Origin of the sequence: Corynebacterium sp. CCM 9203, from assembly GCF_041357675.1 — a bacterium.
GTDB lineage: Bacteria > Actinomycetota > Actinomycetes > Mycobacteriales > Mycobacteriaceae > Corynebacterium.
The window spans coordinates 518851-632813 of the sequence record NZ_JAUERY010000002.1 but is presented as its reverse complement, the minus strand read 5'-3'; the positions used below and the strand labels follow the sequence as shown (position 1 = coordinate 632813).

At 63.2% G+C, this 113963-nt stretch carries 107 protein-coding genes, 6 tRNA genes and 1 pseudogene (2 of these 114 only partly in view); 58 read left to right on the top strand and 56 right to left on the bottom strand.

The window, feature by feature from the left end; all coding sequences use genetic code 11:
* Nucleotides 1–305: the 5' end (the start) of a DNA gyrase subunit A gene (gene gyrA / locus QWU44_RS06290; RefSeq protein ID WP_370914818.1), read on the bottom strand. 2347 nt of this gene lie to the left of the window's left edge; only the first 305 of its 2652 coding nucleotides appear in the window; the start codon lies at nucleotides 303–305; its stop codon lies off the left edge, out of view.
* Nucleotides 306–458: 153 nt separating this feature from the next.
* Between gyrA and QWU44_RS06285 the strand changes: the two genes are divergently transcribed.
* Both QWU44_RS06285 and QWU44_RS06280 read left to right on the top strand, forming a co-directional pair.
* Complete coding sequence (locus QWU44_RS06285; protein ID WP_370914817.1) at nucleotides 459–668, top strand: CopG family transcriptional regulator; 210 nt, start codon at nucleotides 459–461, stop codon at nucleotides 666–668.
* Nucleotides 665–949, top strand: coding sequence for a TetR family transcriptional regulator (locus tag QWU44_RS06280; RefSeq protein ID WP_370914816.1), 285 nt, complete (start codon nucleotides 665–667; stop codon nucleotides 947–949). The genes QWU44_RS06285 and QWU44_RS06280 overlap by 4 nt, the downstream gene beginning before the upstream one ends.
* Nucleotides 950–1045: 96 nt before the next feature.
* On the opposite strand, the gene QWU44_RS06275 is transcribed toward QWU44_RS06280, so the two are convergent.
* A complete protein-coding gene (locus QWU44_RS06275; RefSeq protein WP_370914815.1) occupies nucleotides 1046–1942 on the bottom strand; it encodes a hypothetical protein in 897 nt (298 codons plus the stop codon).
* 207 nt (nucleotides 1943–2149) lie between these two features.
* Here QWU44_RS06275 and QWU44_RS06270 point away from each other — a divergent pair, with 207 nt between their 5' ends.
* Both QWU44_RS06270 and QWU44_RS06265 read left to right on the top strand, forming a co-directional pair.
* Nucleotides 2150–2674, top strand: a complete 525-nt coding sequence (locus QWU44_RS06270; protein WP_370914814.1) for a peptidylprolyl isomerase — start codon at nucleotides 2150–2152, stop codon at nucleotides 2672–2674.
* Nucleotides 2675–2877: 203 nt separating this feature from the next.
* Nucleotides 2878–3579, top strand: coding sequence for a rhomboid family intramembrane serine protease (locus QWU44_RS06265; protein WP_370914813.1), 702 nt, complete (start codon nucleotides 2878–2880; stop codon nucleotides 3577–3579).
* 489 nt (nucleotides 3580–4068) lie between these two features.
* Here QWU44_RS06265 and crgA read toward each other — a convergent pair whose 3' ends face one another.
* The 8 genes from crgA to QWU44_RS06225 all read right to left on the bottom strand — a co-directional run bounded on the left by crgA (nucleotide 4069) and on the right by QWU44_RS06225 (nucleotide 14019).
* Nucleotides 4069–4335 carry a cell division protein CrgA gene (gene crgA / locus QWU44_RS06260; RefSeq protein WP_370914812.1) on the bottom strand — a complete coding sequence of 89 codons (267 nt, stop codon included), beginning with the start codon at nucleotides 4333–4335 and terminating at the stop codon, nucleotides 4069–4071.
* 188 nt (nucleotides 4336–4523) lie between these two features.
* A complete protein-coding gene (gene pknB / locus QWU44_RS06255) occupies nucleotides 4524–6557 on the bottom strand; it encodes a Stk1 family PASTA domain-containing Ser/Thr kinase (protein ID WP_370914922.1) in 2034 nt (677 codons plus the stop codon).
* Between the two features lie 2 nt (nucleotides 6558–6559).
* Nucleotides 6560–8122: a protein kinase gene (locus QWU44_RS06250; protein ID WP_370914811.1), complete on the bottom strand. Its 1563-nt coding sequence runs from the start codon at nucleotides 8120–8122 to the stop codon at nucleotides 6560–6562.
* A 20-nt stretch (nucleotides 8123–8142) separates the two neighbouring features.
* On the bottom strand, nucleotides 8143–9594 hold the full coding sequence (locus QWU44_RS06245; RefSeq protein ID WP_370914921.1) for a peptidoglycan D,D-transpeptidase FtsI family protein: 1452 nt from the start codon (nucleotides 9592–9594) through the stop codon (nucleotides 8143–8145).
* Nucleotides 9595–9597: 3 nt separating this feature from the next.
* The gene (locus QWU44_RS06240) at nucleotides 9598–10983 is read right to left on the bottom strand and encodes an FtsW/RodA/SpoVE family cell cycle protein (RefSeq protein WP_370914810.1); all 1386 of its coding nucleotides are present in this window, start codon (nucleotides 10981–10983) and stop codon (nucleotides 9598–9600) included.
* Nucleotides 10984–12534: a PP2C family serine/threonine-protein phosphatase gene (locus QWU44_RS06235; protein ID WP_370914809.1), complete on the bottom strand. Its 1551-nt coding sequence runs from the start codon at nucleotides 12532–12534 to the stop codon at nucleotides 10984–10986.
* The gene (locus tag QWU44_RS06230; protein WP_370914808.1) at nucleotides 12531–12995 is read right to left on the bottom strand and encodes an FHA domain-containing protein; all 465 of its coding nucleotides are present in this window, start codon (nucleotides 12993–12995) and stop codon (nucleotides 12531–12533) included. The genes QWU44_RS06235 and QWU44_RS06230 overlap by 4 nt, the downstream gene beginning before the upstream one ends.
* Before the next feature lie 70 nt (nucleotides 12996–13065).
* Nucleotides 13066–14019 (bottom strand): DUF3662 and FHA domain-containing protein, encoded by a 954-nt coding sequence (locus QWU44_RS06225; RefSeq protein WP_370914807.1) that lies wholly within the window; start codon nucleotides 14017–14019, stop codon nucleotides 13066–13068.
* 341 nt (nucleotides 14020–14360) lie between these two features.
* Here QWU44_RS06225 and QWU44_RS06220 point away from each other — a divergent pair.
* Nucleotides 14361–14443: transfer RNA gene (locus tag QWU44_RS06220), tRNA-Leu, on the top strand.
* Between the two features lie 71 nt (nucleotides 14444–14514).
* On the top strand, nucleotides 14515–14862 hold the full coding sequence (locus tag QWU44_RS06215; protein WP_370914806.1) for a hypothetical protein: 348 nt from the start codon (nucleotides 14515–14517) through the stop codon (nucleotides 14860–14862).
* Here the strand turns inward: QWU44_RS06215 and QWU44_RS06210 are convergent.
* The 4 genes from QWU44_RS06210 to QWU44_RS06195 form a co-directional block, all read right to left on the bottom strand.
* Nucleotides 14838–15671: a MerR family transcriptional regulator gene (locus QWU44_RS06210; RefSeq protein WP_370914805.1), complete on the bottom strand. Its 834-nt coding sequence runs from the start codon at nucleotides 15669–15671 to the stop codon at nucleotides 14838–14840. The two genes, QWU44_RS06215 and QWU44_RS06210, sit on opposite strands and share 25 nt — an antisense overlap.
* Before the next feature lie 105 nt (nucleotides 15672–15776).
* Nucleotides 15777–16841: an alpha/beta hydrolase gene (locus QWU44_RS06205; protein ID WP_370914804.1), complete on the bottom strand. Its 1065-nt coding sequence runs from the start codon at nucleotides 16839–16841 to the stop codon at nucleotides 15777–15779.
* A 37-nt stretch (nucleotides 16842–16878) separates the two neighbouring features.
* Entirely contained in the window at nucleotides 16879–18132 is a 1254-nt protein-coding gene (locus tag QWU44_RS06200; RefSeq protein WP_370914803.1) for a deoxyribodipyrimidine photo-lyase, read from the bottom strand.
* Nucleotides 18119–19618: a succinic semialdehyde dehydrogenase gene (locus QWU44_RS06195; RefSeq protein ID WP_370914802.1), complete on the bottom strand. Its 1500-nt coding sequence runs from the start codon at nucleotides 19616–19618 to the stop codon at nucleotides 18119–18121. Before QWU44_RS06195 ends, QWU44_RS06200 begins: the two co-directional genes overlap by 14 nt.
* Before the next feature lie 12 nt (nucleotides 19619–19630).
* Here QWU44_RS06195 and QWU44_RS06190 point away from each other — a divergent pair, with 12 nt between their 5' ends.
* From QWU44_RS06190 to QWU44_RS06175, 4 genes are all read left to right on the top strand, one after another.
* Nucleotides 19631–20398 (top strand): SDR family oxidoreductase, encoded by a 768-nt coding sequence (locus QWU44_RS06190; protein ID WP_370914801.1) that lies wholly within the window; start codon nucleotides 19631–19633, stop codon nucleotides 20396–20398.
* Complete coding sequence (locus tag QWU44_RS06185; protein WP_370914800.1) at nucleotides 20395–21330, top strand: Sir2 family NAD-dependent protein deacetylase; 936 nt, start codon at nucleotides 20395–20397, stop codon at nucleotides 21328–21330. Before QWU44_RS06190 ends, QWU44_RS06185 begins: the two co-directional genes overlap by 4 nt.
* 110 nt (nucleotides 21331–21440) lie before the next feature.
* On the top strand, nucleotides 21441–22229 hold the full coding sequence (locus tag QWU44_RS06180) for an endonuclease/exonuclease/phosphatase family protein (protein WP_370914799.1): 789 nt from the start codon (nucleotides 21441–21443) through the stop codon (nucleotides 22227–22229).
* 448 nt (nucleotides 22230–22677) lie between these two features.
* Nucleotides 22678–23832 (top strand): hypothetical protein, encoded by a 1155-nt coding sequence (locus tag QWU44_RS06175; protein WP_370914798.1) that lies wholly within the window; start codon nucleotides 22678–22680, stop codon nucleotides 23830–23832.
* On the opposite strand, the gene QWU44_RS06170 is transcribed toward QWU44_RS06175, so the two are convergent.
* Genes QWU44_RS06170 through QWU44_RS06155 form a run of 4 tightly spaced genes read right to left on the bottom strand, consistent with a single transcriptional unit; the run spans nucleotide 23777 to nucleotide 27845 of the window.
* Complete coding sequence (locus QWU44_RS06170) at nucleotides 23777–25144, bottom strand: hypothetical protein (protein ID WP_370914797.1); 1368 nt, start codon at nucleotides 25142–25144, stop codon at nucleotides 23777–23779. The genes QWU44_RS06175 and QWU44_RS06170 overlap by 56 nt on opposite strands.
* Nucleotides 25141–25824, bottom strand: a complete 684-nt coding sequence (locus tag QWU44_RS06165) for an ATP-binding cassette domain-containing protein (RefSeq protein WP_370914796.1) — start codon at nucleotides 25822–25824, stop codon at nucleotides 25141–25143. Before QWU44_RS06165 ends, QWU44_RS06170 begins: the two co-directional genes overlap by 4 nt.
* Before the next feature lie 51 nt (nucleotides 25825–25875).
* Nucleotides 25876–26508, bottom strand: coding sequence for a response regulator (locus QWU44_RS06160; RefSeq protein ID WP_370914795.1), 633 nt, complete (start codon nucleotides 26506–26508; stop codon nucleotides 25876–25878).
* Nucleotides 26505–27845: a sensor histidine kinase gene (locus QWU44_RS06155; protein WP_370914794.1), complete on the bottom strand. Its 1341-nt coding sequence runs from the start codon at nucleotides 27843–27845 to the stop codon at nucleotides 26505–26507. Before QWU44_RS06155 ends, QWU44_RS06160 begins: the two co-directional genes overlap by 4 nt.
* A 249-nt stretch (nucleotides 27846–28094) precedes the next feature.
* Here QWU44_RS06155 and amn point away from each other — a divergent pair, with 249 nt between their 5' ends.
* Nucleotides 28095–29534, top strand: a complete 1440-nt coding sequence (gene amn, locus QWU44_RS06150; RefSeq protein ID WP_370914793.1) for an AMP nucleosidase — start codon at nucleotides 28095–28097, stop codon at nucleotides 29532–29534.
* On the opposite strand, the gene QWU44_RS06145 is transcribed toward amn, so the two are convergent.
* Together QWU44_RS06145 and QWU44_RS06140 are read right to left on the bottom strand one after the other, a co-directional pair.
* On the bottom strand, nucleotides 29535–29867 hold the full coding sequence (locus tag QWU44_RS06145) for a hypothetical protein (RefSeq protein ID WP_370914792.1): 333 nt from the start codon (nucleotides 29865–29867) through the stop codon (nucleotides 29535–29537).
* A gap of 41 nt (nucleotides 29868–29908) precedes the next feature.
* Nucleotides 29909–30145, bottom strand: coding sequence for a hypothetical protein (locus tag QWU44_RS06140; RefSeq protein ID WP_370914791.1), 237 nt, complete (start codon nucleotides 30143–30145; stop codon nucleotides 29909–29911).
* Between the two features lie 70 nt (nucleotides 30146–30215).
* Here QWU44_RS06140 and QWU44_RS06135 point away from each other — a divergent pair, with 70 nt between their 5' ends.
* The gene (locus QWU44_RS06135; RefSeq protein ID WP_370914790.1) at nucleotides 30216–31967 is read left to right on the top strand and encodes a gamma-glutamyltransferase family protein; all 1752 of its coding nucleotides are present in this window, start codon (nucleotides 30216–30218) and stop codon (nucleotides 31965–31967) included.
* Between the two features lie 369 nt (nucleotides 31968–32336).
* Here QWU44_RS06135 and QWU44_RS06130 read toward each other — a convergent pair whose 3' ends face one another.
* The 3 genes and pseudogenes from QWU44_RS06130 to QWU44_RS06120 all read right to left on the bottom strand — a co-directional run bounded on the left by QWU44_RS06130 (nucleotide 32337) and on the right by QWU44_RS06120 (nucleotide 34216).
* Nucleotides 32337–33122 carry a glycosyltransferase gene (locus QWU44_RS06130; RefSeq protein ID WP_370914789.1) on the bottom strand — a complete coding sequence of 262 codons (786 nt, stop codon included), beginning with the start codon at nucleotides 33120–33122 and terminating at the stop codon, nucleotides 32337–32339.
* A gap of 40 nt (nucleotides 33123–33162) precedes the next feature.
* A pseudogene (locus QWU44_RS06125) lies at nucleotides 33163–33737 on the bottom strand (DNA-3-methyladenine glycosylase).
* Nucleotides 33734–34216 (bottom strand): MarR family winged helix-turn-helix transcriptional regulator, encoded by a 483-nt coding sequence (locus QWU44_RS06120; RefSeq protein WP_198735193.1) that lies wholly within the window; start codon nucleotides 34214–34216, stop codon nucleotides 33734–33736. The pseudogene QWU44_RS06125 and the gene QWU44_RS06120 overlap by 4 nt, the downstream one beginning before the upstream one ends.
* Before the next feature lie 104 nt (nucleotides 34217–34320).
* Between QWU44_RS06120 and QWU44_RS06115 the strand changes: the two genes are divergently transcribed.
* The 4 genes from QWU44_RS06115 to QWU44_RS06100 all read left to right on the top strand — a co-directional run bounded on the left by QWU44_RS06115 (nucleotide 34321) and on the right by QWU44_RS06100 (nucleotide 37037).
* Nucleotides 34321–34902 (top strand): nitroreductase family protein, encoded by a 582-nt coding sequence (locus QWU44_RS06115; protein ID WP_370914788.1) that lies wholly within the window; start codon nucleotides 34321–34323, stop codon nucleotides 34900–34902.
* 13 nt (nucleotides 34903–34915) lie between these two features.
* The gene (locus QWU44_RS06110; protein ID WP_370914787.1) at nucleotides 34916–35782 is read left to right on the top strand and encodes an EamA family transporter; all 867 of its coding nucleotides are present in this window, start codon (nucleotides 34916–34918) and stop codon (nucleotides 35780–35782) included.
* 146 nt (nucleotides 35783–35928) lie between these two features.
* A complete protein-coding gene (locus QWU44_RS06105) occupies nucleotides 35929–36504 on the top strand; it encodes an HAD family hydrolase (RefSeq protein WP_370914786.1) in 576 nt (191 codons plus the stop codon).
* On the top strand, nucleotides 36492–37037 hold the full coding sequence (locus QWU44_RS06100; protein ID WP_370914785.1) for a gamma carbonic anhydrase family protein: 546 nt from the start codon (nucleotides 36492–36494) through the stop codon (nucleotides 37035–37037). Before QWU44_RS06105 ends, QWU44_RS06100 begins: the two co-directional genes overlap by 13 nt.
* On the opposite strand, the gene QWU44_RS06095 is transcribed toward QWU44_RS06100, so the two are convergent.
* The 3 genes from QWU44_RS06095 to QWU44_RS06085 all read right to left on the bottom strand — a co-directional run bounded on the left by QWU44_RS06095 (nucleotide 37028) and on the right by QWU44_RS06085 (nucleotide 40397).
* Nucleotides 37028–38107 (bottom strand): hypothetical protein, encoded by a 1080-nt coding sequence (locus tag QWU44_RS06095; protein ID WP_370914784.1) that lies wholly within the window; start codon nucleotides 38105–38107, stop codon nucleotides 37028–37030. The two genes, QWU44_RS06100 and QWU44_RS06095, sit on opposite strands and share 10 nt — an antisense overlap.
* A gap of 77 nt (nucleotides 38108–38184) precedes the next feature.
* Nucleotides 38185–39639, bottom strand: coding sequence for a phytoene desaturase family protein (locus QWU44_RS06090; protein WP_370914783.1), 1455 nt, complete (start codon nucleotides 39637–39639; stop codon nucleotides 38185–38187).
* Nucleotides 39636–40397: an NAD-dependent deacylase gene (locus tag QWU44_RS06085; protein ID WP_370914782.1), complete on the bottom strand. Its 762-nt coding sequence runs from the start codon at nucleotides 40395–40397 to the stop codon at nucleotides 39636–39638. Before QWU44_RS06085 ends, QWU44_RS06090 begins: the two co-directional genes overlap by 4 nt.
* A 71-nt stretch (nucleotides 40398–40468) precedes the next feature.
* Here QWU44_RS06085 and QWU44_RS06080 point away from each other — a divergent pair, with 71 nt between their 5' ends.
* From QWU44_RS06080 to QWU44_RS06045, 8 genes are all read left to right on the top strand, one after another.
* On the top strand, nucleotides 40469–41542 hold the full coding sequence (locus QWU44_RS06080; protein WP_370914781.1) for a TIGR00730 family Rossman fold protein: 1074 nt from the start codon (nucleotides 40469–40471) through the stop codon (nucleotides 41540–41542).
* A gap of 29 nt (nucleotides 41543–41571) precedes the next feature.
* Nucleotides 41572–43248: a DUF885 domain-containing protein gene (locus tag QWU44_RS06075; protein WP_370914780.1), complete on the top strand. Its 1677-nt coding sequence runs from the start codon at nucleotides 41572–41574 to the stop codon at nucleotides 43246–43248.
* Nucleotides 43245–44096, top strand: a complete 852-nt coding sequence (locus tag QWU44_RS06070) for an SDR family NAD(P)-dependent oxidoreductase (RefSeq protein WP_370914779.1) — start codon at nucleotides 43245–43247, stop codon at nucleotides 44094–44096. Before QWU44_RS06075 ends, QWU44_RS06070 begins: the two co-directional genes overlap by 4 nt.
* Nucleotides 44097–44416: 320 nt before the next feature.
* A complete protein-coding gene (locus QWU44_RS06065; protein WP_370914778.1) occupies nucleotides 44417–45220 on the top strand; it encodes a GNAT family N-acetyltransferase in 804 nt (267 codons plus the stop codon).
* A 94-nt stretch (nucleotides 45221–45314) separates the two neighbouring features.
* A complete protein-coding gene (locus QWU44_RS06060; RefSeq protein ID WP_370914777.1) occupies nucleotides 45315–45461 on the top strand; it encodes a hypothetical protein in 147 nt (48 codons plus the stop codon).
* Nucleotides 45458–45865 carry a hypothetical protein gene (locus QWU44_RS06055; RefSeq protein ID WP_370914776.1) on the top strand — a complete coding sequence of 136 codons (408 nt, stop codon included), beginning with the start codon at nucleotides 45458–45460 and terminating at the stop codon, nucleotides 45863–45865. The genes QWU44_RS06060 and QWU44_RS06055 overlap by 4 nt, the downstream gene beginning before the upstream one ends.
* 606 nt (nucleotides 45866–46471) lie before the next feature.
* Nucleotides 46472–46921 carry a hypothetical protein gene (locus QWU44_RS06050; protein WP_370914775.1) on the top strand — a complete coding sequence of 150 codons (450 nt, stop codon included), beginning with the start codon at nucleotides 46472–46474 and terminating at the stop codon, nucleotides 46919–46921.
* Nucleotides 46922–46944: 23 nt separating this feature from the next.
* The gene (locus QWU44_RS06045) at nucleotides 46945–47121 is read left to right on the top strand and encodes a hypothetical protein (RefSeq protein WP_370914774.1); all 177 of its coding nucleotides are present in this window, start codon (nucleotides 46945–46947) and stop codon (nucleotides 47119–47121) included.
* 841 nt (nucleotides 47122–47962) lie between these two features.
* On the opposite strand, the gene QWU44_RS06040 is transcribed toward QWU44_RS06045, so the two are convergent.
* On the bottom strand, nucleotides 47963–48262 hold the full coding sequence (locus QWU44_RS06040; RefSeq protein WP_370914773.1) for a hypothetical protein: 300 nt from the start codon (nucleotides 48260–48262) through the stop codon (nucleotides 47963–47965).
* A 327-nt stretch (nucleotides 48263–48589) separates the two neighbouring features.
* Here QWU44_RS06040 and QWU44_RS06035 point away from each other — a divergent pair, with 327 nt between their 5' ends.
* Nucleotides 48590–49183 (top strand): recombinase family protein, encoded by a 594-nt coding sequence (locus QWU44_RS06035; protein ID WP_370914772.1) that lies wholly within the window; start codon nucleotides 48590–48592, stop codon nucleotides 49181–49183.
* 76 nt (nucleotides 49184–49259) lie between these two features.
* On the opposite strand, the gene QWU44_RS06030 is transcribed toward QWU44_RS06035, so the two are convergent.
* The 3 genes from QWU44_RS06030 to QWU44_RS06020 form a co-directional block, all read right to left on the bottom strand.
* Nucleotides 49260–49772, bottom strand: coding sequence for a hypothetical protein (locus QWU44_RS06030; RefSeq protein WP_370914771.1), 513 nt, complete (start codon nucleotides 49770–49772; stop codon nucleotides 49260–49262).
* Between the two features lie 10 nt (nucleotides 49773–49782).
* Nucleotides 49783–51399, bottom strand: a complete 1617-nt coding sequence (locus QWU44_RS06025; RefSeq protein ID WP_370914770.1) for an LGFP repeat-containing protein — start codon at nucleotides 51397–51399, stop codon at nucleotides 49783–49785.
* 153 nt (nucleotides 51400–51552) lie between these two features.
* On the bottom strand, nucleotides 51553–52614 hold the full coding sequence (locus QWU44_RS06020; protein WP_370914769.1) for an AbrB family transcriptional regulator: 1062 nt from the start codon (nucleotides 52612–52614) through the stop codon (nucleotides 51553–51555).
* Nucleotides 52615–52761: 147 nt separating this feature from the next.
* On the opposite strand from QWU44_RS06020, the gene QWU44_RS06015 reads away from it, so the two are divergent.
* A complete protein-coding gene (locus tag QWU44_RS06015; RefSeq protein ID WP_370914920.1) occupies nucleotides 52762–53538 on the top strand; it encodes a TSUP family transporter in 777 nt (258 codons plus the stop codon).
* On the top strand, nucleotides 53538–54086 hold the full coding sequence (locus QWU44_RS06010) for a phosphatase PAP2 family protein (protein WP_370914768.1): 549 nt from the start codon (nucleotides 53538–53540) through the stop codon (nucleotides 54084–54086). Before QWU44_RS06015 ends, QWU44_RS06010 begins: the two co-directional genes overlap by 1 nt.
* Nucleotides 54087–54135: 49 nt before the next feature.
* Here QWU44_RS06010 and hrpB read toward each other — a convergent pair whose 3' ends face one another.
* Nucleotides 54136–56562, bottom strand: coding sequence for an ATP-dependent helicase HrpB (gene hrpB / locus QWU44_RS06005; protein ID WP_370914767.1), 2427 nt, complete (start codon nucleotides 56560–56562; stop codon nucleotides 54136–54138).
* Between the two features lie 39 nt (nucleotides 56563–56601).
* On the opposite strand from hrpB, the gene QWU44_RS06000 reads away from it, so the two are divergent.
* From QWU44_RS06000 to QWU44_RS05965, 8 genes are all read left to right on the top strand, one after another.
* The gene (locus QWU44_RS06000) at nucleotides 56602–57279 is read left to right on the top strand and encodes an alpha-ketoglutarate-dependent dioxygenase AlkB (protein ID WP_370914766.1); all 678 of its coding nucleotides are present in this window, start codon (nucleotides 56602–56604) and stop codon (nucleotides 57277–57279) included.
* 95 nt (nucleotides 57280–57374) lie between these two features.
* On the top strand, nucleotides 57375–57977 hold the full coding sequence (locus tag QWU44_RS05995) for a DNA-3-methyladenine glycosylase I (protein ID WP_370914765.1): 603 nt from the start codon (nucleotides 57375–57377) through the stop codon (nucleotides 57975–57977).
* A gap of 255 nt (nucleotides 57978–58232) precedes the next feature.
* Nucleotides 58233–58952, top strand: coding sequence for an SDR family oxidoreductase (locus QWU44_RS05990; protein ID WP_370914764.1), 720 nt, complete (start codon nucleotides 58233–58235; stop codon nucleotides 58950–58952).
* 42 nt (nucleotides 58953–58994) lie between these two features.
* The gene (locus QWU44_RS05985) at nucleotides 58995–59657 is read left to right on the top strand and encodes a LysE family translocator (protein ID WP_370914763.1); all 663 of its coding nucleotides are present in this window, start codon (nucleotides 58995–58997) and stop codon (nucleotides 59655–59657) included.
* Between the two features lie 41 nt (nucleotides 59658–59698).
* On the top strand, nucleotides 59699–59977 hold the full coding sequence (locus QWU44_RS05980) for a heavy metal-binding domain-containing protein (protein ID WP_198735146.1): 279 nt from the start codon (nucleotides 59699–59701) through the stop codon (nucleotides 59975–59977).
* Between the two features lie 72 nt (nucleotides 59978–60049).
* Entirely contained in the window at nucleotides 60050–60367 is a 318-nt protein-coding gene (locus QWU44_RS05975; protein WP_370914762.1) for a YbjQ family protein, read from the top strand.
* Nucleotides 60368–60425: 58 nt separating this feature from the next.
* Nucleotides 60426–60719, top strand: a complete 294-nt coding sequence (locus QWU44_RS05970) for an RNA-binding S4 domain-containing protein (RefSeq protein WP_198735144.1) — start codon at nucleotides 60426–60428, stop codon at nucleotides 60717–60719.
* Nucleotides 60719–61540 carry a VOC family protein gene (locus QWU44_RS05965; RefSeq protein ID WP_370914761.1) on the top strand — a complete coding sequence of 274 codons (822 nt, stop codon included), beginning with the start codon at nucleotides 60719–60721 and terminating at the stop codon, nucleotides 61538–61540. The genes QWU44_RS05970 and QWU44_RS05965 overlap by 1 nt, the downstream gene beginning before the upstream one ends.
* 520 nt (nucleotides 61541–62060) lie before the next feature.
* Here the strand turns inward: QWU44_RS05965 and QWU44_RS05960 are convergent.
* The gene (locus QWU44_RS05960; RefSeq protein WP_370914760.1) at nucleotides 62061–62954 is read right to left on the bottom strand and encodes an alpha/beta hydrolase fold domain-containing protein; all 894 of its coding nucleotides are present in this window, start codon (nucleotides 62952–62954) and stop codon (nucleotides 62061–62063) included.
* A gap of 34 nt (nucleotides 62955–62988) precedes the next feature.
* Here QWU44_RS05960 and QWU44_RS05955 point away from each other — a divergent pair, with 34 nt between their 5' ends.
* Both QWU44_RS05955 and QWU44_RS05950 read left to right on the top strand, forming a co-directional pair.
* Nucleotides 62989–63468 carry a methylated-DNA--[protein]-cysteine S-methyltransferase gene (locus QWU44_RS05955; protein ID WP_267173319.1) on the top strand — a complete coding sequence of 160 codons (480 nt, stop codon included), beginning with the start codon at nucleotides 62989–62991 and terminating at the stop codon, nucleotides 63466–63468.
* A gap of 278 nt (nucleotides 63469–63746) precedes the next feature.
* Nucleotides 63747–66551, top strand: coding sequence for an exo-alpha-sialidase (locus QWU44_RS05950; RefSeq protein ID WP_370914759.1), 2805 nt, complete (start codon nucleotides 63747–63749; stop codon nucleotides 66549–66551).
* A gap of 118 nt (nucleotides 66552–66669) precedes the next feature.
* Here QWU44_RS05950 and QWU44_RS05945 read toward each other — a convergent pair whose 3' ends face one another.
* The 5 genes from QWU44_RS05945 to QWU44_RS05925 all read right to left on the bottom strand — a co-directional run bounded on the left by QWU44_RS05945 (nucleotide 66670) and on the right by QWU44_RS05925 (nucleotide 73160).
* A complete protein-coding gene (locus QWU44_RS05945; RefSeq protein ID WP_370914758.1) occupies nucleotides 66670–69363 on the bottom strand; it encodes an FtsX-like permease family protein in 2694 nt (897 codons plus the stop codon).
* Entirely contained in the window at nucleotides 69360–70061 is a 702-nt protein-coding gene (locus QWU44_RS05940; RefSeq protein WP_370914757.1) for an ABC transporter ATP-binding protein, read from the bottom strand. The genes QWU44_RS05945 and QWU44_RS05940 overlap by 4 nt, the downstream gene beginning before the upstream one ends.
* Complete coding sequence (locus QWU44_RS05935) at nucleotides 70058–70588, bottom strand: PadR family transcriptional regulator (protein WP_370914756.1); 531 nt, start codon at nucleotides 70586–70588, stop codon at nucleotides 70058–70060. The genes QWU44_RS05940 and QWU44_RS05935 overlap by 4 nt, the downstream gene beginning before the upstream one ends.
* Before the next feature lie 112 nt (nucleotides 70589–70700).
* Complete coding sequence (locus QWU44_RS05930) at nucleotides 70701–70958, bottom strand: hypothetical protein (RefSeq protein ID WP_370914755.1); 258 nt, start codon at nucleotides 70956–70958, stop codon at nucleotides 70701–70703.
* A gap of 270 nt (nucleotides 70959–71228) precedes the next feature.
* Nucleotides 71229–73160 (bottom strand): M13 family metallopeptidase, encoded by a 1932-nt coding sequence (locus QWU44_RS05925; RefSeq protein WP_370914754.1) that lies wholly within the window; start codon nucleotides 73158–73160, stop codon nucleotides 71229–71231.
* A 148-nt stretch (nucleotides 73161–73308) separates the two neighbouring features.
* On the opposite strand from QWU44_RS05925, the gene QWU44_RS05920 reads away from it, so the two are divergent.
* From QWU44_RS05920 to QWU44_RS05910, 3 genes are all read left to right on the top strand, one after another.
* Nucleotides 73309–73884 (top strand): hypothetical protein, encoded by a 576-nt coding sequence (locus QWU44_RS05920; RefSeq protein WP_370914753.1) that lies wholly within the window; start codon nucleotides 73309–73311, stop codon nucleotides 73882–73884.
* Complete coding sequence (locus QWU44_RS05915) at nucleotides 73881–74828, top strand: PrsW family intramembrane metalloprotease (RefSeq protein WP_370914752.1); 948 nt, start codon at nucleotides 73881–73883, stop codon at nucleotides 74826–74828. The genes QWU44_RS05920 and QWU44_RS05915 overlap by 4 nt, the downstream gene beginning before the upstream one ends.
* Nucleotides 74829–74908: 80 nt before the next feature.
* Nucleotides 74909–76024, top strand: coding sequence for a glycoside hydrolase family 25 protein (locus QWU44_RS05910; protein ID WP_370914751.1), 1116 nt, complete (start codon nucleotides 74909–74911; stop codon nucleotides 76022–76024).
* Nucleotides 76025–76301: 277 nt separating this feature from the next.
* Here the strand turns inward: QWU44_RS05910 and QWU44_RS05905 are convergent, their stop codons facing one another.
* From QWU44_RS05905 to QWU44_RS05885, 5 genes are all read right to left on the bottom strand, one after another.
* On the bottom strand, nucleotides 76302–79718 hold the full coding sequence (locus QWU44_RS05905) for an arabinosyltransferase domain-containing protein (RefSeq protein ID WP_370914750.1): 3417 nt from the start codon (nucleotides 79716–79718) through the stop codon (nucleotides 76302–76304).
* Entirely contained in the window at nucleotides 79715–81871 is a 2157-nt protein-coding gene (locus QWU44_RS05900) for a galactan 5-O-arabinofuranosyltransferase (RefSeq protein ID WP_370914749.1), read from the bottom strand. The genes QWU44_RS05905 and QWU44_RS05900 overlap by 4 nt, the downstream gene beginning before the upstream one ends.
* Nucleotides 81872–81943: 72 nt before the next feature.
* Nucleotides 81944–82705, bottom strand: coding sequence for a decaprenylphospho-beta-D-erythro-pentofuranosid-2-ulose 2-reductase (locus tag QWU44_RS05895; RefSeq protein ID WP_370914748.1), 762 nt, complete (start codon nucleotides 82703–82705; stop codon nucleotides 81944–81946).
* Between the two features lie 42 nt (nucleotides 82706–82747).
* Entirely contained in the window at nucleotides 82748–84214 is a 1467-nt protein-coding gene (locus QWU44_RS05890; RefSeq protein WP_370914747.1) for an FAD-binding protein, read from the bottom strand.
* A 142-nt stretch (nucleotides 84215–84356) separates the two neighbouring features.
* The gene (locus QWU44_RS05885) at nucleotides 84357–84596 is read right to left on the bottom strand and encodes a hypothetical protein (protein WP_370914746.1); all 240 of its coding nucleotides are present in this window, start codon (nucleotides 84594–84596) and stop codon (nucleotides 84357–84359) included.
* A gap of 66 nt (nucleotides 84597–84662) precedes the next feature.
* On the opposite strand from QWU44_RS05885, the gene QWU44_RS05880 reads away from it, so the two are divergent.
* The 4 genes from QWU44_RS05880 to QWU44_RS05865 all read left to right on the top strand — a co-directional run bounded on the left by QWU44_RS05880 (nucleotide 84663) and on the right by QWU44_RS05865 (nucleotide 87402).
* On the top strand, nucleotides 84663–85124 hold the full coding sequence (locus tag QWU44_RS05880) for a hypothetical protein (RefSeq protein WP_370914745.1): 462 nt from the start codon (nucleotides 84663–84665) through the stop codon (nucleotides 85122–85124).
* A gap of 44 nt (nucleotides 85125–85168) precedes the next feature.
* On the top strand, nucleotides 85169–85783 hold the full coding sequence (locus tag QWU44_RS05875; RefSeq protein ID WP_370914744.1) for a hypothetical protein: 615 nt from the start codon (nucleotides 85169–85171) through the stop codon (nucleotides 85781–85783).
* A 77-nt stretch (nucleotides 85784–85860) separates the two neighbouring features.
* Nucleotides 85861–86793 (top strand): hypothetical protein, encoded by a 933-nt coding sequence (locus QWU44_RS05870; protein ID WP_370914743.1) that lies wholly within the window; start codon nucleotides 85861–85863, stop codon nucleotides 86791–86793.
* A 138-nt stretch (nucleotides 86794–86931) separates the two neighbouring features.
* Nucleotides 86932–87402, top strand: coding sequence for a GtrA family protein (locus tag QWU44_RS05865; protein ID WP_370914919.1), 471 nt, complete (start codon nucleotides 86932–86934; stop codon nucleotides 87400–87402).
* 73 nt (nucleotides 87403–87475) lie between these two features.
* Here QWU44_RS05865 and QWU44_RS05860 read toward each other — a convergent pair whose 3' ends face one another.
* On the bottom strand, nucleotides 87476–88393 hold the full coding sequence (locus tag QWU44_RS05860; protein ID WP_370914742.1) for a glycosyltransferase: 918 nt from the start codon (nucleotides 88391–88393) through the stop codon (nucleotides 87476–87478).
* A 599-nt stretch (nucleotides 88394–88992) separates the two neighbouring features.
* Here QWU44_RS05860 and QWU44_RS05855 point away from each other — a divergent pair.
* The gene (locus tag QWU44_RS05855) at nucleotides 88993–89457 is read left to right on the top strand and encodes an NYN domain-containing protein (protein ID WP_370914741.1); all 465 of its coding nucleotides are present in this window, start codon (nucleotides 88993–88995) and stop codon (nucleotides 89455–89457) included.
* A 76-nt stretch (nucleotides 89458–89533) separates the two neighbouring features.
* Here the strand turns inward: QWU44_RS05855 and QWU44_RS05850 are convergent, their stop codons facing one another.
* The 7 genes from QWU44_RS05850 to QWU44_RS05820 all read right to left on the bottom strand — a co-directional run bounded on the left by QWU44_RS05850 (nucleotide 89534) and on the right by QWU44_RS05820 (nucleotide 97890).
* Nucleotides 89534–90241: an N-acetylmannosamine-6-phosphate 2-epimerase gene (locus QWU44_RS05850; RefSeq protein WP_370914918.1), complete on the bottom strand. Its 708-nt coding sequence runs from the start codon at nucleotides 90239–90241 to the stop codon at nucleotides 89534–89536.
* Nucleotides 90242–90263: 22 nt separating this feature from the next.
* Nucleotides 90264–91199, bottom strand: a complete 936-nt coding sequence (locus tag QWU44_RS05845) for an ROK family protein (protein ID WP_370914740.1) — start codon at nucleotides 91197–91199, stop codon at nucleotides 90264–90266.
* A 43-nt stretch (nucleotides 91200–91242) separates the two neighbouring features.
* A complete protein-coding gene (locus QWU44_RS05840; RefSeq protein ID WP_370914739.1) occupies nucleotides 91243–92205 on the bottom strand; it encodes a dihydrodipicolinate synthase family protein in 963 nt (320 codons plus the stop codon).
* A 48-nt stretch (nucleotides 92206–92253) separates the two neighbouring features.
* Nucleotides 92254–93237, bottom strand: a complete 984-nt coding sequence (locus QWU44_RS05835; RefSeq protein ID WP_370914738.1) for an ABC transporter ATP-binding protein — start codon at nucleotides 93235–93237, stop codon at nucleotides 92254–92256.
* 8 nt (nucleotides 93238–93245) lie between these two features.
* Nucleotides 93246–95219 carry a dipeptide/oligopeptide/nickel ABC transporter permease/ATP-binding protein gene (locus QWU44_RS05830; RefSeq protein ID WP_370914737.1) on the bottom strand — a complete coding sequence of 658 codons (1974 nt, stop codon included), beginning with the start codon at nucleotides 95217–95219 and terminating at the stop codon, nucleotides 93246–93248.
* Nucleotide 95220: 1 nt separating this feature from the next.
* Nucleotides 95221–96177 carry an ABC transporter permease gene (locus QWU44_RS05825; RefSeq protein WP_370914736.1) on the bottom strand — a complete coding sequence of 319 codons (957 nt, stop codon included), beginning with the start codon at nucleotides 96175–96177 and terminating at the stop codon, nucleotides 95221–95223.
* A gap of 135 nt (nucleotides 96178–96312) precedes the next feature.
* The gene (locus QWU44_RS05820; protein WP_370914735.1) at nucleotides 96313–97890 is read right to left on the bottom strand and encodes an ABC transporter substrate-binding protein; all 1578 of its coding nucleotides are present in this window, start codon (nucleotides 97888–97890) and stop codon (nucleotides 96313–96315) included.
* 322 nt (nucleotides 97891–98212) lie between these two features.
* Here QWU44_RS05820 and QWU44_RS05815 point away from each other — a divergent pair, with 322 nt between their 5' ends.
* On the top strand, nucleotides 98213–98983 hold the full coding sequence (locus tag QWU44_RS05815; protein ID WP_370914734.1) for a FadR/GntR family transcriptional regulator: 771 nt from the start codon (nucleotides 98213–98215) through the stop codon (nucleotides 98981–98983).
* Between the two features lie 23 nt (nucleotides 98984–99006).
* Here the strand turns inward: QWU44_RS05815 and QWU44_RS05810 are convergent, their stop codons facing one another.
* Both QWU44_RS05810 and QWU44_RS05805 read right to left on the bottom strand, forming a co-directional pair.
* A complete protein-coding gene (locus tag QWU44_RS05810) occupies nucleotides 99007–99816 on the bottom strand; it encodes an ABC transporter ATP-binding protein (RefSeq protein WP_370914733.1) in 810 nt (269 codons plus the stop codon).
* Between the two features lie 14 nt (nucleotides 99817–99830).
* Entirely contained in the window at nucleotides 99831–100700 is an 870-nt protein-coding gene (locus tag QWU44_RS05805; RefSeq protein ID WP_370914917.1) for an ABC transporter permease, read from the bottom strand.
* Nucleotides 100701–100814: 114 nt separating this feature from the next.
* Here QWU44_RS05805 and QWU44_RS05800 point away from each other — a divergent pair, with 114 nt between their 5' ends.
* A complete protein-coding gene (locus QWU44_RS05800; RefSeq protein ID WP_370914732.1) occupies nucleotides 100815–102071 on the top strand; it encodes an aminotransferase class V-fold PLP-dependent enzyme in 1257 nt (418 codons plus the stop codon).
* Nucleotides 102072–102073: 2 nt separating this feature from the next.
* Here QWU44_RS05800 and QWU44_RS05795 read toward each other — a convergent pair whose 3' ends face one another.
* Nucleotides 102074–103033, bottom strand: a complete 960-nt coding sequence (locus tag QWU44_RS05795) for an NAD(P)H-quinone oxidoreductase (RefSeq protein ID WP_370914731.1) — start codon at nucleotides 103031–103033, stop codon at nucleotides 102074–102076.
* A gap of 161 nt (nucleotides 103034–103194) precedes the next feature.
* Between QWU44_RS05795 and QWU44_RS05790 the strand changes: the two genes are divergently transcribed.
* Nucleotides 103195–104112 (top strand): alpha/beta fold hydrolase, encoded by a 918-nt coding sequence (locus QWU44_RS05790; RefSeq protein ID WP_370914730.1) that lies wholly within the window; start codon nucleotides 103195–103197, stop codon nucleotides 104110–104112.
* A gap of 153 nt (nucleotides 104113–104265) precedes the next feature.
* Nucleotides 104266–104355, top strand: a tRNA-Ser gene (locus QWU44_RS05785).
* Nucleotides 104356–104560: 205 nt separating this feature from the next.
* Here QWU44_RS05785 and QWU44_RS05780 read toward each other — a convergent pair.
* Both QWU44_RS05780 and hisC read right to left on the bottom strand, forming a co-directional pair.
* Complete coding sequence (locus QWU44_RS05780) at nucleotides 104561–106309, bottom strand: DUF5635 domain-containing protein (protein ID WP_370914729.1); 1749 nt, start codon at nucleotides 106307–106309, stop codon at nucleotides 104561–104563.
* Between the two features lie 191 nt (nucleotides 106310–106500).
* A complete protein-coding gene (hisC, locus tag QWU44_RS05775) occupies nucleotides 106501–107523 on the bottom strand; it encodes a histidinol-phosphate transaminase (RefSeq protein ID WP_370914728.1) in 1023 nt (340 codons plus the stop codon).
* Between the two features lie 127 nt (nucleotides 107524–107650).
* Between hisC and QWU44_RS05770 the strand changes: the two genes are divergently transcribed.
* The 3 genes from QWU44_RS05770 (at nucleotide 107651) to QWU44_RS05760 (ending at nucleotide 108075) form a co-directional block, all read left to right on the top strand.
* Nucleotides 107651–107742: transfer RNA gene (locus QWU44_RS05770), tRNA-Ser, on the top strand.
* A 22-nt stretch (nucleotides 107743–107764) separates the two neighbouring features.
* Nucleotides 107765–107837 (top strand) — tRNA-Arg (locus QWU44_RS05765).
* 165 nt (nucleotides 107838–108002) lie between these two features.
* Nucleotides 108003–108075 (top strand) — tRNA-Arg (locus QWU44_RS05760).
* A gap of 57 nt (nucleotides 108076–108132) precedes the next feature.
* Here QWU44_RS05760 and QWU44_RS05755 read toward each other — a convergent pair.
* A complete protein-coding gene (locus QWU44_RS05755; RefSeq protein WP_370914727.1) occupies nucleotides 108133–109146 on the bottom strand; it encodes a prephenate dehydrogenase in 1014 nt (337 codons plus the stop codon).
* 37 nt (nucleotides 109147–109183) lie between these two features.
* Here QWU44_RS05755 and QWU44_RS05750 point away from each other — a divergent pair, with 37 nt between their 5' ends.
* The 6 genes from QWU44_RS05750 to tgt all read left to right on the top strand — a co-directional run.
* A complete protein-coding gene (locus QWU44_RS05750; RefSeq protein WP_370914726.1) occupies nucleotides 109184–109720 on the top strand; it encodes a tRNA adenosine deaminase-associated protein in 537 nt (178 codons plus the stop codon).
* A gap of 14 nt (nucleotides 109721–109734) precedes the next feature.
* On the top strand, nucleotides 109735–110262 hold the full coding sequence (locus tag QWU44_RS05745; RefSeq protein WP_370914725.1) for a nucleoside deaminase: 528 nt from the start codon (nucleotides 109735–109737) through the stop codon (nucleotides 110260–110262).
* Between the two features lie 194 nt (nucleotides 110263–110456).
* Nucleotides 110457–110654 (top strand): CsbD family protein, encoded by a 198-nt coding sequence (locus QWU44_RS05740; RefSeq protein ID WP_370914724.1) that lies wholly within the window; start codon nucleotides 110457–110459, stop codon nucleotides 110652–110654.
* 65 nt (nucleotides 110655–110719) lie between these two features.
* Nucleotides 110720–110810 (top strand) — tRNA-Ser (locus tag QWU44_RS05735).
* A gap of 177 nt (nucleotides 110811–110987) precedes the next feature.
* The gene (locus QWU44_RS05730; protein WP_370914723.1) at nucleotides 110988–113450 is read left to right on the top strand and encodes an MMPL family transporter; all 2463 of its coding nucleotides are present in this window, start codon (nucleotides 110988–110990) and stop codon (nucleotides 113448–113450) included.
* 36 nt (nucleotides 113451–113486) lie between these two features.
* Nucleotides 113487–113963 carry the beginning of a tRNA guanosine(34) transglycosylase Tgt gene (tgt, locus tag QWU44_RS05725; protein WP_370914722.1) on the top strand. It continues 768 nt past the right edge of the window, so the window shows 477 of its 1245 coding nt (coding positions 1–477); its start codon is at nucleotides 113487–113489; its stop codon lies off the right edge, out of view.

The window sequence follows — 113963 nt, the reverse complement described above, 5'->3', positions numbered from 1 at the left end:
CGGACCAGGGTGTCGTAGATCGCGGAGTCACCGTGCGGATGGTAGTTACCCATGGTTTCCGCGACGGGCTTCGCGGACTTTACGTAGGAACGGTCGGGGCGGAAGCCGCTGTCGTACATCGCGTACAGCAGTCGTCGGTGCACGGGCTTCAGACCGTCGCGCACCTCGGGCAGTGCACGGCCGACGATGACCGACATCGCGTAGTCGATGTAACTGCGTTGCATCTCCTCGCCGATGTCGATTGGATTGATCCTGTCGAAGAGGAGCTCGCCGCCGTCGTTGCCGCCGGAGTTGTCGTCGCTCACGGGTCACCTAATTTCCGTCTAGCAGGTTAATGGAGATCTTGATCTCGACCATTCTAACCCGCTGAAATCCGGAAACGGGCTCTCAGTGCCTTACAGAGCGAAGAAAAGCAGAACCTTGGTATCAATCAGGTATCAAAGGCGTAGTCTCGGATCATGGCCATGACACTTCGCCTCACCGACGCCCAGGACCGGGCACTCACACTCCTCGCCCAGGCACAGGGCACCAGCAAACAGGAAGCCGCGACGCGGGCGATTGTCGCGACGGCCGCCCGCGTACTCGCGGACGCAGAAGTCGCTGAACTGGCGCGGACCGTCGTCAATGGTTACGCGGAAAATGAGCGACGCCTACGGCACGGACGATGACCCCCGGACCCGCCGTCCGCCCGATCACTCCGGAGCAGCTTCTGATCATTGCCGATGAGGTGATTGCTATACACCGGGTCCATGTCCGCGACTACGCACTACTCGCCGGGGCTGCAGCCGTGACCGCAGCCGCATATGGAGGGGTTCGCGTCCATCAGGATGTGCGCTCCGCCGCAGATGCCCTATCAGAGGCCATCATCCGGCTTGCACCCCTTGATGACGCCAATGACGTCCTGGCAGATGCCGCAGCCGAAGTGTTAAGGCGGGTAAATGCCCGTTGAAACACATCATCGTTAGGGCATGAAAAACAGCACCGGATATCCCATTATGAGATATCCGATGCTGTTTGCTTCGGTCACGGAAAATTACTTGTGGCCCTACTTTTTGTCGTCGGCCGCACGCTTCACGTCGTCGGCCGCATTCTTTACGGCGTCCTTGGTGTCGTCTGCGGCGTCATTTACGGCGTCCTTGGTGTCGTCTGCGATGTCTTCGGCTTTGTCCGTCACAGCCTCAGCGATGTCCTTGGTCTTCTCAGAGGTTTTGTCGATGATGCTGTCCTCACCGGTGGAGTCACCCCGGCCGAGAAGTTCATCGGCCTTCGCCCGGGCTTCCGCGAGACGCTCGCTCGCTCGCGCCCTGGCGGAAGCGGCGGCATCAGCTGCTCTGTCTGCGAGGTGATCTGCCTTGTCAGCTAGATCCGCGGTGACTGCGGTGTCGGATCCTGCGGCGTGGTCCCGTACGTTGGGTGGGTTGGTTCCTGGTGTGTCTGCGCGGCCACGCAACCAGTAGATAATTCCGGCGACGGTGGAAACCAGGAGCGCGAGGAGTGTCAGATTCGCGAGTCGACCGCGGCCGCCACCACCAGTGCAGAGGTTACCCAGGAAGTTCGTGCGCTCCGCTTTCTTCTCGGCCTTCCTGCGGGCCTTTTCTGCGGCTTTCCGGGCCTTCTTCATTGTCCTGCCACCTTTCTTCTCAACGTCCTCGGTGAGCTGAGCGCCTTTTTCCTCGGCCTGCTCACGGAGCTGTTCGAGGCGGTGCCGAGCCTCCCGGAGCAGCGCACCCGCCTGTACCTGGGATTCCTCGGTCAGGGAACCTGCCTTGGTGGCGAATTCGTCGCGGACCTGGCTTATCGCCTTGCGGCGATCCGCGTAGTCGTTCGCTCGGGCGACGAGATCGTCATAGCTGTTGACCTTGTGCTGGGAACGGAAATCGCGGGCAGAGCCAAAGGCCTGTCGACCGAGTTTGTACGCCATCCGAATGGTTGTGGGGTTCACGTGTTTCTCCTTGGTTGAGACGTTCAGTGACCCAGTCGAGTACACCGGAGACGAAGGAGGCGGGGGTGAACCGCCACCGTACGACCGGAAGTACTCGTCGGGCTGTGGTGTATCCAGCGTAACCTGCTATGCCCCTGTGGGGGCATCACGGATGCTGGTATGGGTGGGAATCGGCATCGGAGTCGCTGGTTGACTAGCATGGGACACATGACAAACAAGACCGCGACCGCGATCCTCCACACCAACCGTGGTGACATCACCATTGATCTCTTCGGAAATCATGCACCGAACACCGTCGAGAACTTTGTTGGTCTCGCGCAGGGCACGAGTGAATACCGGGCGAATAATGCAAGTGGTTCTACCACCGGTCCCTTCTACGATGGCTCAGTGTTCCACCGTGTGATCGATCAGTTCATGATCCAGGGTGGAGACCCGACGGGAACCGGGCGTGGTGGTCCGGGCTACCAGTTCGCCGATGAGTTCCACCCTGAGCTTTCGTTTGACCGTCCTTATCTGCTGGCCATGGCGAACGCGGGTCCGGGTACGAACGGTTCCCAGTTCTTCATCACCGTTGCACCGACTCCGCATCTCAACAACCGGCACACCATTTTCGGTGAGGTCACCGACGAGGAGTCGAAGAAGGTTGTCGATGCCATTGCAAGTACCGCGACTGACCGCATGGACCGGCCCACGGAGCCTGTCGTCATCGAGAGCGTCGAGATCACCGACTGATCCGGAGGCCCGTGGCGTGTCAGTTCCCCGACACAGCTCCGATGCCTGAAATACAAGACCCCGCACACCGTTACGGGTCGCAGAGCCAACGTGATGTGGTTCAGCGAACGTTGGGTGCGGGGTCTTTTGTCATGTTCACAGATAACTCATCGTCGTCACCGGTCTGAACGTCTGGTCCGGTGACGTGATAGTCGGAGGTTTCCATGTCCAGTCCCACTCCACCCGCACAGATGATCCGGAATCTCTACCGGCAGGCACCCGTGACCGCCTCGACTGTGGGGTTGATTGTTTTCGTGTTTCTGGTCACCGCGGTGCAGTCCCGCTCATTCACCGGAAATCTTGACCACAGTGGGCTGGGCGATGCCTGGGTATTGTATCTCCCGCTGATGGATGACTCTGTCTTTGGTCCGCTTCGCGCACTCGGTTCGGCTCTACTTCATCTGGGGATCGGGCACATGGTGGTGAATGTATTTCTCCTGTACCTGATCGGTAGAGAGACTGAGTCGATGTTCGGGTCACCGTTGATGCTCGGAATCCTTGTTACCGGTGCGCTCGGGGCTTCGGCGACGGTTGTCTGGTTGAGCCCGGATTCGCCGACGGTGGGGGCCTCCGGTGCGGTGTATGCGTTGATGGCAGTCTTCGTTGCCATTGCGTATTCGCGGCAGGATGCTCAGGTGAGTGCAGCGCTGGTGCTGATAGGTGTGAATCTCGTTTACACGTTGATGACCCCGGGAGTCTCTCTGTGGGGTCACCTCGGGGGCCTCGGCACCGGGGTGTTGCTTTCCCTCGTTCTGTTCGGTACTCGGAGTCCGAGTGGACGATGGGTTGGCGTTGGTCTGCTCCTCGGATCCGGGATCGTAGCCGTTCTGTCATGTGTGGTGGTGTTTTCCACAGGTTTCCCGTGACAGCTTCTCCGTGATCCACTATCTGTTGATAACCCCCGGCCTGTTTGTCCACCATGGCCGGGGGTTTCTGTGTGTTTTTCACCGGCAGCAGAGATTCCACAGGACTTATCCACACTGTGGATAATGACAGTTTTGTAATTCACCGTGTCTCTGAACGCTATTCGAGGCTGTGTACTGGAATTTTTCCATTTTAAGCGAAAATATGTGCGATCAATAAAAGTGGTGCACAGGTTTATCCACAGGGTGTGGAATTCTGTGGCTGAGTCGTGAAGTGAGATTATTCCACAGTTTAATCCACAGCCTGTGGATAACTTGTTCAACATTGTGTGAAGAGGTTATCCACAAATTACCTGTGTGTAACCCACCAGCCCTGTGGATAACTTTGTGTGGGATTGGTGCTCCGAAGGATGTATGTGATGTGAAAAAGCCGTATCCCGGCACAGCGATCCAGATGCTGTGCCGGGATACGGCGTGTGAGGGCGGGTACGGTCAGCGCCAGCCCATGGTCATCAACAGACCCAGGATGAACAGTGAAAAGCCAATGAGATAGTTCCATGGGCCCAGCTCCAGCATGAGCGGAATCTGGGTACCGGCGAGGTAATTCACCACAAGCCACGCGAGTCCCGCCAACATGAGGCCGAACATGATGATCTTGTACCACAAGGGGGTGCCACTGGCGTTGATTTTCACCGGGACACGGTTCGAGCTACCACCAGAGATGGGGGTGGTGCTCTTGTTGATCTTTGACTTCGGCATGGTTACCTCTACAGATTGGCGTGATGTGTATTCGACGGACACCCCGGGTCGTGAGCACCGATCTACCGGGCCACGGATCCGGATACACGCCACCGGAAGATAGCCGGTGTCGACGGGGTGCCGAACATAGATGACAATCTACCAGCCCCGACACCGACACCACCGTTCCTCGGGGTGATACTGGGAGATCAGGGGCGCAGAACCTTCAACAGGTCGAACTGCTTGACCCTGATACTCACCAGCGCATCTTTCCCAGTCAATTCACCGGGCAGCGGGGTCTGACCCGCGATCTGCCCTGATTCGATCAGTGCGCCTGTCTGCACGGGTTGCTGGAGCAGTGATGTATCTGGGGAGGTCCAGCCAGCGGCCCGGAGGGCAGCGAGTGCCTGATTCACGTCCATGCCGGTGAGATCAGGAATACGGAACATCGAACCGTCGGAAACTTGGACGGTCACGGGTGTACCACGGGGGACTTCGGTACCGCTCCGGAGGACAGCGGTGACATGGCCGACGGGTAGGTCGGAGGGAACTGATTGCACGACCGGCACGAGTTTCATGTTCTCCAGTTGCTGGCGTACCGCTTCGACGGGTTGCCCACTGAGATCTGGAAGTGCCACGAGTTCCGGACCCGTCGAGACGGTGATCGTCACCTTCGACTTCTTGGGAACTTCCTCGTTCGCGCGTGGTTCCTGTTCCACGACCTTCCCTTCCGGGACCGTGTCCGAGGATACCTCCCGGACGACGGGTTCGAGAGCCAGCTCAGCTTTCACCAGTGCCCGTTCCGCTTCCTCGGTATTCAGATCGGTGAGATCGGGGACACGGGTTACTTCGGTTCCCGAGGAAATTAGAAGTGTCACGGTGGACCCGGGTTGTACGGTGGACCCGGAACCGGGGTTCGTAGCCAGTGCGATGTCCTTGGGTACGTCGGGTGAAGGTTGGCGGGTCACCGTGACCCGGAGATCAAGCTGCTCCAGACCGGTGCGTGCAGCGGCCATGGTTTTACCTGAAACATCGGGAACCGTAACGGTTCCGTCGGCGTTGATGCCGACAGCACTGCGGGAACCTCCACCAGGTCCGTTGTCGCCGATCAATGTATTGAGACCGAAGAAGGCTGCTCCGGCGACCACCACCAATCCCAGTGCGGCACCGACCCAGATACCGCGACTGCGTGAACGCCGGGGCTCGGTGTGTTGGGGTTCCTCGCTTCGGCGACGACGTCCCCCGTACTCCGGTACACGGGTGGACCCGGTGGGTGGTACCACTGGTGGGATGGCTGATCCGGGGTTGCCGGGATATGCCGTTGTGGCATCCGCTGCTCCGGTCCGGTCGGGTTTCTCCTGTTGGGCCGGGCGCATATGGCTCCGCGCGGCGTTGGATACGGCGTTGCGTCCCAGCCGGGTCAAGTCCGCGGCGAGTTCCGCTGCGGACTGGTATCTGTCGGCGGGGTGCTTCGCCATCGTCAGCAGCACCACTGCATCGACATTCAGTGCAGCCGTGGGAGTGAGGTCCGGGATGTAGGAGGAGGGCGGTTCCGGATCCTCGTGGACGTGGTTGAAGGCCACCGCGAAGGGGGAGTCTCCCTCGAACGGCGGGCGCCCGGTTACCGTCTCATAGAGGACACATCCCAGTGCGTAGACATCACTGCGGGCATCGGCAGATTTTCCTCGGGCCTGTTCGGGGGAGAGGTACTGGGCTGTTCCGATCACCGCGGAGGTCTGCGTCATCGCAGACGTCGCGTCATCGACTGCTCTGGCGATACCGAAGTCCATTACCTTCACGGAACCTGTGTTCGTGATCATGATGTTCGCCGGTTTGACATCCCGGTGCACGATACCGGCGTCGTGGGAGAACTGAAGTGCCTCGCAGACGGGAACCAGTGTCCGTGCGGCTTCTGCGGGGCTCATGGGTCCGTCGCTCTGCACGATTTCACGGAGGGTCCGGCCGTGGACACGCTCCATCACGATGTACGGAATTTTGATTCCGTTCAGTTCGGTTTCCCCGGTGTCGAGAACGGAGACGATTGACGGATGATTGAGCCGGCCTGCGTTCTGGGCTTCACGGCGAAACCTCTCACGGAAGTTGACGTCCCGTGCGAGCTCCGCGCGCATCATTTTGACGGCTACCTCACGCCCCAGGAGAGTGTCCTTCGCCGCGTACACGTCTGACATGCCGCCGGTCCCGATGACCTCACCGAGTTCATAGCGCTCTCCGAGCACATGCACACTCACTGGGTCTCCTCTCCGGAATTTTCCGTGTCGGTAATTGTTCTGGTCGGTGCCTCTATGGCGGACACACCACGCATGGGGGTGGTACGTTCGGTGGTCCGGTCGCCCACGTTAGCGGCTTCCGGGACGGAAGCGTCGGTGGCGGTGTCCGGTATCGGTGGCACCACTGGGGCCGGAGTGGTTTCCCGGGTGGTTTCCCGGGATGTTGGAGGAATCTCTGATGTGGTTTCACGTGGTTGCGGTGCCGGTGTGGGTTCTGGGGCGGGCGCCGGGGCGGGCACCGTGGTTGTCGTCACCTCGGTGACGACGGACGGTTCCGGAGACTGCGTGACTGCCGGGCGGGATGGCGTTGTCTGGCCGGTCACGCCCTCTATGGTGATGATTCCGGTGGAGACGAGAAGCCATACCACTGCGGCCAATGCGCCGATGAGCAGCACCAGGAGAAAGACGATGATACCGCCGCCGCCACCGCGGGCCGGTGTGGTTTGCTGCACCGGGATGCTCTGCCGCACCGGCTGGTTGTGGTGTACGACCGGTCGCACCGGCATGGGTGGAGGACCGGATTCCACCGCGGGTTGGATCGTCGTCGGGTTGGTGACCTGTCCGAGAATACGGGTGGATTCCGTTGGTGTGGGTGCGGGTGCCCTGCGGTCCATTGCGGCCGAACGGGGTTGTGGTGGGCGTCCACCCATCCGCACCGTGTGAACAGCCAGAGCCATCTCGTTGCCGTCGGCGAATCGTCGGCCGGGGTCCTTGCGTAGCGAGATTCCGATGAGTTCCCGGGTTTGGGCGGATACGGACGCCGATATCTGGGGTGGTGCCTGGTTAATGTGTGCGATGGCGACCGAGACCGAGGAGTCTCCGGAGAAGGGTCTTCTTCCCGAGAGCATCTCGTAGCCGACGACGCCGAGGGAATAGACGTCGGATGCACTGGTCACGGACTTTCCCTGCGCCTGTTCGGGAGAGACGTACTGTGCGGTACCGACGACCATCCCGGTTCGGGTAAGGGGCACTGCTGCTGCGGCTTTCGCGATACCGAAGTCGGTGATCTTAACCCGGCCTTCCTCGGTGATGAGGATGTTGCCGGGTTTGATGTCCCGGTGGACGAGCCGCATCTGGTGGATCACGGACAGCCCGTGGGCGGCCTGCTCCAGAACGTCCAGGGCCAGGGATTCGTCGAGGTGTCCCTTTCTGGCGATGAGATCTGCGAGGGATTCGCCGCGGACGTACTCCATGACGATGAAGCAGAAGGTGTGTCCGGCGGGATCGGGGACTTCACGGTAGTCGAAGGTGCGCACGACATTGGTGGAGTTGATCCGCTCTGCAGCGGCTGCTTCATTCCGGAAACGATCCAGGAACTCACGGTTGTCGGAGAATTCGGGACGCAGGATTTTCACGGCGACGTCGCGGTCGTTGCGGACATCGGTAGCCAGCCATACGGTCGACATGCCACCGTGACCGATGATCCACTGCAGCCTGTAATCGGTGCCGATCAGACGCTGGAGACGATCGGCACCCTGGTTGTCCCCGGAGGGTTGTCTGGGGTCACTGGTGTTGGACATGGGAGTCACAGTTTCCTTTCCTAGCGTCCCGACCGGAGCACGGCATCGATGACGGCCCTGCCGATCGGTGCGGCCACGGATCCACCGGTGGCCGCCTGTCCGCGATCTCCACCATTCTTGACCAGTACGGCGACGGCGACATCGGCGTTCTCGGAAGGACCGAAGGCGATGTACCAGGCGTGTGGATTGGAATTCCGGGAATCCTCGCCGTGTTCCGCTGTTCCCGTTTTCGAGGCGATGTCGGCGCCACTGTACCCCGCAGTGTTGCGTTCACTGGCGCGCATCATCTCCGTGAGTTGGTCGGCGACTTCGGGGCTGAGTGCGCGGTTCAGCTCCCGGGCGTCGGTACTGCGCAGTGTTCGGAGATCTGGGCCGAGAACCCTGGAGACGAGGTACGGGTTCATCCGTGTTCCGCGATTGGCAACGGTCGCGGCGACGACGGCATTCTCGAGCACCGTCATCGTCACGTCGCGTTGACCAATGGATGACTGCCCGACGGCCGCGGGATCCGGCAGGGAACCGACGGTGCCGGGAACCGTGGGCAGACCGAGATCGTAGGAGTCGGTGACACCGAACTTCTTGGCCTGCTCACGGAGTGCATCCGCGCCGACCTGTACACCGAGTTCGACGAATGCGGTGTTACAGGAGAGGGCGAATGCAGTGGCCAGTGACGCGGTCTCGCCGGAACCGCAGGCTTGTCCGCCGTAGTTCTCCAGGGTTGTTTCGGTCCCCGGTAGCGTGGTCTGCGGTGCGGCGGTGAACTGTGTTTCGGGTGTCACATCGCCGGAGAGCCCCGCGGCGGCGGTGATGACCTTGAAGGTCGAGCCGGGCGGAAGTGCGTCCTGGGTCGCATGATTGAGCAGCGGTGCGCCCGGATCGGCGGTCAGCTCGTTCCAGGCGGACACGGCGGTGGTGGAATCCGCGAGCGCCGTAGGGTTGAAACTCGGTGTGGACGCCATGGCGAGGATCTCGCCGGTACTCGGACGGATTGCGACGACCGCTCCCTCGTAACCCCGGTCCGCGAGACCTGAGTAGGCGGCCTGCTGTGCCTCGGGGTTCAGGGTGAGTTCCAGGCTCGCGCCGGACTGGGTCCGGCCGAGCAGAGTATCCATCCAGCGGGAGGCGAACAGTGACGCGTCGGTGCCGTTGAGGATGTCGTTGTACCCGAGTTCAAGGCCCGCTGCCCCGTAGATCTCGGATAGGTAGCCCTCAACCGGTCCGTAGACGACGGGGTCGGTGACGTATTCACGGTGGTAGTGCCCCTGCTCGTCCGCGATTGAACGTGCGAGGACGAGTCCCCCCGTAGAAATTTGGCCGCGGGGGATCGACTGCGTCTTGTAGTACTGACGTTTGTTCAGCGCGTTGTGTGCGTAGGCGTCCTCGCTGAACACCTGGACCCGGGTGAGGTTCGCGATGAGGATGATGATGAGGACCATCGTGAACACGGCGGTTGTGCGGATCGAACGGTTGATCATCTAACGCTGAACCTCCTGGCGGAGCCCAGGTACGGGCACTGCCGTGGTCGATGGTGTTGTTGCCCGAACCGTGGGGCGACGGGCGGTGTCCGAGATACGTAACAGGAGTGCCAGCAGAATGTAGTTGGCTATCAGCGAGGAGCCGCCGTGTGAGATGAACGGCGTTGTGAGTCCGGTCATCGGCATGAGAGCGGAGTTACCCGCAGTGACGACGAAGACCTGGATTGCCAGGGTGAGGGACAGTCCTGCGGCGACGAGCTTCCCGTAGGAGTCACGGACGAGCATTGCGGTACGCATACCTCGGATGATGAGGACGGCGAACAGCAGCAGAATCGCGGTGATACCCACGAGCCCGAGTTCCTCGGCGATCGCGGCGAGAATGAAGTCGGTGTGAGCGACCGGAACCTCATCGGGGTATCCCCGGCCGAGCCCGGTGCCGGTGATCCCGCCCCAACTCATTCCGAAGAGCGCCTGAGACAGTTGGTAGCCCGTGCCGTCATAGTTGGCCAGCGGGTCGAGGAAGTTGTTTACACGGGACTGGATCTTCGCTGAGATCATGTAGACCCCGTAGCCGCCGATCGCGACCAGCAGACCGCCGATCAACAGCCATGAGGTCCGCCCTGTCGCGAGGTACAGCATACCGAGGACTGTGCTGAACAGCAGTAGCGCAGGCCCGAAATCGTTTTCTCCCGCCATGATGACGAGCGCGATGGCCCATACGAAGAGGATCGGTCCGAGATCCCGCAGTCGGGGAAAATCGAGTCCGAGGATACGGGCACCGGCGACATTCAGACGGGCCCTCTTGTTCACCAGGAGTTGCGCGAAGAACAGAAGCAGAAGGATCTTCGAGAACTCACCGGGCTGCACGGAGAATGGCCCCAGAGAGATCCAGATCTTGGCATCACTTCCGGCAGACCCCGGCCACACCATGGGGAGTGCCAGGAGAACCAGTCCCAGGATTCCCAGTAGATAGGAATAGCGGGTGAACACGCGATGGCTACGGATGATCAGCAGCACCGCGAACATCATCGCAAGGGCGATCATCGTCCACTGGAGTTGACCGGGGGCGAGATACGCTTCCGCGATAGTGCCGTCCCGCTGCGTGATCAGTAAGGGATCGAGTCGGTGGATCATCAGAATCCCCAGACCGTTGAGAAGTGCCACCACCGGCAGCATGATGCAGTCCGCGTAGGGCAGCAGCCAACAGAGGATCAGGTGCACGATGAGGAACACCACGGAGAACTGGGCCACCGGGATGAGAGCGGTAGCGGGATCATCCCCCTCCGCGAGGGCCAGCGATGCCCGTGCGATGAGAATCACTAGGGCTGCGAGCAGGATCAACCAGCGCTCGGTGCGCCGCATCTTGAGTTTCTCGAGTATGCCCATCTAGGAATTCACCTTCCGGCAGTTGACCCCCGGTGTACTGAGATCCCCGGGGCTGTGCCGGGGTGCGGCCGTCGGGGTCGGGGATCCCGATTCCCCGGTGTCGGTTTCTGCGGCACTGTCATCCTCGGACCCGTCGGGATCCGCGGCAGTGGCCGCCTGATTCTCGGTCGCGCCGGAACCGGGTTCGGTGGAACCACCGGATTCCCGGGTCACGCAGAGTGGTAGGGCATCGTCGGCGAGGCGCTGCAGTTGCTGCAGGATCTCATCGTAGGAACCGGAGGGTAGGGAACTCACGGAGTCCCGTCGTGATTCCGGGAGATCATTCAGGCTGAACGCGGTGCATCTGTCGGCCACTGACGGACCGACGACGGTGACACTGTCATCGGCATCCAGGCAGACGATCTGATAGGTGTCGTGCAGGGGACGACCGAGAACGGAGAGATTGATCCCCCGTTCAATGACGATATTGCCTCCGTCATTCGAGTTGGGATCTTCCGGGGTGACGGCGACGTAGTACGTGGAGCTCACCTGGTTCCAGCCCCACCAACCACCACCGATTAACGCGACGATCAGGAGAAAAACGGGGATGATCCACCGGAGACTCCGAGAGCCACGGGTATCGGTGACGGGTTGTTGAGTTGACTGATCTGGCCCCGTGACCTGTGGCGTCGTCTGGCCGGAAGGAGAGATGTCTTGTGGTTGCCGTGCATTCATCAGCGCAGCTCGCCCGGCTGCAGTATCGGGTCGTGGGCTTTCCGGGTCGACGGTGTTCAAGGCACCTGCGACAACTGGGGTGACCGGTAGCGCAGCCCGGGCTTCCGCGGTGGCGAGCGTATCCACGTCGACGATGTCCGCGACGATCACCGTGACGTTGTCCGGGCCACCTGAGCGGAGCGCGAGATCAACCAGACGACGTGCCGCTTCCGTCGGTGTGCCGACCCGGAGAGCTTCCTCGATGGTGGAATGAGTGACCGGATCGGACAGACCATCGGAGCACAGCAGGAAACGATCCCCGGGATGGGTGTCGATCAGTTCGAGCCGGGGTTCAACGGGACGCCCGGTGTAGGCCTTCAGAATGAGGGAACGCTGTGGATGCGTGGAGATATCCTCCGGGTCGAGTTTTCCTTCCTCGACCAGAGACTGCACGAAGGTGTCGTCGGTGGTGATCTGTGTCAGTTTCCCCTCCCGCAAGCGGTATCCGCGGGAATCCCCGACATGGCACAGGGCCATTTGCCGATCGGCAAAGAGCAACGCGGTGAGCGTTGTGCCCATTCCCTCCGTCTGTGGATTCTGCCGTACCTCGGCAGCGATGGAGCGGTTGCCGTCATCTGCGAGAGATCCCAATATCGCGAGCACATCGTTGTCGCCGGGATCAGCGTCCAGGGGCCGGAGGTGGTTGATCATCAGCTGGGAGGCGATCTCACCCGCGGCGTGGCCACCCATACCATCCGCGAGCGCCAGCAGGTGTGGACCCGCGTAAGCGGAATCCTCGTTGTTGCCCCGTACGAGTCCACGATCGGATGCGGTGGCGTAGTTCAGTCTCCAGGTCACGGTACGAGCCTCACGGTGGTGGTTCCCAGGTCAATGTCGGTGTCGGTACCCACACGCTCTGGTTGTTCAATGGGGATACCTGCGACGAAGGTTCCATTCCGCGAGGCCAGATCCTCGATGAACCACTCGTCAGAGTGCCTGAACAGTCGGGCATGTTGGCGCGTCGTCGAATCATCACCGACAACGAACGTACAGTTCGGATCTCTGCCGATGAGAATCTCGTTGAGCCCCGCCAACTCGATCCAGGTTCCCTCGGACGGGCCTCCGACGGCCATCAGGCGCTGCGGGGTCGTGGAACGTGCGAGTGGCAGGCCGCCACCCGTCGAACGTTTGCCGCGTCCGACTGTTCCCCCCGTGGTGGAATGAACGTCGCTACGCAGTGCGCGCAGCGCCATGAACACGAAAAACCACAGGAGTACGAGCAAGCCCATCCGCAGGGCGAGCAGAACTACCGATTCCATATCTTCTTCTCCTGGCGGGTGATGCAGCAGTGGATGGGGGAAATCTGGGCCGTGGGGTGTTGGAACGTGGTCAGCCGCCGGTGATCCGAACTTCAATATAGGAGTGTCCCACTTTAATCACGTCACCGTCGGCAAGGAGCCAGTTCTCTATGGTCATGTCGTTGACAGTGGTCCCGTTGGTGGAGTGAAGATCAACCAGCACGGCATCCCGGCCATCCCACATCACTTCCGCGTGTCGGCGTGAGACTCCCATGTCAGGTAACCGGAAATCGACGTCGGTACCACGACCTATGATGTTCGACCCCTCCTGGACCAGGTAGGTCCGCGAGGAACCGTCCTGCAGCAGCAGGGACACCAGAGGGGCATGCTGCACCGGACCTCCTCCAGTGGGAAGATATTCAGTGGTGCCCGCACTATCCACGACCCGCCGACGCGCCACCGTTGGTGAAGGAGTCGGAGAAACCGGAGGGACGGGTTCTGGGCCGTAACCGGAAGCGGCTGGGCGGGGTGTGACCGGAGTGCCGAGCCCGGGGGATTCCGGGTTCCCGGAGAGCCCCTGTACCTGTTCCCTGACCACGGGAAGCTGATCCCCATCGGTGCCGGTGTCCGAATCTCCGTCGATAAAGGCCGTGGCCTCACTGGGATGTGGGTCGATGCTACTTCGGCTACCGAGCTGACCGGTACGCAGGTTCGTATCTTTTCTCACCTGGACGATGACCGGACCGAGTGTGACGAACCCCTGATTCCGACACCATCTGCTCATCCGGGAAGCAGCATCCCTGGGCAGACCCGGATGCGTGGAACGAAGATTGTCGAAGTCCTTCCCACTAACGGAAACTAGATAGACGTTCGGAGCTTCTATCCAGTCTCCGTCACCCCTGGAGAGGTTGTCCTCCGCCTGTTGGATGATCAGGTCATCTATTTCTCCGGGAACGACTTTTCCGCCGAACACGAAGGCGAAGCCGTTGTCCAGACCACGTTGGAGTGAACTGTCCAACTTGGCGATACGGTCCATCACCGACATCGTTTCTCACCTTCCTTCACGTATCGGCCATCCCGGTACCAACATCAACTGGCAATCGGGATGGCGGAGGCTGTGCAACGGGTCCACCATGAACGAAATGGGTGGTGTCTCCGCGGCAGCTCGTTGCCCCACCGGGAGTGTCGAGTGCCGTGGACGGACCAGTCTGCACAATACTTTGGCCCAGTATAGGTGTCTCATGGTCCGGTACAGTAGAACGACCGTTGGTGAAGAAGGGGATGAGGTCCGGGGGGTGGTTCGGAAACCTTATTCTGAACAGGTAATTTGTCCTTGATGAATGTTCGCGTGCTATATTTCTAGGAGTCGCGCAGCGGCCATCACTCGGGCGAGTGGCGGAATGGCAGACGCGCTGGCTTCAGGTGCCAGTGTCCTTAGGGACGTGGGGGTTCAAGTCCCCCTTCGCCCACAAATGAGAGAACCCCGACCTCTGGTCGGGGTTCTCTCATGTTTTCGATAGCCAGGATAAAGCGCGAAGACGTGGACGGGATCTCGCCCACCGTCCGTCCGGCAGCGGTGGCACTACCTGCCCTTGAACCTGACGTGTCGAATAGTCACCCCGGTGGCCATCCAAACTCACCGGCGTGGCTACTCGGGCACGCGGCCCGCATTGTGTCCGATGATCAGGAGGGGCTCACCGGTTATCTCATCGCCGCGTGCTCCGCTGCGGCGCGGTACGCCGGGAGCCTGCGGAACGGGCAGTGGGCGGAGATCGTCGACGATTCCTACGACCCACCCGTCACGCGGGCCACCCGTCTCGTCAGCATCCTCGATGACGCCGCCCAGCACGTCGGCCAGGTGGCTTACGTCGCCGGCATGTCATCCTGAATCAGGGGGAACACGACGTCGGTGACCCAGTTGTCGGGGTTCGGGTCCTGTGCGGGTGACACCCGGTAGAGGTTGATCATCGGCCCTGCCTCCAGACCGTGCTCGACGAGGTAGGCGCCGATCTGTGCGGTGACTGTGCTCATCCGCTCATAGGATCCGTGGAGCGTCGCGGTGACGATGTCCCGCTCCGGCAGCGCCCGGTGAACCAACGGGGGCTCCGGCTGGCACGGCTCGGTGACCTGAACGAAGATCTCCACGTCCGTCTCCGATTCCCGGAACTCGGCATCGTGGTACACCGCCCCCGCGATACCGCCCAGAGCACAGGGCGTGGCCTGCTCGATGGTCAGTGTCCGGAGACGTTCCCACAGGCCGTGCTCGTCGTTGTAGGTGGGGAGCACCTCACGCAGACTGACGACATCCGTAGCGGGGAACACGGTCCGGGTCACCGCCACGGGCGTGACCGTTTCCCGGAGATTCAGATCGGCGAGTGCCCGCAACTGCTCCTGAGCCGTCGCCATGTCCTGCATGATCGCGGTTCGACGTTCCTCGGTGAGTGTCGACAGCACAACTGAGTCTCCTCTGGATTCCAGGATTGTTCTGATATCACGGACCGGGAATCCGGCGTCGCGCAGCCGGGTGACGAGGAGTGCCTGGGGGATCTGGTCCGAGGAGTAGAAGCGGTATCCCGTCGCGGGATCAGTCATCGCCGGGGTGAGGACACCGTGCATGCCGTAGTGCCGGAGCATTCGCACACTGATGCCGGTGAGCTGGGAGAAAACACCTATTCTGAGGCCGTGGTAGTGGTTCATGGTTTCCAGTCAACAGTCTGACACAGTGGCAGGGTCAAGCTCCCCGGCATGTGAAAACCCCGCACACTGACCTGCAGTGGCGGGGGTTTCGAGACACCGCTGGGATCAGCCGACGGCGCTGAGAATTCGACCGTGATTATTCTGAATGACGCGGACCCAGGGTGCCCAGGTGTGGATCCCGTCGCCCTGCTGGTGCTCCACGTTGAGACCCTGTGCGCGGGCCTTCGTGACGAAGCTGATACTGGAGAGGTTGATGAAGAACTCACCCAGGATCGACAGCGGGATGTTCGCTGGCGGCGGGAACCCGTCCGCAGGGTGCTTGAGTCCGTTGCCGGAGTAGACGATGGTGTCGACGTTCCGCAGCCCCTGGATGTTCGCCACCGGGTCGAGCTTGTTCATGTTGGAGCTGAACGCCGGTGAGGAACCGAAAAGCTCCCACACCTGGCCACCACCGAACGAGGAACCCGCGGAACCGACCGCCGCGATCATCGGAATGTGCGTCGCCGCAGCGGGATCGATGAAACCGGACAGTGCGATAGCCTGCTTGAACTGGTCAGAGTGCCGGGACGCGAGCGTCAACGTCGGCAGCGCCCCCATCGAGATTCCCGCGATGGAGTTCCGGTTCGGACTCACCCCGAAATGGTGCTGCAACCAGCCGGGAAGTTCAGCGGTGAGGAACGTCTCCCACTGCGCCCACTGCAGTGGCGGCACCTGGCCGATCTCCGAACTGTAGCCGGAGGACAACGGCTGACCCGCCTGCGCCCAGTCCGCGTAGAACTGGCCTCGGCCCCCGACGGGCATCACGATGGTGACATTGTCCCCCAGGAACTGGTTCATCACGTCGGTGCGGGCCCAGTCATTGCTGTCCCGGGGGGCCTCCAAGCCGTCAAGCAGGTAGAGGCCACCGTTACCGCCATACGCTGCGGGCTGAACCAGGACAGCCATGTCCCGACCGTTGGCGGGTGAGGGAACCCAGCACTTCTGGATCCAGTGCCCGTGCCCATCCCACTCGCATCCGGGCCGCAGCCAGTCGCGGTTACCCGCGGCGTGCGCCGGGGGAGCGGTCAGGGTGAGGATGACCGCCAGCGCGGTGAGAACCGCCGCAACCACCGAAGAAAGACGAAGAAGTCCGGTGGTATTACCAGCGGAACGGGTGTGAAGTGCACTCATGGGAATAAACCTAGGCGATCAGCGACCGTGACGCACCTTAAAGCACTCCGGAAGCCCCCTTGGTTTCCTCGTACCGTGCCAGTGCGTCGCGTCGCTCCTCCGCATGATCGACGATCGGTGCCGGATATTCAGGGGGCAGATTCCGTATCGCGTGGATGTCACCGGCCGGAACACCCCGCAACTCCGGTACCCAGCGGGTGATGTAGCAGGCATCCGGATCGAACTTCCTACCCTGCGTCATCGGATTGAACACCCGGAAGTAGGGGGATGCGTCCGTACCCGTCCCCGCACACCACTGCCACGAATGCTGGTTGCTAGCCACATCAAAATCCACCAGGTGCCGGCGAAAGTGCTCCGCACCTGACTGCCACGGCAAGTGGAGGTCCTTCGTCAGGAAACTGGCCACCAGCATCCGCACCCGGTTGTGCATCCAGCCCGTCGCCGCAAGCTGACGCATCCCGGCATCCACGATTGGGAAGCCTGTGAGTCCCCGGGCCCACAGGTCGAACTCCGTGCCCGCCTCGTTCCACCGGAAACCCGCGAACCGTGGATTGACGTCACTGTGCGCCGTTTCGGGCCGGTGGTAGAGAAAATCAGCGTAGAACTCACGGAATGCCAGCTCCCGCGCGAACGCCTCCTTATCCACCTCCGGCGCATCTGCCCTGGCCAGCGTCGCCAGCAGACTCCGCGGATGCAGGGCACCCACGGCCAGCCACCCCGAGATCCGGGACGTGCCGTCGATCGCCGGGATGTCCCGGTTCTCCGCGTAACCGCCCAACCGATCCCGCAGGAACTCACACCAGTCCCGCCACGCCCGTGTCACCGGCAGCCCACGGTCACCGGGGAGAGCGCCCACCGGATCATCGGCGCCGTAATCACACCACGCCCGGTAGAACGGCGTGAACACCTTGTAGTGCCCGCCCTGCCCCGTGCGCAGAATCCCCGGATCGACGGCGTACGCCGACCCGGCGGCCTCCATCACACCGGGACCCAGGGCGTCCGAGACCACCCGGTCACGGGCCAGACCCGACGGCGTGAAATCGGCGCTAACCCACACCTTCGCCGGGTTCAACCCCGGAATGATCTCGCGCGGATCGCCGTCGAACACCTCCACCATGCGGTGCGCACGGACCTCATCCAACGCGGCGTTGACAAGCGCCTGCTGAAATCCGTTCGCCGCAGGCTCCCGCACCACGACGACCCGCGCACCGGGGCCACCGGCCGCCAGCGCCGGATGATCGTGCAGGCGCAGATCCCGGCGCAGCCAGACAACCTGGTCAGCGCAGAACACGCTTGCCCCAGCGCAGAGCCGTCGACATCACGTCCGCGAACAACTCCCGGTCGACACCGGGCGGACCCGACACCGGCACCAGGTGCTGCGTCGCGACGGTGCGGGTCTCCGTGTACTTCGTCAACCCCACCGCCCCGTGCCGTCGACCCAGCCCCGAAGCCCGCCAGCCACCCATCGGGGCGGACACCGACCCCCACGCCGCGGCGAAACCCTCATTCACGTTCACGGTGCCCGCATGCAGCCGCGAGGCGATCCGGCGGCCCGTTGACGGCTTCGCCCACACACTCGCATTCAGCCCGTAGATGGTCTCGTTGGCCCGCTCCACCGCCTCGTCGACACTAGTGACCGTCTCCAGGAACACCACCGGGCCGAACACCTCCCCGTCATACAACTCCGCGTCCGGCGGCACATCCGTCAACACCGTCGGCGCGTAGAACGTCGGCCCCAGCTCCGGCAACGGATGGCCGCCGGCGAGCACCCGCGCGCCCTTCGACACCGCATCATCGACCACTGACCGCACCCGCTCCAGGTGCTCCTCGGAGATCAGGCAACCCATGTCGACGTCCCAGCCGGGACCCGCCCCGACCGACATCGCCGACACCTCCGCCAGGAATCGGGCCGTGAAGTCACCGGCGACTTCCTCATGCACGTAGATCCGCTCCACGGAGATGCACAACTGGCCCGTGTTCGCGAAGCACGCCTGACGTGCGCCACGCGCCGCGCGCGCTAGATCCGCGTCCGGGGCGACGATCAACGGATTCTTGCCGCCCAACTCCGCCGAATAACCGATCAACCGCTCACCGGCCTTCGCACCCAGGATCCGGCCCGTCGCCGTGGAACCCGTGAACATCAGGTAGTCACACTCGTCGGCGATCGCCCCGCCGACCTCCTCCCCAGGCCCGGGGAGGACCTGGAACAGCTCCGTCGGCAGACCCGCAGCAGACAACAACTCTGAGGCCTTCAATGCCGTCAACGGCGTCGCCGAATCCGGCTTCACCACCACCGCGTTACCCGCCAAGAGAGCAGGAACCGCGTCCGACACAGCCATCGACAACGGATAATTCCACGGGGAGATCACCCCCACCACACCGACCGGCTCCCGCTCCACGACGGTCCGGGTCAGCACCGGCAACGCCCCCTTCACCCGCTGCGGCGCCAAGAGACCGGCCGCCGCGAACGCATAGTGCCGCGCGGTCACCGCCACGTCGAGTACCTCATCGAACGCACTGGCCCGGTTCTTGCCCGTTTCCGCCTGTATCAGATCCAACAACTCGTCCCGGTGCGACAGCACCAGATCATGGAACCGCAACATGATCGCCTTCCGGTCCGACACCGGCGTCGCGGCCCAGACCGGCTGAGCCCGCCTCGCAACGGCGAACGCCGAACGGACATCCGCTCGCGTGTGGCCCATCACCCGACCTACCATCCGACCATCCACCGGACAAGTAATCGTGATGGCAGCGGCAGTCGTGGAAGAATCAGTCATACACTCCAACCTATGGGAAACATCTTCATCTCGGGCGGCGCCCAGGGAATCGGGGCAGCCGTCGCCAGCCGCTTCCTCCGCGAGGGCTGGACCGTCGGCGTCTACGACATCTCCATCGACGGCCCCGACATCAGTAAAGAACAGGGCGGCACCATGATCAGCGGCCACCTCGACGTCACCGATCCGGACAGTTGGGACACCGCACTAGCCGAATTCACCGCCCACACCGGCGGGCAACTCGACGTCCTCGACAACAACGCCGGCATCATCGCCGACGGACACCTCGCCGAGATGAACCCCGGGCACATCGCCGCACAGATCAACGTCAACTGCCTCGGCGTCACACTCGGCGCACATGCCGCCCACCCCTACCTCGCGGCGACGCCCGGCTCCCACCTCGTCAACATGGCCTCCGCGTCCGCGATCTACGGCCAGCCCGACATCAGCGTCTACTCCGCCACCAAGTTTTATGTCGCCGGTCTCACCGAGGCATTGAACCTCGAATGGCACGCCGACGGAATCCGCGTCGTCGACCTGTGGCCCCTCTGGGCGAAAACCAGCCTCGCCACCGTCAACGCCGGATCCGTCCGCCGCCTCGGCGTCAACATCACACCCGAAGCCATCGCCGACGTCCTCTGGGACGCCGTACATCCCACCAGCCGCCTCAGTCGCGCAAAAGTCCACTACAACGTGTCCACCGCCGACCGCATCATGCACACCGCCCGCGAACTCACCCCACACTGGATGGGCAAGATCATCACCAGGCTGGTCGCCGGTTGACCCCCTTCACCCCGGACATCGCCCGCATCCACGACTCCGCACTCCGCTCCATCTCCCGCGTCATCAGGGAAACCGCACAACCAACCCCACCCGACGACGCACTGTCCGCCACCGCCGACGCACTGCGTCGCGGTGGTGTCCTCGTGCTCACCGGCGCCGGGGTGTCCACCGACTCCGGCATCCCCGACTACCGCGGCCCCGCCGGGTCCCTCACCCGCGGCCGACCCATGACCTACCAGGAGTTCCGCCACGACCCCGAAGCACTCCACCGCTACTGGGCCCGCAGCTTCATTGGCTGGCGCCACATGGCCGGTGCGAGACCCAACCGCACCCACCACACCCTCGTCGAACTCGAACGCGCCGGGCTCATCACGGGAATCATCACCCAGAACGTCGACGGCCTCCACACCGCCGCCGGATCCCGCACCGTCATCGGACTACACGGCGATCTCTCTGTCGTCACCTGCCTCCACTGCGGCAACCGCGAACCCCGCCACGACCTCGACCGCCGCCTCGACGCGGCGAACCCCGGCTACCTCGAACGTGCCCTGGCCACAGGCACAGGAAACGTGCGACCCGACGGCGACATCGACCTCACCCCCGACGTCGTCACGCACTTCCGGCTTGTCGGCTGCACCACCTGCGGCTCCACACTCCTCAAACCCGACGTCGTCTACTTCGGCGAACCCGTCCCCACCAGTCGGCGGGACGCCGTCGGCAGGCTCCTCCGCGACTCGCGCATCCTCATCGTCATGGGCAGCTCACTCGCCGTCATGAGTGGATACCGCATCGCACTCGACGCCTGCCGCGCCGGGCTTCCCCTCATCGTCATCAACGGTGGCCCGGGGCGCGCCGACAGCCGCGCCGACGTACTGTGGCGCACCAGCGTCGCCGACGCCTCCGACCGAATCCTCGACGCCCTGGAACTGTGATGTGAATCCTGTCCCTATGCATCTTCATCGCGGCCCTGGCCTGGGCGCTTCTTCCCGGGAACACAGCCACCACGTGGCCTCTCATCGCCCACTTCACCGCATTTCCGGTCGTGGTCGGTGCGGGGCTGGGGCTCATCGGTGTCGCCGGTGTGCTACTGCGGCGTTTCCGGCCTCTGCTCGCCGCCGGTGTAGTTCTCGTCATCGCCGGTGCGGGCAGCTTCCTGCCCGTCCAACAGCCCGCCGTTAGTGACGCGGACGACGGCGGGCTCATTGTCCTCGAGTGGAACACCGGAGACTCCGTCACCCCGGAGGCCCTCGCCACCCTCATTCGAGACGTCGACCCCGACATCGCCGTCCTCCCCGAGTACTCCGGTGCGGCTCCCGCCGGGTACCGGTCCTTCGTTAGCAGCGAGATGCCCGTCACCGTCCTGGTCGCGGAAGAACTCGGGGACTACCGAGCCGTTGAGGTCCCCGGATCATCCGAGGTCACGTTTGGTACCGTGCACGTCTCCACCGGGCGCCCCGGGGAGCGGACACCGGACGTCATCGGCCTCCACACCGCACCACCACTACCCGGACTCATGGGCCGGTGGCACGATGACCTGGAAACCATCGTGTCCCTCGCCGAGACGCACCCCGATGCGCTGATCATCGGGGACCTCAATGCCGTGCCTCGTCATGGCGTGTTAGCACGTACCGACACGCACGCCGACGCGGCGGCCGCCGCTCCGCTTCTCGGTCGTGGAACCTGGCCCACCGCCCTCCCCGGCTGGGCGAGATCGCCGATCGACCACATCCTCATCCCCCACGGATGGAGCGTCGTCGACGGAGGTGTGCGTGTCCTCGACACCGGGGGATCCGACCACGCCCCGGTCGTCGCGCACATTCGCCGGGGATAGAACCGGAGAAGCAGGGGGCTGGGTGCCGCGCCCTGTCCCCGGATGTGTGCCTCTCGTGCTCGTTGACTGGGTAGCCCCCGGACAAATGGTGGCCGAGGTGTGGTCGACAATGTTGCTACTGCGTGCGAACACCTCCGTTCCAGAGTGCTGACATGGAGAAACAGTCGTGACTATTGCGTGCTGACACGTAGTAACGAGGCGCCTGCCCTGCAGGGACAAACCGGGATCATTCCGGGCGGCACTCTTCCCGATCTGGTCGCCCAGCGCGCTACCACGTGCGAACATCGCCCCGCGCGGCCCTTCACCTGCGAGAACCGCATTCGTCACTGCGTGTTAACACGCATTAACGATGCTGTCCCCGACTCGCTTGATCCGCCCACGACCCGCGGCCTGTCCGACGTTCCGCCCGCTCCGGAACCGATCGTCCGGTCCCACGGTCTGACGGGGCATGACCACCCGAACGGAAACGACAACTCCCGGTGAAGCATCGGCAGTGCCCGGGTCTGCCCCGCCGTTGATCGACACGCGTCCGCTCTGGGGCGCGGCCCGGGCCCGGGTCTACGCGTCGGCCCGGAAGCACGATCTGATGTGTGCGACCCGCGGGATCTATCTTCGGTCGGACACGGTCGATGGGTCGGATGAGGCGAAGTGGCGGGCGTACGCGGTCGCTCTTCTGCACCGCTATCCGAAGGCGGTCGCGATGGCGGAGACCGCGGCGTCGCTCCACGGGTTTCCGCTGGCGGATGCGGCACGGGAGCCGAGTCTGCAGTATCCGCGCCGGACCACGTTCCCGTCGTGCGGGCGGGTCCGGTTCCGGTCGGCGCCGACGGTGGCGCGGGCTGATCGTGTCCGTGTGGAGACGGTGTGGGGGCCGGTGTGGGTGACGTCGCCGCTGCAGACGGCGATCGATGTCGCCCGGTACGGGAGCGTGGAGGATGCGCTGGTGGTGTTCGATCATTGTCTGCGGGAGCGGGTGTTCACGCTTGACGACGTCGTATCCCGCCTTTTGGCTCTGGGGCCGGTGCATCGTCTCGCCCGGGTGGTCCGGGTTTTGGTGGTGGTGAATGGGGCGTCGGAGAGTCCGCGGGAGACGTTGGTCCGGTACCGGTTGTGGGTTCTGGGTTTTCCGTTGCCGCTGGTGCAGGCGACGGTTCGGGATCGGGGTGGCGTGTTCGTCGCGCGCACCGATTTCTGTTTCCCCGACCACGGGGTGGTGGTGGAGTATGACGGGCGGCCGAAGTACGGGGTGGTTGATGAGCCGGGGGAGTTCGACGGGCTGAGTGGTGATGATCTGGTGGGGGCGCGGGTCGCGAAGACGCTGCGGACGCGGGATGCGTTGATGGGGGAGCAGCGTCGCCAGCGTCGTCTGGAGGCTCTGGGTTTCCGGGTGGTGCGGGTGAATTGGGAGACGTTCCGGGGTGGGGAGTGGACGGATCACCTGCGTCGGTTGCTGGAGCTTGAGGCGCCCGCTGTTGCGTGCCGTGGTGTGCCCGCGTGGCGGCATCCGAAGGTGGTGGTGGATGCCGCGCGGGGGTCGGTGGCGTCTCTTATCGTGCGGCTGCTCGGCGTAACTCCCGGTGTGCCGATGCGGTGGACACAGTGAGCAGTAGGGTGCTGAGGGCCAGTGCCACGGGGAGGCGGGCACCGGTGGCCGTCAACGGCCAGGCGGGCATCGCAGGCAGCCAGAGTGGTGTTTCGGCCAGTACTGATCCGCCGAGTGTGACGGACAGGACCGTGAGGAACACGGTCGCGGCGATCACCGCGCCTGTCCCGGTTCGGACGCAGAGGGCGAGAGCTGCCGTGACCATGACGGCCCCGACAACTACCAGCAGTCCGATCATTCGCAGGATCTCCGGCAGTGGTGTTCCGCGCAGTGCGAGGATGGCGCCGGTCCCGAGTCCCACGGCAGCCACCAGCACGTCGAGCCAGACGATGACACCGGGGATCACCCGCCGTGTCCGGCAGACGGTGATCCGCCATGCGGGCTGCAGCGCGGACCAGGTGACCACGGCCCCGACACCACACCCCAGGGGCAGGATCAGGTGTACCGCGAGGTCCGCGGTCCATGATCCGGCGACGGCGATCAGCGCCAGCGCCGCGAGAGTGAGGGGGGTGAGTGCGGTGCGGAGCAGCGCGTGGCTCAGTGCCGCGCCTGTCGACGCCCGTCCCTTCCGCAGGTCTGCGGCGGGTTCGGCGTCCCAGGTTCCGGTGTGTGATGTGGCCACTGCGGTTGATCTGTCGGGCCGGGTGTGGGGTGTCCCGATGAGGACGTACGCGGTGGCGGTGAGGGCCGCGAACACCAGGCAGAGAACCGTGGCGGTGGCCGGGGATTCCGTGGCGAGCGGATCACCCGGGTGGAGCGGGACGGCATTGGAGCGGACACCGAGGACCGGCAGCATGAGTCGTACCGCCCACGTTGGTGGAAGGAGGATCCACAGCGGATGTTCCGCGGTCAGTGTGCCCGCGACCTGCCACACCACCGCGACCAGGAGGGCCGGGATCAGGCCGACCCATCGGCTGATCACGCCGAACATCGCGACGAGACCGGCGCCGCCGATCCAGGCGTACACCCAGGCCACCGGGAGTAGGAGAGTGCCGAAATCGCAGGCGAGCATGGCCGCCAGGATGATCAGCAGGACGATGAGGCGAGCACCCCGGACCAGGCGCGGTGACACTGGCCGGATCCCGGTCCCGCCCTCCCGGCAGGTCTTCTCCCGCTTCTCCGGAAGACCGGACAGCAGCGCCATGAGCGGTGCCGCCATGCCGGTGACGTAGAGTGCCTGCCAGGCGCCACGGCCGGCATCCGAGTAGCTGGTGAGAAGTCCCAGCCCGGCGAGCGCGAAACCGAGGAGCGGAAAGTAGGCGACGGTCGTGTTCTTCGTTCGGACGAGTTCCGCCCGGATCACGCGGATCATCGGATCGCCGTGAGGTCGAGGAACCGGGACTCTAGTTCGCCGGCCGGCGCGAAGGCGCCCAGCGGGCCGGAGTATGCGGCCCGCCCGTCGTGGAGCACGGTGATGTCGTCGGCGGTGAGGGCGATCTCGCCGAGCTGGTGTGAGCTGATCAACACGGTCCCACCGGCGTCGACGTAGCCACGCAGGAGTCCCCGCAGCGCGACGGTGCCCTCCGGATCGAGGCCGTTCTGCGGTTCGTCGAGGAGCAGGATCCGCGGCCCACCAAGCAGAGCGACGGCCAACGCCAGGCGGGATCTCATGCCGGTGGAGAAACTACGCACCTTCTTCCGACTCGTACCGGTCAGGCCCACGACCCCGAGAACCCGGTCGATCTCGGCGTCGTCGAGGCCGAGGAGCAGAGTGTGGACGCGGAGGTTGTCCCGCGCACTCAGGTGCGGGTACAGCGCCGGTCCGTTGACCGAGGCACCCACTGACGCCCGATCGACCTCCACCGTGCCGCCGGCCCGGTCCTCGAGTCCGAGGATGATCCGGAAACACGTGGATTTGCCCGCACCGTTCCGGCCGACCAGCGCGTGGATCCGGCCCCGGTCGACGGTCATGGTGAATCTGTCCAGAACCTGCTGGTTCCGGTAGCTGATGGAGATGTCGCGACACTCGATTGCCGATTCGTGGTTGCTCATGACACCAGTGAAACGTCGACTGGCCGTCGGCACATCCGTCGCGCGGGGGAATTAGAGGTGCAGCTCGTGGTCCCTGGCCCACAGTGCGAGTCCCACCCGGTCCCGGGTCCCCGTCTTCGCCAGCAGGCGGGAGATGTACGTCTTCACCGTTGCTTCCCCGATGTGTAGGTCGGCGGCGATCTCGGCGTTGGTGCGGGCCCAGGCGATTCCCGCCAGGACGTCCCGCTCGCGGTCCGTCAACGGCTCCGCGGGTGGGGTGGGTGTGTGTCCGCGGAACACCCGCAGCACATAGTCCGTGACTCCCGGGGACAGCACCGACGCTCCGGCGTCCACGCGTCGTACGGCGTCGATCAGCGCTTCCGGCCCACAGTCCTTCAGGAGGAAACCGTGCACACCCGTGGTCAGGGCGTCGCGGACCAGCTCGTGCGCATCGAATGTCGTCAGCATCAGCACCCGGACGCCCGGGTGTCGGGCGAGGATCTCGCGCGCCACACCGATCCCGTCGACACGCGGCATCTGGATGTCCAGAACCGCGACATCGACCCGGTGTGCGGCGACCGCCTCCAGGGCCTCCGCGCCGTCGGCGGCGGTGGCGACGACCTTGATGTCCGGCTGGGTCGACAGGGTCATCTCCAGCGCCTCAACCACCAGCGGCTGATCGTCCGCGAGCAGCACCCGGATCACGGCGCCACCACCGGGAAGCTGGCCACCATCTGCGCGTGCGCCGGATCGGACACATCCACATCCAGGGTCCCGCCGAGGTGCTCCACCCGCTCGCGCACACCGGTCAACCCGGCGCCGGAATGCCGCGTCCGCCGCGGAATCGGGCCGCCGACACGACTGTCCACCACCACGTGTACCTCATCGGTGACCTCCACGGTGAGCGTCACGGTGCTGCCCGGGCCCTGGTGGCGCAGCACGTTCGTCAGCGCCTCCTGCACCACCCGGCGCAGCGTCAGGCGGACAACCTGCGAGTCCGAGACCTCCCCCTCCGGCAACGATGCCTCAACCGTGAGCCCGGCGGACCTGAATTCCCCGACCATGTCCCGGATCCCGGCCATGCCCGTCACCGACGTCGGCGGGGAATCGTCACGCAACGTCCCCACGATCCCGCGCACCTCCTCGAGGGCCTCCGAGCTGACCTTCTGGATCGTCGACAGGATCTCCGCCCGCCTGTCCGTCGCCCCACCGCCGAGCATCACACCCGCCCCGGCCTGCATGTTGATCAGCGTCAGGCTGTGCGCCAGCACATCATGGATCTCCCTCGCGACACCCGCACGCTCCCGCTCGCGCGCCGCCTCCTGCTCCGCCACCAGGTGCCGCTCCGCGGTCCGCGCGCTGCGGGCCGAGACGAACACCAGGCCCAGAACCAGCCACTGAAGCGCGATCCAGCTCGCCGCCTGCACGCCGGTGGCGCGTTCGAAATGATCGGGTGTCCACCACCACAGCAGCGGGGAGAAGAAACACCAGATGGCCTGAATGGCGGTGAAAACACCGGGGACGAGTAGATCGGAGCGGTACCGGGCCGTCGAGTACACCACCATCGGCACCGCAACCAGGAACGGGCTGATTCCCAGGTTCGCCGGCAGCGCCGTGAGCCAGTTCACCGTCCACGCCACGGTCAGGATCGTCAGCGCGATCGCCGCCGGGACGACCCGGCTACGCCACACCGCGAACGCGGGGACGAAGAGAACCGCGAGCGGTACTTCAACCAGTGTGGACGGAGCGGGGGTGTCGGACAGGGCGACGATCAGGTGGAACACCGCCAGCGCGGCCGCCAGCGCAGCGAACACCAGGTCAAGAAGCCGGAGCCGGTTGCCGGTGGTGTCGGCGAGCTCCGGTCGGTGGGTAGATGGTGCCGGTGTGGTCCCCATGGCCGAAAGTCTAGGCGCGCCGGTGTGGGCAGTGATCTGCACGGTGCGGCGCGTCGGCGGGGTATGAGCGGTGTTCGGGCCGTCGGAAATGTCGTCGGTACGTGCGAACCCGGCGGAAGAACGGAGAAAACCCAGGCCGGTGTTCATCACTCGTGCGTGTTAACACGCACCGACGACAACCGGGGCTGGCTGTTCGCCGCAGGGCCCGCGTGTCGTCACCACGTGCAAACGTGTCGATGATGGAGGGAAACGCCTGCTCACTCGTTTCGTCGGTGGGTGTTGACACGCACCGACGACATGAAGGCGGCCCTAGGCCGGAGAGGCTACCGGGGGACACACAGCGTGGTTACTCTGGGCGGCATGGAGACACGGTCAACGGACACGCCCACCGGATGGATGACGCATGACTCGGTCGAAGCGGCAGTCGACGACCTGATCAGGCGCTACGACGATGCTGTGGAACTCGCTTGCGAGGTTCTGAACTCCGGGGACGGAGGTGACAGAGCGGCCGGGTCGGCCGACTACAGCCGTTACACCGGCGTCGTCTACCCCAAGCTCATCGTCGAGGTGAAGTCCTGGCGCCCCATCGACCGCACCGAACCCTTCGGCTACGTCGACCGGGCGGGACGCTACGCCGCGACCATCTCCCGCCCCCGGCTCATGCGGCGTTATCTGACGGAGCAGTTGGATCGTCTGACCACCAACTATCCGTGCACAATTTCCACCGGCCCGTCGGAGGTGCGTATCCCGCCGGAGTACCTCTCCCTTCCCGCCGACTGCCCACCACCGCCGCGTGTCCACGATGACGCGGGGGTCATCCCGCGACCGAGCCTCGACGACGTGCACGATGGGATCATCGACGGGTCCTGGGACGTGTTCCAGGATTCCGAGATGCCGTTGTTCCATTTCTCACCGCAGCGTTTCGACATCGCCTGTGAACGCATCGAGCACTACACCGGCATCCGGGTCGAGGGTGTGCAGAAGTACATCCTGTTCACGAACTACGCCATGCACACCACCGAGTTCGTCCGATACGCACTGTCGGAGCTGGCGAACCCCGAATCCCGCTACACGGAGCTCCGCCTCAACGACGGTCGCGTACTCCGGCGCGGGGAGGTTGACGGCGTGGAACTGCAGACACTGCTCGGGCTGTCGTCACGCCAGATGCCGCGCTACGATCTCGCGGCCGAGGACAACACCGGAGTGACGATCATCAACATCGGGGTGGGGCCGTCCAACGCCAAGACGATCACCGACTGCCTGGCGGTTCTCCGGCCCGAGTGCTGGATCATGATCGGCCACTGCGCGGGTCTCGACGGTCGCATGCGCATCGGCGACCTCATTCTCGGCAACGCCTACCAGCGCCGGGATCACATCCTCGACGACCGGATCGGCCTCGACATCCCGATTCCCGCCGTGCCCGAGGTGCAGCGCGCGCTGGAGAAGTCGGTGAACGCGGTCTACGGCGACAATCAGTCACTCATGCGCACCGGTACGGTCATGTCGACCGACGACCGGAACTGGGAATGGCACACGCCGCGGGATCTGTGGCGGATCCTGCGTGGCTCCACGGCGGTGGCCGTCGACATGGAGTCAGCGACCCTTGCCGCCAACGGATACCGCTACCGGATTCCCTACGGCACGCTGCTCAGCGTCTCCGATCTCCCGCTGCACAATGTGCCCAAGCTGCCCGCCGGTGCCCAGGCGTTCTACTCCTCATCGAAGGAGGCGCACCTCATCTGCGCGATGCGCGCCATGGAGAAACTCGCCGCCAAGCCCGAGAAACTGCACACCAGGAAACTGCGCCGCACGATCGGGGAAGTGCCGATGCGCTGATCAGCGCAGGTTGACCCCGGAGGAACCGAACAGGCCCTGTGTGACCTCGTACAGAGCACCACTGGCGACCAGGCCGAGCATGGAGGTCTGCGCCCAGGCGGGTGTGCGTCCATCGGTGGGTGGGAAGAAGATGTCGCGGATGATCGTCTCGTAGTTCGACGAGGTGTACGAGCTCAGCTCCGAAGCGGCGGTGTCGAGGATCTCCCGGGAGTCCCGGTGTTCGGGACTGCCTGGTTCCGGCGTGGGCCAGGGAGTGGCGCTGGCTGGTGCGGTGAGACCGAGAAGGAGGACTCCCGCAGTGGCGGCGGAAACGATGATTCGGCGAAGGGACATCGGTAACTCCTCAAATAGGGAACCGGATTATGGGTTCGTTTCTACCGGAGAACGACCCCGGAGGAGCCGAAGATACCCCCGGTGAGGAGGAAGAAGATCGTCCCGAGGACAGCCTGAATCTGTGCCTCCGGGCTTCCCGGGGCTGGTGCATGGCTGGAGGGAGCACTGATCTGGGAGGACAGTGCCGCGAGTGGATTGGCGGTGGCTGGAGCTGCGACTGCGGTGCTGATCGTGCAGGCGGCGATGGCGGCGGCGAGGGTACGGCGTAGCTTCATCATGTTCCTTTGGTCGCTGGTTGGATTCGTTGATAATAACAGTCTGGTAAATGGCGGAAGATACAATCCCGCTATGCCCTCACGCTCTTCGTGCTCTGCCTCCGGTGGACGTGACGCGACGACCAGTCCGGAGATCTCGACCGGTTACCGCGACGGAATGGTGGAGGTTCTCACTGATTCCTATGCGGTGTCGACGGCGAATTGTTACGCCACGGACGCCGCGGTGGGGGTACTGGCGGATGGTGGTTCAGCTCTTGATGCCGCTGTCGCCGCCCAATTCATGCTCGGCCTCACCGAACCGCAGTCCTCCGGCATCGGTGGTGGCTGCTACCTGCTGCACTTCGATGCAGCAAGTGGGAAGGTCACGGCGTTCGACGGTCGGGAGACCGCACCCGCTGCGGCAACCGGGACCTATTTGACCAGAATCGGTGCCGACGATCCCCGGCCCCCGGTACCGGATGCCCTGCGTTCGGGGCGCTCCATCGGTATCCCGGGTGCCGTTGCCGCACTCGAACTGGCACACCGGAAATTCGGGCGTACGGACTGGGCGGAGTTGATCGCCCCGGCGATTACGCGAGCAAGGAAGGGTTTCCCGATCAGTCACCGCCTCTGGGCGTCGATCGATGACGCCAAGGTCGACCTCTCCCGCTGCCCCGACGCTGCCCGCTACTTCCTCGATGACGCGGGCCAAGCGAAAACGGAGGGGACCGTACTCACCAATCCCGACTATGCACGAACGTGTGCGTTCATCGCGGAACACGGGGCAGAGGCGCTGCACACCGGGGAGCTCGCGGAGGCGATCGTGGAGCGGGTGGGACGGGCGTCGACAAGCGTGACACCAGGACTCATGACCCTCGCCGACCTTGCCGAATACCGGGCGATCGAATGTGAGCCACTGTGGTCGACGTACCGGGGGTTGCGTCTCGCCGGGATGCCGCCATCCTCTTCCGGTGGTATCACGGTTGCCGCAATCCTCGGGATGCTCGAACACTACGATCTCGCGGGCCTACGCCCCGACGGGGTGCCCCAGCCAGACCTCGTCCATCTCATCAGTGAGGTCGAGCGACTGGCCTACGCGGACCGGGACACGTTCATCGCCGACGGATATCCACTACCCGACATGCTTGATCGTGACTACCTGAGGGAACGCGCCGCACTCATCGACCCGGACCGGACCATGGGCACCGCTGAACCCGGTCTCCCCACGAACGGGCTCGCCGCCGGACGAGATCTGCCCGAGTACGGGACCAGCCAGGTCAGTGTCATCGACGCCGCAGGCAACGCCGTCAGCCTCACCACGAGTATCGAGATCGGATTCGGGTCCTTCCACATGGTGCGCGGGTTCCTCCTGAACAACACTCTGACCGACTTCTCCGCCGAACCCGCTGACATCCACGGGCGTCCCGTGGCGAACCGCGTGGAACCCGGCAAACGGCCGCGCTCATCGATGGCGCCGACCCTCGTGTTCGACGGCCCCGATCTACGCGCCGTGGTCGGGGCGCCGGGTGGCGCGGTGATCATTCAGTACGTGGTGAAGATCCTCATCGCCCTCATCGACTGGGGCTTCGATGCCCAGCAGGCGGTGGATGCCCCGAACTTCGGGGCGCGGAACACCCGCGTCACGGGTGTTGGTGGTGAACATCCCCTGATCGGCTCGGCGGAGGACGGTACGGCCCGGGCGCTTGTCGACGACCTGGTGACCCGAGGCCACCGCGTGCAGCTCGCCGACCAACCGAGCGGTGCCGCCGTGCTTGCAGTACGACCCGACGGGCGGATCAGTGGTGGGGCTGATCCGCGACGTGAAGGGACCGTCGGCGGAGAGTAATCCCTCCTGGCCGGAGGTAGGCGTTTTCTCACTGGTGCGTGTTAACACGTACTGGCAACGGGTCCATCCAGGGTTTTTCGGCTGTGCGGGTCGTCTTTGCACGTGGTGACGAAGATCCTGGATCACGGGCTGGGTGCGGGGTGGTGGCACTGCCGGTAGTGGACCTGTAGATCGTCAGTGCGTGTTAACACGCACTGGTGGAGCAGGCGACCTGGGTTTTCCTGTCTGCGCGATGATGTTTGCACGCAGTGACGACGCATGGAGGCCCCTAGAACCGGGGTGTGCCACGTCAGTGGTGGGACAGTGGTTAGTTCGGGTGCCCCATCCAGGGCGGGGTTTGTCGACGTCCGCCCGGTTCGTCAAGGGCATTCAGCGCCCGAACAACCTCCGCCAGAACCCTTTCCGGGGCAGGCCCTGCTCGTCGAGGGTGTCGCGGACTCTCCGACTCGCGGCCCGCCTGTCTGCGCGGCTCGGCTCGGGGCCGGTGCTGATGTCGATGCGCTGCCAGGTCAGGGGGGTGGGTAGGTTGCGGACCCGGGCGCCCGCCCCGATCATGCGGACCCACAGATCCCGGTCGGCTTCGTGGCCGCCACCACGGTATCCACCGGCGTTGCGCATGGTGGCGGTACGGGCCATGGCGGTGCCTTCGATGACTGGGCTGCGTCGTTCGAGGCGCCGGGTGGCTTCTGTGTGTGAGCTGGGCATTGTCCGGACGGAGAGGTCGGCGCCGAGGAGACTGACGGAGTCGGTGGCGTCGGTGGTGTGGTCGAGTTCCATGACGGCGGTGCCGAGGATGTCGACGCGTCGTTGATGGAAGGTGTCGAGTTGGCGGCGGAGTCGGTCGGGGTGGGGGATGTCGCCGGGGTTGATGCGTGCGGTGTATTCGGTGGTGACGTGGGCGAGGCCGGTGTTGAGTGCGGCGGCGGGGTCAGGTTCGTCGGCGACGGTGTAGAGGATGCCCATGCTATGTGCTTCGGGGGAGGTGAGTTGCTTCTCGACGCTGGGGTGGAGGCGGGCGTCTGCGGCGACGATGATGTGGGTGGGGCGCAGGGACTGCTTGGTGAGGCTGGCGAGTGTGGTGCTGATCAGGTCGGCGGGCGTGGTGGTGGATACGCCCATGAGCACGGTGACGGCTTCGGGTTGCAGTTGCTCCATGCCCGGATACTAACGTGGATCGTGTGGTATTCGATGTAGGTCAGTGTCGCGCGCGTCCGCGGGGGTTGGTGACGGTGGGGTCGCCGGGGATGTAGAAGCGTAGGGGCACGTCGGTGTTGCGGGTGATGCCGATCCGGGGGCCGGTTGTCCAGTGTGGCTCGTGGACGCGGTCTTTCAGGACGAAGCTGTCGATCCCGGAGCTGGAGACGGGGGAGTGGTTGTGGTCGATGTGGAGAGCGAGTACCCGGCCGAGGTTGCCGGGTCCCTGGGCGAGGCGGGTGTCGGGGATCGTCGGGCCGCGCCGGGCACGCGCGGTGTCTTGGCCGTCGATGACCTCGCCGGCGCGGAGGAGTATTCCGCCGCTGCCACCGGGTGGGTGGCAGACGATGTTGCCGGCCCGGTGGATGCCGTAGGAGATGTATACGTACATGCGGCCGGGTGGGCCGAACATTGCGGCGTTGCGCGGTGTCTTCCCGCAGCGGGCGTGGGAGGCTGCATCCTGTTCTCCCAGGTAGGCTTCTACTTCGGTGAGTCGGATGGTGACGCCTGCGTGGTGAGGGTGCAGCCGAGGAGCAGTGGGGCGACGTGGTCGGCGGGCTGTGCGAAGTCGATCATTCGGTGTGGGCCGCGAGTGCTTTGCGGAGCAGGTGGACAAGTGTTGCCTGTTCGTCGTCGGTGAGTCCGGCGAGGGTGTCGCGGCAGGTGTCTAGGTGGGTGGGGAGGACGGTGTCGACGAGTTTGCGTCCGGTGTCGGTGAGTGTGATGCGGACGCAGCGGCGGTTGTCGGGGTCGGTGCAGCGGGTGAGTAGGCCAGCGGTTTCGAGTTTGTCGATGCGGTTGGTCATCGCCGAGCCGGAGATCATGGAGTTGGTGCAGAGTTCACCGGCCGTGAGTGCTCGATCAGTGCGGCGGAGTGTGGCGAGGACGTCGAACTGCCATCGTTCGAGGTTGAACTGGGTGAGGTTGTCGGTGACACGGTCGCTGACGGCCCGGGCGAGGCGTTGGAGTCGGGCAGGAAGTTGCATCGGTGCGGGGTCGAGGTCGGGGCGGGTGGTGCGCCATTGGTCGATGATTTGGTCGATGTGGTCGGCCATTGCCATCCCCTTACTGTTTGACGCCGAAGTGTTTGACATGAATCTTACATGAGGTTAGTCTGGCGTCGAACACTTCGATATCGAATAATTAACTAGGAGTCACCATGTCCCGTACCGTCGCCGAGGCCATCGCCACCCGCCGAGCCGTCCGAAACTACCTTCCCGATGACATCTCAGTGGAGGTTCTCGACCGCGTCGTCCACCAGGCCCTCGAAGCCCCGAGTGCGTTCAACGCCCAGACGCGTGATCTCGTCGTCATCCGGGACCCGGAGATTCGGCAGGCGCTCGTCGACGCCTCCGGTCAGCGCCAGTTCATCAACGCTCCGGTTGTCCTTGTGGCTGTTGGGCGTGTCGAGGTCTTGCCGGAGGATGCCGAGGAGATCCTCTCCGGTCAGGCGCGCGCCATGGTTAAGAAGTTCAACAGTCTCAAGACCCCGCAGGAACTGCGGGAGGCAGCGCTGCGGGATGCGATGCTCGTCGCCGGGTTTGCACTCGTCGCCGCCGCCGGTGAAGGTTTGGCCACCAGCCCGACAACAGGGTGGGATGAGGAGAAGGTGAAGGAGGCCATCGGTATCGGCGGTCGGGACGACCGGGTCATCGCGCTGGTCATCGCCATGGGATACGGTGCGGACGCTCCCGAGCATCCGGGTCGTCACGCCTCGCGTCGGGTCAACGAACGGTACTAGAAGATAACTGGTTATGAATCTCCTCCTCACGGCCATCACCCCGTTTACCTGGGGAACCACCTATATCGTCACCACCGAACTGCTCCCGGACGACCGTCCAATCCTCGCGGGTGTGATGCGTGCCCTGCCCGCCGGTCTGATTCTGCTCGCCTGGTTCCGAGTGCTGCCGAAGGGCATCTGGTGGATCAAAGCCATCGTGCTCGGCGTGGTGAACATTGGGGCGTTCTTCGCCCTCCTCTTCCTCACGGCCTATCTGCTGCCCGGTGGAATCGCTGCGGTGCTGACCAGCGCTGCGCCGCTGGTGGTGATGGGCCTGAGCCCCGTGTTGTTGGGGTCGAAGGTGTACAAGGCGCAGATCGGGGCCGGACTCGTGGCGGTCGCGGGGGTTGCGGCGCTCGTGGTCTCCCCGGGGACGGCACTGAACATGGAGGGGGTTCTTGCCGCGGGGGCGGCCACGGTGTGCACAGGCACGGGTCTGGTGCTGGCTAAGCGGTGGGGTCGGCCAGAGGGGGTGCCGCAGTTGGCGGTGACGGGTTGGCAGCTCACGTTCGGTGGCCTGGCCCTGACCCCTCTGTTGTTGTTCGAGGGCCTGCCCGATCATCTGACGGGAACCAATATCGCCGGTTACATGTATCTGACGGTCGTCGGTGCGCTCATCGCCTACGGGCTCTGGTTCCGGGGACTGGCGCTTCTCGACGCCGTGAGTGTTTCCCTGCTCAGTGTGATCAGTCCGCTGACCGCGACGGTGCTGGGGGTGCTGTTCAACGGAGAACGCTTCACGGTTGTACAGGGTGTGGGATCGGTGGCGGTTGTCGGTGCGGTCATCGTTGCGCAGGTTGTCGGGGCACGGGCCCGGAAACGGGAAGCGGTGGCTGCGTGAAGGTGGCGGGTGGGTAACTAGGCAAGTTATCTAGTTGCATAGTGGTTGTTGAGGTCTGTTGCAGGAGCGGGGTCTGATTGTGCCCACTACCGAGAACCCGAATAGCCCGAAGCGCGCCTACCGTTTGCGGCGGTAGATTGGCGTGCGTGCAGACGTATCTCTTTGATCTCTATGGTGTCCTGTTGACCACGCAGACCGATGCCCACTTGCGTGCCATCGAGGATGCTGTGGGTACGGATGACCGACTGTGGCCGGTGTACTGGGAGTTGCGGGGGCCGCTTGATGCGGGTGAGTTGACGCCGGAGGAGTACTGGGAGCGGATCCGGGTGACGCTCGAGTTGCCGCCGTTCGACGTTGACGCGGTGGTGGAGGCAGACATTGCCAGTTGGTTGGACGAGGACGCCGACGCGGTGGCGTATGTGGGGGAGCTGATCGACGCTGGGCACCGGGTTGGCCTGCTGAGCAACATCCCGACGTTTCTCGCGGAACGGGTCCGTGCGCGGCACACGTGGCTGGAGCGTTTCGATGCGGTGACGATGTCCTGTGACATCGGTGTCGCGAAGCCCGATCCCGGTGCGTACCGGGCGGCGTGCGTTGCGCTCGGTGTGGAGCCGGGCGAGGTCCTGTTCTTTGACGACAATCCGGTGAATGTGGCGGCCGCCCGGGAGTTCGGGATGCGGGCGGTGGAGGTCACGGGCAGACTGGTGGAATGGAACCACTGATTCTTCCGTTCAACGGCGTCGCGCCGCGTATCCACGCCTCGGCGTTCATCGCGCCGAACGCCACCATTATCGGAGATGTGGTGATCGGCCCTGATTCGTCGGTGTTCTACGGTTGTGTGCTGCGTGGTGACGTCAATGCGATCCGGATCGGTGCACGGACGAATATCCAGGACAACTGTGTCATGCACGTCGACGCGGATGCGCCGTGCACCCTGGGTGATGATGTGACCGCAGGTCACATGGCTCTTTTGCATGGTACGACGGTGGGGGATGGGACGCTGGTGGGGATGAAGGCTGCCTTGTTGTCGCGTTCGCGGGTGGGTGCGGGGTCGCTTGTCGCGGCCGGTGCCGTTGTGCTCGAGGGCCAGGAGATCCCGGACCGGTCGCTGGCAGCCGGTGTCCCGGCGAAGGTCCGCCGGGAGCTGTCGGAGGAGCAGTCCAGGTCCTTCATCCCGCACGCGGGCCGCTACATCGACATTGCGCGCGGGCAGTCGGATCAGCGGCTGCATCTCGATGAGGTGCGTTACCTCTGAGCATGGCTGGCGAGTGTGGTGCGGACCGCGGTCGGGTCGGAGAGCAACCGGTCGAGTGCCACTGCTCGCGCCGCTGCACGGGACAGGGTCACGGTGTCGGGAATGATCCGAATCGCCACATTTTTGTTGACGGAGGGGTTGACCGTTGCTGCGAGTTCCCGGTATCCACCCGGGTCGATCGTGAAACCTGGGCCCGCGAGTACGACGGTTCCGGAACCGGTGTCCCGGGTGAGCCGTGCGACGGTCTTGCCGAGGTCGTGCGCCCGGGTGTCGAGAAGCGAGCGGAGTTCCTGAGGCTGGGGTGATGTTGACGGGAGCAGTCCTTTGTAGCCGAGACTTCCGTCGGCGGTGGTTATTCCCGCTGCGGCGAGTCGGTGGGCGAGAGCTTTCGCGCCGAGCGTGTAGTCGACGGGGTGGGTGCGTACTCCACTGTCGTCGGCAACTGCCACTGTGAGTCCGTGATCGAGATGAATGATGAGGATGGGATCGGCGGTGGTTTCCGTGGTGTGGAGTTCCGCCGCGGCGAGTGCGGCGGTGAGTTCCCCGATGGTGACCGGTACGCCGAACTCGGCGGTGAGACGTTCGCCGAGGGTTCCGTCCTCCGGGGACTCGGTGGCGACACCGATGTCTGCGAGGGGGAATGTCATCCCGGACAGTAGTCGGTGGATACCTGCGATGAGATGTTCAGTGGTGTCCTCGGGGTCCTGGCCTGCACACACCGCGGTCTCCCGGAGTACTCGTCCACGGGTGTCGAAGAAACTCAGGAGGGTTCCGCCGTCGATACCTGTCGTTATTCCGATATGGACCCACGGGGAGGGTGCCATTTCCAGGGGGATGCGCGGACGCCCGGGGCCAGTCGCCTGTACGAGGTCAGGACGTTCACGGATGAGTCCTGCTCCGATGAGACTCGTGACGGCGCGGGTCACTGTGGGTTGGGAGAGTCCGGTCGCGGAGACGAGGTCGCCGCGGATCAGTAGTCGGCCACGCATCATATGGTGCAGGCAGCGTGCCGTCGGTATGGTTGGGCGACGGAATACCGGGGTGTGCGTTGATACAGCCAGACCACTCATGGGCGCGAGTCTATAAAAGACAGACTGAACTGTCTAATAAACCCCCTTTTTCACCGGACTAATATAGACAGATTAGTCTATATTAGTCCGGTCCATTGCGCCGCTCGTCGGGCGGCAGCGACACCGGCCATCCCGTGCACCCCACCTCCAGGGGGTGTGGACGCGGACCCGAGGAAAACCCCCGCGACACCGGTGTCGTAGGGACGGCGGAGAACCGGACGTGCGATCATCTGCCGTGGCGAATTCGCACCCCCCGCGACATCTCCACCCACGTAGTTAGGGTTGTACAACTCCAGATCCGAGACATTCCGCGTCGACACACCGACTATCCGATCCCGCACACCGGGGGCGTGATCCGCGATCCGGGAGATCACCGCCTCTGTGGCGTCACCCCGATAGCCGGAGGGGACGTGCGCGTACGCCCACACGGGGTGTAACCATTCACCGTCCACCCGCACCGACCGCGACGGGTCGGCCCGATACTGCTGACCGATCAGCACGAAGGGACGTTCCACCGCACGACCCGCAGCGGTGGCCCATTCGGCGGCGGCGATCTCCGCAGCGGTCCCGCCCAGATGCAGGGTTCCAGCGCGATGAGCATCCGGATTGATCCACGGCACCCCGCCGCGCACGGCGAGATCCACCCGAAACGCCGCAGCTCCGTGTCGAAAACGCCGGTAACGTCGGCGCCTCCGGACGGGTTGCAACCCGGCAAGCAGGCCAGCGGCCCGGGCCGGAGTCGTCGTCAACACCACGACGTCGCCCGCAGAGGCTCCCCGATAACCGAACTCTGCCAGATCACCCAACCGGCGCACCGTCACGCCCTTGTGCACCGTGCCGTGAAATTCCCGCACATAGTCGGCTAGTGCCTCCGTCAACCTTCCTGAACCACCGGCAACCACCGGCCAGCCCCAGGTTTGTGCCGTCATCCCCATCATCAGGCCGACTGCGGAGGTCAACGGTCGGTCTATCCGGCTGAATGCGTGCGCGGACAAACCGGCGAACAACGCCGCCGCCCGGGTCTCTCCGCCGAGAAACCCACCGATTACCGTGGCCGGGGGAACCGCCCGCGCACCGAACCGCGGACCCATCACCGTGTGCCTTCCGAGCGCCCGTGGCAGGGGGGTCAACGTCAGATCAGCGATAGCGTCCGCGTGCCGCACCAGCGGGGCGAACAGCCTCCGCCACCGACGGCCCTCTCGCCCGCCGAGTCCCGCGACCGTCGCCTCCAAGCTCCGGTGCAGGACCACGGCATCCCCACCCGACAATGGATGTACCAACGGGACCTCGGGATGAACCAGCTTTACATCCAGCTCAAGGGTGTGGAAGAACGGTGAGGCGGCGAGTAGTGGGTGCACCGCCGCACAATCATCGTGGATCATGCCTGGGACAAGCCGCTCGGAGCTCCGGCAACCGCCACCGATCTCGGCGGCACCCTCCAGCACCGTCACCCGGAATCCCGCGCGCGCCAGCTCGATCGCGGCGGCCAACCCGTTCGGGCCAGACCCGACCACGAACGCCCTCGCACTCACGGGATTCCCCGGGTACGGACGGCGTCGACGAGCAACGGTAGGCCCCGCGCCGCGGTCGTCAACCAACTCACATCGGCGAACCGGGTCAGCTCCGTCGGTGCCGGGGTGATCTCCAGGACCGGGACATCCGCCTCCACCGCCAGCAGCGGCAGCGACGCCGCCGGCTGCACCACGCCCGACGTACCGACGATCACCACCAGATCGGCACCCGCCATCGCGTCAGCGGCGCGCTCCCACTCCGCGGCGGGTAACGCCTCCCCGAACCACACGACCCCCGGCCGCACCACCGCACCGCACCGCGGGCAGGCGGGCGGCGTCATCCGCGGCTCACGCACCGCGGGAAAACCATCGACCTCGAACGGGGCCGCGCACTCCGTGCACCGGAACTCGAAGAGGCTGCCGTGAAGGTGCACGACGTTCTCACTTCCGGCCCGCTCGTGCAGGTCATCGATGTTCTGCGTCACCACCGTCACCGTTCGCAGTCGGCCCCATTCCGCGACCGCCCGGTGCCCGGCATTCGGCTCCGCCGCCCGTGCCAGATGTGCCCGCCACAGATACCAGGACCACATTGGCTCCGGATCCCGACGCCATGCGTCGATGCTGGCCATCGCCTCCGGATCGATCCGCTCCCACAGGCCGGACTCGTCGTTGCGGTACGTATCCAGGCCCGACTCCGCACTCACCCCCGCTCCCGTGAACACCACGACACGAGCGGCGTCACGCGCCAGCGTCACTGCTGCATCCTCGGGACCATTCACAGCCCCAGCGTACGACCGTGATCGAAGCGTGCACAAGGATACCCAGGCTCCACTGCTGCTAGTCTGAGCGCATGACTGCACACGCCTCCAACAGTCCTGTGACTCTGCGGCCCATGACCGTCGACGACCACTCTCTCCGTGAGTGGGCGACGATCCACAATATCGGTGCGGAGGCGGACACCACCGACGAACGACTATCCCCGTACCTGCAGTTCACCCCCCAACGAGGCGACATCGGCATGGTCGCTGAGATGCCCGATCCGGTCACCGGGGAACGGCGCACTGCGGGTGTCGTCTGGGCCGCCTTCATCCGCTCCCACGGCTACGTCGCGCCGGAGATACCCGAACTCTCCGTCAGCGTTGACGATGACTTCCAGGGAGCCGGTATCGGTACCACCCTTATCAGCGCTGTCGTCGAACACGGCCGCAATGTCGGTTGGCCCGGTATCTCCCTCTACGTCGAGCACGACAATCCCGCGCGGCGTCTTTACGCACGCCTCGGCTTCGAGTCCCTCGCTTGTGACAACTGCCCCGGAACGATGGTCATGCACCTCACTCCGCCGATCCATCGGGCCGCCGTCTACTGCGGCTCGGCCCCCGGTGCCCGTACCGAGTACGCTCACGCAGCCAAGACCATCGGACGTGCTCTCGCGGAACGGGATATCGACCTCGTGTACGGCGGTGGTGATGTCGGACTCATGGGGGTTGTCGCGGACGCTGTTATCGAGGCGGGGGGAAAGGCCATCGGTGTGATGCCCCGTTCCCTCGTCGAACTGGAGATCGCGCACGCCGGACTCTCATCACTTGAAGTAGTCGAGACGATGGCTGAACGAAAAACCCGCATGGAGGAACTCGCCGACGCGTTCATCGTCCTGCCTGGCGGTGCCGGAACCCTTGAGGAACTGTTCCAGGTGTTTACCCGCCAGCAGCTCGTCCCGGGTACCGGCCCCATCGTCTTGTTCAATGCTGATGACTACTGGAGCCCACTTGTTAACGCCCTGGAGCGGATGTCCACTGAAGGTTTCATCGAACACCGTTATCTCGACTCGCTCATCGTCACCGATGATCCCGATGAACTCTTCGGGAGACTCGCGGAATGGCGTGCCCCCGGTACCAAGTGGGAGAACCGCGAGCTCTGCGGCTGACCAGTCCGGCGTCGCTACACTGGAATGGTATGAGCTCAGAGAACTTCCGGCCCCCATCCCGTCTCGACCTCGCCTGCGAGACTTTCGTCCATGATCTCGCTGCGTTGTCCCCGCTGTCCGCGACGGAATGGGGGTTCACCGAATATAACGGTGAGATGGAGGACTTCTCCCCTGAGCACCACGACGCCATCGCCGAACGCTCCCGACGGATGCTCCACGAGGTCAACATCCTCGAGAAGACCGCCGCCGGTGACGGGGATGTCGACTTCGACGATATAGACCGCGTCACCGCCGCCGTCCTGCGAGACCGCCTCGGTCTGCGGCTCGAACTCTACGAGGCAGGCGAGGACATACGCCAGCTTGACAACATTGCGTCCCCGGTCCAGAGGATCCGCGATACCTTCAGCATCATGCCGATTGACAGCCCTGATGCTCGTGCGGCCGTCATTTCCCGGCTCGGTCACGTCCCCCGCGCGCTCGACGGTCACCGCGCCTCCCTCCTGTTCGCAGCAGAGCGTGGGCACGTTGCCGCCCGCCGCCAGGTCAAACAGGTCATCACCCAGTGCGAGGACCTCGCCGGCCCCGATTCCGCGCTCAACGGCATCGGGATCGACACCAACCAGGCGGAGCTCGTCCGTGCCCGTGACGCCTTCGGGGTCATGGCGACCTGGTTGCGCGACACTCTCCTGCCGCAGGCCTCCGTCGAGGATGGCGTCGGGCGTGAGCGCTACGAGCGTTTCTCCCGCGAATTCGTCGGTACCACCGTCGACCTCGACGAAGCCTACGAATGGGGACTGACCCGACTCGCCGAGGTCATCGCCGAGCAGGAGGCCATCGCTGTCGAGTGCTTCGGCGAGGGCACCACCGTCGAGGAGGCGATGGGCCGCTTCAACGCCGACGAACGCTACCGGCTTGACGGCGTCGACGCACTGAAGGAATGGATGCAGGCCACCGCGGACCAGGCGATCACTGATCTCCACGGAACCGCCTTCACCATTCCCGAACCGGTGCGCACCATCGAATGCTGCATCGACCCCGCCGGGACAGGCGGCATCTTCTACACCCCGCCCAGCAGCGACTTCACCCGACCCGGGCGCATGTGGTGGTCCGTACCCAGGGGCGAGACGGTGTTCCACACCTGGCAGGAACTCACCACCGTCTTCCATGAGGGTGTGCCCGGCCACCACCTCCAGATCGGTCAGACCCTCTGTGAATCCGACAACCTCAACCTCTGGCGCCGCGTCGCCTGCTGGAACTCCGGGCACGGCGAGGGCTGGGCGCTCTACGCCGAACAACTCATGGCCGACCTCGGCCACCACGAAGACCCCGCCACCCGCATGGGGCTCCTCGACGGTCAGCGGCTGCGGGCCGCCCGCGTCGTCCTCGACATCGGCGTCCACCTCGGCAAAACCAACCCCGACGGCGGGACATGGGACGCCGAGTACGCGGCGTCGTTCCTGCGCGCCAACTCCGCCATGGCGGGCCCCAACCTCGACTTCGAGCTCAACCGCTACCTCGGCTGGCCCGGCCAGGCCCCGTCCTACGCCCTCGGCCAGCGCCTCTGGCAGCAGCTCCGCGACGAGGCCCTCGACCGTGGCATGACCCTCCCGCAGTTCCACGCCGAAGCCCTCGCTCTCGGCTCGATACCCATGGGTATCCTGCGCGACTGCGTGCTCGACGCTCTCGACGGGGGCGTGAACCGATGAGCCGACCTCCCCTCGTCGAGGTACCCCGCACCATCGTTGTCACCGGAGCCAGTGATGGCATCGGGGCGGCCGCCGCCCGGAAACTAGCCGATCTCGGGCACCGCGTCATCGTCGTAGGCCGGAACCCTGCCAAGACCCGGTTCGTCGCCACCGCGATCGGTGCGCCCCACTTCACCGCTGATTTCTCATCCCTGGACGAGGTCCGTGAACTCGCCGACGGAATCAGCCGGATCGCTCCGCGCATCGACGTTCTGGCGAACAACGCGGGCGGAGTCTTCGGACCGGAGCGCACGGTCACCGGGAACGGCAACGAACTCACCCTCCAGGTCAACCACCTGGCGCCGTTCCTGCTCACCGAACTGCTCGCCGACAACCTCGCCGCCGGACTCGGGTACGTCGTCGGGACAGCCTCGATCGCCGCGAAGTACTACGGAAAACTCGACGTGAACGATCTCGACAACGCCGACGGGCCCTGGGACCCGATGAAGGCCTACGGCGACTCGAAGATGATGAACATCATCCACGCCCGTGAACTGTCCCGCCGCCACGCCGACCGGGGCATCTACGGCGTCTCCTTCCACCCCGGCGTCATCGCCTCGAACTTCGGCTCCGGGACCGGGGGACGCCTCGAGTTCTTCTACACCAACCCGCTGATCCGCATGGCGTTGAGCAGCTCCGACAAGGGGGCCGATCGCCTCGTCCGGTTGGCCACCGGAACCGTCGGCGTCGACTTCATCCCCGGTGGGTACTACATCGGAAAGAAGAAGGGACCGGACTATCCCGGCAGTTGCGATCAGGAGATCGCCCGGCGACTCTGGGAGGAATCCGCCCACCGCGTCGGGCTGTGACCGGGGTTGAGACTGGACACATCCCGGGCAAACGCCCGCCGGATGGATCCACAGGGTCTCCGTCGGGGCCCGTCGTGGCGGCGGCCGGACGGGATCCAGGAGGGGACCACGGACCACAACTGATGGAACATTGCGACGACTTCGGACGAACGGCGTTCCCGTGGTCAGGTTCGTGGCATCGCTTCCGCGCCCATCTCATGCGTCACTGTGCCGTGCTCAACTGTGCACCGGGACAGAGTGAACTGGAACGGGTATTTCAACACCGGCGTGGGGCATGGAACCGCCAATCGCCGTCAATGATGGTGCTAGGCTCACGCCCCATGACAAGGGATGAGATGCTCGAACTCTACGACAATCAACTTCGTACCGAAGCTGAAGTCGCGGACGCGCCGGAGGTCACCAGGATAGGCCCTCTGTGGGTGGCCACGTATGTGCATCGCCACGCTTTCATCACCTACCGCTCCATCCCGCCGGAGGTGGATTTACCCGCATTGATTGAACTCGTCCGAGAGCATTTCACCGCCGACGGGCGCGTGGACAGTGTCGAGTGGAAAACACGGGAGCACGATGATCTGGAGGGGCTCGAGAATCTGCTGACATCAGGTGGCTTTCAGAAAAAGGAGCCTGAAACGGTGATGGCGGGACCCGCTGATGCGGTGATTGAGGCCGCGGGCCCACTCCCGGATGGATACAGTCTGGTCCAGGTGGGTTCCCCCACCGATATCCAGGGGGCCGAGTCGTTGGTCCAGCGTGTTTTCGGCGCGCCTGTCGAAGAGGCGCAACGCCTCACCGACCAACTGGTGTCGCGCTCTGTCAGTGATCCGGGCAGCTTTGAACTGTGGGTGGTGCGTGAACCTGGGGGCGGAACCGTGTGTACCGGGCGAACCGAGTTTGTGGCCGGTACTGAATTTGCCGGCCTGTGGGGTGGTGCCTGTGATGAGGGACATCGGGGTCGAGGTCTGTACCGCGCGCTCACCGCAGCACGGGCCTCCTCCGCGCAGCGCCGGGGTTACCGATATCTGCAGGCTGACTGCACGGAGGATTCACGTCCGATTCTGGAGAGGGCCGGGTTGATGAAGATCACGACAACCACTCCCTTCGTCTGGGAACGGAATAGTGACTGAAATACCCACTGTCCGGTCAGTGATTTGGTGATGGGGCCCGGCATAAGGACTTCCGTCACCGCCCCGCGATGAGACGGCGTTCCGGCACGCGCTGGTGACCGCGCATCGGTTGCGCACCGAGGGCAAACCGCTGAAGGACAGTTTGATCATTGATGCCTACGAGCGTGCCTACAAGGTTGCTCAGGCGGTTGGTGGGGATGGCCGTGAGGGGGCTCTATGCCTCCGGTGCGTGACCTCATGACGATGGCATGCCGTGTGCGGGGATACGTCGTGTCGGGTAAGACCTCCGCGAGTAAGGGGCAGTTCTCCACTCAGCGGCAGACCAGTGCAGGGCGTAAGGCGTTGGCGACGATGGGCCGCAGAGGGGCTGAAACGACCAATAAGCGGCGCTGGGCTGACCGGAGTCGCCCGGATGCGCAGGCGGCGCTACAGCCCCTGAAAAAAGCCAATCAGAAGCGGCAGTGGAAAGGCGGTGCGCTCGAAGGACAGGTGCGCACGATGATCCTGCAGTGGCGTGTGGACCTTGACCGGGACCCCTCCACTAAGGAGATCGCGGCCGAGTTCGGGGTGCGTGAACGGCGGGTTAGACAGATTCGGCAGACCCTTGGGATGCAAGCTAGGCGCGGGGGTCTGAAGCGGAAATAAAACGGCAACGCCGTCAGCGGTATACGGTTCCCCCTCCGCTTTAGCGGAGGTTCTTTAGACCTAGACCCCCAGATGCCTAGTGGGGCATGTGCGTGGCTTTTCCGGCGGGGCGGGCGTGGTTACGGATAGGGCGTGGTTTGTGGGGGCTGTGCCCCATTAGCGCAACAACATAACAGTGTTGTTCTGTTGGTGTTGGTGTTGGTGTGGGTCTGGTGTGCGCGCTGTAGCTGTTTTCTAGTGCGTGACAGTGGTGGTTGTGAGGGGGCTACGCCTACGGGGTACCCCGTGTCGGCGATTGAGCGTGAGGACGGTATTACAGCGTTCGTTCTACACTCTCACCAGTGCCAGTGTGGCTGTCGCGTGACTGTGTGCCTGGGGGTAGCAGATTGCGAGGGGGTATCTTTATATACCCCCATTTAGCTAATCCTGTTGACGAAAAATTTTTGTCTGGTATAGATTGCCATAAGGGGATAGTCTTCCCATTTGGACAGTTTGGTTAGTAATGCACGTATTCCCCCTGTGCATATTGTGAGATATTGATCCTTACCAGTAGGGGCAAGGAGAGATTTCAATGAGATTTACCCGGAAATCGTAGCGTCTTCCCTGATGCTCGTTCTGCCATTGGCGTTCGTTACCGCGCCAAACGCGGTTGCTGAGCCTCAGTCGGTTACAGGTGTGAATGCTTCGGACACGCTGCCTTTCGTTTCTGAACAGGATGCAGCCGACTACCTGCATCTCATCGAGTCCATCCCGGACGAAGTCATCACGCAGGGTGATGAAGCGGTCGCCGAATGGCTTGCAGTGCGAATTGCTGCCATGCCGCGAGCAAGCTTCTGGGGGTGTGCCTGGGCGCTTGCTACTGTTGCAATTCCGGCAGCTAAGATCCTGAAAATGAGGAAAGCAATCAAGGCGCTGGGCGGTGCTCGGAAGGCGGCGCAACGACTGGGTGAGCTCGGCTGGAGCGTCGAGGCTGCGCGCCATGCCGGTGGCGCGGTTTGGACTTTGGTCGAAGTTATTTCTGGTGTCGCTGGTGTCAGGTCCCAATGCTTTGAGTAAAGAAGAATTCAGGAAGGAGATTTGTGAACCGTCTTTCTAAAAACCAGAAATTTTATCTGTTTCTTGCCTTCATGCTTGTCGTGGCCATAATTGAAGCAGTATTATGGTTTTCCGGATACCGGCTTGTGGCCGGTACGGTCGGCGCAGTGATGATCACGTATCTTCTGTGGGATGTTGGTAAGGAACAAAAATCGTCGTAAAAGGTAAGGCCCCCAGGTTTTGATTTTCCTGGGGGCCTTACTCATTCTGTGTAGGTGTAGTAGCGGGTGTGATGATAGGGGTATTATTCCGTACTTCGTGCAACTGCTGAGCACACCTGGTGGTTGTTGCATTAGACGATCAGCACCGAAAATCTTGCTAACCAGGAGATTATCGCCGACCCAACGTACTCGAGCTTTGTGTCAAACCTTGAGGATGCTGCAGATGGCGGTGATGCTGTCGCGGCTGAGAACCTTAAGGCACTCTCGGAGCTAACTGTTGAAGAAAAGCAACGTCTTGCCGAGTACCTTAAAGGGGGATTTGAATCTGAGTTTGACAATTCCGTTTCAGAAGAACAGGGGGATGTGAGGGTCACGACGTCCCGGGAGCGTTCTAGCTGGGGGACGTCTACCAAATACATCAGTGTCCGCACCTACGTCACCTTCATCAATGTCAAAGTTATGGAGACGCAAGTGACTGGGATTTACGAGGTCGGTAATGGTCGAGTTAATCGCGTTCTCGCCCATACGTGTAATGTCACTCGGAACTATGATCTCTTTTCTCAGGTCACTACCGAGAAGACCGGTTCGTATGTCTCTGGTAACCAGGCCAGTTTCCTGTGTAATGTGACTGTTAAGCGTGGTGCCCCCACTCCCTGGGGTCCGATCTCCTGGAGTACACGCAGTGCAACGCAATTTGCAGTCGGCAATAGTCGCGGTCATGTTGTCAATTCCGGCGGATGTAATAGGCTACCGCACCTTCTCTAGCTACGTTTCTATGCAGTGTCTAGGTAAAACCACTTCGGTTTTACCTAGACACTGCTCTTTTTGATGTGAATGCCGCTTAATTACGGTGTATATTTCTTCTGCTGAGCGCCTGTTTTTGTGGTTCACGGTCTCGCCAGAGCAGATACCCTATGGGGCCTGCAACTGGAATATAAAGCACGATGAGTCCAAAGATGATTGTGTGCTTCAGGTCTCGGCGATCGCGAAGGAGAATTACAAAAACTATGAGGTGCATGGCGATGATAATTAGTGCTAAAACAGCCATGATTCCATCGTTCACTGAATATACTAGTGGTGATGCCCTGTCTAAGTGCATGCTGGTGTACCTCCTGATTATGGTGAAGGGGGTGCTAATCATCCATAGTAGTGACATGCACTTATGTATGTGTGGCGATTGTGAAAGTAGATGCACCAACCACTGCTGAGGATGACGACCGATCTTCACTCCCGGACTTTTCCTGCTGGTCATTGGGGGTAGTGATTGGTCTGGCGCTGTGGCTGACCTGATCGACGGGGTGCGGCTGTGGTGGCCGTGCGTTTGACGATCTTCTGACGCACGCTCCGTAGCCGCGTGGGAATCGGTGGCCACGCCAGCACCGATACGTGCATTAGTCTATTGCGCTAATGTATTGCCCCTACCCCCCTTATCGGCAATCACGGGGCGTTCTTAGGAGACTGTCAAAGTATGTTGATCGGCTACGCGCGTTGCTCCACCGACAAGCAGGATCTGCGAGCACAGAAGCAGCAATTGCGGGATCTCGGGATCGAGGATGCGCGGATATACGTCGATCACGGATATACGGGCCGTAACCGTGAGCGGCCGGGGCTGAAAGAAGCGATCGCCGCGACCCGGGCGGGGGACACCCTTGTGGTGACGAAGCTAGATCGGTTGGCGCGGTCGGTGGCCGACGCCGCCGAGATCGCCCGCGAGCTTCAAGACCGGGAGGCCCGGCTACAGATGGGCACGACGGTCTATGATCCGGGTGATCCCTTCGGCCGGATGTTTTTCAATCTCACCGCGACGTTCGCGGAGTTTGAGGCCGACCTGATCAGTCAGCGGACCCGGGAAGGGCTTGCGATCGCCCGGGAGAAAGGTCGCCTCCGGGGGCGGTCGAGCAAGTTCACTGCCGCACAGCAGCGGCACATCGGCGCGCTCATCGACGGCGGCGAGCACACGCAGGCCGAGATCGCAGCACTGATGGGTGTCGCCCCCTCCACTATCAGCAGGTTTGCGAAGAAGTGGCGAGCGACGGGGAATGGCGGTAACCCGGCCGGGTAACGACCGATAACAGTCCTTTCGGTATCTATCGACTTTTCTATGGAGTGTGTTGAGCTCAAACTGTGTCTGTTGGAGATCACTTGGGGGAATCGGACTTTACGGTTGCCCGTGCAATTAGTCCAAATACCGCGGATACAAGGATCGCTCCCATGAAGCTGAAGATAACACCGACTCCCTCTTGGGCACCAACTCCAAAAGAAACCCCGAATGACATTACCGTGGATAGGCCCGATGCCAGTAGGAGAGAGAAAAGGATTGCTTCGCCATTTCTGGATGCCCTATATTTGGAAAGTGATGCTGAACAGATTGCAAGCGTTATCCCACAAGCTATAACTTGCCAAATAGACACTTCGGCCGGAGGCCGTATTTGGAATGTGTCGCTGATGGAGTGATAATCATTCCATGAAAGCCATAGTGCGGCAGTGATAATTCCAAGGAGGTAGGATGTGAATGCTGGGCCTATAATGCTTCGTAATTCACTTCTTTTCTCCCGTTTTTTCATTTCCCTGGCAATGATTGCTATTCCGATTGCTGTTGGAAGTATCACAAACCATGTTGTGCCGAAAAGAAACTGGATAGGTTGAAACAAACTTCAACTCCTAGAGATTATCGAGATGGGTGCCAGTCACGGCCAGCCAGTAGGCGTCGCGGAAGTCTCGGCAATTGTAGTGTCTTGGGTCTACTGCTGTGTAGACGTTGCTGCATACTTTTTCCATGTCTTGGTAGAGGCGCTCATTGCAGTCCCAATAACCTTGGCCATTTCGGTCAGCTCTGTCCATGCATATGTCATGTCGCGCGCATGCTCCACTGAATTCAGCATTTTGACCAATTGCTGGGTATTGGTTTGGGGAGTGTGTGCAGTAATCATGGCGTCCGTAGTGTTCCCACGATTTAGCTTCATCAATACACCCCCAGTAGTCGTAGTTGAAGGGGATGCTTACGCCGCCATAATGTTTTTGGCTAGAGTCTGGGAGTGGGCACCGACTTAATGCTCGTTTGAGCCTGGTATTTTCTTCTCGGTATCCGTAAGGATTATCCTTGGGGACGTGGATACCGTTTGCTTCTAGAAGCTCGATTACCAGGTTATTAACCTCTTTCCCGATTACAGAGCTATCCCCGGATTCTGCTATAAGGCGCCTGGTATCCATTTTCTTCTTAGAGAAGCTTTGTTTTGTTAAGATGGGGGCTTCGGTGTCTTGTGTCGGGGAGTCAGTGGGGTAGCCCCATTCGGAGTTTTCGTATCCGCGTGCGGACCAGATCAGCAGGGGAAGCCCCATAATCTCGTGGGCTCCAAAGCTGGGGTGAGAATAGATCATTCCGCCAAAGAAACGGTTAAATTTACCTACACCATCGGGTGTTTTTGTTTGGTCCCCAGTGGGATATTGGAGCGGTCCGTGTTCGCCTCCTAGCTCTTGCCAGCGGTCGTAGATTTCTCCACTGATTGAAGCTAGTCCCTGCAATGAACCATAGATGTGCGACCTCTGGAAGTCTTGCTTTCTTCCTGTGCCGTCAGGGAGCCCGTATTCATCGCTAGTTGGGTAGCCCATGTCGCCAGCTTCCCAACCATTCCTCGCCCAAACAACCGAGAAGTGGGTTGTGACTGAATGCGCGCCGGTTTCCGGATGCCAGTAGATGAACCCATTGATGAATTCATTGCGTCGCCCCACTCCATCGGGAACCCCTAGCTCATCTGACTTTGGCCACGTCAAGAAGCTGCTGGGGCCGCCAAGGGAATCATATTTCTCTCGAATGCCTCCACAAACCTTGTAGGGGCTTGGCCAGTAGGTTCGGCAGTTCACCGGTTCTGACCGTTTTACTCGCCTGCCGTGCTGCATCGAGAGCTTCTCGGATGCTTCTTGCATCTCGGCTCTGTCTGCTTCTTCTTTTGTGAAGCCACCGGGGATGGACTCTCGGTCTGACCTCATCTCGCCGGGCCGTAGCTCCGGGTTCGGGTTGTCCGTAGGGTGCCACCCCTCTCCCGAGCTGTTTGATATTTCGTTCTTATCGAATCCAGGTTCGGTTGGTTTGAGGTTGTCTGCACGGGGCTGGACCGATAGCTCAGCGCCGTTCTCTTCGGTAAAAGAAAAATGTGAGGGGGCAGCATTGGACTGCGGCAACAAGGTTATTGACAGTAAAGGTGTGCCAAGGATCGTGCTGAAGCGTCCTGGTTTTTTGCATGGTTCTAGACTCCTCTGTACGCATCGATTGTCGTGCATGGGTGGAGCTAGCTGTCTTGCAGCGTAGCAGTTTTATGCTTCTCACGGCAGAGTTTCGCGAACGCCGGCCATCACCGGTTCGCCCGGCGGATCCGCCGGGCTGTTGTTTCGACCAGCGGCGGTCATACGGTGCTGGCCTATCGTCCAGCCTGTTCAGTCCCGGTGGCGGACGCGTGCGATCCGGTGCAGTACCTGCGGCATCCAGCCCGCGAGGATCAGTACGCCGATCAGTCGGATGATCTGGACCGCGGCGACGGCGGGCCCGGAGTCGGCCTCGTCGGCGATGATGAGGACGGTCTCGAGTCCGCCGGGGCTGGTCGCTAGGTACGCGTCGAGGTAGGGGATGTCGAGCCACCAGGTCAGTAGTAGAGCGGTGGCGGCGCAGCCGGCGATGAGGGCGGTGATGAACAGCAGTGTGGCGGGCAGGGTCCGGGCGAAGGATTTCAGCGCTGGGACGGATAGTGCCCCGCCGGCCATCCAGCCGATTGCCATGAACGCGACTGCGGTGACGGCTCCGGGGAGGGCGAGGGTGAGGCGGTCGTCGAGAAGCGTGTGGGCGAGGACGGTGAGCAGCATCGGCCCGAGTATCGATGGTGCGGGTATGTGCAGCCGGGTCCCCACGGGCTGCCCCACAGCCATGATGATGAGGAGGATGAGCAGGCCGATCCGGGAGAAGTCTGTGGTCGTGTCGGCCGTGGGGTGGGTGTCGAAGCCGATGAGCATCGCGGCGAGCGGCAGGGAGAGCATCACGGCCAGCAGTCGGAGGTACTGGGTGAGGGTGACGTAGCGGTAGTCGGCGCCCATGTCCCGAGCGAGGAACGGCATGACGGAGGCGCCACCGGCGAGCATGGAGAGCACACCCGTCGAGCGGCTGATCTCCCGGTGCGTGTGGTGCAGGAGCAGACCGCCGGTGACACCGATCCCGATGGTCGCGGCGGACACGACGAGCCCGGGGATGAGATAATTCACCAGTTGGGTAGCGGGCGTGGCCGTGAGCGGTGCCGCGGCGAGGATGGCGATCACCGCGCGGGCCGCCCGGGACGCGGGGCCGGAGAGATTGATGCTGCGGCCGGTGGCGACGGCTGCTGTGGCGGCGACGAGGATCGAGGCGATCACCCAGCCCGCGGGCAGACCGATGCTGGTGAACACCCACCCGAGGATCAGCGTCGACGGTACGACGGCAAGCCACCGGCGGTCGATGCGCGGGGCGTGCACGGGCTCTCCTCTCCGCCGGTCATCGGGTTTCCACCGTCCATTGTGCCCATCGTTGAACCGTACGGATTGGATCCGGGTACATTTGACATCCAGCCCTGATGGGTGACCGCAGTCACCTTTCCGGATCCCTTGAGAAAGCTGGTGACCATGGATCTCGCCCTGCCCGCGTGGCTCATCCTGATCGCGGGCGCTGGTGTCGCCGGCTGGATCGACGCGGTGATCGGTGGTGGCGGGTTGATCCTGATCCCGCTGATCCTCGCCGTGGCCCCCGGGCTGGCCCCGGTGACGGCGCTGGCGTCGAACAAGTTGGCGGCGGTGTCGGGGACGGCGTCGGCGGCGTTCTCACTGTGCCGGAAGGTCGGTGTGGACCGGTCCCTTGTGATCCGGTTCGTGCCGGTGGCCGCCGTGTGCTCCGCGGGCGGTGCGCTCGCGGCGAGTGCGATCGACAAGTCCCTCATGCGGCCGATCGTGATCGTGCTGATGGTCGCGGTGGGTGTGTTCGTGGCGCTCCGCCCGAGCTTCGGCACCGGTATCGCACGCGAGGCGCCGAAAGGCGTACGGCGTCTGATCGCGGTCGGCGCAGTGGCGCTGATCGCCGGCTACGACGGCATCTTCGGGCCGGGCACCGGCATGTTCCTCATCATGGTGTTCACGGGTGTGCTGAGCCAGAACTTCCTCACGTCCGCCGCCCTGGCGAAGGTCGTCAACACGGCGACGAACGTCGGGGCGCTTGTCGTGTTCGCCGTGGGCGGTCACATCTGGTGGATCCTCGGCCTGGTGCTCGCGGTGGCGAACATCGCGGGTGCGCAGATCGGTGCCCGCACGGTGGTGCGCGGCGGTACGGGGTTCATCCGTGCCGCGCTGCTGTGCATGGTCATCGTGATGTCGAGCTATCTGACGTACACCCAGGTCCTCGGTGGCTGATGGTTCCCGACGTCGCGTTCGGGGAGTGGCTCGTCGCCCACCGCGCACCGTGGATGGTGGCGGTTAGTGAGGTTCTTGCGGAGGCGTTCCGGCCCTGGCATGTCCTGGTGTTCGCTACGGTCCTCGCGGTGCTGTTCCTCCGCCGGTTCGGGCGGGCCACCGCCGTGCGGTTCTGGTGCGCGGTCGTCCTCGCCCAGGTGGTGACACATCTGCTCAAACCCGTGGTGGGGAGGGCCCGGCCGCCGGTGGAGTGGCGGCTCGAGGTGGAGCCCACGGCGGCGTTCCCGTCGGGACACGTGACGGGTGCGGCGGTCCTCACCGGAGCCCTCGTGGTGGTGTTCTGGCCGGTGCTGCGCCGTGTCGGGCGGTGGGTCGCTGTGTTCGTCGCGGTCACCGTGACCGTGGCCGTGGCGGCGAGTCGGCTGATTCTGGGGGTGCACTGGTTGAGCGACACCACCGCCGGTGTCGCCGTGGCGGTGGTGTCGCTCGGTGTGGTCGGGGGAGTGGACGTGATCAGGCGGCGGCGGGGTTGCCCATCGGGACGGTGATGACGACGTAGGCGCCGAGGGCGACGGTGGTGCTGTGTTATTCGATTCATCACATCCGGCGTTTCGTCCGCGCCGTCGCGGTCGCGGTCCACGGATCCTCCGGCCACGGGTGCTTCGGGTAGCGGCCGCGCATGTCCGCGCGCACCCCGCTGTAGGGCCCGGACCAGAAGCTCGCCAGATCATCGGTCACCGCCAGCGGCCGTCCCGCCGGTGACAGGAGATGGAACAGCACCGGGACCCCGGTGATCCTGGGTGACTCCGCCAGCCCGAAACACTCCTGGAGCTTGCAGGCCACGACGGGTTTCTCCCCCGAATAGTCGATGGCGTGACTGTTCCCGCTCGGTACGGTGAGGCGCTGGGGCACGAGTTCGTTCATCTGCGCCGCCTCCGGCCAGGGGAGCAGTCGGCGCAGTGCGGCGTGCATGTCGATCGTCCCCGGAGGGGTGCCCCGGGCGATACGCTCCAGATCGGGAGCCAGCCAGGCATCCAGATTCGCCAGCAGCTCCCCTTCCGCCACCGACGGCCACGGATCGCCGACGTGGGTGTGCAACCAGGCGAGCCGGTCGCGCAGGTCGTTCGCCGCCGCCGAGAAGGTGAACACCCCCAGGCCATCGGTCCGTAGCCCCTCCGCGATCGCCTCCGAGGCGTGCCGCTTGTCGACGCTCGTCGGGGTCGAACTCAGCTCGATGGCCCCGGCGCTGCGGACCTTCCGGGCCCGGATCCGCCCACCCTCGAGAGTCGCGGTCACGGTCTCCGACACGCCGACCACGGCCAAGGCGGTCTCCTCGTCCAGCCGGGCGGCCGCCCGGATCACCGCACCGGTCCGCCCCTCCCGCGCCGTGGTGCGGGTGACCTCCGCGACGGCCAGCCACTCCGCGTCATCCAGACCCGTACCGCCGGGGAGGGTTGCCCGGGTACCGCTGGCCAGCAGCCAGTCGCCGCCGGTTCTCCGGGCCACCTGCTCCGGGTACGCCAGCGCGGTGACCAGGCCCTCGGGATGCGTGGTCGGATAGTCCGTCCCGGCCTCCGCGCCGCGGGCCAGCCGCATCAACCGAGCGGCCTCCCGGCCGAGCCGCCCCCGCTCCGCACGGGCCTGAGCCGCGACGTCCCCACGGGGTTGATCGGCGAGCAGTGCGACCGTGCGCGCCGCCCGCTCGCCGAGCAGCGGAACGGTCAACAGCAGCGCCCGTGCCAACCGGGGACTGGCGGGAATACCCGCCAGCCTCCGTCCGAACGGCGTCACAGCCCCATCAGCGTTGACCGTCCCCAGGCGTCGGAGCACCTGCTCGGCCTCTGTGATAGCTGCGGCGGGCGGGGCGTCGACAAGCGGAAGCCCCACACCACGGGGTGTGCCCCAGCACGTCAACTGGAGCGCTGCCTGCGTCAGATCCGACGTCGCGATCTCCGGGGTGATGTGTGGCTGCATCGTCGAGTACACGCGGGGCTCGTAGCAGCGCAGAACGGTTCCCGGGCCCTCACGACCGGCGCGACCGGCCCGCTGGTCCGCCGAGGATGCGGCACACGTCGTGGTCACCAGGCCGGTCATGCCGCGTGAGGCGTCCCGCCGCGGGACCCGGGCGAGCCCCGAATCAACGACGATCCGCACTCCCGGCACCGTGAGCGAGGATTCTGCGATGGACGTTGCGACGACGATCCGCGGCCGGTCCGCAGGCGTCAGGGCAGCATCCTGCGCCGCAGCGGCGAGCTGTCCGTGCAGCGGCAGCACCGGCACGCCAGGGGCGAGTCCCTGGATCGTCGACACGACCCGGTCGACCTCCCGCGCGCCGGGCACGAACACCAGCGCCGAATGCCCGAGTTCCGCGACGGCGTCCACGGCCACCCGGGCCATGTGGTCGAGGAACGCCCACTCCACACCCCGTGCACCCAGCCGCGTACCGCCGGGAATGTACCGGACGTCGAGCGGGTGCGTCACTGCCTCGGTGGACACCACAGGGCCACCGATCAGACCAGCGAACGTGTCGGCGTCGATGGTCGCCGACATCGCGGTCAGCACCAGATCGTCACGCAACTGGTGCAGCTCGGTGAGCATGCCCACCAGCAGATCGGTGTCCAGTTGGCGTTCGTGCACCTCATCGAGGGCGACGGCATCCACACCTGCCAGTTCCGGATCCGCCAGGAGTCGGCGCAGCAGAACCCCCGGCGTCACGAACTGCACCCGCGACCCCGCATGATGCTCACCGCGCACCGTGAAACCCACTCGGTCACCCAGCCGCGAGCCGTCCAGGTGGGCGAGCCGCCTCGCCGCCGCGCGGACAGCCACCCGCCTGGGTGCGGTGACCACCACCTTCCCTCCGGTGATGTTCGCCAGGGCCGGCGGCACCAGAGTGGTCTTACCGGTGCCGGGCGGGGCCTGTACGACACAAGCCCCGGTGCCAGCCAGGGCGTCGCCGAGCGTACCGACGGCTCGCGCCGCCGCAAGCCCGGCACCGATGCGGGTCAGATCGAAGGTGGACACGGGGGAAGTGTATCCACCGGGCGCTGCTACGGTGATCTCATGGCACAACTGTTCGAACCAGGTGCGCTGCCCCGCGAACCTACCCGCATCATCCCCGGAGTCGTCCACCTGCCCGCCTGGCTCGCTCCCGACACGCAGTCCCGTCTGGTCACCGGCGCCCGTGCCCACGCCCGCGGACCGGCCGCCATGCGCCGACCCGTCCTGCGCAGCGGGCAGATGAGTGTCTGGATGACCACGCTCGGGCTCTGGTTCCACACCAACCCGTACCGCTACAGCTCCCGCACCCCGGACGGAACGCCTGTTCCACCGGTTCCGGACCTCCTTTCTGATCTCGCTCGTGGTGCGCTCTCCGCCGCCGCCCGCCACGCACCGGAACTCGATCCCTGGGTGGAGAACTACCGCGCCGACGCCGTACTGATCAATTACTACCCACCTGGCGCAAGGATGGGGATGCACCGTGACGACACTGAACTGAGTGATGCCCCGGTGGTGAGTTTCTCCATCGGAGCGACCGCGATCTTCCGCATCGCCACCGTGGATGGACGGACCCGCCCCTGGCGGGACATCCCGCTGGAATCCGGCGACGCCCTGATCTTCGGTGGGCCCGCGCGCCTGGCGTTCCACGGGGTGCCCCGCCTGATCGCGGACACCACGCCGGACAACTGCGGGCTCACCGAGGGTCGCATCAACATCACGATCCGCCAGGTCACCGCTTGACCGGGCTGTGGATGAACCGGGTTGTCGAGGTGCCTGTACACAGGGGGCGGTGTCGGCCGTCGATTGCGGGAAAACCGGTGTCCTAGGGTGAAGCCATGAATGACACCGACGATCTCGCCGCCCGGGGTCTTGTCCTCGGGGCGGATGACAGGATCCGGCCGAAATGGGCCTGCACCTCCGATCTCCTCCGTGACTATTACGATCACGAATGGGGCCGCCCCGTCACTGATGAACAGGGACTGTTCGAGCGCATCTGTCTCGAGGGGTTCCAGGCGGGACTGTCGTGGGAGACCATCCTGCGCAAGCGTCCCGCCTTCCGGGAGGTGTTCGCGGGATTCGACCCGGAGGTGCTCGCCACCTGGGGTGACGCGGACGCCGACAGACTTCTGGCTGGCTCCGGGATCATTCGGAACCGCGCAAAGATCCGCGCTGTATTCACTAACGCCCGCGCCACGCTAGTCCTCCGGGAGAGCGGCGGGCTACCCCGGCTGGTGCTGTCCTTCACCCCGGAGCAGTGGATCCAGCCCGACTCGGCTGCTGAACAGCTCACCACCAGCCCGGAGTCGTTTGCTCTCGCCAAGGCGCTGAAAAAGGCTGGATTCTCCTTCGTCGGTCCGACCACCTGCTTCGCGCTCATGGAGGCCGTCGGCATGGTGGACAACCGGATCAGGGGAGCATCCGGCCTCATCGAAGAATGATGCGGAAGCCCCGTCACGTGGTTGTGTGCCTGACACCTGCTGGATCACTGCGCGCGAGGAATACATGGAGGGAACCCCGGCCAGTTATCCAGGGTTCCAGTGTTGATCATCCTGCCCACGTCAGATCCACGGATACCGGGGCCAGCGATTGACAGTGACTGATGTGGATATGGTGGGGTGAAGAGTATCCCCATGTCTGGGGGCTTTTCCATGATGGTGGGGTCCACCCGATCGAGACGCTGGCAGAATGAACCCATGAGCACATCAAGAAACACGGGCCGGATCGCCGTCGTAACCGGCGCATCCGCAGGTATCGGAGAAGCCTGCGTTGAGGCGCTGATTGCCGACGGGTGGACGGTCATTGCCGGGGCGCGACGTATCGAGAAGCTTGAGGCGCTCGCCGAGCGGACCGGCTGCATCGCCCGCCACCTGGACGTTACCGATGATGCGAGTGTGCAGGAGTTCACCGCCGACATTGAACGCTGTGACCTCCTGGTCAACAATGCTGGTGGTGCGTTGGGCCTTGACCCCGTCTCCGAAACCGAGATCGAGGACTGGACCTGGATGTATGAGGTCAACGTGCTCGGTACGCTGCGTGTGACCAAGGCACTGCTGGACCGTCTCACGCGGTCACACGGGCAGGTCATCAACATCGGGTCGATCGCCGCCCGTGTCCCCTACGCGGGCGGCAGCGGATACAACGCCGCGAAGCACGGTGTCGCCGCGCTGACCCGGGTTTTGCGCATCGAGACCGCCGACACCCCATTGCGGGTCTGCGAAATTGATCCCGGGCGCGTCGAGACCGACTTCTCCCTCAACCGCTTCAAGGGGGACACCGAGCGTGCGGCCAGCGTCTATGACGGGAAAATCAACCTCACCGCCGCAGACGTTGCCGAAGCCGTGCGCTGGGTCGCGTCCATGCCGGCGCACGTCAACATCGACACGATGCTCATCATGCCGACCGACCAGGTGTGATCCCCGTCTTTACGGCCCATCCCGGGCGGTAACATCTGGCACATGACTGTTGCCGCCCTCTCCACCCTGCTCGTCGTCTGGATCGCGGCGATCGTCAGCCCCGGCCCAGACACTCTCCAGATCATCCGGCTGGGTGCCCGCAGCCGGGCGGACGGGGTGTGGTGCGCCCTCGGGATCTGTGCGGGCAACACCCTGTGGATCATCGCCAGCCTTATCGGGTTGTCCGCACTGATGATCACCCACCCCGGTCTCCTGCACTTCCTGCAGGTCATCGGCGGCGGCTACCTCACGTGGATCGCGGTCAAATCCATCCGGGTAGGAATCGCGGGCAGAAAGGAGCGTGCCCGGGTGCCGGCGAACCGTGCGGGCACCACCACCGTCGAACGTGCCACGGCACCGGCTGCATCTTTCCGCACCGGTCTCGCGACCAATCTGTCCAACCCCAAAGCGGTGCTCTTCTTCGCCGCGATCTTCGCCCAGTTCGTCGACCCGGAGGGCGGTCTCATCGCGGGGGTCACGATCCTGCTCATCCTGACCGTCACAGGGGTCGCCTGGTTCGTCGGGTTCGCCCTCGCGGTCCGAACCCTCGCCGTACGGATCATCCGCAACGCCCCCCTGATCGATCTGGTCAGCGGTGTGGTCTTCGCGTTGATTGCTGCCTACATGCTCCTCGAAGGCCTGCACGGGGTCGCCACAGCGGTCTAGACTCGCGCACTGAACCCGTATCCTTCCGAGAGGCTCACACCATGATCATCACCACCACGGACTCTGTCGCCGGGCGAGAGGTCTACGAGTATCTCGGCGTCGTCACGGGTACCGGTGCCGCCTACACTCTGCGTGGCAGCGAGGCGAAGAAGACCGAGACCGCACTCAAAGCGCGGGACAAGGCACTCCACATGCTCCGTGAGGAAGCCGCTGAGCTGCGTGCTGACGCGATTCTCGGGCTCCAGGTCAGTCACCCGTATTCCGGAGGTATCGGGAACGTCGAGATCATGTTGACCGGTACCGCTGTGCGCCTCATCTGATACCGGACGCTGTCACGTCGATATCCCTACACTCGGTGATGAGTCACACCACCATCACAAGGAGAACAGGCCATGATCGTTTCCACCACCCCGACCATTGAGGGACGCGAGATCGGTGACTACATCCGTGTCGTCGCCGGTGAAACCATCGTCGGTATCAACGCGCTGAAGGACTTTGCCGCCGGATTCCGAAACATCGTCGGTGGGCGTAGCCAGGGATATGAGCAGGAAGCAGCGACTGCCCGCGAATCCGCTCTCGGGGAAATGGTGCAGCGGGCTATCGACCTCGGCGCCGACGGTGTCGTCGGCGTGTCCATCGAGTATGCCGTCCTAGGACAAGGCAACATGCTGCTCGTCGCCGCCACGGGAACTGCGGTGCGATTCACCTAGGACAGCAACCGGGCGGACAGTGCCAGGTACCACTGACCACGCCCGTACACTGGGACGTATGGAAGCAGTCGACGTCGCGATCCGGGACGACACAATCAAACTCGGGCAGTTCATCAAGCTCGCCAACCTCGTGGACACCGGGGGTGCCGCAAAGGAAGCGATCGCCGCCGGTGAGGTCACGGTCAACGGTGAGGCCGACACCCGGCGGGGTCGTACCCTTCGGGTCGGGGACATTGTGACAGTGGGTGGAGCGTCGGCACGCGTCGCCGCGCCCAGCGACGATGACGATGACTTCTTCGACGAAGCCACCGCCAACGATGACTTCGACCCCGAAAAGTGGAGGAACATGTAATGCCCGCGTTCATGGCGCAGGACGGTATGCCGTTCTGGATCGACCTCACGACCTCCGAGATGCGGAAAACCGCGCACTTCTACGCTGAGATCCTCGGATGGGACGTTGAGGAGGCCGCCCCCGGTTACCGGCTCGCCCGCGCCCAGGGCCTGCCCGTCGCAGGTTTCATCGAACAGCCGCAGGAGGCGACTCAGCCCGACACGTGGATCACGTATTTCCTCACCGGCGACATTAGCTCCACCGTTGCCCGCACCCGGGAACTCGGCGGCACCGTTCTCACCGATCCCTTCGAGGTCCATCTCGGACAGGTGGCTATTCTCGTGGACTCCGCGGGTGCGATGTTCGGTGTGATCGAGCCTTCCGGAGAGGAACGCTTCGTCTCCGGTGGGGAACCCGGCACCTCCGTGTGGCACGAACTCACCGCTACCAGCGGCTACGACCGCGCCGTCGACTTCTACACCGAACTGTTCGGCTGGACCGTCCGCAGGCTCGACGAGGACGGTGCCCGCTACACCCTCATTGATGTCGATGGTTCCCCGTTCGCGGGAGTCTGGGACGCGGAGGGCACGTTCCCGCCGCAGGTTCCCGGCTTCTGGCAGACGTACCTCGGTGTCAAGGACATCGCCGCGACGGCGGAGAAGGTGACCGAACTCGGCGGGGAGATCATCCGCGGCCCCTTCGACGCCGAGTTCGGCACCATGCTGATCATCGCCGATTCCACCGGCGCAACGCTCACCCTGTGCGAGGCCGATGAGCCCGTGGAAGAGGGCAACGAGGCAGACCCGTTACAGGGCATCGACCTCAGCCAGTTCGACAACTGACCGATACCCCGGGACCCGGGCGGCACCCCTTGGGCCGCCCGGGTTTTCTGCTGCCCCGGTTCTCGTTATTACGTGCTAACACGCACTAGTGAGAGCTGTTTCCCCAGTTCGGCCTCCCGGGTGTTGTGTGTTTGCACGTACTGACGACGGCCGGTGGCACCCCGACTCCCGGAGGGGGCGATCAGGCGGCAGTCAGGGAACCGGACGGGACAGGCACCAGTCCGCCGATCTTCCGACGATACGGGGTCTTGTTATCACGTGTTAACACGTACTAGTGACGCGTAGTGTGCCTGGTCGTTTCGGTACTGCAGAGGTGTTTGCACGCACTGGCGGTATCCCGACAACGTACGACTGCGCATCGACGCCACGCTCACGACGTATTAACGATGCCCAGCAGCAGAGAGCGACAGGGGGAGGCAAGGGGAGTGGTACCCGGGGTGAGCCTTCCGGCCCGGTGCGCGTGTTGAGTGCGGTGCCGTCGTGTCGAGGCCGGTCGGTGCCGGGTACCCCAGGTGGAAGGTTAGGCCCGGAGGAATTCGGCGGCGTCCTTCGCCATCTTCCGGGCGACGGTGGGTGTGACGATGGTGTGTTGTGCCGTATAGGTCAGTACCTCGGCGACGTGTTCCGCCCACCGGAAGCGCGGCACGGTGGTGTCCTGTTCACCGACCTGGATCAGGGTGTGCGGCCAGGTGGCGGGGTCGGGGATCTCGGCGTCGCCGCGCACGGTGTCGGGTAGTCCGCCGAGGTGCAGGCTGGGGCGCGTGAGCAGGAGCTTGTCGACGTCGTCCGCGACGAGGGTGGCCAGCGCTGCACCGGAGGATTCACCCCAGGCGGCGACGTGCCGTGCACCCTGTTGGCGGGCGTGGGCGATGGCGGCGCGGGTCACGGCGCACATCGCGGTGACGGAGTGTTCGGGTGCGAGGGGGTAGTCGACGTCGATGATGGTTGTTCCGGACAGTTCCGCCACGGCGGCGACTCCGGGCCGCCAGGCGTTGTCGAGACAGGTTCCGGCGCCGCGCCACCACCCGCCCCCGTGGAGGCTGACTGCCCAGTCTCCCGTGGGTTCGGAGGGGGTGAACATGACACCGATCCCGGGAAGATCCTCGGCGGTGACCCCGCCGAGGTAGTCGACACCGGGCATGCGGTGTCCGGCGGCGGTGCCGAGCATGAGCATGGCGGCGTGAGTGAGCCGGTCAGGTAGGCGTGCGGCCCAGTCATCGCAGGTGGGCCGGTCGCTGATACCGCCGGCCCAGGGCGGGGTGCAGTCGGGTGCAGGGTGGTGTTGGTTGATGTACCAGGTGAGTTGTTCGAGCTGTCCCTCTTCGTCGAGTCCGCCTTCGGTTCCGCCGACGACGAAGTCACGTCCGGTTGCGTCGTCGTGGATGACCTGGGGTCTGTCGGGTGTCGCGCTCATGGTGGCCATGCTACCGGCGGGTAGTGTCTGGCCAATGGATATGTTCGCGTTGCGCACGCTTGACACTCCGTTCGGCCCGTTGACGGTGGTTGCCGGTGATGCGGGTGTGCGCCGGGTGCTGTTCCGCGGGGCGCTTATCGACGACCGTCCTGGTTCCGGTGTGGCGGCGCGTCACGCTACACAGGCGGTCGGGGAGATCGGGGAGTATCTGGCGGGGGAACGTCAGGTGTTTGAGGTGTCGTTGGATGTGCCGGAGCCGGTGACGTTCACGCAGCGGGCGCAGGCGGCGTTGCGGGGGATTCCGTTCGGGGAGACGGTGAGTTACGCGGAGCTTGCGGAGTTGGCGGGTAATGCGCGGGCGTTTCGTGCGGCGGGGTCGGCGTGTGCCTCGAATCCGCTGCCTGTGCTGGTGCCTTGTCACAGAGTGTTGGCGTCGGGCGGGGGCATCGGCGGTTTTGCCGGGGGTTTGACGTTTAAGCGTGGGCTTTTGGAGTTAGAGGGTATGCGTTTCTAGGCATGCTGTCCTGTGGTTGTGGGATTTTTGGTGTGCGTATGAACTGCTTCAATTGGGCTATTTTTTGCGGGGTCAATTCCTGATAATTACGGAACTGGTGTTGCTATTCAGTTCTCTTTATTTGGGCGGTTGAGCTGCGGAATTGATGATATTATCTATGCGCTAGGATTTCATTTAGCTGTGACGGCCCAATTGGGATCACCGTTGTGGTGCCTGTGTGGTATTTCCTCAAGGGGTAGCACAGGAATGATGTTTAATTTCTGCAATAGGAGCAGTGCATGGAAAAAAGAAGAACATCAGCCAGGTTTGTGGGTATGGCCTGTGCTGTTGCCGTGGTGGTCACCTCTGCTGCGATTCCAACGTTTGCGGTTGAGGTTGGGGAGGGACACCAGAGTGTTCGTGGATTTGACAGTGGTGCCGATCTCGCTGTTAAGCCTTTTTATGAGGAGAAAACTCTAGCGGAGGGGGGCAATGATGGATTCAATTGCTACCGCATTCCCTCGCTCGGAGTCGCGCCTAACGGAAATGTCCTGGCTTCATGGGATGGCCGTCCGGATAATTGTGCGGATGCGCCACAGCCGAATAGCGTTGTCCAGAGAATATCTGGAGACAGTGGACTATCCTGGGGGGATCAGCAAACAGTCGCTGCTGGTGATCCGATTGTGCCCCAGGGATTCTCAGATCCTTCGGTGGTTGTGGACTGGGTAACTGGACGTGTCTTCAATTTTCATGTGAAGAGCTTTGACCAGGGGCTTGGGGGATCGAGGCCGGGTACTGCCCCGGATGACCGATCGGTTCTGCATGCCGCGTATGCGCGGAGTGAGGATGATGGTGTCACGTGGTCTGCCGATAACGTGATTACTGCGGAGGTTACCGGTGACAATCCGTGGCGTTCGCGCTTTGCGACGTCGGGTAACGGTATTCAGCTTCAGTACGGACCGCACGCCGGAAGGCTGGTTCAGCCAGCGATGGTTGTCACCGAGTCTGGCAGCTATGAAGCGGTGGCATGGTTGTCCGATGATTATGGGGAGACCTGGTATGCGGGAACCCCGTGGGGCGTGTCGATGGATGAGAACAAGATTGTTGAACTCTCCGACGGAACGCTGATGAATAATTCTCGTTCATCTGCGGGCAACGAGACTTATCGCAAGATCAGTTACAGCCGTGATGGTGGTGTGACATGGTCGGAGCCCACGTTGGACCATTCACTTCCGGATCCACGGAACAATGCCTCCATCATTCGTGCGTTCCCTAATGCCCCGGAGGGTTCCGCAAAGGCGAAGGTGTTGTTGTTTAGTAATACGGCGTCGACCACTGCACGTGAGGCCGGTACCGTCAGGATGAGTTGTGATGATGGACAGACGTGGCCGGTGGCGAAGGAATTTCGGCCGAATGATGTTCAGTACACGTCGATGGCGACGCTCCCGGATGGCTCTGTCGGTCTTCTTTTTGAGGGAAGTAACAGGGGGAACAGTAACAGTATTCACTTTGCCCGTTTCAATCTGCCGTGGTTGGGAGCATCGTGTCTGGGGTCCGAGGTGGAGTCACCCATTGTTCGGCCTGGGGAAACAATCTCGGTTTCTGCGCTGCTGACTAACCCTTTTGATGACGATATTGTTGATCGAAAACTTGAGATCGATCTTCCTGCCGGATGGGTGACCGAGACCTCTTCCGTGACTATTCCTGCTGGTTCTTCAGTTCCGGTGGAGTTTACTGTCACCGCTCCTGAGAATGTGTCCACTGGACAGGTGGATGGGCTTCTCCGTATTGAAGATTATGGCTTGTTCAAGCAGGGTCACTTCCGGGTCCATGTCGTGGATGGAGTTGAATCTTCTGAGAAACAGGTGACCATCGATCCTTCAGTACTGAATGCTGCTGATGTGAAAAAGGCGGGAGATGTTATCCGATACAATTTTCGGGCTACGAACCCGTTTGATCACCCGATCGGGATAATTCCCGATGGTGAGCTTGAATTCTTCGATCCAGATAATGCACCGCAAAACTGCCGCTGGAAGACCTTCCCGGCGAACTCCGTTCAGAATTGCGGTTATGCCCGGCATACGGTCACTGCTGAAGATATTGAAAGAGGCTACTATCAGCCGACGGTGACCTGGAGAATTGGGCCGGAAAACGATGCTGTCACGGTGCACAGAACCTTTGAGCAGGTTCTTCCGAAGGTTGATCTCCGAGAAGGTATTACGAAGGTTGGGGCGGAGCTATCCATATTGCCTGTCGCTCCGTTGGAGTCGAACGGTTCGACGTTGGAGAAGGACATTGTCGTTCAGGTCGCTCTCCCCGAAGGGCAGGATGAGATCCCTGACGGTACCAATGTTGCGTTGTACCTGGATCTCGTGAAGAAGGCAGAGGTTCCGGTGAGTCCGGAAGGTCTAGCAGTAATCCCCGTGAGCGTGGATAGCGTGGCAATTAACGGTGAGTCGGTTGATCATCGTCTGCGGGCGCGCCTGACGAGCGGGAAAGAGTCCGGCCATGTCCTGGTGGGGCCCGATGCGACGGGTGTGCTGAGAGTTCTGCCGCAAGGTAGAAATAATGTGCAGCGTACGCTCACTGTGGGTGAGCAAGCAGATCTCATTTCAAATGGAACACCACGGAGCATCCAACTTGTTGCTCTGGTCTCTGGTCCGGAAGGACCGGTGAGCGGAGTACCGGTGACCTTCAGGGTCGCGAATAAAGATCTCGATCCTGTGTTGACCGACAAGGATGGGTACGCTTTTGCGCGGTATGTGGTGGAGCCACTGCCTGCGGGAGCGTCCCCCGTGACGGTTATTGTCAACGCCGAGATCCCGGAGACTTCCGACGAAACGACCGATTATCCGGGAGTTCAGAACACAACCAGTTTCACGGTGTCGGCGGGGGAGGAAAAGCCGGTCGGGAGTTCAGAATTTTATGCCGGATCGAGTGTGGGGTCGAGTGTGCACGACGGAGTCTTTGATCTGGGGTCAGTATTCCGATGGGGTTTCCGCATGTCCACGGTACTCGTCGGATTAAATTCAGCTCTGGCATGGCTGCATGATCTGCCTATTGTCAAGTGGTGGAACGAGCTCACGGGTTCTCGAAACCACTGAGCTGCTGTTGGACAGTGGGCGTCCCGGTTTCCGCTGATCTGCACAACACTGCCCCGGAACGCTCATCAGCGTTCCGGGGCAGTGTTGTGCATGTGGTTGTCCGGTTCACGGCGCTGCCCTAGTCCCGCCGCTCGCTTAACGGACGTCGGTGCCTGGCGATCCAGGTACCGATGGCCAGGCCGGTGACCCAGGCGAGGAGCGGGATGCCGATGAGGGTGGCCAGGAGGTTGGTCCACCGTTGAACGGCGTTGACCTGGTGGAAGACCCCCTCCAGGAAACCGTTCCCACCCCCGTCGAGCATCTCGCCCAGGACGGGGATGAAGGCGGCCAGGGTTCCCGAGATCGTTCCGCCGAGTCCGATGATCAGGCCCTGTGCGCCGACGTACCGGGCGAGGACCCGGGGTGATCCACCGACCGCCGTGAGGACATCGGTGTCCCTGCGGGATTCCGCGGCGGTGAGCAGCATGAGCAGTACCACGATGCCGTAGCTGATCAGGCAGGTGATCAGTAGTGGGATCATCCAGGTCAACTGTTGGTAGGGCGGTTCGTTGGCCGTTTCCACCCGGAGCGGCTGGTCCCTGTTCACTTCCGTGCTCATCCGGAAGGAGTCGAGGGTGCTGATCGGGTCGAACGTACGCACCAGGGTGCCCGCGTAGGTGGTTCTCATGCCGATCTCGGTGGCGGTCTCCGGGGTGAGTAGCCAGACACCGGGGCCGTCGAGGGGGATGACCGTCGCCGGGTGGGTGAGAACCTCGTGGTTCCGCGGTTCCTCCGTCGCTGTGACGCCGCGGTGGGCGAATCCACCTGTGTTCACGGTCTGCGTGGCGTGTTCGTTTTCCCGGGGTGACGGGGATTCGTGGTTCCGTCGCTTCTCTCTGCCGAATGCCGCCTGACCGTCGACGGTGAGGTCCGGATCGGTGACGACGATCTCGCCCTTGTCCAGCGCCGTGCGGATCGCGGCGCGTTGTCTGTCCGTGAGTCCCTCCAGTGCGGTGACCGCTGAGCCGTCGTTAATGAGTACGTTGGTGTGGATGCCGGGGAGACCATGGGCGTTCCAGTCTTGGAACAGTGGGGGGTCGAGGTAGAACTCGTCGTCGGCGGTCGCGCTGCCGGCGGCGGCGAGCCCCTCCCAGTCAGTGGTGTTCCACAGTCCTGGTTCGGGGGTGAGGATGTCGCTTTGTGCGGTGCGGGGTGCATCGAGGATCCCGTCGATGCGTCGGTGTGCGGCATCGGGGGTGAGCTGGATCGCGCCTGTCGTGGTGAACAGTGCGGCGTCGTCCGGAAGTCTGTTCTCGCCCTCGTACACGGTCGACGGGAGCCACAAGATGCTGAGGAACGTGGTGGAGACGAAGGTGATGCCGGCGATCGCTCCGACTGCGGGAGCGGTCCTCGTCATGGAACGTAGTGCGTCGCGTGAGGCGAGTCTCCCGGGGAGGGGGAATCGTGCGGCGACGGCGGCTGTCCCCCAGAGTAGGACAGGGGCAGACAGGACTAGCCCCAATCCGAGCAGAGGTTGGGTGAGGGCGTGGATGAACGGTGAGTCGGCCGTGACGCCCCACCATGCGGCGATGAGCATGATCACTGGTCCGATGATCATGGGCCGGGAGAACCGGCGGATCCTGGTGCTGCGTCCGCCACGGAGTGCAACAACCGGATCCTGCCGCCCCATCTGTAGTGCGGGGAGCAGGGAGGCTCCGACACCGACGATCAGTGAGGTGATGATGACCAGGAGTGCGAGGTCCCAGGGCCAGTAGACCGCGGACCCGGGATCGGTAAGCCCGATCAGCACCCGTTCGACGGGGAGGGAGAGCACGCTGCCGAGGACCGCACCCACGGCGCCGACCATCAGCCCTTGGATGAGCAGCACGTGGCGCAGATGCGTCGGCGCTGCGCCGGTGGCCGACAGCAGACCCATGAGCCTAGTCTGACGTCTGGCAGCGACCGCGAAGATTGGCGTGACGACGGCTATGACGACCAGGAGTGCGAAGGTGAGCAGTATCCAGTTCAGGAGGGCACTGTCACTGGTCAGTCCCCGGAGGATGTCCCGGGCAATGGGGGCCGTTTTTTCACCCTGCGCCGCTCGGAAACTGATGTCGACACCGGTGCGGCCGGCCCGTTCTAAGACCTCACCATCAGCGGTCCGGTCGGTGAGTCCCGGGGGGATCAGATAGTTGACCTGCCACGGGGACGTCTCGGGGGCACCGGTGAAGGCGGGATCGTCGATGATCCGTGCCCCCGGGACGTCGGCGAGGGACAGGAATGTTCCGCTGGGAGTCGGGCCTGTGTAGGTGAGTTCGAGGGAGTGTCCGGCACCGTCACTGTCCAGAACCGTGACGGTCGCTGTGTCACCGGGTTCCAGACCGAGGCCTCTCGCGGTGTGTCCCCAGGTCATGAAGGAACCGGGTTGCGGTGCTCCGGTGACGGTGTCCGGTAGCGCGGTCGCGGTACGGTTGAAGCTGGTGCCTTCGGGCGTGGATATCCGGACCTCGGTGTCCAAGGTGGCGATTGGGGTGCCGGGGTCCATTCCGAGGTTCTCGGACATCCGCTGACGGTCGGTCTTCGCGACGGTGGCGGCATCGGGCCCTTCGCAGAGGTCGTCCCCAGCGGTGCAGGGCGTGTGATCGAGCCACACGCTGTCGTAGCCGCCGGTGGGATCGGTCCCCTGGTTGGTTCTCTCGCTGAGAACGGCTCCCGTGAATACGAGGACCGCCATGACGGGCAGGGCGAACAGGAGGACGGCGGCGAGGGAACGCCACCGGTGGCGGATCAGGTCGCGCCGGGCGATCCGGGCGGAGGTGAGCCAGGCGTTCATCGGGCGTCCCTCCCGGTGCGGTGCTGGACGAGCTGTCCGTCGCGAAGCCAGATGGTGCGGTCGGCGTAAGCCGCGAAGCGTGGTTCGTGGGTGACTAGCAGGCCTGCTGCGCCGGCGTCGATCCGCGAGCGCAGGAGCATCATCACCGATTCCGCCGTGGTGGTGTCGAGCGCGCCGGTGGGTTCGTCGGCGAGCAGTAGGGAACGCTGACCGGCGAGGGCGCGGGCGATGGCGACTCGTTGCGCCTGGCCGCCGGAGACCTCGGCGGGGAAGCGATCGGCGAGTTCGGCCTGGCCGATGTCCGCCAGCGCCGCGAGCGCGGCGGTGCGTGCCTCGCGGCGGGATACGTTGTCGAGCTCGAGGGGGAGGGCGACGTTCTCCGCGACGGTGAGCGTGGGGACCAGGTTGTAGTACTGGAAGACGAAGCCGACGTCACGGCGGCGGATTGCGGCGCGCTCCGTGGGGGAGAGTCCTGCGGTGTCCCGCCCGTTGATGATGACGCGGCCGTGGTTCGGGGTGTCCAGGGTTCCGGCGACGTTGAGGAGGGTCGACTTCCCGGAGCCCGAGGGTCCCATGACGGCGACCAGTTCGCCGGGGACCACGGAGAGGCTGACATTCTCGAGGGCCGCGATGGTGTTGGGGCCGTCGGAGTGCAGTCGGGTGACGTTCTCCAGCGTGAGGATGGGGGAGGTGGTCATGATCGGAGGCCTTCCGGGTCGGCGAGGGTTTCAATGTGGTCGAGCCAGCGTGCCTCGGCCTCAAGGTCGAAGATGCGGCGTTCGAGTAGGAGACGTTGCGCGGTGCGGGCCGGGGGGATCGAGGCCTTGGCGAGGGTGATCTCGCGGAGCTCCTGCATCGTGGCCTCGCGTTGCCGCTGGATGAGCTCCCGGCTGTCAACCCCCTGGATGACGGTTGCGACGGCGATCTTGATGACCAGATCGTCGCGGTCGTTGCGGGGTCGGAGGGTCGGCTCGTTCCACCACTGCTCCAGGACTGCTCGTCCGGCCTCGGTGGTGGTGTAGATGTCGGCGGGGTGGGTGGAGGTGGTGTCGGTTCCGGTTTTCTCGATGAGTCCGTCGCGGTCGAGTCGTTGGATCGTCTGGTAGACCTGCCCGATGTTCATCGGCCAGATCCCCTGTGTGCGGTCTTCGAAGCGCTGCCGGAGTTTCCCTGCGCCGCAGGGTTCGTCATCGAGGAGTCCGAGTAGCGCGAACTTTATTGACATCGTCGGATCCTTAGACAATCGGGCGTGGTGCGGTTACCAAGTATGTTACCCGGTAACTTACTTGGTAACCACCTTGGTTCTATTGTCCCGGGTGGGGCAGCCTGAACCGCCTCTACCGCTGGTTCTTCGCGCGTACAGACTCAGCGATGGCCGCGATCAGTAATCCGACGAGTGCGGCGCACCCGGCTCCGCCCGCGGCGCCGGCCAGCGCGAAGAAACCGAGTGGACCGATGAGGTCGAAGGTGAATACACCTTTCGGCCACACCACCGGAGCGAGCACCCTGGAGATGGGGTAGACGACGATCAACGCCAGTACGCTCTGGATGCCCCACCTGTCGTATGATGATCCGATTCCCTCCAGTCCCCTCAAAGCCCCGCTCCGGACATGGCCCCGAGCCCATCGGAATGAGTCTGGGTTGTCCACCATCTGGTGGGAGGTGTGCCGTCCAGTGCCGGGACGTGGACACGAGGGAACGGCCCGTCACCGACTTCGTGGCGATGGACGAGTAGATGAGGAAGACGAAGACCTCCAGAATGATGTTCAGCCAGTTTTTCGGCTTTGCCGTCGCCCATGTGCCGCAGGCTGTGCACAGGGCGACGGATGGTTTGTCATCCGGGGGTCATTCTCTCGGGGCCGGTATCACCAGATGGTGACGCGGCGTCCGGGTTCGAGGAAGATCGGTCCCTCGGGGTGGACATCGAAAGCGTCGTAGAACTCGTCGACATTCGCGGCGATGATGTTGCAACGGAACTCGGCAGGTGAATGGGGATCGACGGCGAGATACTGGGTGGCAAGCTCTGGGCGGACGGCCGTCCGCCAGACCCGCGCCCAGGAGATGAAGAGACGCTGCAGAGCGGTGAACTCACGGCTCTCCATGTCCGGGTCACCACCCTCGTGGTCGACGGTTTCGGTGGGGGCCGAATCGAAGTCGAGGCCCTGATCCGACAGGTAGCGTCGGTAGGCGACGACGGCGATACCAAGTCCGCCGAGATCCCCGATGTTCTCCCCGAGGGTGAACTCGCCGTTTACTCCGGTGGAGTCTGTGCCGCTCAACACGCTGGGTACACGCCCGTTGAACTGACTGACCAGACGGGAAGTAAGTTCCTCGAAAGCACTGCGGTCTTTATCCGTCCACCAGGAGTTGAGGTTTCCGTCGCCGTCGTACTGGCTGCCCTGGTCATCGAAACCATGGCCGATCTCATGGCCGATGACGGCCCCGATCGCGCCGAAGTTCGTGGCGGCATCGGTCTCGGGGTCGAAGAACGGCGGGCGAAGGATTGCCGCGGGGAAGGTGATGTCGTTGACAACGGGGTTGTAGAAGGCGTTGACCGTTTGCGGCGTGGTTACCCATTCGTCACGGTCGGCGGGCTTGCCGATCTTGTTCAGCTCATAGTCGTGGAGAAATGCGTTTCCCCGGCGGACGTTGGTGACCAGGTTGGCGCCGCCGGGTTCGAAGGTGAGGCCCTCATAGCTGCGCCAATTGTCGGGATATCCGATCTTCGCGGTGAACTTGTCCAGCTTGACCAGTGCTTTCTTCCGGGTCTCCTCTGTCATCCACACCAGATTGCTGATGCGTTCACGGTATGCCTCGATGAGGTAGTCGACGAGGGTGAGCATCTTCTCCTTGTGGGCGGGTGGGAAGTGCTCGGCAACGAACAGCTTGCCGATTTCCTCCCCGACGAAGCGTTCAGCAAGCCCGATACCGCGCTTCCAGCGATCCCGCTGTTCGGTGGCACCCTGCAGGACGGTTCCGTAGAAGGTGAAATTGGTTCGGCTGATCTCGTCGGTGAGCAGGCCGGCTCGCCCGTTGAGGATGTGCCAGGTAGCCCAGAGTTTCCAGTCGACGAGGTCAGCTTCTCTCAGGAGTTGATCCAGGTGGTCGAGGTAGGAGGGCATCATCACGATGAGACGGTGTTCCGGTAGCCCGGATGCCGCGCAGAGGGTGCCGATGAGACCGGGGAGTTCGTTGAACTCGGTGGGGTTGAACGTTTTCACCGCATTGCGTGAGGAGACGACATCCCAGTGCCCGGCGGCGATACGTTTTTCCACGTTGACAATGCGCTCGGCGGCGTCCTGGGTGGACAGTCCGCCCAGACGCTCCACAGGAAGGAAGTCGAGCATGGTCGCCACGTGACTGCGGTAGGTGGCCAGAGTTTCAGCGTGGGCGGCATCCCGGTAGTAGGCCTCATCAGGCAGTCCGAGTCCCGACTGGACGAGGTAGGCCAGTGCTTCCTCACCCGCGGAGTCTTTCTCCACCCAGAAACCGACGGGGGCACCGATGCCCTCGCGGTCGAGGCGCCCCAGGGCGGCGGCGAGTTCTTCGGGCGTGTCCACATTGAGCTGGTCCAGATCGGCATCCAGGGCGGCGGCTCCGGCGGCTTCTATGGCCTCGATGTCCATGAAGCTGTCGTAGAGGATTCCGGCGCGCCCGGTGTCGGCCTCGACGATGGCGCGGACGTCATCCTCCGCGCGGTCGCGGAGCTTGTGGAAGTTGCCATCGACACCCCGATCTTCGGGTATGACGTGGGAGTCGAGCCAGGGGCCGTTCACATAGCGGTAGAGATCTTTCATAAAGTCAACTGTACGGGTTTCCCGTAACCGTGGAATCCGTCCTGCGGGCCGTAATCTTCACTGTTCCGTACAGGTATCATCGACGGGCGTGGGACAATACCGTCTGAAACCGCACTTCCGGCCTGCACACGTCGCACAATTGATCGGTGTGCTGATGCTAGTGATATCGGTTCCGCTGCTCGTCATGGACCGATTGCCCGGGTCCGCACGATCCGTCGGTGAGGTGATTCTCGGAGATTCCATCGGCGGTGGATGGCAGATTCCGTTGCGGTACGCGGGCGGGGAACCGGTGATATGTGACAAGCTCCAGGATACGGTCATGGAGGGGGGCTGGGACTGCGATGGAACCCAGATCAAGTCTCTGGTTGTCAAGGATGTCCCGGATCCGGAACTCGCCGCGCGCCGAATGATGCGCGCGATGGGGATCTTTGAGGCGAAGAAACTTGAGGTGATGCGGGACGGCGACCTCTTGGAACTCCACCAACCGGAGGAAGACGGGACGAGAATGGTGATGTTTTCGGGTGAGGAACCGGAGGAACAGTTCACGGGTCTGGCGCTGCCTGGCACAGGCGATCATGAGGGCGAGCTGCTGGTTGTCGCGGTCTTCGGTAAACGGGGTGACGCTTACACTGACCTCGTTCTGCCACAGGTACGCAATAACGGTGAGCGTGATGTCACCGAGTTGGAGCTACCGTCAGTACTGACGTCGGAGACGCGGGTATGAATAGGTTGCTGCGGACCGTGTTGTGGATATTTAGCGGTATCGGTCTGGTCGGGGGCGTGCTGGTGGTGGTGATATCGCTGTTCGCCGGTTTGGCCACTGATGGCGAGATGCCATCGTTTGGGGTTATCGGGGGAAGTGTTCTGTTGGCTGCGGTGGAACTCGGTGTCGTGGTCACGGCGATCAGACTGACTCCACTCTGGCCTCGCGCCGGTGCCGGGTATGTCGTGACGTCACTGTTGTGGGGTGCCACAGTGGCGCCGCTGCTCGTCTTCCCGTTGGCGACGGCGTCGATGGATTTGCCTGCGCGGCTCGGGCTGGATCTCTTCGAGGCATCCTGGGGTGGTGCTTACCCGGAGGAGACGATCAAGTCTCTGGGCGTCTTGATCATCCTATTCAGTTTTCGTCAACTGGTGCGGCCCTGGCATGGCTTGGCCACAGGTGTCCTCGTCGGAATCGGATTCGAGGTGGTGGAGAACGCCGGTTACGCGGTGATCGGTGCGTTGTATCACCCGGTCAGTGACATGGACGGGATGCTGGAGATGTGGGGACTGCGCATGATTGCAGGCCCATTCCTGCACGTATTATTCACTGGGCTTGTTGGTTGGGGTATCGGGGTTGCGGTATTCACCGCTCGCCGCAGTTTCCTATGGCGTGTGGGCACGGCGGCACTCTGGATCGGCGTCGCGTTCCTGGCTCATTTCTGCTGGAACATCATGCACGATGACATGAAAGTCGCGCTCGTGGCGTTGGTTGGGATCGCGCTTGTCATTTACCCGTTGTTCATCGGGGTACTGGTCCGTGCCTGGCGGGCCGCCCGCTCAGATTCCGGGTACGTGATGCTCGATCGCCCAGTGGCTTCGGTCATGCAACTGGATCACCGTGATTTTGAGGTGCTGAGTGTAGGGGGCCATTCACGCGCGGATGGGGGTGGGCACAAGGACTGAGGTCGTGATACCCCTCACTGTTTCCTCTGGTGCAGGTGTGAATAATGGGATTGATGTGATGTGTGGGTAGATTTACTGATATGTACTTTTTCACGCACGATCGCACTTCCGTGCGCACGGCCCGACACCGGACCGTTCTCATTCCCGTGACCGCACTCCTGACCGCGCTGACCCTGGTGGTGGCACTGTCGGCTGCGCCGAAAGCCGCTGCTTTCAGTCTTTCCTCGCCGCGGGGCATCGACGTCGCGAGCTGGCAACACCCTAATGGCACCGCGATCAACTGGCGTGAGGTCTCCGCATCCGGCCACCGTTTCGCCTTCATCAAGGCAACCGAAGGTAACGGCTACATCAATCCTTATTTCGTGTCTGACTCCATGCAGGCCCGTAACGCAGGCATGCTGATCGGTAGCTATCACATGGCCCGCCCAAACTCGTCTGCGGCGGTGCAGGCGGCTGAATATGCTGCGACCCTCGCGATGCAGCCCCAGCCCTCGCTGCCTCCGGTCCTGGATATCGAGCACGCGGAAGGCCTCAGCCCGGCTGCATTACGGGCTTGGGTGCGCGAATTTGTTACCGAGATCGAGGGACTCACGGGGCGGAAGCCCATTATCTACACCTACCGGTACTTCTGGCGGGTGAACATGGACAATACCTCCGAATTCAGTGACTACCCACTCTGGCTCGCCGCCTACGAGAATAGGCCTCCGAGTAGCATTCCCGGCGGCTGGAACTACATGACCTTCTGGCAGCGTGCCGACAACGGTGTAGTACCGGGTATCGCCACGGCCACCGACATCAATCTGTTCAACGGCAGTCCCGGGCAGCTTGATGAGTTCAGTTCGGGGGCCAACGTCAACCTCGGCGAGGTGTTGACCACGGGCATTGATCTTGATGCTATCGGTGGCGGGCTCCCCGGCCTGGAGGCGCTGGGAAGCAGCAACCAGGAACTCGTCGGTGCAATCCTCGCTGTTGCCGCCGGAGTTTTAGCGGTGGGAACCCTCGTGGCTATCGCCCAGAGCCAGGGCGTCGATCTGGTGCCTGCGACCGAGATAGTCAATCGGGTCCGGGCTCTCGTGGACAGCGGCCATCTACCTGTACCTGATCTGCAGACGATGCATGATTCCGGTGAATACACGATCGGTGATCTGCTGATCTTACTGAAGAACGCGCAGCACTTTGCGGAACAGATCGGCTAAGGGGCTGATTTTCACGCAGTAGTAAGCAGTAGTAAAGAGAGTGATCCCGATTGTCGGGGTCACTCTCTTTCTCGTGTTCGTACCCAGACGCGTCTTCATCGGCAACGGTGATGGGCAAGGCCCCGGAAGAGTGTTTCGCTTGCGGGTGTACGCGGTGCTGGTACCTCGCCGCCCCTACGACGCTTACAGAGGACAGAGGCGAGCGAGATGGAAACAAGCGGAGTCCCCTTGGGTGATTCCCATGGGGACTCCGCGAACCTGTTCACTGGTGGTTGGTTCAGTCCTCGATCTTCATCTTGCCGGGGTTCCAGAAACCGGAACGCTGTTCGGTACGGTAGTCGATCACCGCGTCTACGGGAGCCTCACCCTGGGAGTTGGTCCGTAGCTCGTAGGCTTCCAGGGATCCCCAGTCGCGGTGCCAATCGTCCTTGAGATAGCTCGGTAGTTCAGTGGCCTTGTTGATGGCCTCCGCGACACCCATGACACCACCGCCGCTGTAATCCTGCCACGGAGAGAGGGTGACTTTTCCACCATGATCGGGGGAGATCCGCCAGAGCGGGGTTTCCGCGACACCGGCCCAGTGGTCGAAGGGGCGCTGACAGGGGAACTGCAGGGATACGGACCAGTCGAGTAGCGCGGGGTCTTCGGAACCGACGACCTCATTCAGGGACTTCAGGGTGGGGACGCGCGGTGGGGTGATCGCGAGCCACTGCTCGGGGTCCAGACTCGTGTCTGCTGCGACGATACGGACGACGTTCGCCTCCGCAGGTAGCCGGTCCAACGGGACACGGAGGTTGCGCCATCCGGGAGCTGGACCGATGTCGAGAGGTTCGATTTCTCCGATGTCGGTCACCCTATCACCGGGTCCCCGTGTTCCGTACTCGATGAGGAGCTGTTGTCCATCCTGACGGACACCGTTGATGTCATCGTGTTTGATGCGACCGGCTGCGGACACGACGAGGAGCGGTGCATCCTTGCGGCGCTCCGGAAGTTGGTACCAGGAGGTGGTGACTTCGGCGGGGAATTGTGGGCCGGAGGTATAGGAACCGAGTACGGGTACCTTGCGGTAGTCGATTCCGAACGGGAGCTGGGCGACGGAGCCGTTGACGCCGACGTCGCCACGGACGCCGCCGCCGGACCCTGAATCCTGCCCGCCGGTCTCCCCGGAAGCCGTGTCATCGTCAGTGGCACCGGCTATGGAACCTGCGCTTGTGGCGGTGGTGTCCACACCGGAGGAGTTGATTGATGGGGGAACGTTGTTGGCGTCAAAACCGCGGTTGTCCTCGCTCTCGAGGGAGTCTCCGAGGGAGGTGCCGCCGACGGGCGTGAGGAAACTGTCGTTCGTATCGGATTCGATCAGGGCATCATTGGCGAGGGCGCAGCTATCTCCGACGAAGGAGCGGGCGTTACCGAGTCCGATGGAGTAGGCGGGATACTGGTCGACGAACCCCTTGCCGAGGGAAAGTACGGAGAACATCACGACGAGTGCGGACACGACCGCGATCGGTGACGCCGCAAGCCCGTCGAAGCGACGCAGCTTCCGCTGCTTCTCTTTCGCGTATTCCTCGGCTTGGCCTCGGGCAGCGGCGCGTGCTGTTCCGACGTCCGAGACGAAGGACTGCACCGCGCCGAGAGCGAGTACCGCAAGAGCGATGAACAGCATCACGGTCGATGCCTCGATGTGGCGGTACTGAATGGTCTTGTCGTACCACGGGATGCCGTAACTGGAGACATACCACCAGCCGTTGGTTCCGGACAGGGAGAAGGCTAGTAGGAACAGGATCGCACCGATGAACAGGGTGCGGGAGCGGGCACTCTTGAGCGCCATGTTGGATACGGCGATGGCGGCGAGTGCGGCGAGTGCGGCGCCGATTCCGGCATACACGCCGAAGTGGTGGGTCCACTTCGTTGGCGTGAACATCATGAAGAACATCGTCCCGAAGAACACCAGCATGAGCCGCATGGACGGACCTTTGGCAGAACCGGGGACGCGACCGTTGCGGAGCACGCTGGCAAGGACCAGTGCGAGGCAGAGGAACAGCATGAGTACCGCGAACCGACGGGCGAAAGATCCGTCGACGGTTTGCTGCATCAGAGTCTCGTAGCGGACCCACTCGTCGTACCAGTGCAGCGACGGGCCCTTCGCGGAGCGCACCCGGATGGATTCGAGGACGGTACCGAGAGTCTGGTCGCCGAAGACCGCGAGGAGAATCGCGGTTCCGGAGGCGAAGAAGGGACAGAGCATCGCCGCAGTCGCGCGTATCGACGTCGCTCGGGAAGAGCCTGGTCCGGCACCGAGCAGTGGCATGCGTCGCAGACCGATTCTGATCAGGCCCGATAGTCCGGCGAGTAGTGCGGCGACCGCCATGAGGCCCGTGGGGCCGGCACCGAGGCACACGGTGGCGATGATGACACCGATCGCTGCGGGCAGAAGCCGGGAGGTGGCGATGGCACGCTCGATCGAGACCCAGGTGAGCAGCGCACCGACGGCGATGACGGGTTCGGGCCGGAGTCCGTTGTTGTAGACCATCCAGAATCCGAGGAAGGAGAACGCCGCCGTCCAGTGTGCGACCCGACGGTTGTTGATCTTCGATCCCAGTCGGGGCAGCACCTCACGGGTGATTATCATCCAGGTCAGCAACCCGGCGATGAGCTCCGGAAGGCGCATCCATATTGATGCGGTGGAGACTTGCGCCATCAGACCGAGCAGATCGTAGTAAGGAGCACCGAACGGGGATTCGGGCACGCCGAACCAGCGGTAGTAGTTGGCCATGTAGCCGGCGTGATCCGAAACCCGGGCCATGGTGAGGAGGTAGCCGTCATCCGAGGTGTTCGCACCGAAGATGTACCACCAGAAGAGCACACCGCCGACGATGGCGTCGAGGATCCGGGGCCGGAACCAGCCGACGGGTAGGAAGCGGCGGGTTCTGCGGCCGTCGAGAATGTCCATCCGGTGCAGTGTCCACAGGGCGACGAGCAGCAGAGCCAGACCCGAGAACATCGTGAGGTACTTCAGCACACTCGGCGTTGAGGTGAAGCGCGAGTTGATTTCGACGTGTGCTGCCAGGCCCCCGTCAATCAGTTGTCGCGTGGTCGATTCATCCCCGGCCAGCTCTGTGTAGATACCGGTGAGTTGTGGGCGCTGATCATCACTCACGGTGCCGATGTATTCCCCGCCGTCGGGGGCGCGGGCACCGTCGATACGGACAGCCGTCTCCTTCTCCGTGGAGGAGACCCGGAGCACTGCCTCCGGTGGCAGGGTTTCGAGCTGCTCAGCACTGAGCTCGAAGGGGACCTGGTTACGCACGATGACGTCCAGACCCGTCGAGGTGAGCCGCACGAAGAGGCCACGGGTAGTGGCGTCCTCGCTGTCCGCGGGCAAGGTTCCGAGGACGGTTGTCTCGTTCTCCCTGAGTTTTGGGAGGGCGGAGATCGGGATGGCAACGTCGATGGACTGTGGAACGTAACTGATCAACGGTGCGTTGACACTGTTCAGCGAATTATTCTGCGGCCAGTTGAACGAGGACTGGGTCTGGGTTACCGGCATGAACGGCGTGAGCACGAACATGAGGAACCCCAGGAGACCACTGACGATGGCGAGGTTGAGCAACCGTCTCGACGCGGTGGGCTGGGTTGTTACGGCGGTGGCTGACACAGCAGACAAGTTTACGTCAGAGCTCCCGGTACGCTTCATCGGTTGCGGATCACCACCACGAACGGTCCGACCTGCTCGATATCCCAGGGTGCCCCATCAGCCGTGAACGGCGCGGGATTGAACCACACCCCCCGGAATCGGACGTTTGGGTTGTTGGGGTAGATATCCTCCGCAATGTCGTATTTCCAGCCTTCTTCGGTATCTTTCGCATCACCCCGCAGGATGAACACATCCGGAGCGGTGTAGGAGGAACGGCTGAGAGCACCCAGGAATTCTTCGGTTCCGGCGAGCGTATTCCACGATGAACTGGCCCACTGCTCGATCTCACGGTTGCGAACATCGAATTCACCCAGCGGGTTCGCGTAGTGGCTGGTGAAAGCCTGGAAGCCACGGTAGGGGTGGTATGACATGAAGTTGTGTTCGTCGGTGAGTACGACGGTGTCCCTGGGTATGTACCCCTTACTGCGGATCAACTCGTCGATTTCGCCGTACCAAACACCGGAATCCGGTGGGTACAGATCGGCACGGACACCATCGCCGTCGGTATCCGTGTAAGCGAGGTCGATTGCGGTGTGATTCCGCTGCGGGATCGTCTGTGCGTACGAGACACCGCCGATGAGTAGCAGCGTCACCATGACGAGAGTGACACTCCGCCCGGTCCGTGCGGAGATCTGGTGTGGGTAGAGGGTGTCTGGTCCGAGGAGCCGGATCTCGGCGATCGCGAACACGCCCGCAGTGGCGAGCTGCAGCGTGACCACTGCGTCCATCCGGAACCCGAGGAGGGTGTTCCCGGCGAGAGTCGCGATCATGGAGGCCACGATCCAGCCGTAGAACACCACTAGGGCGATACCCATCGCACGTACATCCCGGTCGACCGCACGTACCACGAGGAAAATGGTGCCCAGGAGACAGAGCGCACCCACTGCGGAGAAGGACAACATTGGCATCGGGATCTGGGTGCCCGCGTAGGGTAGGTAATGCATCGCCGTGGCCCCGGAGTGCGGCTCTCCGCGCACGATCGCGAGAAGATACGGTGCCCACACCAGTGACGCAATGGCCATGGATGCGGTTCCCATCAGCACCAACCGGCCGAGTGGACGCCAGGATCTGTCGACGATCGCGGAGAACACCGCAGTCACGATCACGATAGACAGTGCGACCACCGCAGTGTAGAGGGTGTAAATCGATGCGGAGGCGCCGAGATAGATGATCATGCCGAGGATCGCGAGTCGGCTTCCGTCGAGGGCTCGGCGCACCAGAACAGTGGAGGCGGGTACACCGAGCGCGACGATTGCCGCGTAGGGCTCCTGCGGGGCGATCACGAGGATCAGGCAGATACTCGTGAGACCGACGCCGGTGGCGACGGTCAGTGAACCGCAGATCCTCTGCCAGGTCGGGACGACCATTGATGCGGCGGCCGCCAGGGAGACCAGTGCCCACGGTTGGAATGCCGCCCAGCCGTCGAGTCCGAGGAGGTGAGCGAAACGTCCGCCGAACCAGAACCACCCTCCGGGATAATAGGAGGGCAGATCAATGTAGTTCATGTCACTCAGGACCGGGGAATCGGTCAACCGGGTGAGGAACTGCGTGCGGAATCCCTGATCAACCGTGATCCCGTCGAGGTACAGTCGGGTCGCGGATAGCGGCAGTGCCAGGGTGGTAACCACCAGTGCTGCCGGGGAGAGATAACAGACCAGATAAGTGAGCCACACCCGCCACCGGGGCCGAGAGGAAGGAATCCGTTCACTGTCGGGGAGTTCGGTGGTCGGTGGATAGGCTTCAGCCGTATCCGGTTCATCGGCCACCACGGACCCGTGACCGCGGGCGAAGACCCTCACTCCGGGAGTTTTATCCCGGCATCGGAGTTGGTCGTGGTGCTCGTCGCGTAGCCAGAGGAACACCAGACTGATCACAAGGAGCAGTACCGCGACGGTGCCGGTGGTGGACAGTGCCCTGGAAACCAGCGAACCACCGAATGCCGGGAGGTGGGTCAGCTTCAGGATGAACCAGCAGAACAAGGTGAGCGCGCCGCCGCCGACCCCGGCTGCGGCGATGGCGAGGACGGTGGCCCGGTCACTGAGTGCGTCCGAGGTGAACTCCGCACCCCCCGCCGGGGCGGTGGGGCCGAAGAATACCCTGTTGCGCGCCGTCCGGGTGGGGTCGGCAGCGATGCCATCCGTCGCGTGTGTCATGTGTTCAAGTCTCCCACACCTGGTCGGGGAACGCCGGACACGGATCGCGGGTGCGGGAGAGTTGCGGATCAGCTAGAAGGGGAGTTTGCGGAAGATCGGCCGCGGAATGTGATCGAAGACCATCATCACGTACTTGAACAGCGGATGAACCCACACGGTGTCCTTACCGTTGGTGACGGCTTCCACAACGGCTTCGGCCACCTGTGAGCGGTCCACGGTCAACGGTGCCTCGTCGACATCGGCGCTCATCCGGGTACGGACCTGACCCGGGCGTACGACCACGACCTTGGCTCCGGAGTCCCGCAGGGCTTCACCGAGTTGACTGTAGAAGCCGTCGAACCCGGCTTTCGTTGAGCCGTAGACGAAGTTGGATCGCCGCACCTTCATGCCTGCGACGGAACTCAGCGCGACAATCGTTCCGTGTCCCTGCGCCGAGAAGCGCTGCCCGAGCAGGACACCGACGGAGACGGCACCGGTGTAATTGACCTGGGCGGAGGCGACGGCCTTGGATTGATCACGCCACAGTTCCTCGTTGTCGCCGAGGGTACCGAAAGCGACGATCGCGATATCGACATCACCGTTCGAGAATGCCTCCTCGATCACGGCCGGGTGACTGTCGAAATCGGTGGCGTCGAAGTCGATGACGCGGATCTCACTGGCGCCGGCGCGTTCAAGCTGCACCTTTGCCTCTTCGAGGTGCGGAGAGTTCTTCCGCGCGGCGAGAGTGACCGCGGCGGGTCCGGCGGCGAGGAATTCGGTGACGATGGCGACACCGATCTCGGACGTGCCGCCGAGTAGCAGGATGTTCTGGGCCTTGCCCACAGCATTGAGCATGTCGTGTTCTACTTCCTGATTGTTCTCGTGCGGAGGTGCGGTCTAGCGCAGTTCGAGGCGACGGGACAGATCGGACGCGAAGACCCCGTTCGGGTCAATCGTGTTGCGAGTATCCAGCCAGGATTGCATCTGGGGGTACATCCGGTGGAAGTTCTCCGCCGTGGTCCGCGATTCCTTGGCCAGGTACAACCGGCCACCGAACTCCATCACCCGGCGATCCAGTTCGTCGAGGAACTGGCCCAGACCTGGTTTGATGGGGAAGTCCACGCACACGTTCCAACCGGGCATCGGGTAGGACAATGGAGCACGGTTACCTTCACCGAAGAGCTTGAACACGTTCAACGCCGAGTAATGGCCCGATGCCTGGATGTCCCGGATGATGTCCTTGAACGGTTCCACGGCCTCACGCGGCACGACGAACTGGTATTGGAGGAAACCCTTGGGCCCGTAGCCGCGATTCCATTCACCGATCAGATCGAGCGGCTGGTAGAACTCCGTCAGATTCTGCACCTTATTACGGTATGTTCCCGACTTCAGCCACCACAGCTCACCGACCGCGATCATCGACAGCTTGTTCATGGTGAATGACGGGAAAATATCCGGGACGGTCACCAACTGGGGTGCATTGAACTTCAGCGGATCCTTCGCCAACTTCGGGGCGAGCTCCTCCAGTTGCGCGAGAGTAGCCAGGGAACCCCGGGAGATTGCCGCACGACCCAGCTTCGGCGGGCCGGAGATCGCGTCGAACCAGGCGGAGGAATAAGTGTAGTTCTTCTCCGAACCATCCGAGTGGAACTCGATCGTCTCGTCGAGGCTGTGTGTCATGTCGCCGTCGGCGATGAAATATGCGGTCTCGGTCCGGGTCATCTTGATTCGTGCGCGGACAATGATGCCCGTCAGCCCCATTCCACCGACCGTCGCCCAGAACAGTGAACCGTCCGGATCGTCGGCGGAACCCTCCGGTTCCAGGTGCAGGATCCGACCGTCGGCCACGAGCAGTTCCATCGAGACCACGTGATCCCCGAAGGAACCGGCCGAGTGGTGGTTCTTCCCGTGGATGTCGGGGCCTATCGCACCACCGATGGTGACCTGCCGGGTACCCGGCAGAACCGGAACCCATAGCCCGTACGGCAGCGCAGCCTTCATCAACTGGTCGAGGGTGACACCGCCATCGACGTCCACGACGGCGGACGCCGAATCGATGGAATGGATGCGGTTCAGCGCGGTCATGTCGATGACCAGACCGCCGGCATTCTGCGCCGGATCCCCGTAGGAACGCCCCATACCGCGGGCGATCACGCCACGACGCAGATGGGCGGGCTTGCTCTCGTTCTGTTCGGCGACCAGCTGCACTGCCTTGACGATCGTGTCGAGGTCTTCCGTTGACAGAACCTCGGCGGTCGTGGGGGCCGTACGGCCCCAGCCGGTCAGTTTCTTGGCTTCTGTGTTCAGGGCTCCGGAGGCACCGTTCGAAGCAACGGTGCTGGACGCGCCCTTATCGCTCGTCATCGCCTGTCCACGCTACTCCCCGAACAACCCTGGTGGGGGCCGATCGGGCCTGATCGGGCAGTTTCCCAGGAAGAACACAGCGTGTGATTTCCCACAATCCCACGCGGTCGGGCACCCGTACGCCGATGCCCGTGGCGGACGACTACAGATCCATCATCTGCCGTATCTCGTCCGGGAGTTCCTCCTGGGACGTGATCTCAGGGCCGACGTACTCACGCAGAATCTCATACACCCGCACCCTGTCGACGCTATCGAGCAATGGAAGTTCCTGCGCCATCAGCATTGTCATGTGCTGGTTCAGCGGTAGCTGGGTGCGCTCCGCCGCGATGTGCCCCGGCGTCTCCCCGGAATTCCGCTTCTGGCCCTTGAACAGTCCGAACATACGGCCAGTCTAACCGGAGACAACACCTGCTCATGCGACGCCCGTCCCGGTTGGTATGCTCCCGGTATGGCAACGACAGACCGGGGGTTGCGAGCGAGGATCATCGCTGATCTGCCGCTCGCCGTCGCGGGTGGAGTTGTCACCGCGATGCCCGACTACATTGACCATCGATTGACCCGCTGGAGTGTTGACGCCGCGGTCCTTGCCGCGGCTACCGTCGGCACGGAGGCCTTGGAACCGATGGTGTCCGCTGGTTCTGCCGACACCGCATCAGCGGAACCGCAGCCCGGTACCAGCCGCCCGGCGAACCCGAAGACCCCCTGGCCGCTACTTGTCACAGGAACCGCACTCCTCTGCGCGGTGGTGCGGCTGGATCACAGGATCACCGCGACACTGGTGGGGCTGCTCCGATCCTGGGGAGTCGCCCGACCCCACACGGTGCTCGGCGTGTGCATCGTGCCGATCCTGCTGGCGTCCTGCGCACTGGACGACATCGTGAACGAAAGTGATGGGACAACGAAACAGTGACCGGCACACAGAAGAACACATCCACTGGGGGTACAGCAGATCCCGTGCATCATCCCGTCATTTCCGTCCTCGACGCCACCGACCCGACCCTCCGCGTCGTCTGGCACGTCCAAACCGACCCCAACTCGGCGACCGGGCGCTACAGCGGAGCCTGGATCGTCGGGGAAACTCCCGCACACACCGGTAGTGAAACACCGGAGTCGGAAGGTACGGATGTCGTCGCCACGCGGGACACGGACCCCACGGACCCCGTCACCCTCCTTGAATCCCTCCTACGGCACACCATCGTGCTGCCCGTCGGGGGTACGGATCCGGACACCGTCGAGGGTGCGGGCACCCGTGCGGGCCAGACCAGCTTGAGGGAGATCCACGCAGCCGTCGACCGGGCAACCAGTGAGATCCGTGCCGCCGCGAAGAAAGCCCACGAGGCAAACCCCCACCTCATCGTGCCGCGACTGCCCGCCCCCACTCTTCCCGACGACAACCCGGACAACGGTGCCGCTTTCCATGGTGAAGGCATCGCCCGGGCCGCCTGGTGCACTGCTCAGGCCGTCGGCAATCTCGTTGAACAGTGGTTCGCGATCGAGGGGCAGCGCCGGAGCCGCGCTCATCTCAAGGAAACTTATGGTCCGGACGTTCGACCACTCCCGTTGAGCTGAACCCGGACCCCTCCGGAGGCATGGCACCGGTCCCACCGCGCGGGCACGGGCTCCGTGAGCTGGCTACGCTGGTGAGCATGTCCACCGACCAGACCCGCGGAAACGTCATCGAACTAAGGCCCAGGCGCGACGCCCGAGCTGCCGTGACCGGGACCAGGTCTGAGGAGTACCGCGCACCACGGACCTTGATCGTCCGGGCGACATTGTGGTGCGCGGATCGGGAGATCCACCGTCAGGTTGGACTCAACGATGCGATGTCGCTGTCCGAGCTGCACCGTGTTCTGTCCACCTGCTTCGGTTTCCGCGGACACGAGGGCGGGGCGCCCTGGTCATTCACCGCCGGAGAACACAAGGTGAGAACCAGTGACTGCGTACACACGGTCCTCGCCGCACCCGGCGACGTCGCCATCTACACGTGGGGACTGTGGCGCATGTTCATCGAGGTCATAGAATCGTATCCGCGGGATCGCGGTACCCCACGGGCACTTTGCATCGGCGGCTCCGGAAGCCTCAGACCCGATGCGACGGGTGAGGTGGACTTCGATCCCGCCGACATCAATGCCGAACTGACAGGTACAGCGACGATCACCGCAACTCTCGCCCTGGTGGACACAGAGGTCACGGATCTGATCAACCGCTCCCGTATCTTCGACTTCATTCCGCTCCTCCAAGCGCTGGATCTGGAACGACCGCTCTTTCTCCCGCGCCGGACCCGCATGATTCTGGATGAGCTACCACTGGAACGGACCCCCGAGGCCCAGGACGCGTTCCTAGTTACAGTTCTCACGCTGGCATCACTCGTGGATGCGGACCTCGGTGACAACGTCATCGAATCAACCATGGCCGAAATCGGGTGGGTCGACGATGATGACAGCGTGCTCACGGCAACCCGGACCCGGGAACTCTGCGCCGCTTCCCTCCAAGCCCTCGCAGACGTCGGCGGCTACGGTGCCACTTCCCTGCCTCCCGTTGAACGTCTCGATCTCTACCGTTATCTCCTGCGTCGCTGAACAGCGGGGGAGAAGCGGGTAGCATCACCTGGCGTGGCCGACTACGACGACAACACCGCCCCCGACACCCGCGATCCGCGGCGCACCGATCCGCCCACCGAGAGCCCTGGAGAGAGGCTTTTCGTCTCCTCCGAAGAGATGGCGGAGGAGGTCGCCGCCGGTGCAGACGAATACACCGGCCCCATCCCCGTGGTCCCCGCCTCCGATGGCCGCGACGTGAAGACACAGGGGGTCCGGTTCATCATCTCCGGCGGTATCTCCGCCGTGGTGGACATCGGTCTGACATGGCTGTTTCAGATGGTCTTCGGCCTGAGCCCGTTTGCGTCCCGCAATATCGGCTTCATCTTCGGCACGATCACCGCCTATGCCATCAACCGACGCTGGACGTTCCAGGCCGCGCCCTCCCGGGCCCGATTCATCGCCGTGACCGTGCTCTATGCGCTCACCTGGGTACTGAACACCCAGTTGTATAAGTACCTGTTCGGGTTCCTCGTGGAGCGGGATGTCCCGGACCTGTTCTCCCTGGTGGTTGCCTTCGTTATCGCACAGGGAATCGCGACCGTGGTGAACTTCGTCGTTCAGCGCACCGTGATCTTCAAGGTCCGCTGACCCCGGGACACGGACTGCCGCCTGTCGACGCCGCGCCTGGCATGGCTCGTTGTGTGATGCAGCGCGTCCGCGGTCAGGGGCGTTCGAAACGTTCCCGGCGCCCCATGCGATGCAGCCGAAGCCAGTCCCGGAACCCCGCCGGGTCACGTTGCTTGACCAGAAAGAACCAGCCGAAACGGGCGTACTCCTGGGGGAGAAGGTGGCGCATGCCGGGTTGGTTCATCAGGTAGCCGCGGTTGCGGTAGGTAAAGAAACGCTTCCCCTCGTTGTCGGGGTACTGGGTGTGCATCCGCCCACCCAGGATCGGCTTGAACTCGTCCGAGCCATCCGGGTGCAGGTAGGCGCAGCGCAGGCAGGTACCGAACTTCAGCCCGGAGCGGGTCAGTCGGCGGTGGTACTCGACCTCGTCGCCCCGGATGAACAGCCGGAGATCCGGGACACCGATACGTTCCATGGCTGCCGCGGAGATCAGCGCGCCATTGAACAGGGAGGCGATAGCGGGCAGGAGATCATCGTCCGGATTCGCCGGGTCGATGAGCTCACCGCGCCTGCGCCGCCACTCCAGCCCTCGCCGGAGAGGGAAGGCGAGGAGATCCGGATCATCGAGATTGCAGACCACGGGGGAGACCTCGTCCAGGCCGTGCCGCTGCGCGCACTCCTGCAGAGTGGCGAGCACGTCCGGCCCCTCTGGCCGACCGTCATCGTCGGCGCACCACACGGCATCCGCGCCCAGGGCGAGTGCGGTGAGGAACCCGTAGGCGAAACCGCCCGCGCCGCCGAGATTCGTGTGTGAGGGCAGGTAGACGCCCCGGTCCCCGGCGATCTCCGCCACCACGTCCGACACGGCCCGCTCGCAACCGTTGTCCACCACGATGATCCACTCCACGGGCGCCGACTGGGTGGCGACGACCTCGAGGGAGGCCCGCAGGAGATCGGCGCGACGGTGGGTGACGATGACCGCTGCGACGCGGTCCGAGGTGGTGAGAGCCATGCGCCCATTGTCGCACAGGGTTCCTGACACATGACCGGATTCCTCATGTAGAGGGTGTTCTTAAGAAGTGAGCCGAGTGCCCTTGGCTGGTAGAGAATAGTGGAGCCTACGGGTTCGGGCTCATAGGTTGGTGAACCACATAGTGAAAACTGGTCTACCGTTCATCCAGAGGGTTGTCTACGTCGCAAGCTGATGTTACACTGTGCAACACAGTGGTACTGCCGTTGACGCTTCGCTATAAGAAGGTCGCCGATGACAGTGCCATTTTCCATATTCAAAGGATAATAATTAGAGAGTGATTCATGGCGCGTAGGGCCCGGAAGGTCAATAAGGAAGAAGCGAGTATCGTTTCTGTCTCGGGCTTAGTTTCCATTCGGAGCCCATTGAAAGTAGCTATAATTGTTGATGGGGGTTTCTATCGACATCGTGCTAAGGCTTTATTCGGCGAGAAAGATCCGCGGCAGCGGGCAGATGAGCTTTCGGAATACTGTCGTAGACATATTAGGGAATCTTGTGGGGATCTGTATCGTATATTTTACTACGATTGTGAACCGTCTCAAAAAGTCTTATTTCACCCACTTACACGTCAACAGGTAAACTTGGCGCAGACTGAAGAGTATGAATGGATGACCCAATTTCTTAAAGAGCTAGTGAAAAGGCGTAAGGTGGCATTGCGCCGTGGGGAGGAGTTGGAGACACAGAACGGGTACAACTTGAGGCACAAGGCGCTTAAGAAATTGTGTGCAGGGTCTATAACTGTGCAGGACTTGACCGAGAGAGACTTCTATCTCGATATCACCCAGAAAGGAGTGGATATGAGGATTGGTCTCGATATTGCTGCACTGTCAGAAGCTGGTCTTGTTAATCAAATTATCATGATCTCCGGTGATTCTGATTTCGTCCCGGCGGCAAAGCATGCCAGAAGGTCTGGTATTGATTTTATTCTTGATCCTATGTGGGCAAGGGTGGCAGATAGCTTGAATGAGCATGTAGATGGCGTACGGGAATGTGTTGCGCGACGTTCAGAGAATGATCCTCTTCATGTTGGTAAGATAGATTTGTAGTTGATAAAAAATCTTAAAAATTAGCTACCTCTAAAAATCTAGAAGTCCCAGTAGCGGGAAGATCTGGTTATGGCCACTATAATGCTTGGTGTTTTGGGGCTTGCGGCACGAACCAACTGGTGATCGTCGTCGGGTGCGTGATGGCGGTTCCGACGCATGCGGCGAACGCACCGCGCTCGAAGACGCCGGCGACATCCTCTGGTCGGTGCAGACGTCCTTCCACGAGAACGGGCCGGTCCACGACGGCGAGCACCTCGTCGATGAACGCGTGGTCGGGGCCGGGGGTCTTCTCCCGGGCGTGCTCGTAGCCGGGGGTGTAGCCCGCCAGCGTCGTGCCGATGATGTCCGCACCCGCCTCAGCGGCGGCCACCGCATCGGGGACGGAGGCGCAGTCCGCCATGACCGCGACACCGGGGAACTCGGTGTGGATGGCCGCCACTGCGTCAGCGAAGGATTCACCGTTGCCCCGCTCGCGGAGGGTGGCGTCGATGGCGACGACATCCGCGCCCGCCAGCGCGCACGCCCGGGCGTGCGCCACGGACGGGGTGATGTACACGCCGTCGTGGCCGTGCTTGATCAACCCGATGACGGGAACCTCGACGGCCTGCCGGGTGGCGGCGATATCCGCGACGCCTTGCACCCGGACTGCTCGGGCGCCTCCTTCGACGACGGCCTGGGCCATTGCTGCGGTGATTTCCGCGCGCCGTAGCGGTTCGCCGGGATAGGCCTGGCAGGACACCACCAGTCCGCCGCGGAGGCGGTCGAGGAGGGCGTCGATGCTCATGTCACTCATTGGGCGGGGCTCCTTATCGGATAGTGAGGGTGTTGCGGGCGTGGCGTGCCGCTCCGACGAGCGCGGCGTTGTCGCCCAGCTCGGCGGCGACCAGGGGAGTGCCCCGGAGCGGGGCCATCAGGGTTTCAGCGTAAGCCCCACGGAGCGGACCCCACCACGACTCACCCATTCGGGTGACGCCACCGCCGATGACGACCAGTTCCGGGTCGAGCGCGTTGACCAGTGAGGCCACGGTTTGGCCGGTGATCGACCCCGCAGCCGTGATCACATCTGCGGCGAGGGTGTCGGTCCGGGCGGCCGCCTGGAGCTGGTGCCCGTTGTCCACACCCCGCCCACCGAGCTCGGCGTAGAAACGTGTCATGCCGGGGCCTGCGGCGAGGTTCTCCAGCGTGTCGGTGTGTCCGGCACAGCTCTCGGGAGTCGTCGTGGTGACCCGGATCTGCCCGATGTGCCCCGCGACACCGTGTGCCCCGGGGATGAGATGGCCGTCGGTGATGATGGCTCCGCCGATTCCGGTGCCGACGGCGACCATCAGCATCGACTTGTGTCCACGCCCGGCACCTCCGGCAAGTTCGCCGAGGCCATGGGCGTGAACGTCGTTGATCACGGTGCAGGGAATGCCGAGTGCTCCCTCGATCTCCGTGGCGAGCTCGGTGCCCGTCCACCCGCGGATGGCGTCGGTCGCGGAGGTGATGCGTCGCCCGTCGGGGCTGACGACACCGGCACTGCCGATTCCGACGTGCGTCGGTGCCGTGCCCGGGTCGGCGTCGATGACGCGGCGCGCGACCCGCAGCACCTGCCGGATGACGGCGGCACCGTCCTCGCGGCTCGGGGTCGCCGCAGTGGACATCCCCCTGACGGTGTTGTCCGCGTCAACGAGGGCCACGTTGATCTTCGTGCCGCCGATGTCGACCGCGAGAACGCGGCTGTCGGCACTGTCACTGTTCACGGGGGCCGTCCTCTCTCGGTGCTTGTGGCTGTGATCCGGTGGATCAGGAGGCGAAGGGGGCGATCCGGACGGCGTCCGGGTCGACCGTCGGCTCCAGGCTGCACGACCTCAGTACCTCGGCGATGGCGGTGAGGTTCCCACCGGTGAGGGCGGCGACGGGCTCTGGCATGCGGTTCGTGGAGAAGACACCGAGGAGCATCAACGCGGTCTTGAAGGCGCCGACCCCTGCGCCGAAGCCGACGGCCCCGGTCGTGACAAGGACAATGCGCATGAGGTCGGTGAGGTGGTCCTGCTCGGCGCGGACCGTGTCCCAGTCACCGGCACGGTAGGCGTTCCACTGACGGACGTAGGCGTGTGGGTCGACGTTACCGAGGCCGGGTACACACCCGTCGGCGCCGGACATGTACGCACCGTCGACCACGACCTCGTGGCCGGTGAGCAGTGTGAGGGGATGACCTGCGGCGGCATTGTCGCGGGCGAGGAAACGGAAGGACACGTCATCTCCGGAGGAATCCTTGACACCCGCCAGAACCCCGTCCAGACCCAACTTGAGTAGTAGATCACCGGGCAGCTTCACATGTACACAGACGGGGATGTCATAGGCGAACAGGGGCAGTGCCACAGCTTCGTGGATCTTTCGGAAGTGGCGCTCAATCTCGTTGACCCCGCCGAGGGCGTAGAACGGCGCGGTGGCGACGATCGCGTCGGCGCCGAGTTCGGCGGCGGTGCGGGCGTGTTCGATCACCCGGTTCGTCTCCGTGTCGATGCACCCGACTAGGACGGGGACACGCCCCGCGACGGTCTCGACGGCGGCGGTGATGATCTCGCGGCGGCGGTCATCGGTGGAGAAGACGACCTCTCCGGATGACCCGAGGAAGAACAGGCCGTGTACACCGGCGTCGATCATGCGGTTGACCACGCGGTCGAAGCTGGCACGGTCAAAGTTGCCGACATCGTCGAGTGGTGTGACTACCGGCGGGATGACACCGGTGAAGGGGGATTCCACTGTGGGCTCCTAGGTGATTTTTCAGATGTTGGTACGGCGGACTGGCCGTCAGTTGGCGAATGCGGACTTCGCGGGGTGCAGGAGTGACGGGGCCGCACCGAGCAGGGTACGCGTGTACTCGTCGCGTGGGTTCTCGAGGATTTGCTGTGCGGGCCCCTCTTCGACGACGGTGCCGCCGTTCATGACGGCTATCCGATCCGAGACGTAACGCACGGTCTGGATGTCGTGGGAGATGAACACCATGCCGAGATTGAGTTCCTCTTTGAGGTCCGAGAGTAGGTTGAGGATCTGGGCGCGGACCGACACATCGAGTGCGGAGGTCGGTTCGTCGGCGATGATCGCGTCCGGGTTCAACGACAGGGCGCGCGCGATGGCGACACGTTGCCGCTGGCCACCCGACAACTGACCTGGGAGGGCCTGTAGAACGCTCTCGGGGAGTCCGACCAGGTGGATGAGATCCCGGATTCGTTCCTCGCGGTAGCTCTTGTTGTTGATCTTGTGAACGACCATAGGGTCGAGCAGTTGTTCGGCGACGATCATGCGCGCGTTCAGGGCGGTCGCAGGGTCCTGGAAGACGACGGACACGACGCGGCCGATTTGTTTACGATCCTTCGCGGAGCGTTTGGTCACCTTACGGCCCTGGAAGTACACCTCGCCCTCGGTGGGGTCCTGCAGGCCGCACATGACGCGGGCCGTGGTGGATTTTCCGCAGCCGGACTCACCGACCAAGCCGAGGGTTTCACCGGGATTCAGCTTCATGGTGACGCCGCGGACGGCGTGTACGAGGTTTGGCCTGAAGATGCCGCCGGATCGGGAGCGGAAGGTCACGGAGACGTCCCGCAGCTCGATGATGGGGGTCAAACCGTCGTGCCGGGGGTTTGCGCGACCCGTGGTATCCACCCGACGACCGTGGATCGTCTCGTCAGCGTGATCGGGAACGGATTCAACGGACCCCTGTTGGAAGGAATCCAGGGCTGCCTCGGTCTCGGTGCGGATGACCTCGTTGGAATCGTGCTTGTTGTGCTTGGACATCGATGTGCTCACTTTCCGCGCTCGGCGAGTTCGGGTTGCACTGCGTAGTAATGGTGCTCGCCACCGGCACGGGTGAGCACCGGGCGGGTGTCCAGACCGACGGTCGGATGCGAGGAACGCGGCGCGAAACGGTCACCGCGGGGGAAGTCCCGCGGGCTGGGCACGACACCGGGGACTTGGTGCAGTCGCCCGGAGCCGGCCTCGATGGACAACACCGAGCCGAGGAGACCACGGGTGTACTCGTGCCGGGGATCGGTCATCAGTTCAACCGTGGGAGCCTGCTCGACGACCTGGCCGGCGTACATGACGGTGATGGAGTGCGCGACTTCCGCGACGAGTGCGAGATCGTGCGAGACGAAGATCATGGCGAAGCCGAGTTTGTCCTGTAGATCGTTGAGCAGTTCGATGACCTGTTTCTGTACCGTCACGTCGAGTGCGGTGGTCGGCTCATCGGCGATGATCAGCTTCGGGTCCCGGGTCAGCGCCATGGCGATGAGGACACGTTGCCGCTGGCCACCGGAGAGCTCGTGCGGGTAGGACTCCAGAGTGCGCTTCGGGTCGAGGCCCACGAGTTCGAGGAGTTCCTCTGCACTCCGGGTGCCGCCACGCTTGGTCAACTGTTTCATCTGGGATTTGATGAGCATGGACGGGTTCAGCGAGGAGAGTGCGTCCTGGTAGATCATCGCGATCTCGTGGCCCCGGAGCGCCGCGTGCTGTTTTGTCGAGAGCTTCAGCAGATCGGTGCCGTCGTAGAGGATCTGGCCGGTGATCGTCGCCCGGTGATCGAGCAGACCCATGATCGTGAGTGCCGTGATGGATTTGCCGCAGCCGGATTCACCGACGAGTGCCATCGTCTGCCCGGGGCGGACCTCGAAGCTGACGTGGTCGACGACATCGACGTCTCCGTGGCGTGGGAAGCGAAGGCAGAGATCGTTGACCTCAAGCAGTGGGGGAACGGAGTAATCGGGGATGAATCGGTCCGTACGGCGGGACTCCATCTCGCGTAGTTCGGCGAGTCGCTTGTTTAGGTCCTCCTCCTGTTCCCGGTAGGCGGCGACGGGATCGGATGCCAGGCGGTCGGCCTCACGCTTGCCGTCGGTGCCCGCCGGATCGATCTTGGTCGCCCCTGGTGCGGCGACGAGGGCGTCGGTGATTCCTTCCGCGAGTACGTTGAGGGAGAGAACGGTGATCATGATGGCGAGGCCGGGGAACATTGCGGCCCACCAGAAACCGGTGAGCACACCTTGACGTGCGGAGGCGATGATCGAACCCCAGGAGGGGTCGGGCTCGGGGACACCGGCGTTGATGAAGGACAGGGAGGCCTCGAAGACGATCGCGTCGGCGACGAGGACGGTGGCGAACACGAGGATCGGTGCGACGCAGTTACGGGCGACGTGTTTGATCAGGATCCAGGTGCGGGCAGCACCGGAGACAACGACCGCGTTGACGTAGTCCTCCCCCCACTGGTCGAGGACGTTGGCGCGCACGACACGGGTCAGTTGGGGGATATACAGGAACCCGATGGAGAAGATGAGGATCGGGATTGAGTTCCCGAAGACCGCGATGAAGACGGCGGCGAGTGCGATCCCGGGGAAAGACATGATGATGTCGAGTACGCGCATCAGGGTCTCGGACACCCACCGGGAGCTGACTGCGGCGATGGAGCCGAGGACGGCTGCGCACGCGAGGGCGAAGAGGGTCGCGCAGATTCCGATGGTCAGGGAGATCCGGGCACCGTAGACCATGCGCGAGTAGACGTCACGGCCGAGGTAATCGGTGCCGAACCAGTACTCGGAGTCCGGCGCCGCATTCGGCCTGGTGATCAGGAGTGGATCGTGGGTCGCGAACACCGGCGCGAACACGGCGATGATGACGATTGAGACGAGGATGACGACGCTGATGCGTGACGGCACCGACATCGCCCGCCAGCGGCCGAACCTCAGTCCAGGCCTGGACAGTTTGGTGGTGAGTTCTCTGCGCATGTCACACCGTCCTGATACGCGGGTTGATGAGGATGTAGAGCATGTCGACGACGATGTTGACGACAACGAAGGCGAGCGCCACCGTCAGCGTCACACCCTGGACGAGGTCGGCATAGTTCGACTGGATGCCCTCGAGGATCGCCTGCCCCATGCCAGGAAGGGCGAAGATGACCTCGATGATCACGGCGCCACCCATGAGATAGCCGATCCGGAGGCCGAGAACGGTCACCGGCGTGATCAGCGCGTTGCGCAGGACGTTGCGGGCCACGACGACGTGCTTGGGGATGCCCGCACCGAGCGCGGTACGTACGTAGTCCTTGTCGAGTTCCTCCACCATGGAGGTACGGACGACGCGGATCAGGGAACCGGCGACCGGGATTCCGAGGGCGAAGGCGGGCATGAGCATCCGCATCATGTAGGCCTTGGGATCGGACTCGAAGGCGATGAGTGGGCCGGATGCCGGAAGAATGTCATTGTTGATGGTGAACGCCTGGATCAGCAGAACAGCGAGCCAGAAGGATGGCGTCGCAACGAAGATGATCGAGAAGATACGGATGATCTGGTCGATCCAGGAGTCGCGGTAGAGCGCTGCGAGAACACCGAAGATGAGAGCCATGACGACCGCGATGATCAGGCCGTAAAAGGTTAGAGAGATGGTGACCGGGAACGCCTCCGCGATTCGTCCGGAGACGGGGAGCCGCTGTGAGGTGTAGGTTCCGAGATCGCCGTGTAGGAGGCCGCCGAGGAAAGCGAAGTAGCGGACAAAGAGTGGGTCATTCAGGCCGTATTCCTCGTGGTAGGCCTCAATCTGTTCGGCTGACGCGCCTTCACCGAGGGCGCCGTACGCCGGATCAACCGGGTTGAAGGACATCACGAAGAAGACGAGGAATGTGATGCCCAGAATCATGACGGGGAGTGCCAGGAGGCGGCGCCCGATGAGCCTGATCAGGTTGGACACGTGAGTACCTCAAGTAGTTGTCACGGACGGGGATCCGGGTGCGGTGGCGTCACGACGCCCGGTTGTGGACGATGCGACCCGTGGCCCCCGCGTCAAGCGGGGCGGGGGCCACGGTGTCTGCTTCGGGTGGGGGTGTTACTTGGTGTTGACGTCGAGGAACGAGATGCCGGTCAGAGCGATCGGCTGGAATCCCTCGATCTTGTTCTTGTTCCACGCGGAGGTGACGCTGCGGTGGAACAGCGGGTAGATCGGAACTTCTTCGGCGATAACGTCATAGGACTGGTTCCACAGATCCTGTTGCTCGTCGCCGGTGGCACGGACGGCCTTGTCCATGAGTTCGTGGAGCTTGGTGTAGCCCTCGGACCCCTTCCAGCCGGAGCGCTTCTGGGTCCAGGCGTTGTCGCCGTACCACCAGTTCATCAGCAGATCGGGGTCATTGCCGAAGACCGAGGGGTCTCCGGGAGCGAGCACCACGTCGAACTGCGGGTCATCCACGTCCGTGACGTTGGAGTACATTGCGCCTGACGCCTGGGTGTCGATGGTGTCGACGGTGATGCCGGCACCGGCGAGCTGCTGCTGGATGAGCGGCGCCATGTTGGCGATCCAGCCGTGGTCTGTGGTGTTGAGGGTGAAGTGCAGATCCTCGACACCGGCCTCCTTCAGCAGTTCCTTCGATTTCTCGGGGTCATAAGAGTAGACCTCGGACGCCTTGTGGTAGTTCGGGTGTGCCTCGGGGAGGAAGGAAGTTGCTACCTTGGCGTTGCCGTCGAGGGTGTTGTCGATCAGCTCCTGGGCGTCGATTCCGTAGAGTACCGCCTGGCGGACCTTCGGGTCGTTGAAGGGAGCTTTCTGGGTGTTGAACATGACGAAGGGGAGGTTGAAGCCCTGCTTGGACTCCATTTCGACCTTGCCTTCGAGCAGGCTCTTGCTCACGGAGGGAACGTTCTCCATGGCGACGACGGAGCCTTCGCTCATGGCGGTGACTCGCGCTGTGTCGTCGACCAGGATGTCCCAGCGCATCTCATCGGCACCGGCGGGGCGGTCGCCGTTGTAGTTCTCGTTCTTGGTGAACTTGACGTGCTTGGACTTGATGGCTTCGGTCATCTTGTACGGGCCGGTACCGATCGGTGCGGACTTCAGCTCGTCGTCGGTCTGGTCCTGGGGGACGACCTTGACCAAGGAAATGCGTTCGTTGACCAGGGAGAAGGGGTACTTCGTCTTGATAGTCACGGAGTTGTCGCTGTTGGCTTCGACGGTGTCGATGAAGCTCAGCATGGGGGCGTAGAAGCCTTCCATGGTGCGGTTGAATGCGGCGACGACGTCGGCGGAGGTCACGTCGGTTCCATCGGAGAACTTGGCGCCGTCACGCAGGGTGACCTCGTAGGTGGTGTCGTCCACCTTGTCGGGCAGCGCCGCGGCGAGAGCCGGATAAACCTCACGCGTCGCCGGGTCGAGTTCAGTCAGACCCTCCATGGTGTGCCAGTTGGCGGCGAGGGCAAGAGCGGAGGTGGTCGTACCGGGATCGTAGTTGTCGGTGTCGTATCCGACGGCGGCGGTGATGATGCTGGTGCCGTCGCCGGTGTCACCGGAGGCACCGCCGCTTGAGTTTGTGCCGGTGGTGGTGCCGCCGCCACAGGCGGTCAGGCCGAGAGCGGCGATGGCTACCAGCCCGGCCATTCGGGCCAGTGTGCGCTGTGAAGTGGGTGCTCGCATTAGGGGCTCCTCAGTGGGGGACGCGGGAAACTTGTCAGACATCTAACGATGTTCATGATACGTGGTGAATAACGCCAGCTCAACGATATCCGAAACACATGGTGAACAAACTCAATATATTGGTTCGTGACATGTGCTTTTAGGATTGCACACTACCCCCACGGGGGTGTGTTAAACGGGTAATCCGTGATAGTTCCATGAAGTGAGATGTGTCTGAATATACTGAAACTATGGCCACAGGCACAGTTGTTGCACTGACAGATTCCCGCCACAGTGTCATCTATGGGATTGGCATGTCGGACAACCGTGATAGCTTGGGAGCATGAGCAGGACGCATGCCGGAGATCCGGGGACAGACTCGGTGGAGGAGCGGCCCGTGGGGCGGTCGGTGTCACGAGCCCGGGCGCAGGTGCCTAACCGGAAGGATGCCACCAGCGAGGCGATCAAACAGTTCATTCTGGATAATCAGCTACGCCCGGGGGATCCCCTCCCCGGGGAGACCAGTCTGGCTGAGGCACTGGACGTCTCTCGATCCTCCGTCCGGGAGGCACTGCGCCGACTTGAGGCACTCGATATTGTCATCGTCCGCCGGGGGGCAGGTTCATTCGTGGGCGCATTGTCTATGTCTCCGCTGGTGGAGGCCCTCATCTTCAAAGCGACGTTGTCCGCGGGCGGCGATCTGGCCACACTGCGTGAGGTGGTCCGGGTTCGCAGGTTCCTGGATCTGGGTATGGCGGAGACGCTCTGCGGGAAACTGCGCGGAACGAATCAACCTGGGTTGACCGCACTGGTTCATTCGATGGTGGACAGCGCCGAACGGGGGGAAACTTTCTCGGATGCGGATCTCGCGTTCCATGACGGGCTGCTCGCCCTTGCCGGGAACGAGGTTGTCCGGCAACTGGTCAGTTCCTTCTGGCAGATTCATCAGGCGGTGGTGCCCACCCTGGGATTGGCCGTACACGAGGGACTCGTCCAGACCGCGCACGCCCACGGTGACATGCTCGAGGCGGCGATGGCGGGCGATGTCCGCGCCTATGAGCGGGCGGCTCGGGATCACTATCGGCCGCTGGAGATGATCCTCGACAACCGGTAACCGCACCTCGCGGTTTGGGGTGGTCAGCCCCCGTCGATGCCTGTCTTTTCCCGCTCCATCCGACGGATCAGATTCCGGACGTGATCTGCGGCCCCCTTGCCCTCGTAAGCCTCGACCACGTCATCGACGCGACCCGCCTGCCGGATCTGGCCGTGATCGACCCACAGGGCCGTGTCACACAACTGGGCGAGAAAGTCGTTGGAATGCGACGCGAACACGAGGATGCCCGAACGGGACACCAGTTCCTCCAGCCTCGCGCGTGCCTTCGCCATGAATGCCGCATCGACTGCTCCGATACCCTCGTCGAGAAGCAGGATCTCCGGTTCGATCGATGTGACCACTCCGAGCGCGAGGCGGATCCGCATACCTGTGGAGTAGGTGCGCAGTGGCATCGCCAGGTACTCGCCGAGTTCAGAGAAATCCGCGATCTCATCCATCTTCTCCTTCATCTGCTTCCGTGTCTGACCGAGGAAGAGACCGCGGATGATGATGTTCTCGTAGCCGGAGATCTCCGGGTCCATCCCCACCCCGAGATCAAACACGGGTGCGACCCGGCCATGGATGTGCGCGCTGCCACGGGTCGGTTCGTAGATGCCGGACAGTAGTCGCAGCAGTGTGGATTTGCCCGCTCCGTTGTGTCCGACCAGGCCGACGCGGTCTCCCTCCCGCAGGTGCAGATTGATGTCCTTCAGAGCCTCGACGACAACGACATTGTCGGAGTTCCGTCCGATGGCCCCGCCCGCGGCGCCGAGGAACGCTTTTTTCATGGAGCGGGATTTGGCGTCGAAGATTGGGAAATCGACGCAGGCGTTGTAGGTGTCTATGGAAACCATGTGGTGTTTTCTCCTTACACCCAGTAGCTGACGCGGAATCGCCACTGCTTCATGGCGAGTAACGCCAGGCCCAGGCCGAGGACGGTGCAGCCGATGACGATCCACCAATGGTATGCGGGCAGATCGGCACCGATGAGCGGTGCCCGCAGCACCTCCATGTAGTGGTAGAACGGGTTGAGTTGAGCGAGTTTCGCCCGCTCCGAGATCTCCCCACCCTGACCTTTGAGGGTCTCTGTGGTCCACACGATGGGCGTGATGTAGAACAATAGCTGTACCAGTGCTTCGAGGAGCGGGGAGACATCGCGGTAGCGGGTGGCGATGATGCCGAAGAACATAGACACCCATACGCCGTTGAGTACGAGAAGAAACAGCGCCGGGATGGCGAGGAACCCCTGCATCCCGAGTGGGCGGGGGAAGACCATGATCAGCACGAGCCAGATCACCATGTTGTGCGCGAGGAAAAGCAGTTGCCGCCACACCAGCCGGTAGACGTGCACCGACAGTGCGCTGGGGAGTTGCTTGATCAACCCCTCGTTCTCGATGAAGATGTCCGAGCCGTCCTTGATCGCGCCCGAGATGAAGTTCCACATAATCAAGCCCACGGTCACATGCGGCAGGAACTCGGACACCGGGATCCGGAACAGGACGGAATAGAGTAGTCCGAGGGCCACAGCCATCACGCCGGTGGCGATGGTGATCCACAGCGGGCCGAGAACGGAGCGTCGGTAACGCTGCTTGATGTCCTGCCAGCCGAGTTGAAGCCACAGCTCATGCTGGAAGAATCCACGCACGAGATCAGACCACGCCGCGGCGAACGTGGTCGACCGAGAACGATGTTCGCCGGGGTCTTCCGTGCGGACCAGCCGCGCTATGTCCCCTGACAGGTCTTTGGTTGAATGGCTATCTGACACACTGAACACCCTAGCGGCCCCGGATGCGCTGTGCGCGGTGGGCGGGCATACTGGCGGATGATCACCCGGATGGAAGAGGAGGCGGACATGGCGCTTGATGTTGCCCGAGTGCGCGGACTCTATGTGTCATTGAGTGACGGGTGGACGTATCTCAACGCACACGAACTCCCGCAGATCCCGGAACGGGTCGCATCGGGTGTCGCCACAGCCTTTCGTACCTCCGCCTCAGCCGCGCAGAGCCAGGTTGCCACCGGTACCCATGGTCTGACCGCCCCGGGGGGCGAGCTCATCGGTGGAGCACACGCCACTGCCGCCCGTCGTGCCCTCGCCGATCTCGTCGGCGCGTCCGCAGACCGGGTGGTGCTGGGGCCGAATCGGGATGTACTCTTGCGTTCCCTCGCTGACGCGGTCCGCCCGCGGCTACGTCGAGGCGGATCAGTCATTCTGAGCAGGTTCGCGGATCCGTCGCTGAACGGGCCGTTCACCGCGTTGGGGGCGGGTGAGGGGGTCACGCTGCGATGGGCGGAGCCGGATCTGGGTACCGGGGAATGGCCGGCCTGGCAGTACCGGGAGCTCGTCGACGGCTCGACCAGACTCGTCGTTGTCAACGCGGCGCACCGGCTCCTGGGTACCGTGGCTCCGGTCCGGGAGATCGCGGAGACCGTACACTCCCGATCACGCGCCTGGGTTTTGGTTGATGCGTCGGCGATTGCGCCATATCGTGGCATTGATATGGACGAGTGGGGTGCAGATATCGTCCTCGTGGATTGTGCGGCATTCGGTGGACCCCAGATATCGGCGCTGGTGTTCCGGGACACGACGATGTTCCCGCGTCTCGACGCCATCTGGGACGGTGCGCCGGAAAACAGTGCGGCGAAACTTGAGCTTGGCCCCCTACCCACAGGTCTCCTCGGAGGTGTTGCCCCGGCGGTGGATCACCTCGCCGATCTCAAGGAGAACGCCCGTGGCAGTCGACGGAACCGACTCATCGCGTCGACGGGTGAGTTGGAGGACTACATGCACTTCCTCTCCCTTCACCTCATCGACTCCCTCCAGTGGCTCGGTCGTCTTCACCTGCTCGGGATCACAGGGGAGACCGCAGGCGACGTGTACCGGCAGGATCGGGTCCCGAGGGTCAGCCTCGTGGTTCCCGGCGTCGCCGCAGAGGTCGTGCAGCAGCGGCTCCTGGCCAACCGGCTCATCACCACGGTCAGCCCGTCGGACCCACTTCTGGAACAGATGGGTGCGTGGGAGGCCGGTGGATCAGTGACCGTGGCCCTCGGCCCGTTCAACACCACGGCCGACATTGACCAACTGACCCGCGCCGTCGCCTCCTTCGGCTGAGGCTACTCGACGGTGAGGATCAGCTTGCCCGTGACCTCGCCGGAATCCAGTAGTCGGTGTGCTTCTGCGGCCTGACTGATCGGGAGCGTGCGATGGATGGTGACCTGTATGCGACCGTCGTCAAGCATCGGCCATACGTGTTCGATGACCTCCGCCACGATCCGCGCCTTGTCCTCCAGATCACGGCCACGCAGACCAGTCGCCGAGATCGAGCCACGCTTGGACAGTAGGCGGCCGATGTTCAGCTCACCCTTCACGCCACCCTGCATACCGATGACCACGATATGCCCGCCCATCGCCAACGCCCGGAGATTCGGGTCGAGATACTTGGCGCCCATGATGTCCAAGATCACGTCGGCGCGATTTTTCAGCACCTCTGCGAAATCCTCCTCCCGGTAGTTCACCAGGATGTCTGCGCCCAGCTCACGACACGTCGCAAGTTTCTCTGCGGACCCGGCCGTGACAGCGACAGTGCAGCCCAGTTGCTTCGCCAACTGGATGCCGAACGTGCCGATCCCGCCTGCGCCACCGTGCAGGAGCACCGTCTGCCCCTCGTGGAGTCCTGCGACCATGACCAGGTTTGACCACAGGGTGCAGGCAACCTCGACGACGGAGGCCGCCTCCGCGAAAGAGTACCCCTCCGGGATCGGCAGGAGCTGACCGGCCGGAACCGCGACATACTCCGCGTATGCGCCACCTGCCAGCAGACATGCCACCCGTTCCCCCTTCTCCCGGCCGGAGTCACCCGGGTCCGCGATCACTCCCGCACACTCGAGACCGATGATCTCGGACACCCCGGGCGGCGGCGGATAGTGACCCGCAGCCTGTAATAGATCGGCACGGTTGACACCCACGGCCTTCACCTCGACCAACACCTCACCGGGCCTGATGGTGGGGGTGGGGACCTCACTCCATGTGAGTGATGTTTTGTCGTCGGGATTCGCCAGTGTGATTGCCTTCATATGGACCAGCGTAGGGGAGATGGCCTATGTCGCGCTGAGGCTTTCAAGTTCACATTGGCCACCACCCCTACTGGACGTCCGGAAAGCAGGAAGGACGGTACGTCGAAGATGGATCTTTGAGGGCAGGCATCGGTAGCATCGGGGCACGGGGCGCCGTAAAAATGGCACTGCTCCGCGCTATCAGATGGGAGATTTTCGCCGTGTACGAGGGATTCGACACCATCAGGGTTCCGGTCCCCGGAGCTGCCATCCATGCCCGAACCGGGGGTACCGGCCCAGCGGTTCTGTTGCTGCACGGATATCCACAGACGCACGCGATGTGGCACCGGATGGCCCCGTACCTCGCGGAGGATCATTTCGTCGTCATCCCGGACCTTCGCGGATATGGCCAATCCGCAGCCCATGATGGAGACTTCAGCTTCCGTACGATGGCCGCCGACTTCATCGCACTCATGGCACACCTCGGACGAGATCGGTTCCACGTCGTGGCCCACGACCGAGGTGCCCGCGCCGCCTACCGCATGGCTCTCGACCATCCGGATGCGGTGCTCTCCGTCGCCCTCCTGGATATCCTCCCTACCTACCTGGTCTGGGATATCATGGACGCCACCCTGGCCAAACGCTATTTCCACTGGGTGTTCCTCTCGCAGCCCGCACCACTACCCCAGTGTCTGATTGGCGGGAACCCCCTGGCATTTCTCCGGGCGCAGCTCGCCGGAATGGGCGGCACGTCCCATTCCTTTGATCCGGAAGCCCTGCAGGACTACGAGAACGCTGCCCTCCGCCCCGAGGTCATCGCGGCATGGTGCGGTGATTATGCCGCCGGAGCGACGATCGATGTCGAACACGACCGCGCAGACCTCGACAAAATCTCCGATATCCCGGCGCTCGTACTCTGGGGAGACCAGGGGGTGGTGGGGCGGCAGGTGAATCCGCTCGATGCGTGGCGGGCGTGGTTCCCCCGCGTCCGAGGTGGGGCCGTCAACGCCGGGCACTTCGTTGTCGAGGAAAACCTGGAGGAAGTCCTGCGCGCCGTGACCGACCATCTCCGGCAGGCAACGGGGAGCGCGGGTTGCTAGACACGTCGCGTCCGTGTTTGGTGGAACACCCGAGGGTGTCACACCGCCTCGATGTGCATAACCGATACCAGATTGATTATCATCGGAAGACACCGTTGTTTTTGACTCGGTCCCGTCGGCTCTGTCGATGGAACCGACCACTGCGATGGTTCTGGAAGTATGGCAGAGCGGCCGAATGCACTCGCCTTGAAAGCGAGCGTCCCTTGAAACGGACCGGGGGTTCAAATCCCTCTACTTCCGCCAGAGAAACCCCCTGTGCAGCAGGGGGTTTTCTGGATCTTCGGGGATCACGTACGGATGTCGTTTAGTGGTGGAGCGCTATTCTGCACGGTTTGAGCCTGGTGCATTGAAACCGTGCAGAATAGGGGGTGGCTATTCTGCACGGTTTGGGCCGGGTGTGGTGAAACCGTGCAGATTAGGGGGATGAAGACGGCGATGGACCGGTCGGTCAATGTCCCGGGGTATCTGTGGCGACGATGGCCCGGTAGCGGCTGCTTCGCCCAGCCTTGATGAACGTGGCCTCCCCGGAGGATACGAGACCGTCGAGAATGCGTCTCGCTTTGGTTCTGCCGATGTCGCACAGCGACATGAGCTGACCGGTCGTTATCTCCTCGAACTGATGGAGCCACTGACGGGCGGTTTCGGTGAGTGGCCCTTCCGTAGTGGGGTTGAGGTATCCGACGAAATCGTCTGCACTGCATGCGTCGCCTTCTTCGAGAGCCACGCTTCGGGCGCCTTTCCCCAGTACCCAGGCGCTCGGTTGGATCGATTCAATGAGCGGATGGCCGGCAATGGTGGTCTGCCGAGCCGCGGAGATGGCGATTTCTGCGGCTTGTGAGGAATTTTGGAGAATGCTCGCGATTTCGCCGGTGGTGATAAAGGCGTGGGTTAGTAGCCGGTAGAGAATTGCGATGATACGTAGGTCTGAGGCACGCTCCTGCGGGCGCAGATGATCGACGAGGGAGATCATCGGGTACAGGGGTTCCCCACCCTGCAGAATGCACTCGACGAAGGGCCCGGCGACCTCGGTGATGAGGGGCGGCCGGTGGCCGAGAGCCATCATCGACAGGTACATTCGGTCAACCCCCAGCCCCTGCTTTTCAACGAGGGAAATCGCCCGGAACAAGTCGGCGAGGGCGGGATAACGGGCGTTTCTATTGCTCAGGATGTTGTCGGTGCTGATCGCGTCGGGAAAGGCGCCGGGGCTCCGTACGATATGGGTGCTGTCGAGGGTCATCCACCTGATGTCGGTTGGTTCCCGTCGTTCGAGGTCGCGGTGGATGAGTCCGTTGAGCATCGCTTCGCGCGCCGCTTCCTGCGGGACAGCCAGGATTCGACGGTGTGACAGCCCCGCTTTCTGCGTGAAGGTGGTGTTGTGGGCGTCTACCCGTTGTTCAATGGCGGCGATCTGTTCGAGGAGGCTGTGCCTCGGGTTCGCGTCGTACTGGTCAAGGACGTGACCGCCCTCCACGTCGATGGCGGCGAAGGAAAGCCACGTTCTGCCGGTGTCGGTGAAGAGTATTTCTGCTGCCACTGTCAGGTATCCGTCGGCGCTGAGCGCACCGATTTTTCGGAGGTATTCCTCCGGGGTGGAGGAGTGATCGCGGGACCAACTCTGTGCGAGTTCCAGCGCATGAGGTCGAACAGCATCCAGATTCTTGTCGCTTCGGGCAGCGAGGGGATCGAGCCCCCGGGCTCGATCGCGGTGGGCCCACCACTCGGCGCGGTCAACTTTCGTGCAGGAATCACCGACGCGCCAGCGTAAATTGTTTCCCGTGTCGGGAACGGGTTCGCGTGCCTCGGCGACATAGATCACCAGGAGTCGAAAGCCGGCAACGTGCCGGACATCGATGCGGGGGGCCACGTCGACTGCATGGTGAATTTTCTGTCGAAGCCATTCGCTGTCCAGCTCGGTACCGATGAGCCGACCGCTGCGGTCCTCGACACCGACGATGAGCACCCCGCCCCCGGGAGAGTTGGCCATGCACGCTACTTCGTCGGCGAGCTTCTGCGCTGCTTCAGGATTGGTCGGTTGCCCTGGTTCGAGCTCGCGACCGCGTCGGCGCCCGGCTTCTTCTTTGAAATCGAGGGCCTCGGACTCGTCTGTCTTGAGCAGGCGCCCGTCCCGCTCGGCGGACAACACTGACTCCACCAGATTCTCAAGCTCTGACCTGCGGGTGGGCTTGAAGTTCTCCATGGGGACCCTTGCCTTGATGCGACCTACGGTGGTTGGGGGCTACGCCGCCGCCTCCACCGTATCAACAGATTAGGGGGGTGGCTATTCTGCACGGTTTGGGTCCGGCGCGTTGAAACCGTGCAGATTAGGGGGGGCGCTATTCTGCACGGTTTGGGCCATGTGTGGTGAAACCGTGCAGATTAGGGGCTCCGCTAGATGAGTTGCCGCCAGGCGTCGAGGAATGTCCGGGTCTCGTCGTCTGTGGTGACGGTGACCCGGATTCCTTCGTCGAATGCCCTGACCAGCACGCCGTGACCGGCGAGTTCGGTGGCGATGTGGCGGGCGTCTCCGGTGGGGATCCAGACGAAGTTGGCCTGGGATTCCACCGCACCGGGGATCTCGGCGGTGACGATGTTCCGTTGGGTGACCGCTTCGTCGGTGCGGCTCAGCAGTTCATCGGCTGCCGCCAGGGATGCGAGTGCCCCGGCCTGGCCGACGGCATTGACGCTGAACGGGAGTGCGACGCGGTTGACGGCGTCGATGACCAGGGGGTTGCCGAAGGCGTAGCCGACGCGGACCCCGGCGAGGCCGTAGGCCTTGGAGAAGGTGCGCATGCCGATGAGATTCGGGTAGTGGTGGATCAGTTCGGTGGATACCGGGTTGTTCTCGTCACGGACGTATTCGATGTACGCCTCGTCGAGGACGACGACGATGTCGTTCGGGACGCGGTCCATGAAGGCGGTGAACTCGGCGTCAGAGATAGTGGTGCCGGTGGGGTTGTTCGGGTTGCAGACGAAGATGAGCCGGGTGTGCTCGGTGATGGCGGCGGCCATCGCGTCGAGGTCGTGCCGGTGGTTGTCGTCGAGGAGGATCATGACGGGTTTCGCGCCGACGACCTTGCAGAAGATTGGGTATGCCTCGAAGCTACGCCAGGCGAAGATGACTTCGTCGTCGGCTCGGCAGGTGGCTTGGATGAGCTGCTGGCAGAGTGCGGAGGATCCGCAGCCGACGGCGATCTGTTCGGGGGTGAGTCCCAGGGTGTCGGCGAGTTCCGCTTTCAGCGTGACGACGCCCATGTCCGGGTAGCGGTTCACGGCACGTGCCGCGTCGATCATCGCCTCCACGGCGCTGGGGAGCGGTGGGTGTGCGGCCTCGTTGCTGGAGAGTTTGAGGGCGTCGGGCATTGCCTTTCCCGGAACGTAGGCGGGAATGGCGGAAACATCATCGCGGATCATGTGTTCAAGACTACAACCCGGTGAATGTGGCTGTATGGCCTGTGGTTTTGCTGTGGTGGGTGTGCGCGGGGTAATATCATCGCTGGTTTCACATCGTCTGCATTCGTGCAGTGTTTGTGGGGTCGATGGAGGCGTGCCAGAGCGGCCGAATGGGACTCACTGCTAATGAGTTGTCTTCCTAACAGAGGACCGGAGGTTCAAATCCTCTCGCCTCCGCCACCCGTAAGGGTTAATTGAATAAGCGCCCGTAGCTCAACGGATAGAGCATCTGACTACGGATCAGAAGGTTGGGGGTTCGAATCCCTCCGGGCGCACTCTGTGTTGAGACAGAAATGGCGACGGCCCCGACTGGGAAACTGGTTCGGGGCCGTTCCTTTTGTGTACACGAAGGCATTCATTCACCTGCGTGTTTGTAGAGCCATCCGGTGCGGGTGTAATGTAGTTCCTCGTTGCCAGGGCCATCTCGGTCATGATGACATGCGCCCGTAGCTCAACGGATAGAGCATCTGACTACGGATCAGAAGGTTGGGGGTTCGAATCCCTCCGGGCGCACCGTTCGGAAGAACCCGGTACCATGACCACGCGGTACCGGGTTCTTCTTTTTCTGTGTCAGTAGACCTCGATACGTGCGCCGAGCATCTCTGCGTGAGCGAGCTGGTTGACCCATCCGTGGGTACCGGGTTGGAAGCGGATCACTGGGCGGGGTGAGGCGAGGAGGCTGCCGTCGCTGGTGTGCATTCCGGATCGGGCTTCGTAGCGGATTCGGGAGCGGTATCCGGTATCGACGAGTTCTTCGATGCTGGGGCGTTCCCCGGTGAGGTTGGCACGGGCATCGTTGAGTAGTGCGAGAGTCTCGTCGAGTGCTTCGAGGAGTGCCTCATTGTTGGTTTCGCACATCGCGCGGACGAGGGAGGGGGCGCTGCCCGCGACACGGGTACCGTCGCGAAAACTGCCTGCAGCGAGAGAAAGTGCGAGCGCACCACCGTTGTCTCCGACGATGGCGAGGGATTCGGCGAGCAGGTGTGGGAGGTGTGAGATGCGTGCTACTGCGGCATCGTGGTTGCCGACCTGAGCTGGGATGACCTCGGCGCCGACGCGGGTCGCCATGTGCACCACGTCGATCCAGAGGGACACCCAGTCGGATGGCGGGGGTGTGTCGTCGAGAGCGCGATCGAAGGTGACCACCCAGGCGGCTCCCCTGAACAATTCGTGCTGGCTGGCTGTCCAGCCACTGTCCGCGGTTCCGGCCATGGGGTGACCGCCGACGTAGCGGTCAGTCATGTCGCGCTCACGGACGAGTTCCAACACCTTCGCTTTCACGCTGACCACATCGGTGAAACCGCAGTCGGGGGCGTGTGTGTCGATGGTATCCAGGAGGGAGGGAATCGCGGGCATTGGAGTCGCCAACACGATGAGTGCGTTGCTTTCCTGTGCCCGGGTGAGCGTATCGACGAGTGAATCGGAGACGTCGTAGCCCTCGCCTGCGGCGGTGCGGGCTGCGGAGGGGGAGCGGTTGTAGCCGAATACGGGATGCCCGGATGCGGCGAGATCGCGGAGCAGCGATCCGCCGATCAACCCGAGGCCGAGGATGCAGACGGGGCGGGAAATTACGGTGGTGGTCATCTGACAATTCTCCCATACCGCGACTACGGTTACCGGTATGGATTCCAATGGCTTTGACGGTTTCGACGGTGATGCCGCCGAACATGACGATGATCTCTGTTTCGCCGTGACCGTCTCGCGTGCAGGCGGTGAGTGGGATGTCCGTGAGATCGATGATTGCTTCGATTCGATCGATGATGCCGTTGCCGCGGTCGGGCGTTTGAGGAGCGAGAGCGCCTCATTCGCGATGCTCTGTGTGGATGATGAGTACTTCCTGATTCTCCGTCCCACTCCTGGGGGTGTCCGCATTTTGTTGTCTGATGCGACCATGGCGATCGGTGATGAACTCGCGGCCGGGGCGTTGGATGAGATCGGGGCGGATATTCCGGAACTGGATTCTGATGAGCTGGACAAGGTTGATCCGTGGGCTGAGGGTGACATCGCGATCCTCGCTGACCTGGGTGTCAGCGAACAGGTGATGACGGTCATCTGTGATGACTCGGAGTTGTGGGCTTCCGAGCAGTTGCTGCGGATCGCCGCTGAGCTCGGCTTCGAGTCTGAGCTGGCGGATGCCGTCGATCTCGACATTGACTGACGGGGATTTCAGTCGTGTCGGTGCTGCCTGAACCGGAGGGGTTGGTCCGGGCGGAGGCGCTCATGCGCAGGGCCATCCGGATTGCCCGCACGACACCGGAGGATGACGTTCCGGTTGGGGCGTTCATTATCGATGCGGCAGGCAGAGAGCTTGCGGCGGCGACGAACCGGCGCGAGGTGGACGGTGACCCCACGGCCCACGCGGAGATACTGGCGATCCGGAGTGCCGCCCGCGTTCACGGTGATGGTTGGCGTCTCACGGGCTGCACACTCGTCGTGACCCTGGAACCGTGCACGATGTGCGCTGGAGCGTTGATGGATGCCCGGGTGGATGCCGTCATTTTCGGTGCCTTCGAACCCAGGACCGGTGCCTGTGGCAGTGTCCGCGATGTTCTCCGGCCATCTGGTGCTGTGCGGTGGCCTGCTGTGCGTGGGGGCGTGCTGGGTGTGGAGTGTGCTGAACTCATGACCGGTTTCTTTGATCGATTCCGTGGGCATGCGGGGGTGCAAGTGACGGGAAGGGGTGGTGGGAACTGTCCGTGATGGTGGAGATTACCCAGCTCAATCTATTTAATGTGTGGAGCCTGTGTGGTCGCTGAGGTGCTGTTCGGTCGCTGCTTCGGAATGACTGTGGCAGATAACGGTACGGATAAAGTTGATGTCCGGGCGTGCCTGTTCCAAAGAAGGCACCTAAGATGGGGCCATCCTATTCACCCATCAACAAAGGAGTTTTCATCATGGGTTTTGAAAGCAAGGCCAACGATCTCGGCGGCAAGATCAAGGAAGGTGTCGGTGAGGCCACCGATAACGAGAACCTGGCCAACGAGGGTCGTGCCGACCAGGTGAAGTCCGACATCAAGGAAGGCGTTGAGAAGGCCGAAGAGGTCGTCCGTGACGCAGCCGATAAGGTCAAGGACATCTTCAAGAAAGATTAGTCCTCAAACCGCACGGTGTCGTGGGAATTTGTTCCTTGACGCCCTGTGCGGTTAGGCTGGTCGGCGGTGGCGTGTCCGAGCGGCCGAAGGTGCTCGCCTCGAAAGCGAGTGTTGGGTAATCCCCAACCGGGGGTTCAAATCCCCCCGCCACCGCCAGTCGAAAAGACCCCCGGGAAACCGGGGGTCTTTTCCGTGTGGGATCGCGGGCCGTGCGGCTGAGGGCGGAATCGTATTACAGTGACACCGGTACCGCGCCGTTGACGGTGCGATGGAGTACCGGACCCCATGTCCGGACTACTCTGATGGATCCCGCCGCGACAGAGGAGAGCACCTGTGGCCAAGCTGCTGTACAAACTCGGACGCTGGTCCTACCGGCGGAAATGGGTTGTCCTCGTCGCCTGGGTGATTATTGTCGCGGGTATCGGCGGTAGTGCAGGCGCACTCCAGCGCGGTTTCAATGACATCTTCAACATTCCCGGTACTGCCTCCGAGGCGGCCGCTGATTCCCTGGTCCGGAACTTTCCGGACCAACGTAACCCCTTGGCATCCACCGGTGTGACCATCGTCTTCGCCGCGCCGGAAGGCGAACGGCTCGATGAGTCCCGCTACACCGAGGCCATCGACCGGGTCATTGCGGACATTGACGAACACGTACCCGGGGTGATCGACCGGGAGCGGTTCGGTAATCCCGTGACGCTCAACCCGAAGCTCCAGAAGATGGTCATTGACCAGTCGGTTGGCGCGGGCCTCCCGAAGGAAACCGCTGAAGCGGACGCGAACAACCTGGCACTGGTCAGTGAGGATGGGCGGATCGGATACACCAGCTTCAGCCTCGACGTCCCCCTGCCCGCCGACGTCACCGATGAACAGCGAGCCACGATCCGGCAGGCCATGGCCGTTGGCCGGGAAGCCGGACTGCAGGTTGAAGCCGGAGGCCCGGCATTCGGTGACCCTCTGGTCATCAAATCGACGAGCGAGATCATCGGCCTCGGTGTCGCCTTCCTCGTCCTGCTGTTCACTTTCGGCTCCTTCATCGCTGCGGGCCTGCCACTGATCACCGCCGTCGCCGGTATCTCGGTCGGATCCTCCGCGATCCTCATCGCCACCCACTTCGCCCCGCTGAACAACGTCACCCCGGTCCTCGCCGTGATGCTCGGCCTCGCGGTGGGGGTGGACTACACCCTGTTCATCCTCTCCCGCTACCGCGCCGAGCGGAACCACGGACATGGGCGGGACTCCGCCGAACACGCTGCGGGCATGGCCGTTGGGACAGCCGGGTCCGCCGTCGTGTTCGCCGGCCTCACCGTCATCATCGCGCTCGTCGCACTGACGATGGTCCGCATCCCCTTCCTCTCCTGGATGGGCGTGTCCGCAGCGTTCACCGTCGCCGTCGCCGTCGCCGTCGCCCTCACCCTCCTCCCGGCGCTCCTCGGACTGTTCGGCCGCTTCGCATTCGCGGGCCGGGTTCCCGGCCTGGGGCGCCGCCGCGGAAAAACTCCCGACGCAGCGGAAGGAGCGGGCGTCGAGAAGCGCACCATGGGCCGAGCCTGGGCCACGTTTGTACACCGGGTACCTGCCCTCGTGCTCACCGTCGTGGTCCTAGGACTGTCCGCCCTGTCCTATCCCGTCCTCGACCTCCAGATGGCGCTACCCTCCGACAGCACCTTCAGCAAGAACTCCACCCACCGCAAATCGGCTGATCTCCTGGCAGAAGGCTTCGGGGAGGGCATCAACTCACCGTTCCTCATGATCATTGACGCCCACGACGTCAATCCCGACGCCCAGATCCTCCGCCCCCTCGTTGACGCTCAACGGGAGGGTAACCCCGAGGAATTCAACCCCGAGAGCGCGGCAGCGATGGCCTCCTACGCCTATGTCGCGCAGCGCTACAGCACGAACCCGGACATCAAGCACGTCCAGATCATCGCCCTGTCCGATGACGGGCGCGCCGCCCAGCTCCTGATCACCCCACGCAGTGGCCCAGCGGACCCGATCACCTCGAAACTCCTCGGCTCACTGCGCGCCAGCGATCTCGAGATCGAGGACGCCACCGGTGTCGACATCGGCGTCACCGGGCTCACCCCGATCCAGCGTGATGTGACGAAGAAACTCGCCGAGGCGATGCCCATCTACCTCGCCGTCGTCGTTGGACTCGCCATCGTGCTCCTGCTCGTGGTATTCCGCTCCATCATGGTGCCCGTCATCGCGGGCCTCGGGTTCCTGCTCTCGGTCGGTGCCGCATTCGGCGTCACCGTCCTGTTCTGGCAGCAGGGACTGTGGGGCATCGTTGACACACCCGCCCCGATCATCTCCTTCATGCCGATCTTCCTCATCGGGGTCACCTTCGGCCTAGCGATGGACTACCAGATGTTCCTGGTCACGCGCATGCGCGAACACTGGATCGCCACCGGAGGGAAACGCACCGAAGGCTCCCGCTACAACGCCGTCGAGGAATCCATCATCGAGGGCTTCAGCATGGGGGCCCGCGTGGTCACCTCCGCCGCGCTCATCATGATCGCGGTGTTCGCCGCGTTCATCGACCAACCCCTGCCGTTCATCAAGATCTTCGGCTTTGCCCTCGGTGCAGGTGTCCTCTTCGACGCCTTCTTCATCCGCATGGGCCTCGTTCCCGCCGCGATGTTCCTCCTGGGCCGCGCGACCTGGTGGATGCCACGCTGGCTGGACCGCATCCTCCCCACCCTCGACATCGAGGGTGCCGTGCTGGAGGAACAGTTCAACGAGCCTGGAAAAACCACTGAGGACCGGACGCCGGCGGCCGTGGGTGCAGGCGGCTGACCGTCATCGGCTCGCACCGGCACTACAGTGTCTGACATGACTGATACCTCCTTCACCCTCGGTACCCGCCTGGAATCCAGCCCGCACGGGCGTACCGGGGTGATCCACACTCCGCACGGCGACATCGCCACTCCGGCGTTCATTCCGGTGGCGACTAAGGCGACGGTGAAGACCCTGACTCCGGAGCAGATCCGGGAAACCGGCGCGCAGGCGATTCTCTCCAACGCCTACCACCTCTACCTGCAGCCCGGCCCTGACATCGTTGATACTGCCGGTGGCGTCTCCGCGTTCGAGAACTGGCACGGCCCCACCTACACCGATTCCGGAGGGTTCCAGGTGATGAGCCTTGGCGTCGGTTTCAAGAAGGTCCTGGCGATGGACACCACCAATCTCACCGCCGCCGACGTGAAGGCCCGGAACAAGGACCGTTTCGCGCATGTCGATGAGGATGGTGTTGATTTCCGCAGTGTGATCGACGGGTCGAGGCACCGCTTCACCCCGGAGGTTTCCATG

What these genes read in the sequence shown, in the direction of transcription:
- QWU44_RS05985 (WP_370914763.1), top strand. Translation starts at nt 58,995, where the DNA reads ATGACTGTTGCCGCCCTCTCCACCCTGCTCGTCGTCTGGATCGCGGCG.
- QWU44_RS06110 (WP_370914787.1), top strand. Translation starts at nt 34,916, where the DNA reads ATGAATCTCCTCCTCACGGCCATCACCCCGTTTACCTGGGGAACCACC.
- QWU44_RS05880 (WP_370914745.1), top strand. Translation starts at nt 84,663, where the DNA reads ATGGCAACGACAGACCGGGGGTTGCGAGCGAGGATCATCGCTGATCTG.
- QWU44_RS05870 (WP_370914743.1), top strand. Translation starts at nt 85,861, where the DNA reads ATGTCCACCGACCAGACCCGCGGAAACGTCATCGAACTAAGGCCCAGG.
- QWU44_RS05755 (WP_370914727.1), bottom strand. Translation starts at nt 109,146, where the DNA reads ATGACCACCACCGTAATTTCCCGCCCCGTCTGCATCCTCGGCCTCGGG.
- QWU44_RS06065 (WP_370914778.1), top strand. Translation starts at nt 44,417, where the DNA reads ATGACAAGGGATGAGATGCTCGAACTCTACGACAATCAACTTCGTACC.
- QWU44_RS05965 (WP_370914761.1), top strand. Translation starts at nt 60,719, where the DNA reads ATGCCCGCGTTCATGGCGCAGGACGGTATGCCGTTCTGGATCGACCTC.
- QWU44_RS06025 (WP_370914770.1), bottom strand. Translation starts at nt 51,399, where the DNA reads ATGCACGACAATCGATGCGTACAGAGGAGTCTAGAACCATGCAAAAAA.
- QWU44_RS06210 (WP_370914805.1), bottom strand. Translation starts at nt 15,671, where the DNA reads ATGAACCACTACCACGGCCTCAGAATAGGTGTTTTCTCCCAGCTCACC.
- QWU44_RS05895 (WP_370914748.1), bottom strand. Translation starts at nt 82,705, where the DNA reads ATGCTCAATGCTGTGGGCAAGGCCCAGAACATCCTGCTACTCGGCGGC.
- QWU44_RS06120 (WP_198735193.1), bottom strand. Translation starts at nt 34,216, where the DNA reads ATGGCCGACCACATCGACCAAATCATCGACCAATGGCGCACCACCCGC.
- QWU44_RS05795 (WP_370914731.1), bottom strand. Translation starts at nt 103,033, where the DNA reads ATGAAGGCAATCACACTGGCGAATCCCGACGACAAAACATCACTCACA.
- QWU44_RS06225 (WP_370914807.1), bottom strand. Translation starts at nt 14,019, where the DNA reads ATGTCGGTGATGGACCGTATCGCCAAGTTGGACAGTTCACTCCAACGT.
- QWU44_RS06070 (WP_370914779.1), top strand. Translation starts at nt 43,245, where the DNA reads ATGAGCCGACCTCCCCTCGTCGAGGTACCCCGCACCATCGTTGTCACC.
- QWU44_RS06140 (WP_370914791.1), bottom strand. Translation starts at nt 30,145, where the DNA reads ATGATGAAGCTACGCCGTACCCTCGCCGCCGCCATCGCCGCCTGCACG.
- QWU44_RS05915 (WP_370914752.1), top strand. Translation starts at nt 73,881, where the DNA reads ATGAATAGGTTGCTGCGGACCGTGTTGTGGATATTTAGCGGTATCGGT.
- QWU44_RS05995 (WP_370914765.1), top strand. Translation starts at nt 57,375, where the DNA reads ATGAATGACACCGACGATCTCGCCGCCCGGGGTCTTGTCCTCGGGGCG.
- QWU44_RS05830 (WP_370914737.1), bottom strand. Translation starts at nt 95,219, where the DNA reads ATGCGCAGAGAACTCACCACCAAACTGTCCAGGCCTGGACTGAGGTTC.
- QWU44_RS06040 (WP_370914773.1), bottom strand. Translation starts at nt 48,262, where the DNA reads ATGATTAGCACCCCCTTCACCATAATCAGGAGGTACACCAGCATGCAC.
- QWU44_RS05780 (WP_370914729.1), bottom strand. Translation starts at nt 106,309, where the DNA reads ATGGAGAACTTCAAGCCCACCCGCAGGTCAGAGCTTGAGAATCTGGTG.
- QWU44_RS06035 (WP_370914772.1), top strand. Translation starts at nt 48,590, where the DNA reads ATGTTGATCGGCTACGCGCGTTGCTCCACCGACAAGCAGGATCTGCGA.
- QWU44_RS05800 (WP_370914732.1), top strand. Translation starts at nt 100,815, where the DNA reads ATGGCGCTTGATGTTGCCCGAGTGCGCGGACTCTATGTGTCATTGAGT.
- QWU44_RS05955 (WP_267173319.1), top strand. Translation starts at nt 62,989, where the DNA reads ATGGATATGTTCGCGTTGCGCACGCTTGACACTCCGTTCGGCCCGTTG.
- QWU44_RS06265 (WP_370914813.1), top strand. Translation starts at nt 2,878, where the DNA reads ATGTCCAGTCCCACTCCACCCGCACAGATGATCCGGAATCTCTACCGG.
- QWU44_RS05945 (WP_370914758.1), bottom strand. Translation starts at nt 69,363, where the DNA reads ATGAACGCCTGGCTCACCTCCGCCCGGATCGCCCGGCGCGACCTGATC.
- QWU44_RS05950 (WP_370914759.1), top strand. Translation starts at nt 63,747, where the DNA reads ATGGAAAAAAGAAGAACATCAGCCAGGTTTGTGGGTATGGCCTGTGCT.
- QWU44_RS06170 (WP_370914797.1), bottom strand. Translation starts at nt 25,144, where the DNA reads ATGATCCGCGTGATCCGGGCGGAACTCGTCCGAACGAAGAACACGACC.
- QWU44_RS06130 (WP_370914789.1), bottom strand. Translation starts at nt 33,122, where the DNA reads ATGGAGCAACTGCAACCCGAAGCCGTCACCGTGCTCATGGGCGTATCC.
- hisC (WP_370914728.1), bottom strand. Translation starts at nt 107,523, where the DNA reads ATGATCCGCGATGATGTTTCCGCCATTCCCGCCTACGTTCCGGGAAAG.
- QWU44_RS06205 (WP_370914804.1), bottom strand. Translation starts at nt 16,841, where the DNA reads ATGAGTGCACTTCACACCCGTTCCGCTGGTAATACCACCGGACTTCTT.
- QWU44_RS05820 (WP_370914735.1), bottom strand. Translation starts at nt 97,890, where the DNA reads ATGCGAGCACCCACTTCACAGCGCACACTGGCCCGAATGGCCGGGCTG.
- QWU44_RS05740 (WP_370914724.1), top strand. Translation starts at nt 110,457, where the DNA reads ATGGGTTTTGAAAGCAAGGCCAACGATCTCGGCGGCAAGATCAAGGAA.
- QWU44_RS06175 (WP_370914798.1), top strand. Translation starts at nt 22,678, where the DNA reads ATGACCACCCGAACGGAAACGACAACTCCCGGTGAAGCATCGGCAGTG.
- QWU44_RS06100 (WP_370914785.1), top strand. Translation starts at nt 36,492, where the DNA reads ATGGAACCACTGATTCTTCCGTTCAACGGCGTCGCGCCGCGTATCCAC.
- QWU44_RS06050 (WP_370914775.1), top strand. Translation starts at nt 46,472, where the DNA reads ATGCTCGTTCTGCCATTGGCGTTCGTTACCGCGCCAAACGCGGTTGCT.
- QWU44_RS05750 (WP_370914726.1), top strand. Translation starts at nt 109,184, where the DNA reads ATGGATTCCAATGGCTTTGACGGTTTCGACGGTGATGCCGCCGAACAT.
- QWU44_RS05935 (WP_370914756.1), bottom strand. Translation starts at nt 70,588, where the DNA reads ATGTCAATAAAGTTCGCGCTACTCGGACTCCTCGATGACGAACCCTGC.
- QWU44_RS05970 (WP_198735144.1), top strand. Translation starts at nt 60,426, where the DNA reads ATGGAAGCAGTCGACGTCGCGATCCGGGACGACACAATCAAACTCGGG.
- QWU44_RS06000 (WP_370914766.1), top strand. Translation starts at nt 56,602, where the DNA reads ATGGCACAACTGTTCGAACCAGGTGCGCTGCCCCGCGAACCTACCCGC.
- QWU44_RS05940 (WP_370914757.1), bottom strand. Translation starts at nt 70,061, where the DNA reads ATGACCACCTCCCCCATCCTCACGCTGGAGAACGTCACCCGACTGCAC.
- QWU44_RS05925 (WP_370914754.1), bottom strand. Translation starts at nt 73,160, where the DNA reads ATGAAAGATCTCTACCGCTATGTGAACGGCCCCTGGCTCGACTCCCAC.
- QWU44_RS06195 (WP_370914802.1), bottom strand. Translation starts at nt 19,618, where the DNA reads ATGACTGATTCTTCCACGACTGCCGCTGCCATCACGATTACTTGTCCG.
- QWU44_RS06010 (WP_370914768.1), top strand. Translation starts at nt 53,538, where the DNA reads ATGGTTCCCGACGTCGCGTTCGGGGAGTGGCTCGTCGCCCACCGCGCA.
- QWU44_RS06115 (WP_370914788.1), top strand. Translation starts at nt 34,321, where the DNA reads ATGTCCCGTACCGTCGCCGAGGCCATCGCCACCCGCCGAGCCGTCCGA.
- QWU44_RS06285 (WP_370914817.1), top strand. Translation starts at nt 459, where the DNA reads ATGGCCATGACACTTCGCCTCACCGACGCCCAGGACCGGGCACTCACA.
- amn (WP_370914793.1), top strand. Translation starts at nt 28,095, where the DNA reads ATGACGCATGACTCGGTCGAAGCGGCAGTCGACGACCTGATCAGGCGC.
- crgA (WP_370914812.1), bottom strand. Translation starts at nt 4,335, where the DNA reads ATGCCGAAGTCAAAGATCAACAAGAGCACCACCCCCATCTCTGGTGGT.
- QWU44_RS05835 (WP_370914738.1), bottom strand. Translation starts at nt 93,237, where the DNA reads ATGTCCAAGCACAACAAGCACGATTCCAACGAGGTCATCCGCACCGAG.
- QWU44_RS05900 (WP_370914749.1), bottom strand. Translation starts at nt 81,871, where the DNA reads ATGACACACGCGACGGATGGCATCGCTGCCGACCCCACCCGGACGGCG.
- QWU44_RS05810 (WP_370914733.1), bottom strand. Translation starts at nt 99,816, where the DNA reads ATGGTTTCCATAGACACCTACAACGCCTGCGTCGATTTCCCAATCTTC.
- QWU44_RS06240 (WP_370914810.1), bottom strand. Translation starts at nt 10,983, where the DNA reads ATGGGCATACTCGAGAAACTCAAGATGCGGCGCACCGAGCGCTGGTTG.
- QWU44_RS05890 (WP_370914747.1), bottom strand. Translation starts at nt 84,214, where the DNA reads ATGACGAGCGATAAGGGCGCGTCCAGCACCGTTGCTTCGAACGGTGCC.
- QWU44_RS06095 (WP_370914784.1), bottom strand. Translation starts at nt 38,107, where the DNA reads ATGAGTGGTCTGGCTGTATCAACGCACACCCCGGTATTCCGTCGCCCA.
- QWU44_RS05980 (WP_198735146.1), top strand. Translation starts at nt 59,699, where the DNA reads ATGATCATCACCACCACGGACTCTGTCGCCGGGCGAGAGGTCTACGAG.
- QWU44_RS06055 (WP_370914776.1), top strand. Translation starts at nt 45,458, where the DNA reads ATGACGATGGCATGCCGTGTGCGGGGATACGTCGTGTCGGGTAAGACC.
- QWU44_RS05885 (WP_370914746.1), bottom strand. Translation starts at nt 84,596, where the DNA reads ATGTTCGGACTGTTCAAGGGCCAGAAGCGGAATTCCGGGGAGACGCCG.
- QWU44_RS05790 (WP_370914730.1), top strand. Translation starts at nt 103,195, where the DNA reads ATGGCACTGCTCCGCGCTATCAGATGGGAGATTTTCGCCGTGTACGAG.
- QWU44_RS06155 (WP_370914794.1), bottom strand. Translation starts at nt 27,845, where the DNA reads ATGAACACCGGCCTGGGTTTTCTCCGTTCTTCCGCCGGGTTCGCACGT.
- QWU44_RS06230 (WP_370914808.1), bottom strand. Translation starts at nt 12,995, where the DNA reads ATGGAATCGGTAGTTCTGCTCGCCCTGCGGATGGGCTTGCTCGTACTC.
- QWU44_RS06015 (WP_370914920.1), top strand. Translation starts at nt 52,762, where the DNA reads ATGGATCTCGCCCTGCCCGCGTGGCTCATCCTGATCGCGGGCGCTGGT.
- QWU44_RS06080 (WP_370914781.1), top strand. Translation starts at nt 40,469, where the DNA reads ATGACTGCACACGCCTCCAACAGTCCTGTGACTCTGCGGCCCATGACC.
- QWU44_RS06270 (WP_370914814.1), top strand. Translation starts at nt 2,150, where the DNA reads ATGACAAACAAGACCGCGACCGCGATCCTCCACACCAACCGTGGTGAC.
- QWU44_RS05975 (WP_370914762.1), top strand. Translation starts at nt 60,050, where the DNA reads ATGATCGTTTCCACCACCCCGACCATTGAGGGACGCGAGATCGGTGAC.
- QWU44_RS05990 (WP_370914764.1), top strand. Translation starts at nt 58,233, where the DNA reads ATGAGCACATCAAGAAACACGGGCCGGATCGCCGTCGTAACCGGCGCA.
- QWU44_RS06280 (WP_370914816.1), top strand. Translation starts at nt 665, where the DNA reads ATGACCCCCGGACCCGCCGTCCGCCCGATCACTCCGGAGCAGCTTCTG.
- QWU44_RS06190 (WP_370914801.1), top strand. Translation starts at nt 19,631, where the DNA reads ATGGGAAACATCTTCATCTCGGGCGGCGCCCAGGGAATCGGGGCAGCC.
- QWU44_RS05860 (WP_370914742.1), bottom strand. Translation starts at nt 88,393, where the DNA reads ATGGCTCTCACCACCTCGGACCGCGTCGCAGCGGTCATCGTCACCCAC.
- QWU44_RS06135 (WP_370914790.1), top strand. Translation starts at nt 30,216, where the DNA reads ATGCCCTCACGCTCTTCGTGCTCTGCCTCCGGTGGACGTGACGCGACG.
- QWU44_RS05865 (WP_370914919.1), top strand. Translation starts at nt 86,932, where the DNA reads ATGGCGGAGGAGGTCGCCGCCGGTGCAGACGAATACACCGGCCCCATC.
- QWU44_RS05815 (WP_370914734.1), top strand. Translation starts at nt 98,213, where the DNA reads ATGAGCAGGACGCATGCCGGAGATCCGGGGACAGACTCGGTGGAGGAG.
- QWU44_RS05850 (WP_370914918.1), bottom strand. Translation starts at nt 90,241, where the DNA reads ATGAGCATCGACGCCCTCCTCGACCGCCTCCGCGGCGGACTGGTGGTG.
- QWU44_RS06145 (WP_370914792.1), bottom strand. Translation starts at nt 29,867, where the DNA reads ATGTCCCTTCGCCGAATCATCGTTTCCGCCGCCACTGCGGGAGTCCTC.
- QWU44_RS05910 (WP_370914751.1), top strand. Translation starts at nt 74,909, where the DNA reads ATGTACTTTTTCACGCACGATCGCACTTCCGTGCGCACGGCCCGACAC.
- QWU44_RS06075 (WP_370914780.1), top strand. Translation starts at nt 41,572, where the DNA reads ATGAGCTCAGAGAACTTCCGGCCCCCATCCCGTCTCGACCTCGCCTGC.
- QWU44_RS06250 (WP_370914811.1), bottom strand. Translation starts at nt 8,122, where the DNA reads ATGTCCAACACCAGTGACCCCAGACAACCCTCCGGGGACAACCAGGGT.
- QWU44_RS05960 (WP_370914760.1), bottom strand. Translation starts at nt 62,954, where the DNA reads ATGAGCGCGACACCCGACAGACCCCAGGTCATCCACGACGACGCAACC.
- QWU44_RS05905 (WP_370914750.1), bottom strand. Translation starts at nt 79,718, where the DNA reads ATGAAGCGTACCGGGAGCTCTGACGTAAACTTGTCTGCTGTGTCAGCC.
- QWU44_RS06165 (WP_370914796.1), bottom strand. Translation starts at nt 25,824, where the DNA reads ATGAGCAACCACGAATCGGCAATCGAGTGTCGCGACATCTCCATCAGC.